The organism is Levilactobacillus zymae DSM 19395 (assembly GCF_001434115.1).
Lineage (GTDB): Bacteria > Bacillota > Bacilli > Lactobacillales > Lactobacillaceae > Levilactobacillus > Levilactobacillus zymae.
This window is the reverse complement of the sequence record NZ_AZDW01000021.1, coordinates 1-97,198: the sequence shown is the minus strand read 5'-3', so window position 1 is coordinate 97,198 and position 97,198 is coordinate 1. Positions and strand designations below refer to the sequence as shown.

General features: G+C 54.5%; 84 protein-coding genes, 1 tRNA gene and 1 CRISPR repeat array. Of the genes, 69 read left to right on the top strand and 16 right to left on the bottom strand.

The window, feature by feature from the left end; all coding sequences use genetic code 11:
• Window positions 1-39: 39 nt before the first annotated feature.
• Window positions 40-603: a hypothetical protein gene (locus FD38_RS05115; RefSeq protein WP_152318940.1), complete on the top strand. Its 564-nt coding sequence runs from the start codon at window positions 40-42 to the stop codon at window positions 601-603.
• A 61-nt stretch (window positions 604-664) separates the two neighbouring features.
• Here the strand turns inward: FD38_RS05115 and FD38_RS05110 are convergent, their stop codons facing one another.
• Complete coding sequence (locus FD38_RS05110; protein ID WP_057731943.1) at window positions 665-1,642, bottom strand: polyprenyl synthetase family protein; 978 nt, start codon at window positions 1,640-1,642, stop codon at window positions 665-667.
• Window positions 1,643-1,742: 100 nt separating this feature from the next.
• Between FD38_RS05110 and FD38_RS05105 the strand changes: the two genes are divergently transcribed.
• The 16 genes from FD38_RS05105 to FD38_RS05030 all read left to right on the top strand — a co-directional run bounded on the left by FD38_RS05105 (window position 1,743) and on the right by FD38_RS05030 (window position 22,110).
• Window positions 1,743-2,654, top strand: coding sequence for a 1,4-dihydroxy-2-naphthoate polyprenyltransferase (locus FD38_RS05105; RefSeq protein ID WP_057731941.1), 912 nt, complete (start codon window positions 1,743-1,745; stop codon window positions 2,652-2,654).
• Between the two features lie 101 nt (window positions 2,655-2,755).
• Window positions 2,756-3,331, top strand: a complete 576-nt coding sequence (locus FD38_RS05100; RefSeq protein ID WP_057731939.1) for a xanthine phosphoribosyltransferase — start codon at window positions 2,756-2,758, stop codon at window positions 3,329-3,331.
• Window positions 3,332-3,853: 522 nt separating this feature from the next.
• Window positions 3,854-5,014 (top strand): ATP-grasp domain-containing protein, encoded by a 1,161-nt coding sequence (locus FD38_RS05095; protein WP_057731937.1) that lies wholly within the window; start codon window positions 3,854-3,856, stop codon window positions 5,012-5,014.
• A 186-nt stretch (window positions 5,015-5,200) separates the two neighbouring features.
• Window positions 5,201-5,470, top strand: coding sequence for a type II toxin-antitoxin system Phd/YefM family antitoxin (locus FD38_RS05090; protein ID WP_057731935.1), 270 nt, complete (start codon window positions 5,201-5,203; stop codon window positions 5,468-5,470).
• 56 nt (window positions 5,471-5,526) lie between these two features.
• On the top strand, window positions 5,527-5,970 hold the full coding sequence (locus FD38_RS05085; RefSeq protein WP_057731933.1) for a GNAT family N-acetyltransferase: 444 nt from the start codon (window positions 5,527-5,529) through the stop codon (window positions 5,968-5,970).
• Between the two features lie 238 nt (window positions 5,971-6,208).
• Window positions 6,209-8,461, top strand: coding sequence for a DNA helicase PcrA (gene pcrA, locus FD38_RS05080; RefSeq protein ID WP_087741740.1), 2,253 nt, complete (start codon window positions 6,209-6,211; stop codon window positions 8,459-8,461).
• 521 nt (window positions 8,462-8,982) lie between these two features.
• Window positions 8,983-11,034 (top strand): NAD-dependent DNA ligase LigA, encoded by a 2,052-nt coding sequence (ligA, locus tag FD38_RS05075; protein WP_057731929.1) that lies wholly within the window; start codon window positions 8,983-8,985, stop codon window positions 11,032-11,034.
• Between the two features lie 18 nt (window positions 11,035-11,052).
• Window positions 11,053-12,198: a CamS family sex pheromone protein gene (locus FD38_RS05070; RefSeq protein ID WP_057731927.1), complete on the top strand. Its 1,146-nt coding sequence runs from the start codon at window positions 11,053-11,055 to the stop codon at window positions 12,196-12,198.
• Window positions 12,199-12,950: 752 nt separating this feature from the next.
• Window positions 12,951-13,256: an Asp-tRNA(Asn)/Glu-tRNA(Gln) amidotransferase subunit GatC gene (gatC, locus tag FD38_RS05065; RefSeq protein WP_057731926.1), complete on the top strand. Its 306-nt coding sequence runs from the start codon at window positions 12,951-12,953 to the stop codon at window positions 13,254-13,256.
• 7 nt (window positions 13,257-13,263) lie between these two features.
• Window positions 13,264-14,733, top strand: coding sequence for an Asp-tRNA(Asn)/Glu-tRNA(Gln) amidotransferase subunit GatA (gene gatA, locus FD38_RS05060; protein ID WP_057731924.1), 1,470 nt, complete (start codon window positions 13,264-13,266; stop codon window positions 14,731-14,733).
• Window positions 14,733-16,154, top strand: coding sequence for an Asp-tRNA(Asn)/Glu-tRNA(Gln) amidotransferase subunit GatB (gene gatB / locus FD38_RS05055; protein ID WP_057731922.1), 1,422 nt, complete (start codon window positions 14,733-14,735; stop codon window positions 16,152-16,154). The genes gatA and gatB overlap by 1 nt, the downstream gene beginning before the upstream one ends.
• A gap of 22 nt (window positions 16,155-16,176) precedes the next feature.
• On the top strand, window positions 16,177-17,181 hold the full coding sequence (locus FD38_RS05050) for a diacylglycerol kinase (protein WP_057731920.1): 1,005 nt from the start codon (window positions 16,177-16,179) through the stop codon (window positions 17,179-17,181).
• A 94-nt stretch (window positions 17,182-17,275) separates the two neighbouring features.
• Complete coding sequence (rlmD, locus tag FD38_RS05045; protein WP_057731918.1) at window positions 17,276-18,643, top strand: 23S rRNA (uracil(1939)-C(5))-methyltransferase RlmD; 1,368 nt, start codon at window positions 17,276-17,278, stop codon at window positions 18,641-18,643.
• A 178-nt stretch (window positions 18,644-18,821) separates the two neighbouring features.
• Window positions 18,822-19,190 (top strand): pyridoxamine 5'-phosphate oxidase family protein, encoded by a 369-nt coding sequence (locus tag FD38_RS05040; RefSeq protein ID WP_057731916.1) that lies wholly within the window; start codon window positions 18,822-18,824, stop codon window positions 19,188-19,190.
• A gap of 914 nt (window positions 19,191-20,104) precedes the next feature.
• On the top strand, window positions 20,105-21,427 hold the full coding sequence (locus FD38_RS05035; RefSeq protein WP_057731914.1) for a hypothetical protein: 1,323 nt from the start codon (window positions 20,105-20,107) through the stop codon (window positions 21,425-21,427).
• Window positions 21,428-21,582: 155 nt separating this feature from the next.
• The gene (locus FD38_RS05030) at window positions 21,583-22,110 is read left to right on the top strand and encodes a GNAT family N-acetyltransferase (protein WP_057731913.1); all 528 of its coding nucleotides are present in this window, start codon (window positions 21,583-21,585) and stop codon (window positions 22,108-22,110) included.
• 37 nt (window positions 22,111-22,147) lie between these two features.
• On the opposite strand, the gene FD38_RS05025 is transcribed toward FD38_RS05030, so the two are convergent.
• Window positions 22,148-22,588: a MarR family winged helix-turn-helix transcriptional regulator gene (locus FD38_RS05025; RefSeq protein WP_057731911.1), complete on the bottom strand. Its 441-nt coding sequence runs from the start codon at window positions 22,586-22,588 to the stop codon at window positions 22,148-22,150.
• A 142-nt stretch (window positions 22,589-22,730) separates the two neighbouring features.
• On the opposite strand from FD38_RS05025, the gene FD38_RS05020 reads away from it, so the two are divergent.
• Entirely contained in the window at window positions 22,731-23,168 is a 438-nt protein-coding gene (locus tag FD38_RS05020) for an OsmC family protein (protein WP_057731908.1), read from the top strand.
• A 14-nt stretch (window positions 23,169-23,182) separates the two neighbouring features.
• Complete coding sequence (locus tag FD38_RS05015) at window positions 23,183-23,617, top strand: OsmC family protein (protein ID WP_057731906.1); 435 nt, start codon at window positions 23,183-23,185, stop codon at window positions 23,615-23,617.
• Window positions 23,618-23,834: 217 nt separating this feature from the next.
• A CRISPR array of direct repeats spans window positions 23,835-24,107; the repeat unit is 28 nt; unit sequence GTATTCCCCACACGTGTGGGGGTGATTC.
• A gap of 119 nt (window positions 24,108-24,226) precedes the next feature.
• Here FD38_RS05015 and FD38_RS05010 read toward each other — a convergent pair.
• Window positions 24,227-25,096 carry a LysR family transcriptional regulator gene (locus FD38_RS05010; protein ID WP_057731904.1) on the bottom strand — a complete coding sequence of 290 codons (870 nt, stop codon included), beginning with the start codon at window positions 25,094-25,096 and terminating at the stop codon, window positions 24,227-24,229.
• A 117-nt stretch (window positions 25,097-25,213) separates the two neighbouring features.
• On the opposite strand from FD38_RS05010, the gene FD38_RS05005 reads away from it, so the two are divergent.
• From FD38_RS05005 to FD38_RS04945, 13 genes are all read left to right on the top strand, one after another.
• The gene (locus tag FD38_RS05005) at window positions 25,214-26,080 is read left to right on the top strand and encodes an aldo/keto reductase (protein WP_057731903.1); all 867 of its coding nucleotides are present in this window, start codon (window positions 25,214-25,216) and stop codon (window positions 26,078-26,080) included.
• Window positions 26,081-26,097: 17 nt separating this feature from the next.
• Entirely contained in the window at window positions 26,098-26,961 is an 864-nt protein-coding gene (locus FD38_RS05000; RefSeq protein ID WP_057731900.1) for an aldo/keto reductase, read from the top strand.
• 353 nt (window positions 26,962-27,314) lie between these two features.
• Window positions 27,315-28,004: a deoxyribose-phosphate aldolase gene (gene deoC, locus FD38_RS04995; RefSeq protein WP_057731898.1), complete on the top strand. Its 690-nt coding sequence runs from the start codon at window positions 27,315-27,317 to the stop codon at window positions 28,002-28,004.
• A gap of 33 nt (window positions 28,005-28,037) precedes the next feature.
• Window positions 28,038-29,225, top strand: coding sequence for a phosphopentomutase (locus tag FD38_RS04990; RefSeq protein WP_057731896.1), 1,188 nt, complete (start codon window positions 28,038-28,040; stop codon window positions 29,223-29,225).
• 25 nt (window positions 29,226-29,250) lie between these two features.
• Window positions 29,251-29,955, top strand: coding sequence for a purine-nucleoside phosphorylase (gene deoD, locus FD38_RS04985; protein WP_057731894.1), 705 nt, complete (start codon window positions 29,251-29,253; stop codon window positions 29,953-29,955).
• Window positions 29,956-30,017: 62 nt separating this feature from the next.
• Complete coding sequence (locus FD38_RS04980; RefSeq protein ID WP_057731892.1) at window positions 30,018-30,968, top strand: sugar-binding transcriptional regulator; 951 nt, start codon at window positions 30,018-30,020, stop codon at window positions 30,966-30,968.
• 112 nt (window positions 30,969-31,080) lie between these two features.
• Window positions 31,081-32,379, top strand: coding sequence for a pyrimidine-nucleoside phosphorylase (locus FD38_RS04975; RefSeq protein WP_057731890.1), 1,299 nt, complete (start codon window positions 31,081-31,083; stop codon window positions 32,377-32,379).
• Window positions 32,380-32,936: 557 nt separating this feature from the next.
• The gene (locus tag FD38_RS04970; protein ID WP_057731888.1) at window positions 32,937-34,364 is read left to right on the top strand and encodes a gamma-glutamylcysteine synthetase; all 1,428 of its coding nucleotides are present in this window, start codon (window positions 32,937-32,939) and stop codon (window positions 34,362-34,364) included.
• Between the two features lie 18 nt (window positions 34,365-34,382).
• Window positions 34,383-35,264: a LysR family transcriptional regulator gene (locus tag FD38_RS04965; RefSeq protein WP_057731886.1), complete on the top strand. Its 882-nt coding sequence runs from the start codon at window positions 34,383-34,385 to the stop codon at window positions 35,262-35,264.
• A gap of 147 nt (window positions 35,265-35,411) precedes the next feature.
• Window positions 35,412-35,951 carry a flavodoxin gene (locus FD38_RS04960; RefSeq protein WP_057731884.1) on the top strand — a complete coding sequence of 180 codons (540 nt, stop codon included), beginning with the start codon at window positions 35,412-35,414 and terminating at the stop codon, window positions 35,949-35,951.
• Window positions 35,952-35,954: 3 nt separating this feature from the next.
• Window positions 35,955-36,698: an SDR family oxidoreductase gene (locus tag FD38_RS04955; RefSeq protein WP_057731882.1), complete on the top strand. Its 744-nt coding sequence runs from the start codon at window positions 35,955-35,957 to the stop codon at window positions 36,696-36,698.
• Window positions 36,699-36,717: 19 nt separating this feature from the next.
• Window positions 36,718-37,134: a cupin domain-containing protein gene (locus FD38_RS04950; RefSeq protein ID WP_057731881.1), complete on the top strand. Its 417-nt coding sequence runs from the start codon at window positions 36,718-36,720 to the stop codon at window positions 37,132-37,134.
• A gap of 1 nt (window position 37,135) precedes the next feature.
• Window positions 37,136-37,453: a carboxymuconolactone decarboxylase family protein gene (locus FD38_RS04945; RefSeq protein ID WP_057731879.1), complete on the top strand. Its 318-nt coding sequence runs from the start codon at window positions 37,136-37,138 to the stop codon at window positions 37,451-37,453.
• A gap of 74 nt (window positions 37,454-37,527) precedes the next feature.
• Here the strand turns inward: FD38_RS04945 and FD38_RS04940 are convergent, their stop codons facing one another.
• The gene (locus FD38_RS04940) at window positions 37,528-38,436 is read right to left on the bottom strand and encodes a LysR family transcriptional regulator (protein WP_057731877.1); all 909 of its coding nucleotides are present in this window, start codon (window positions 38,434-38,436) and stop codon (window positions 37,528-37,530) included.
• 108 nt (window positions 38,437-38,544) lie between these two features.
• Here FD38_RS04940 and FD38_RS04935 point away from each other — a divergent pair, with 108 nt between their 5' ends.
• A complete protein-coding gene (locus tag FD38_RS04935; protein ID WP_057731875.1) occupies window positions 38,545-40,032 on the top strand; it encodes an FAD-dependent oxidoreductase in 1,488 nt (495 codons plus the stop codon).
• A 72-nt stretch (window positions 40,033-40,104) separates the two neighbouring features.
• Here FD38_RS04935 and FD38_RS04930 read toward each other — a convergent pair whose 3' ends face one another.
• The 3 genes from FD38_RS04930 to gntK form a co-directional block, all read right to left on the bottom strand.
• On the bottom strand, window positions 40,105-41,373 hold the full coding sequence (locus FD38_RS04930) for an APC family permease (RefSeq protein ID WP_057731949.1): 1,269 nt from the start codon (window positions 41,371-41,373) through the stop codon (window positions 40,105-40,107).
• 281 nt (window positions 41,374-41,654) lie between these two features.
• Entirely contained in the window at window positions 41,655-43,013 is a 1,359-nt protein-coding gene (locus FD38_RS04925) for a gluconate:H+ symporter (protein ID WP_057731873.1), read from the bottom strand.
• Window positions 43,014-43,184: 171 nt separating this feature from the next.
• Window positions 43,185-44,738: a gluconokinase gene (gene gntK / locus FD38_RS04920; protein WP_057731871.1), complete on the bottom strand. Its 1,554-nt coding sequence runs from the start codon at window positions 44,736-44,738 to the stop codon at window positions 43,185-43,187.
• 310 nt (window positions 44,739-45,048) lie between these two features.
• Between gntK and FD38_RS04915 the strand changes: the two genes are divergently transcribed.
• Window positions 45,049-45,918: a MurR/RpiR family transcriptional regulator gene (locus tag FD38_RS04915; RefSeq protein WP_057731869.1), complete on the top strand. Its 870-nt coding sequence runs from the start codon at window positions 45,049-45,051 to the stop codon at window positions 45,916-45,918.
• 52 nt (window positions 45,919-45,970) lie between these two features.
• Window positions 45,971-46,738: a GH25 family lysozyme gene (locus tag FD38_RS04910; RefSeq protein WP_057731867.1), complete on the top strand. Its 768-nt coding sequence runs from the start codon at window positions 45,971-45,973 to the stop codon at window positions 46,736-46,738.
• A 98-nt stretch (window positions 46,739-46,836) separates the two neighbouring features.
• Here the strand turns inward: FD38_RS04910 and FD38_RS04905 are convergent, their stop codons facing one another.
• Complete coding sequence (locus FD38_RS04905) at window positions 46,837-47,217, bottom strand: DUF4828 domain-containing protein (protein ID WP_057731865.1); 381 nt, start codon at window positions 47,215-47,217, stop codon at window positions 46,837-46,839.
• Between the two features lie 221 nt (window positions 47,218-47,438).
• Here FD38_RS04905 and FD38_RS04900 point away from each other — a divergent pair, with 221 nt between their 5' ends.
• The 10 genes from FD38_RS04900 to FD38_RS04855 all read left to right on the top strand — a co-directional run bounded on the left by FD38_RS04900 (window position 47,439) and on the right by FD38_RS04855 (window position 57,267).
• A complete protein-coding gene (locus tag FD38_RS04900) occupies window positions 47,439-48,440 on the top strand; it encodes a Gfo/Idh/MocA family protein (protein WP_057731863.1) in 1,002 nt (333 codons plus the stop codon).
• Window positions 48,441-48,458: 18 nt separating this feature from the next.
• Window positions 48,459-49,835, top strand: coding sequence for a DEAD/DEAH box helicase (locus tag FD38_RS04895; protein WP_057731861.1), 1,377 nt, complete (start codon window positions 48,459-48,461; stop codon window positions 49,833-49,835).
• Between the two features lie 57 nt (window positions 49,836-49,892).
• Window positions 49,893-49,965: transfer RNA gene (locus FD38_RS04890), tRNA-Arg, on the top strand.
• Between the two features lie 69 nt (window positions 49,966-50,034).
• Entirely contained in the window at window positions 50,035-50,376 is a 342-nt protein-coding gene (locus FD38_RS04885) for a hypothetical protein (RefSeq protein WP_057731859.1), read from the top strand.
• Window positions 50,377-50,802: 426 nt separating this feature from the next.
• Window positions 50,803-52,815, top strand: coding sequence for a transketolase (gene tkt, locus FD38_RS04880; RefSeq protein WP_057731857.1), 2,013 nt, complete (start codon window positions 50,803-50,805; stop codon window positions 52,813-52,815).
• Between the two features lie 25 nt (window positions 52,816-52,840).
• Complete coding sequence (locus FD38_RS04875; protein ID WP_057731856.1) at window positions 52,841-53,743, top strand: shikimate dehydrogenase; 903 nt, start codon at window positions 52,841-52,843, stop codon at window positions 53,741-53,743.
• A gap of 18 nt (window positions 53,744-53,761) precedes the next feature.
• Window positions 53,762-54,757: a 3-deoxy-7-phosphoheptulonate synthase gene (gene aroF / locus FD38_RS04870; RefSeq protein WP_057731854.1), complete on the top strand. Its 996-nt coding sequence runs from the start codon at window positions 53,762-53,764 to the stop codon at window positions 54,755-54,757.
• 9 nt (window positions 54,758-54,766) lie between these two features.
• Window positions 54,767-55,855, top strand: coding sequence for a 3-dehydroquinate synthase (gene aroB, locus FD38_RS04865; protein ID WP_057731852.1), 1,089 nt, complete (start codon window positions 54,767-54,769; stop codon window positions 55,853-55,855).
• A gap of 159 nt (window positions 55,856-56,014) precedes the next feature.
• Window positions 56,015-56,224 carry a hypothetical protein gene (locus FD38_RS04860; protein ID WP_057731850.1) on the top strand — a complete coding sequence of 70 codons (210 nt, stop codon included), beginning with the start codon at window positions 56,015-56,017 and terminating at the stop codon, window positions 56,222-56,224.
• A 206-nt stretch (window positions 56,225-56,430) separates the two neighbouring features.
• A complete protein-coding gene (locus FD38_RS04855; RefSeq protein WP_057731848.1) occupies window positions 56,431-57,267 on the top strand; it encodes a serine hydrolase in 837 nt (278 codons plus the stop codon).
• Between the two features lie 53 nt (window positions 57,268-57,320).
• On the opposite strand, the gene FD38_RS04850 is transcribed toward FD38_RS04855, so the two are convergent.
• Window positions 57,321-58,199, bottom strand: coding sequence for a DMT family transporter (locus tag FD38_RS04850; protein WP_057731846.1), 879 nt, complete (start codon window positions 58,197-58,199; stop codon window positions 57,321-57,323).
• 400 nt (window positions 58,200-58,599) lie between these two features.
• Here FD38_RS04850 and FD38_RS04845 point away from each other — a divergent pair, with 400 nt between their 5' ends.
• Together FD38_RS04845 and FD38_RS04840 are read left to right on the top strand one after the other, a co-directional pair.
• The gene (locus tag FD38_RS04845) at window positions 58,600-59,043 is read left to right on the top strand and encodes a universal stress protein (protein ID WP_162254314.1); all 444 of its coding nucleotides are present in this window, start codon (window positions 58,600-58,602) and stop codon (window positions 59,041-59,043) included.
• Between the two features lie 157 nt (window positions 59,044-59,200).
• The gene (locus FD38_RS04840) at window positions 59,201-60,556 is read left to right on the top strand and encodes a gluconate:H+ symporter (RefSeq protein ID WP_057731842.1); all 1,356 of its coding nucleotides are present in this window, start codon (window positions 59,201-59,203) and stop codon (window positions 60,554-60,556) included.
• A 94-nt stretch (window positions 60,557-60,650) separates the two neighbouring features.
• Here FD38_RS04840 and FD38_RS04835 read toward each other — a convergent pair whose 3' ends face one another.
• Window positions 60,651-61,592, bottom strand: a complete 942-nt coding sequence (locus FD38_RS04835; protein WP_057731840.1) for a glycosyltransferase family 2 protein — start codon at window positions 61,590-61,592, stop codon at window positions 60,651-60,653.
• Window positions 61,593-61,958: 366 nt separating this feature from the next.
• Here FD38_RS04835 and wecB point away from each other — a divergent pair, with 366 nt between their 5' ends.
• The 3 genes from wecB to FD38_RS04820 are packed head-to-tail and all read left to right on the top strand — an operon-like array spanning window position 61,959 to window position 64,853.
• Window positions 61,959-63,086, top strand: coding sequence for a non-hydrolyzing UDP-N-acetylglucosamine 2-epimerase (gene wecB, locus FD38_RS04830; RefSeq protein WP_057731838.1), 1,128 nt, complete (start codon window positions 61,959-61,961; stop codon window positions 63,084-63,086).
• Window positions 63,086-63,937: a nuclease-related domain-containing protein gene (locus FD38_RS04825; RefSeq protein WP_057731836.1), complete on the top strand. Its 852-nt coding sequence runs from the start codon at window positions 63,086-63,088 to the stop codon at window positions 63,935-63,937. The genes wecB and FD38_RS04825 overlap by 1 nt, the downstream gene beginning before the upstream one ends.
• A gap of 16 nt (window positions 63,938-63,953) precedes the next feature.
• Window positions 63,954-64,853, top strand: a complete 900-nt coding sequence (locus tag FD38_RS04820; protein ID WP_057731834.1) for a YihY/virulence factor BrkB family protein — start codon at window positions 63,954-63,956, stop codon at window positions 64,851-64,853.
• A 122-nt stretch (window positions 64,854-64,975) separates the two neighbouring features.
• On the opposite strand, the gene FD38_RS04815 is transcribed toward FD38_RS04820, so the two are convergent.
• On the bottom strand, window positions 64,976-65,431 hold the full coding sequence (locus FD38_RS04815) for a flavodoxin (protein WP_057731832.1): 456 nt from the start codon (window positions 65,429-65,431) through the stop codon (window positions 64,976-64,978).
• Window positions 65,432-65,679: 248 nt separating this feature from the next.
• Between FD38_RS04815 and recX the strand changes: the two genes are divergently transcribed.
• Together recX and FD38_RS04805 are read left to right on the top strand one after the other, a co-directional pair.
• Complete coding sequence (gene recX, locus FD38_RS04810; protein WP_225430785.1) at window positions 65,680-66,486, top strand: recombination regulator RecX; 807 nt, start codon at window positions 65,680-65,682, stop codon at window positions 66,484-66,486.
• Between the two features lie 28 nt (window positions 66,487-66,514).
• Window positions 66,515-67,702, top strand: coding sequence for a serine hydrolase domain-containing protein (locus tag FD38_RS04805; RefSeq protein WP_057731830.1), 1,188 nt, complete (start codon window positions 66,515-66,517; stop codon window positions 67,700-67,702).
• Window positions 67,703-67,766: 64 nt separating this feature from the next.
• Here FD38_RS04805 and FD38_RS04800 read toward each other — a convergent pair whose 3' ends face one another.
• Entirely contained in the window at window positions 67,767-68,012 is a 246-nt protein-coding gene (locus FD38_RS04800; protein WP_057731828.1) for a YdeI/OmpD-associated family protein, read from the bottom strand.
• A 204-nt stretch (window positions 68,013-68,216) separates the two neighbouring features.
• On the opposite strand from FD38_RS04800, the gene ntdP reads away from it, so the two are divergent.
• The 5 genes from ntdP to FD38_RS04775 all read left to right on the top strand — a co-directional run bounded on the left by ntdP (window position 68,217) and on the right by FD38_RS04775 (window position 73,638).
• Complete coding sequence (gene ntdP, locus FD38_RS04795; RefSeq protein WP_057731826.1) at window positions 68,217-68,768, top strand: nucleoside tri-diphosphate phosphatase; 552 nt, start codon at window positions 68,217-68,219, stop codon at window positions 68,766-68,768.
• Between the two features lie 209 nt (window positions 68,769-68,977).
• Window positions 68,978-70,102: an AI-2E family transporter gene (locus FD38_RS04790; protein WP_057731825.1), complete on the top strand. Its 1,125-nt coding sequence runs from the start codon at window positions 68,978-68,980 to the stop codon at window positions 70,100-70,102.
• A gap of 121 nt (window positions 70,103-70,223) precedes the next feature.
• The gene (tagD, locus tag FD38_RS04785) at window positions 70,224-70,640 is read left to right on the top strand and encodes a glycerol-3-phosphate cytidylyltransferase (protein WP_057731823.1); all 417 of its coding nucleotides are present in this window, start codon (window positions 70,224-70,226) and stop codon (window positions 70,638-70,640) included.
• A 74-nt stretch (window positions 70,641-70,714) separates the two neighbouring features.
• Window positions 70,715-71,599 (top strand): hypothetical protein, encoded by an 885-nt coding sequence (locus FD38_RS04780; protein WP_057731821.1) that lies wholly within the window; start codon window positions 70,715-70,717, stop codon window positions 71,597-71,599.
• Window positions 71,600-71,613: 14 nt separating this feature from the next.
• Entirely contained in the window at window positions 71,614-73,638 is a 2,025-nt protein-coding gene (locus tag FD38_RS04775; RefSeq protein WP_057731819.1) for a CDP-glycerol glycerophosphotransferase family protein, read from the top strand.
• A gap of 103 nt (window positions 73,639-73,741) precedes the next feature.
• Here FD38_RS04775 and FD38_RS04770 read toward each other — a convergent pair whose 3' ends face one another.
• Window positions 73,742-74,302 carry a hypothetical protein gene (locus FD38_RS04770; RefSeq protein WP_057731817.1) on the bottom strand — a complete coding sequence of 187 codons (561 nt, stop codon included), beginning with the start codon at window positions 74,300-74,302 and terminating at the stop codon, window positions 73,742-73,744.
• A gap of 168 nt (window positions 74,303-74,470) precedes the next feature.
• Here FD38_RS04770 and FD38_RS04765 point away from each other — a divergent pair, with 168 nt between their 5' ends.
• From FD38_RS04765 to FD38_RS04755, 3 genes are all read left to right on the top strand, one after another.
• Complete coding sequence (locus FD38_RS04765) at window positions 74,471-76,048, top strand: peptide chain release factor 3 (protein WP_057731815.1); 1,578 nt, start codon at window positions 74,471-74,473, stop codon at window positions 76,046-76,048.
• Between the two features lie 189 nt (window positions 76,049-76,237).
• On the top strand, window positions 76,238-78,385 hold the full coding sequence (locus FD38_RS04760) for an L-type lectin-domain containing protein (protein WP_057731813.1): 2,148 nt from the start codon (window positions 76,238-76,240) through the stop codon (window positions 78,383-78,385).
• Window positions 78,386-78,561: 176 nt separating this feature from the next.
• Complete coding sequence (locus FD38_RS04755; RefSeq protein WP_057731811.1) at window positions 78,562-80,694, top strand: lectin-like domain-containing protein; 2,133 nt, start codon at window positions 78,562-78,564, stop codon at window positions 80,692-80,694.
• Window positions 80,695-80,772: 78 nt separating this feature from the next.
• On the opposite strand, the gene FD38_RS04750 is transcribed toward FD38_RS04755, so the two are convergent.
• A complete protein-coding gene (locus tag FD38_RS04750; protein ID WP_057731809.1) occupies window positions 80,773-82,119 on the bottom strand; it encodes an FAD-dependent oxidoreductase in 1,347 nt (448 codons plus the stop codon).
• A 238-nt stretch (window positions 82,120-82,357) separates the two neighbouring features.
• Between FD38_RS04750 and FD38_RS04745 the strand changes: the two genes are divergently transcribed.
• On the top strand, window positions 82,358-83,794 hold the full coding sequence (locus tag FD38_RS04745; RefSeq protein ID WP_057731807.1) for a C69 family dipeptidase: 1,437 nt from the start codon (window positions 82,358-82,360) through the stop codon (window positions 83,792-83,794).
• A 432-nt stretch (window positions 83,795-84,226) separates the two neighbouring features.
• Here FD38_RS04745 and FD38_RS04740 read toward each other — a convergent pair whose 3' ends face one another.
• Both FD38_RS04740 and FD38_RS04735 read right to left on the bottom strand, forming a co-directional pair.
• Window positions 84,227-85,351, bottom strand: coding sequence for a MucBP domain-containing protein (locus FD38_RS04740; protein WP_057731805.1), 1,125 nt, complete (start codon window positions 85,349-85,351; stop codon window positions 84,227-84,229).
• 160 nt (window positions 85,352-85,511) lie between these two features.
• Entirely contained in the window at window positions 85,512-87,728 is a 2,217-nt protein-coding gene (locus FD38_RS04735; RefSeq protein WP_057731804.1) for an ATP-dependent Clp protease ATP-binding subunit, read from the bottom strand.
• Between the two features lie 288 nt (window positions 87,729-88,016).
• Between FD38_RS04735 and FD38_RS04730 the strand changes: the two genes are divergently transcribed.
• From FD38_RS04730 to FD38_RS04695, 8 genes are all read left to right on the top strand, one after another.
• Entirely contained in the window at window positions 88,017-88,214 is a 198-nt protein-coding gene (locus tag FD38_RS04730; RefSeq protein ID WP_057731802.1) for a hypothetical protein, read from the top strand.
• Between the two features lie 613 nt (window positions 88,215-88,827).
• Window positions 88,828-89,094, top strand: coding sequence for a phosphocarrier protein HPr (locus FD38_RS04725; protein WP_057731799.1), 267 nt, complete (start codon window positions 88,828-88,830; stop codon window positions 89,092-89,094).
• Entirely contained in the window at window positions 89,094-90,824 is a 1,731-nt protein-coding gene (ptsP, locus tag FD38_RS04720; protein WP_057731797.1) for a phosphoenolpyruvate--protein phosphotransferase, read from the top strand. The genes FD38_RS04725 and ptsP overlap by 1 nt, the downstream gene beginning before the upstream one ends.
• A gap of 180 nt (window positions 90,825-91,004) precedes the next feature.
• Window positions 91,005-92,183: a glycosyltransferase family 4 protein gene (locus tag FD38_RS04715; RefSeq protein WP_057731795.1), complete on the top strand. Its 1,179-nt coding sequence runs from the start codon at window positions 91,005-91,007 to the stop codon at window positions 92,181-92,183.
• Between the two features lie 12 nt (window positions 92,184-92,195).
• Window positions 92,196-93,218: a glycosyltransferase family 4 protein gene (locus FD38_RS04710; RefSeq protein WP_057731793.1), complete on the top strand. Its 1,023-nt coding sequence runs from the start codon at window positions 92,196-92,198 to the stop codon at window positions 93,216-93,218.
• Window positions 93,219-93,222: 4 nt separating this feature from the next.
• A complete protein-coding gene (locus tag FD38_RS04705; protein WP_057731791.1) occupies window positions 93,223-94,257 on the top strand; it encodes a lysylphosphatidylglycerol synthase transmembrane domain-containing protein in 1,035 nt (344 codons plus the stop codon).
• 75 nt (window positions 94,258-94,332) lie between these two features.
• Complete coding sequence (locus tag FD38_RS04700; RefSeq protein ID WP_057731789.1) at window positions 94,333-94,569, top strand: YkuJ family protein; 237 nt, start codon at window positions 94,333-94,335, stop codon at window positions 94,567-94,569.
• 137 nt (window positions 94,570-94,706) lie between these two features.
• Window positions 94,707-96,770, top strand: a complete 2,064-nt coding sequence (locus tag FD38_RS04695; protein WP_057731786.1) for an LTA synthase family protein — start codon at window positions 94,707-94,709, stop codon at window positions 96,768-96,770.
• Window positions 96,771-97,198: the final 428 nt, after the last annotated feature.

The window sequence follows — 97,198 nt, the reverse complement described above, 5'->3', positions numbered from 1 at the left end:
ACTTGAATCATGTGTTTGATGGGGATTTTGGAGTTTCTGGTGAATAATTCAGGTAACATTTGGTACAAAATCACCTACGAAGCGAATCCTGAATTGGTCAACTTGTATCCGCAGGTGTTATCCAGTTTGTTGAATGACGCTCGGACGAAGTTGCTTCGCTCAAAATTATCTTTTTCGGAGTTGGCTAACTTAATCGATCGATACAATTGGCAGGGTTACCAGAATACTCATCACCGATTACCGCGTAAGGCCTATCGTCAGCTTACTACTGAACGTCAGGTGGTGATTTCGGCGATAGATAACTGTTTAAAACAGGTCGAAACTTATACGGATGATGTTGAATCCGATAGGTTTGAAGAAGTTTTGAATTATATTACGGAATCAAACTTCGTGGAAACTTTGGCAGAATCTTATTTGGACCCAACTGATGCGATGATGATTAATATTATTCGTGAAAATGGTGTGAAAAATGTCATTACGGACGATAAAGATTATTTGTCGGTTAGTGATATTTATTTGTTTACACTCAATGGAAAAGCAATTGAGCGTGCTAAACGGGAAGATAAGCTATTAACCTTTCCGGAATTTTTAGAAGCGATTTAAAATGTTAAAAGAACACGGGAAAATGAACGTAGCCGTTCGTCTTCCCGTGTTCTTTAGATTTTTAGTGATCCCGCTTCAATAACATCCCCGTCAATCGCGCCAACGCGTCCCGGCTGCTCCCAGCGGGTAACGCCGCAATCAGTTCCAGCGCCTTGTCGGTCCATTCGGTGGCCAACTGCCGCGCGGCTTCGACGCCACCGTGTTGGGTGACCAATTCGCGCACAGCCAAGATGTCGGCTTCCGTCATGTCCTGGCGTTTCTTCAGGTATTGGTGGAAGTCACGTTTAGCCTTAGGCAGTGCCAGCAACAGCGGCAACGAGTACACGCCGGAACGCAGGTCTTCTAAGATCGGCTTCCTGGTCTTCTTGGGGTCGCCCGCGTAGTCCAAGATATCGTCTAACATCTGGTAGGCGCTCCCGATAGCCTCGCCAATCGGCCGAGCGCTGTCCTGGACGGCTTGCGGCGCGTTGGTCAACATCGCTCCCTGGTAGCAGGCCAGCGCGAACAACTCGGCCGTCTTACCCGCAATCTCACTGAGGTAAGCGTCTAGGGTGGCGTCCTCGCGGTAGTTCAACGCCATCTGGCCCAGCTCGCCGGTCAGAATCTTGTGCATCGCGTTGATGTGGCTTTGAATCAGGTATGTATCGCTGGTCGATTTTAAGACCTGGTCGAAGTAGACCGTGAACATGAAGTCCCCGGCGTAGATCGCGTTACGCTGGCCGTACTTCATCTGGATGGTCCGCACCCCGCGGCGGGTGGGGGAGCCGTCGATCACGTCATCGTGGATCAACGTGCCCACGTGGAGGATTTCCAGCGCCGCGGCCCCGGCCCGTAAGCGTTCGGCGGGTATCTGGTCACCAAATTTCGTGAATAAATAAAAGTACCCGGGACGTAGAAGCTTGCCGCCGGATTCCAATAAGGCTAATATTTTATTGTGGATAGGTTGGTTGGTCAATTTTACCGCATCCAGCAGATAGGGCTGTAACGCGTTGAGTTCTGGCTCAACCTGCGGGAATTGCCGCCAAAGTTGTCGATCCATACTGCACCTCGTTCGTTAGTCAAAATTAATCTTACCGACAACTGGAAACGTTGTCAAACAAAGCTGCCCTAGTGGGGTGGCGAAACTGGGGGAAAGTCGCGTGAATTTGAAAGTTTTTCTAGAATTGGTCGAAATCAAGGCCAAAATTGCATCGGTTTGGCCGTTTTTATTGGGATTGATTTTTGTCTTCCATAATTATGGTCGGTTAAATGCGGGCGTCAGTCTGTTGTTCTTTATCGCCATGTTCCTGTTCAACATGGCCGTGGACATCAACGACAACTACCAAGACTACACCAAGGCCGACGATAATCAAGCCGCCGAGTGGAAAAAACATACCAATATTATTGGTGTCCACCACTTGAACGTCCACGGCATCTTCGCCCTGATGGCCAGCTTCACGGTGGTGGCCGCGCTGATTGGGCTGTATCTGGTCTGGCTGACCGGCTGGCCGCTGCTGGTGATGGGCATCTTCTGCTTTCTGGTGGGCTACCTCTACGCCGGTGGGCCCAAGCCGTTGTCCGGGACGCCGACCGGGGAATTCTTCGCCGGTTTCACCATGGGCTTCATGATCATGGCGATTACCGTCTACCTGAACCTCTACCAGACCAACGACCTAACGTTGGCACTATGGGGGCGGGTCCTGTTGGCCTCCGGGGTGGCCGTGATGGCCATCGCCGCGTTACTGCTAGCCAACAACATCTGTGACGCCCAGGAGGACCTGGACCTCAACCGGACCACCATCGTGTACTTCATCGGTAAGCGGCGCGCGTTGTGGCTCTTTGCCGGCTTCTACGTGGTGGGTTACCTGTCACTGGTGGCCAGCGTCCTGCTGGGGGATTTGCCGGTCTGGTCGCTCCTAGCGCTGATCAGTGCGATTCCCGTGGGCAAGAACATCCACGCGTTCTTTCAGGTCCAGGTCAAAAAGGAAACCTTTATTTTAGCTGTGCGGAATTTGGGCCTGTTAGCGGTCTTCACGGTGGTTTGTGAAGGGCTCGGACTATTATCGCTTTAAAGCTTCCTAAAATTCTGGCCGCGGTCGTTGTGCTTTTTAAGGTAAGTCGGGTAGAATAGAAGTTAACAGTTTAAACGGCACACGAGAGCTTGGAGGCTATTATGAAAATTTTAGAGGATCGCATTTTAAAGGATGGCACGATTTTACCCGGGAACGTCTTGAAGGTGGATAACTTCTTGAACCACGAAGTCGACCCCCAACTGATGGATCAGATGGGCGCCGAGTTCGCCCGCAAGTTCGCCGACGCCGGGGTGACCAAGGTCCTCACCGTCGAGTCTTCCGGCATCGCGCCGGCCGTGATGGCGGCCTTACACCTGGGCGTGCCGATGATTTTCGCCCGGAAACACAAGAGTCTGACGCTGACTGACCACCTGTACACGGCCAAGGTCTACTCGTACACCAAGCAGGTCAATAACGATATCTCGATCGACCGGCGCTTCTTGAGTGCCGACGACAACGTCTTGATCATCGACGACTTCTTGGCGAACGGCCAGGCGGTCCAGGGCTTACTGGACATCGCCGAAACGGCGCAAATCAAGGTCGCCGGCGTGGGCGTAGTCATCGAGAAACGTTTCCAGAAGGGTCACCAACTGGTCCAGGATGCGGGAATTCCGTTGGTCGCGTTGGCCAGCATCGCCAAGTTCGAGAACGGCACGGTGACCTTCGCGCAAGACTAGGGAATCGTGCTTGTATCCGGCGCGGCAAAACTTTAAACTTAAGTTAGATGAGGTTTCTCGCTTCCGGCCAAGTCAAAATGAGCGGAAACGGGTTGTGGTTGGGCACGACTTTGAGCCCGCAGGTCGGGTCTCAAAGTTCGACCTTTGTCTAAGCCGGCTGAAGAACGCCGACTAAGACGGGACCATTCCCCCTGAGCCCATTTTGACTTGGCCTCCGCTAACCTAGTGACTCGGAGTGACATTAGTGGGTTACAAGTCAGTCGTTGTCGGTTAGACCACTATTTTAGTGAATTATCCACCAACTTAGCGGAGCGGAGTCGACTGGATTGGCTATGGTGAAATTAATGTTAGTCGACGTTTTGGGTCGGCTTACATTAAGGCCGAGTTTCGGAGACCGCGGGTTTGGTGGGCTCCGAAATCGTGCCCACCATAGCGAATCTTGCTCGACGGAGCGCAGCGACAATTCTCAACCAAACAGATTTAAAATCAAGATAAAATTAAACGTGGAAAGTAGGGAGTAAATTGGCGAATACAGTCTTATATCCAGGAGATACCATTGGGGTGATTGGCAACAGCGCGAACGCCGCGATGTTGGTCACGACGGCCCGGAAGATGGGGTTGCGCGTCGGGGCGTACGGTGCCGATGAAACCGGCGAAGCCTTACAGCTAGCCGATTTCAAGGCAGTGGGCACCGCTAAAGACAAGGACAAGTTACAACATTTTGCGGAGAGCTGTGCGGCGGTGGTCTACGATTCCGACCACGTCAGCACCGACGTCGTGAAGTTCTTGGCCCAATTCACCCGGATCCCGCAAGGTAGCGATCTGTTGGAAATGATGCAGGACCGTTTACTCGAACGGGCCTTCTTCGAACAACTGAACGTCAATATTGCGCCGTACGCCACGATTATTAGTCTCGACGACGTCTACCAATCCGTTAATTCGATTGGCTACCCGTGCGTGTTAAAGCCGATTCAAAAGGAATGGTCGCGGGGCCGCGAGTTAGTGATTCGCACCCAAACGGACATCGCCAAGGCGGCCGGATTGTTGGACTGGGGGACCTACATTTTGGAATCCCAGATTGCCTACGCCAAGGAATACTCCTTGATCGTGGCGCGCGACGCCGCGGGGAACCAACAATTGTTCCCGATTACCGAGGCGCAATCCATCGACGACCGGCCGTTTAAGACCTGGGTCCCGGCCAACGTGGACCAAGCCGTCGCCAGTGAACTGCAACGCATCGCGGGTGAAGTCGGCAAGCACGTCAACTACGTGGGGGTCTACGAGGTCAGCTTCTACCTGACCAAGAGTGGCGCCATCTACGTCAAGAAAATCACGCCGGCCCCGAGCGAAAACGGCTACGTCTTTGCCGTGGCCGCCACGGTCGACCAGTTCGACCAACACCTGCGGGCAGTCTGCGGCTTACCGTTGGCGACGCCGCAAATCTTGACGCCGGCCGTCACGGTGGCCTTCATGGTCAGCCAACAACCGGCCATGCGGACCCAGTGGCAGATTAAACCTAACTGGCACTTTAACTTCTATCACCTGCGCAACCAGCGGCCTGACGACATTATGGGCCACATTGCCGTGACGGGGGATTCGGTCAAGACCATGTTAGACCAGCTCGACGATACCGGGATTTGGTCGGACGACGATGCGGACGAAGACGATACCCCAACGGATTAAGGCAGCATTTACAAAAAGAGACCCCGAGCGTACTTGCTCACGGGTCTCTTTAACGTTATCAGGGGCTGGTTAAGTTAGTGGCTTAAAGGGTTGGCCGCTGGTAAATCGTTTGGGAAGCTTTTCGCGGGGCTATCGGGTATGATTAACGTAATTCGAGAAACCAAACGGCTAAGGGAGGCCCTGACGATGGAGCACATCACGGATACGGAGTTACAACGCAAGGTTTGTCACTACTTAAATGGGGTGACGGACCGCCGCAAGCCTTTGACGGTGACGGCGGAGAATGGCGACGAAGTGGTGATCATTTCCGAAGCGGATTACCGCAACCTCCGGGCCAACCAGCTAGTGTTATGTGACCCGGCCCACCAGGCGTGGATTCAGGAATCGATGCGCCAAGTCCGCGAGTTAGACGCCCAGCAGACCCCCTTACCGCGGGCGCTGGACGAAGCCAAATAAATAAACGATGGCTGCCCGGACTGGGTAGTCATTTTTTCGGATGAGGGGGACGTGACATGACGATTCACGAAATACAGGCCCGCCCGCAACTACTGGTCGACCAACTAGTGGCCTTGTGGGAAGGTTCGGTGCGCGCGACGCACCTCTTTTTATCGGGTGACGAGGTGACCCAAATCAAGGAATACGTGCCTCAGGCGCTGCGCCAGGTGCCGAAGCTGGTGGTGTTGACGGATAACGACGGCGAACCGGTGGCTTTTATGGGGCTCACCCAGCAACACCTCGACATGTTGTTCATCGCCGCCGACCAACGCGGCCACGGGCTGGGGAAACAACTCCTGACCTACGGAATTCGCCACTACGGCATCAACCAACTGACGGTCAACGAACAGAATCCTGGGGCCCTGGGCTTTTACCAGCACATGGGCTTTCAGGTGGTCGCCCGTCGCGACACGGACGAGCAGGGCCAGCCGTACCCGGTGCTGACCATGCGGCTGGGATAGCCCGTAGAGGCTGGTTGGACACTTATAATTATAAAAAATGGCTCTTTAAGGCTCGGTGGGGACAGACCGCCAGCCTTAAAGAGCTGTTTTTAGTTGTTAACGGGATTGAGGTTAGTCCTCAGTGGTCAGTCCTTAATTTTCCCGCCAAATTTTCCTTTAAATTCCCCGGGAACTCAGCAGAACGTATGTTTCTTTGGTATAATAGTCAGGACTAACTACAGAGAGGATTGTGTTCACGGTGGCAGGAGAAGAATTGTTAACGGGCATGAATGACAAACAAACGGAGGCCGTCCTGCAGACGGAAGGCCCCTTATTGGTATTGGCCGGCGCCGGCAGTGGGAAGACACGGGTCTTGACTCACCGGGTGGCCTATCTGATCGAACACAACCACGTGTTACCGTGGCACATCTTGGCGATCACCTTTACCAACAAGGCCGCTAAGGAAATGCGCGAGCGGGTGATCAAGCTGCTGGGTCCCGACGGCAACGACGTCTGGGTCTCCACGTTCCACGCCCTGTGTGTGCGGGTCTTGCGCCGCGATGCCGATAAATTAGGCTACACGCGCGCCTTCACCATCGCCGACACCGGCGAACAGCGGACGTTGATCAAGCGGACCCTCCAAGAACTCAACTTGGACGTGAAAAAGTACGACCCGCGTTCGGTCTTGAGCACCATTTCAAACGCCAAAAACGCCCTGCAGACGCCGGCCATGTTGGCGGCCGAAGCGGGCGACCCCTTCAAGCAAAAGGTGGCCGAAGTTTACGACCGTTACCAGCGGGCGCTTAAGGCCAACCAGGCCATGGACTTCGACGACTTGATCATGCTGACGATTCAGCTGTTTCAACAGAACGCCGACGTGCTGGGCTACTACCAGGACAAGTTCCAATACATCCACGTCGACGAATACCAGGATACCAACGACGCGCAGTACATGCTGGTCAACATGCTGGCCAAAAAGCACGACAACCTGTGCGTGGTCGGGGATGGTGACCAGAGTATCTACGGTTGGCGGGGCGCCAACATGGAAAACATCCTGAACTTTGAACGGGATTATCCGGGCGCTCATGTGACCTTACTGGAACAAAACTACCGCTCGACCAAGACCATCCTGGCAGCGGCTAACGACGTGATCCAACAAAACGTCAACCGGAAGAAAAAGGACCTCTGGACGGAAAATCCGGAGGGCGACAAGATTTCGTATTACCGCGGGCAAAACGAAAACGACGAGGCCCATTACGTGGTGGCCAAGATTCAAGAGGAACGCGAACAACACCACCGCGGTTACGGTGACTTCGCCGTGCTGTACCGGACCAACGCGCAATCCCGGGTGATCGAAGAAACCCTGGTCAAGGCCAACATTCCCTATACCATGGTCGGGGGCCACAAGTTCTACGACCGTAAGGAAATCCGTGACGTCCTGGCCTACCTGACGCTGATCGCCAACCCGGCCGACTCGATGAGTTTGGAACGGATCATTAACGAACCCAAGCGCGGCATCGGCGCCACCAGCCTGGAAAAGCTGCGTGACTTCGCCGATTACAACGATTGGACGGAGCTGGAGGCCACGCAAAACATCACGTTGGCCACCAACATCAGCACCCGGACGCGCAACGCCATGGACAAGTTCGGCCACACGATTGCCGAGGTTCAAGCCACGGCGGCAACGGCCAGCGTGTCCGACATCACCAACGCCATTTTAGACAAGACCGGCTACCTGAAGCTCCTGAAGGACGCCAAGTCGCTGGAAGCCGAGACCCGGGTGGAAAACATCGAGGAATTCCTGTCCGTGACCCAGAAGTTCGACACGGATTGGGACCAGGCCGACCACGACGAGGACGATAACCGGTTGGTCGAATTCCTGGCCGACTTAGCGTTAGTGTCCGCGCAAGACGACGTCGACGAAGAACCCGCCGAGGTTACCCTGATGACGCTGCACGCCGCCAAAGGGTTGGAATTCCCGGTCATCTTCCTGATGGGCCTGGAAGAGGGCATCTTCCCGTTGTCGCGGGCCATGCTCGAAGAAGACGAACTGGAAGAAGAACGGCGGTTGGCTTACGTCGGCATCACACGGGCGCAAAATAAGCTGTACCTGACCAACGCCTATTCGCGGATGCTCTACGGTCGCCGGCAGAATAATCCGGAATCGCGGTTCGTCACCGAGATCAATCCGGAACTCCTGCACCTGGACTACAGCGAAAGCAAGAGTGGCCTGACGCCATCGCGCCGGGACGTGCCGTTTGCGCGGCGGACGGCCAGTGCGGTCGCCAAGCCGTACCACGGCAAGACCGGTCGGGTCACCACCGACACGGGTACCGGGGCCGGCAAGGTCTCCTGGACCGTTGGCGACAAGGCCAGCCACAAGAAGTGGGGCGTCGGCACCGTGGTCAAGGTCAGTGGGACCGGCGAAGACGCCGAACTCGACATTGCCTTTCCAGAACAGGGTGTTAAGCGGCTCTTGGCCGCCTTCGCGCCCATTAAACGCGTGGACTAAAGTTTAATTAATAAGCGTCACGGCGGTCAGCGACCGTGGTGGCGTTTTTTTCGGGGGTAGCAAGTAACATTTCCCACCCAGTTGGCGTAAAATTAGGGTAACTATTGCCGCTTCACTCCGCCGAGCAAGATTAGCTATGGTGGGCACGATTCCCAAGCCTCGAAGATCACGAGTCTTGGGAACTCGACCTTGATGTAAGCCGACAAGAAACGTCGACTAACATCAATTTCACCATAGCTAATCCAGTCGGCTCCGTTACGCTACTGTTGAGGTGATTGGTCGCTACGGGTGAGAGACCTAGTAGCGCACTGATGGTTGAGTGGAGGAGCGTCCACGTTGATGGGCAAGGAACGTCGACTGAAATGGAACGCGACCAATCGTTGCCACCAATAACCCGGGTGAGCGTAACAGAGTCGACTGCCCACTACTAGTCGCTAATCGACGGCGTGGAGCGCCAATGACCCACCACAGTAACAAATTTTTAATCTTGATAAAAACCTGAAGGGGGAGCATTTCAGATCATGACTGACAAACCCGTACAGAACCTAACCCAACAACAGGCCGCCGCGGAAGCCGCCGACCTGCGGCCCCAACTCATCCAGTGGGGGAAACAATACTACGACGCCGACGCCCCGGCCGTCGAAGATGACGTCTACGACCGGGTCTACGCGCGGTTGGTGGCCTTAGAGACCGCCTTTCCGGCCATCGTGACGCCGGAATCACCGACCCAACACGTCGGTGGCACCACCCGCGGCGACCTGCCCAAGGTCAACCACGACATCCCGATGCTGTCACTGGGCGACGTTTTTTCGCTCGACGAACTCAAGGAATTTGACGCCCGGTTACGAAAGGACGTGGACGCCGAAGACGGGGACGAAGCCGGCTTCGACTATAACTGCGAACTCAAGATCGACGGCTTAGCGATTTCCCTACGGTACGAAAACGGGAAGTTCGTCCAGGGCTCCACGCGAGGCAACGGGCGCATCGGCGAAGACATCACCGCCAACCTGGCGACTCTACCGTCGATTCCGAAAACGCTGAGCCGGCCGCTGACCATCGACGTGCGGGGCGAATGCTACATGCCAAAGCAGGCCTTTCTGGACCTCAACGCTCGCCGTGAAGCCGAAGGGGAGGCACCCTTTGCCAATCCGCGGAACGCCGCGGCCGGTAGCCTGCGCCAACTCAACGTGCAGGTGACCGCCGACCGAAAATTGGCGACCTTCATGTACAACATCGCCGATTACGAGCCGTTGGATACCCGGACGCAAAGTGGCTTACTCGACGAATTAGCTGAGTTGGGTTTTAGCACCAACCCGACCTACCAGGTGGCCCACGACATGGACGACGTGGCCGCCTATATCGACCAGTACCAGGCGAAACGCGCCGATTTGGCGTACGGCATCGACGGCATCGTGATCAAGGCCAACCCGTTACCGTTACAGCGGGCCATCGGGGCGACGGTCAAGGTACCGCGTTGGGCGATCGCCTACAAGTTCCCGCCCGAAGAGGTGGAGACCGTGGTCCGCGACATCGAGTGGACCGTGGGGCGGACCGGCATTGTTACGCCGACCGCGGCCATGGACCCGGTCCAGTTGGCCGGTAGTACCGTAGCTCGTGCGTCGCTGCACAACCCGGATTATCTGGAAGCCAAGGACATTCGGTTGGGCGACACGGTCCTGTTACACAAGGCTGGCGACATCATCCCCGAAATTTCCCAGTTCGTGGCGGCCAAACGCCCGGCCGACGCCCAACCCGCCCCGATTCCCGAATTTTGTCCGTCTTGTGGCGCCAAGCTGGTCCATCTGGACGAGGAAGTCGCCTTGCGCTGCATCAACCCTAGTTGTCCGGCGCAGTTGGCCGAGGGGATGAACCACTTCGCCTCACGTAACGCGATGAACATCGATGGCCTGGGGCCCAAGATTGTGGCGCAGCTCTTCGACAAGCAGCTGGTCAGCGACGTGGCGAGTTTGTACCATTTAACGACCGAACAATTGTTAACTTTAGATAAATTTGGGGACAAGTCCGCCCAAAACCTCTTGACAGCTATTGATAATAGTCGTCATAATTCATTAGAACGGTTACTCTTTGGCCTGGGCATCCGTCACGTGGGGGCCAAGGCCGGCCGGGTCTTAGCCGAACACTTCGGCGATGTGCGCAGTCTGATGGCCGCGGACGCCGAGACGATTGCGGCCATCGACAACGTCGGTCAAATCATTGCCGACAGCGTCGTGACTTATTTCGCCACCGACCAGGCCCAAGCCTTGATCGACCGACTAGACGCCGCGGGAGTCAATCTGACTTACACCGGCGGGCCGACCGTCACGGCGCCGACTAACCAATTTACCGACCAACGCGTGGTGTTGACCGGGAAGTTACAGGAGTTGACGCGACCGGAAGCCACGGCCTGGCTGGAAGCCCACGGGGCCAAGGTCACCGGGTCGGTATCTAAAAAGACCGACCTACTGATCGCCGGTGAAGCGGCCGGGAGTAAACTGACCAAGGCCCAAGCGCTGGGCGTTCCGGTGTGGAACGAAGCCCAGTTGCGTGACGCCATGGCGGAAAATAACGGATAATCTTAGGAGGAAACAATCGTGAAACGGTTACGAACCTTTATCGCCTTAGCCGCCGTCCCCTTAGTTTTGGCGGGGTGTGGTGATTTGAGTAATTCGAGCATGTCGACTAATTCCGGCTCGAGTAAGTCGGGCAGTACCCAGTTAACGGGGCAATCGACCGACAGTGATTATGAAGGGGTCATTCAAAGTGGCCACTATCAGGTCAGCAAGTCGCGGGGCGTGACCAACACCCAAGACTCCGGGAACACTTACAACCTGAAGAGTTTTGAAAACGGGATGTTGAACGTTTCCAAGAAGGTCTTCTCCACCAAGAAGTACGTCTTCCAGGAAGGCCAGTACCTGAGCAGTACCACGGTCCAGAACTGGTTGGACCGTAAGTCCAAGTCCAATACCACGGGCTTGAACCCCACGGATAATGGCTCGAAGTCGGCTAGCAAGCGGAACCCGATTTACATCCAGGCCCTAGAAGAACAGGACTACATGACCCAGAAGAACAACAAGCTCTCCTTGGGTGGGGTGACCATCGGGATCGCGGTCAACTCCGTGGATTACTACAAGAAGACCCAGTACGGGGCGACCTACGAAACCAAGATCACCCAGGCGGCCGGCGAAGCCTACGCCAAAAAAGCCGCGAACACGGTGCTGAAACGCTTGCGCCAAAAGTCGGCGTTGAAGAACGTGCCAATCGTGATCGCCGTTTACCGCCAGGCCTCGAACGATAGTCTGGTCGGCGGGAACTTCCTGGCCTACTCGACCAACAAGGCCGGTAGCACCAGCGTTTCTAAGTGGACGCCGCTAAACGTGAAGAACTACACCTTCCCGTTGTCGAGCGGTCAGAGCAGTCCGAACAGTAACGACGCCAGCTCCTTCTCCAACTTCAAGAGCCAGGTCGAAAACTTCTTCCCGAACTTGAGTGGGGTCACGGCCCAAGCCCAATACGATGGCAAATCGTTGGCGGGGATGCACGTGAACATCACCACGCAGTTCTACAGTCAAACGGAAATCATCAGCTTCACCCAGTACCTGCAGACCACGGCGCAAAAGTACTTGCCGTCTGGGGTGCCAATCGATATTACCGTGTCGTCGACGGATGGGATTCAAAGCTTCCTGTCGCGGACCAAGAACGAAAAGAAGTTCACCAGTCACGTCTTTAACAGTTACTAAACAGCACGTAAACGGTCGTCCGGTGGGGCGGCCGTTTTTATTTGGGCAAGTTTTTTGGGGGGCTTCCGGTCAAGTCAAAATGGGCGGAAACGGGTTGTGGGTGGGCACGACTTTGAGCCCACAGTTCAGGTCTCAAAGATCGACCTTTGTCTAAACCGGCTGAGAAACGCCGGCTAAGACAAATCTCACCCCTGAGCCCATTTTGACTTGAACTCCAGCAGACTAAGACGCTAGCATTTGAAGACTTAAGTGTCACTATTTTAGAATTTAAAATGGCGTAGTAGACAATATATTTCGTAATCAGAGAGGCTACCAAGTCGCACGATTTTAGCAAATGTCTCGTGATCATCCTCCGAGCTAAATATTTTTGATGAGTTCGTTTTGGTCGCCTGCGGTTCTATGGTAGAATAACAATGTGTGTTTACGCGCCGGACCCCGGCAAATCAATGGATGGGGCCTGGCGGACAAGCGTGTGGATTTAAGCGAATGGCGGCGTTACCTACTGAGAGATGAACGACTGACTTAGAAGTAGAATTAACGCACCAGTGTACAGCCTGGAGGCGAGCAGGAGCTCAGCCAGCGAAATTATCCTTAGTCGACGTTTTTGGTCGGCTTAGGATAAGGCCGACTTTTGAAACTCGCGGGTTTGGCGAGGTTCAAAATCGTGCCCGCAGGCGTTCCAGCTCCTGAGCGCCGGAAGGCGACAGTTTAAACTTACACGTCACGGATAAATTAGAAAGAGGGACAAATTGATGGCTAATCGAATCAATCGTGAACAGGTTAAGCACGTGGCTGAACTGGCCAAGCTTGAGTTTACGGACGACCAATTGGACGCCTTAACCCCACAACTCGACGATATTATTGGCTTATTCGAATCGCTGAGTGAAGTGGATACCGATAACGTGGAACCAACCACCAACGTCACGGATCAGATTAACGTGATGCGTGAAGACGTCGCCGATAACTGGGGACAAAGCGCAGCACTGTTAAAGAACGCACCCGATGCCGCTCGCGGCTACATCAAGGTGCCAACCATCATCGACGAAAGCGAGGATTAATCAATTTATGGACTATTTCAAGCAAGATCTCGCTAGCTTACACGCGGACCTGGTGGCCAAGAAGATGAGCGCCAAGGAACTGACGCAAGCCACTTTCGAGAACATCAAAGCGACCGATCCCAAGATCGACGCCTTCTTACACTTAAACGAAGACCAAGCCCTGGCCCAAGCCGACGCGCTCGACCAAGCCGGCATCACCGACGACCAACCTTTAGCCGGGATTCCGCTGGCTTTAAAGGATAACCTGGTCACCAAGGACGAACCCACTACGGCGGCGTCCAAGATTCTGGAAAACTTCACGCCGGTCTACGATGCCACGGTGGTCAGCAAGTTAGCGGCCGCTAAGATGGTGCCGGTCGGCAAGACCAACCTGGATGAATTTGCCATGGGGGGCTCGACGGAAAACTCCGCCTTCAAGACCACGAAGAACGCCTGGGACCAAACCAAGGTACCCGGTGGGTCTTCGGGTGGTTCCGCGGCCGCCGTTGCGGCGGGCATGGTGCCCGTGGCCTTAGGGACCGATACCGGGGGTTCTATTCGCCAACCGGCTTCCTTTAACGGCATCGTCGGCATGAAGCCAACGTACGGCCGGGTTTCCCGGTGGGGCCTGATCGCCTTTGGTTCGAGTTTTGACGCCATTGGCCCGATGACCCGTTCCGTCAAGGACAACGCCATGATGCTCAGCGCCATCGCTGGTCACGACGATCACGATCTGACCAGCTCCGACAAGGCCGTGCCAAACTTTGCGGCCGATTTGACCGCTGCGACCAGCGTCAAGGGCATGCGCATTGGTTTACCTAAGGAATTCTTAGCCGACGGGATCAACGACGACGTCAAGCAAGCCATCTTGGCCGCCGCCGACACCTACCGCAAGTTAGGCGCCACGGTCGACGAAGTTTCCCTGCCGCACAACAAGTACGGGGTCGCTGCTTACTACATCATCGCCTCATCCGAAGCCTCCTCGAACCTCCAACGGTTTGACGGGATTCGTTACGGCTACCGCGCTAAGGACGTCAAGAACCTGGAAGACGTTTACGTGAAGTCGCGTTCCGAAGGGTTCGGCGCCGAAGTCAAGCGTCGGATCATGTTGGGGACCTTCTCGTTATCCGCTGGATTCTACGACGCCTACTTCTTGAAGGCCGCCAAGGTGCGGACCGTGATCTTAAACGACTTCAAGGCCATCTTGAAGGATCACGACTTCATCATGGGGCCGGTGGCGCCGACGCCCGCCTTCAACATCGGGGCCGAAATAGCCGACCCACTGACCATGTACATGAACGATATCTTAACCATTCCGGTGAACTTAGCGGGCTTACCAGGGTTATCCCTGCCAGCCGGCTTCAGCAATGGCTTACCCGTCGGCATGCAGCTGATTGGGCGGCCGTTCGACGAAAGCACGCTCTACAAGGCCGGGTACGCCTTCGAACAAAACACCGAATTTCACACTAAAGTACCCGCGTTAGGAGGCCAAAACTAATGAATTTTGAAACCACCATTGGGCTGGAAGTCCACGTGGAGTTAAAGACGAACTCGAAAATCTTTAGTCCGTCACCCGTTGAATTTGGGGACGATCCCAACGCGAACACCAACGTTATCGACTGGGGGTACCCCGGGGTCCTGCCAACGACCAACAAGGGCGTAGTGGCCGACGGAATTATCGCCGCACTCGCCTTACACGCGACGGTCGAACAACACACCCACTTTGACCGGAAGAACTACTTCTACCCCGATAACCCTAAGGCCTACCAAATCACGCAAGCCGACAAGCCTATCGGTCACGATGGCTGGGTCGAAATCGACATCGACGGCGTGAAGAAGAAAATCGGGATTGCCGAAATGCACATCGAAGAAGATGCCGGGAAGAACACCCACGAACGTGACCACTCCTACGTCGATTTGAACCGGCAGGGGACGCCGCTGATCGAAATCGTGTCCAAGCCCGACATCGCGTCGCCGGCCGAAGCCTACGCCTATCTGGAAGCCTTACGGCAACGGATCCAATTTACCGGGATTTCCGACGTGAAGATGGAAGAAGGGTCGATGCGGGTCGACGTCAACATTTCCGTGCGTCCCGTGGGCCAAGATAAGTTCGGGACCAAGACCGAGTTAAAGAACCTGAACTCCTTCAACTACGTCAAGCGCGGGTTGGAATACGAAGAAAAGCGGCAACAACAAGTCCTGATGTCCGGTGGTTCCGTGCGGCAGGAAACGCGGCGGTTTGACGAAAAGACCGGCGAAACGATCCTGATGCGGGTCAAGGAAGGCTCCGACGATTACCGTTACTTCCCAGAACCCGACTTGCCAGCCCTGAGCATTTCCGACGACTGGATCAAGCAACTTGATGCAGCTATGCCCGAAATGCCAACCGACCGGCGGCACCGGTATGTCACCGAACTGGGCTTGACGGACTACGACGCCATGGTCATCACGCAGACCAAGGAAATGTCCGACTTCTTCGACGCCATGGTCGACTTGAAGGCGGACCCTAAGATGGCCGCCAACTACCTGCAGGGGGACGTCAACGCCTACCTGAACGACAACCAAGTCGATTTGGCCAAGACCAAGTTGACGCCAGCCAACTTAGCGGGTATGATTAACCTCATTTCCGACGGGACCATTTCGACCAAGATGGCCAAGAAGGTCTTCAAGGCCGTGACCAACGGTGAAGAACCTAAGGCCTTTGTCGAAAAGCACGGGTTGGTCCAATTATCCGACCCAGCCAAGTTACAACCGATCATCGATGACATTTTGGACCAAAATCCACAATCCATCGAAGACTTTAACAACGGGAAGAAGCGGGCCGTGGGTTACCTCGTGGGTCAAATCATGAAGCAAACACACGGGCAAGCCAACCCGCAAGTCGTCAACAAGTTGTTGATGGCGGCTTTGAATCACTAGAGAAAACACGGAGGCACCAAACATGCGTAAACGGGCACGGGTCATTTATAACCCAACCTCAGGCCGCGAGGCGTTAAAGAAAGATTTAATCGACATCTTAGCGGTGTTCGAACAGGCGGGTTATGAAACCAGCGCCTACGCGACCACCCCGGCACCTAACTCGGCACAAGACGAGGCGACCCGGGCGGCCAAAGCGGGCTTTGAATTGATCGTGGCGGCCGGCGGCGACGGGACCATCAACCAGGTGGTCAACGGCATCGCCGGGTTATCCCACCGACCGAAGATGGCCATCATCCCGGCCGGAACCACCAACGATTACGCGCGGGCGCTCCACATCCCGCGCGAAGACCCCTTAGCTGCGGCCAAGGTGGTTCTCAAGGATCAGACCATCAAGATGGACATCGGCCAGGCCGGCGACCAGTACTTCATCAACATCGCGGGGGGCGGCTTGCTCACCGAGTTGACCTACGACGTGCCGTCGAACCTGAAGTCGATCTTCGGCTACCTGGCGTACCTGGTGAAGGGCGCCGAGTTATTGCCGCAGATCAAACCCATCGAGATGGACCTGACCTACGACGGCGGCCATTTCCGCGGGCAGGCCTCGATGTTCTTGCTGGCATTGACCAACTCCATCGGTGGGTTCGAACAAATCGTGCCCGACGCGGCGTTGGACGACGGGAAGTTTACCATGATCATCGTCAAGACCGCCAGTCTACCGGAGATTCTTCGGTTGATGGGCTTGGTCCTAAACGGTGGTCGGCACATCAACGACCCGCACATCCTCTACGTCAAGACCAACAAGGTCACCGCCCGGCCGGTTAAGGACCGGATGATGATCAACCTGGACGGCGAATACGGGGGCGACGCACCGATGAAGTTTCGGAATTTGAAACAACACATCGAAATGTACGCCAACCTCGACGCCATCCCGGACCACGCGGTCACCAGCGAAACGGCCGAGATGTTAGCGGCCGAAGAGAAGTTCGTCAAGCAGGTCCAGGACCTGCCGGCGGACGCCGATAAGTAGTTTGTAAAGTTAAAAAGTTTACGGGAAAGGGATTTTGCGTGATAATAGGGCAAAGTCCCTTTTCTAACGTCTAATCAATTTATGAGGTAATTTAATGAAAATCAAAGCACCAGTAACTAAGAACGAACGACTCGACGTGACCATCGCCGACCTGACTTATCAGGGGATGGGGGTCGCCAAGGTCGACGACTTTTCCTTATTTGTCGAAAACGCCTTACCGGGCGAACAGGTGACGATTCAGGTCACCAAGGTTCAAAAACACTACGGGTTCGCCCGCGTGGTGGCTTGGCAGACCAAGTCGCCCGACCGGGTCGAAGACGTCGACAAGACCTACCGGCAGACCGGGATCGCGCCGTTACAACATTTGGCGTACCCGGCCCAACTGAAGTTCAAGCAACACCAGATCGCCGAACTCTTCAACAAGGCCCACATCGACGTGACCGTGGCGCCGACGCTGGGGATGGCGCACCCGACCCAGTACCGCAACAAGGCCCAAGTGCCCGTGCGGACGGTCAAGGGCCAACTAGAAACCGGTTTTTACCGCCAACACAGCCACGAGTTGATTCCGCTGACCGATTTCTATATTCAAGACCCCGAAATCGACAAGGCCATCGTCAAGGTCCGCGACTTATTGCGGCAGTTTGAAATTCCGGCCTACGACGAAATCAACGACAAGGGCGTCATCCGTAACGTGATGGTGCGCCGAGGCTACTACAGTCACGAGATGATGATCGTGCTGATCAGTCGCCAACAGAAGCTGCCGAGTCAGGCTCAACTGGTGGAACAGATCCATGCGGCCTTACCGGAAGTGACTAGTATCATTTTAAACGTCAATGCTAAGCGGACCAATGTCATCATGGGCAACGTCACGCGCGTGCTGTACGGCAAGCCGACCATCGAAGACACCTTGATGGGCTTGACGTTTGCTATCTCGTCGCGGTCGTTCTACCAGGTCAATCCGCAACAGACCGAAAAGCTCTACCAGATGGCCATCGACAAGGCCGGCCTGACGGGTAACGAAACGGTCATCGACGCGTACTGTGGGATTGGGACCATTTCGCTGGCCCTAGCCAAGCACGCCAAGCAGGTCTACGGGGTGGAAATCGTGCCGGAAGCCATCGAAGACGCGAAGATCAACGCGCAGAAGAACCACCTGACCAACGTGGAATTTGCTGTCAACAAGGCCGAAGACCAGATGGCCCAGTGGCAGGAAGCCGGTGTCAAGCCGGACGTGATCGTGGTCGATCCACCGCGCAAGGGTCTGGCGCCCAGCCTGATCGACAGTGCGGCGCAGATGGGCCCCAAGAAGGTCGTCTACGTCAGTTGCAACCCGGCCACGCTGGTGCGCGACGTCGCGCACTTCCAGGAACTGGGTTACGCCATCGACGGCGACATTCAGCCGGTCGACCAGTTCCCGCAAACGCCGCACGTGGAAAGTGTTACGGTGCTGGTGAAGCAATAGGTATTTAGATTAGAAGGCAGCTTTCTTGAAAAAGAGGGCTGTTTTTTTGTGCAGTGAGCGGTTAAGTCAAGGAAAGTTTAACTGGACGATGCCTAATCGACAAAGAAAATAATTCAGTATAAAATAAAAGTGAGATTCAAAATTTAATTTTAGACAATCATTTAAGGAGCGATAACTTATGGATCAAAAGTTTTTAGATGTCATCAAGGATGAAACCCCGGCCACCATCGTGACCATCAACGCGCAGCCGGCGAGCGTGGTTAACACCTGGAGTCACTACATTAATGTGGTTAATGATCAGACGTTGTTGATTCCATCAGCGGGGATGCACTCTATCGAAAATGATTTTCAGACGGATAATCATGTGACCATCACGATTGGTAGTCATAAGGTCGAAGGGACCCAGGGGCTGGGCTGTGGCTATCACATTCACGGGACCGGGACTTTTGAAACCAGCGGAGTCAATTTTGATCGGATGAAAGTGCAATTCGATTGGATCCGAGCCGTGTTGGTCGTCACCATTGATGATATTCAACAAAAAATTTAGTAAGTGGTTTCCGTTGAACTGAAAACGACGTATTAGTAAAATAAAATTGCAAGTTAATAAAAAACGGCTAACTTGGCGTTTTAGAATGCTGATGTAGTGGGATTTGTTTAGTGTTCCCCACAGGTGTGGGGGTGATTCTCATGCCAGTCAAGCACAATCGCTCCTTATGCTGTGTTCCCCACAGGTGTGGGGGTAATTCTAATCCCTCGGTCGATACGTCGAGCAAGTTAGTATTCCCCACAAGTGTGGGGGTGATTCTTTGCTTTGGTTAGAGTCGGTGTTCCCCAAAACTAGGGAGAATTTTGCAGTCATTTGAACAGTTAGATCTTTTGTGTTCTTTACAGGATATTAGATATTTTTTGGAGGCATGGTGATGAGTGGCCATAAAAAACGTATGAAGCAGTTACAGAAAAAACTTGATTTTTCCATTTGCGTAGGATTTTTTCTTATAATACTTTTACTGCTTGTAAGGTTGTTATGAGAGAGTAAAAATACATTGACTCATCCGTGATAAAATAGAGAACCCTATGTTAGGTTCTAGCAAATTAGTTGCTTCTCACATTATAGTTTTCTTTTAAGGTGACTGTTCGATACTGAATAGTCACTTTTAATTTCAAAGAATTCAGAAATCAAGTTACAGTTCTGTGTCGCCGTTAAGCTAGCTTTAAGAAAGCATGGCTAGAATAGTATTTCATACAGATAACCGTTTTCACTAACTAGAGACCTGAACCTATATAGGAATTCATTATATATCCGGCCACCGCTAACTCAGCGATTAACGGGTCGCTTATTTTCCTATATGAAACCTTAAAGAGATTAAGGATTTGTTACAGCCGGTTTTTACCGGATTTTCTTTGCTATACTAACCTCGTTCGTTAGAACAAAGGCATTTATATCAAGGAGGATTTTTAGATATGAAATCAAGCTTATCCAAGTCATTATACTTAGGCTTAGCGGCTTTAAGTTTTGGTGCCGTTGCAACGGTGGCCACCACTTCAACCGCCAGTGCCAAATCTTACGCTACCGCGGGCGCGTACCAATCACTGACCACGGCCGCAACTTCCCGGAACGTTGAATCGACCGGGACCAACGCTTTATACACTAAGCCAGGGACTGTCAAGGGGGCCAAGGTCGTGGCTTCTAAGGCCAAGATGGCAACCTTTGCGTCTTCCAAGTCTTCAGCCAACTACTTCCGAGCTTACGGGGTGAAGACGACTAACCGGGGTTCTGTTTACTACCGGGTCGTTTCCATGGATGGTAAGTACCGTGGTTACATTTACGGTGGGAAGTCTACTTCTGACTTCGCCGGTGGGATCAAGTCCGCTTCGACCACGACTAGTGCCACGATGCCAACGCAAACTAAGAACTACTACTTGAAGGACACGACCAAGAACACTATCTGGACGGCCCCTAAGTACACCCAATACAAGGCCAGCAAGGTTAGTCTTTACAACTCCGCTAAAGCCGACAAGTTTACGGTCGACCAAGCCGCAACTAAGACGCGTGAAGGCTCTCTGTACTACCACGTGACCGACACCAGTAACTCCGCCATCACCGGGTGGATCTACGCGGGTGGGTTGACCACCACGGCACCTTCCGCAACGGCGACGAGCAGTAACAGTGTCACGGTGAAGTACGTGGACGCGAACTACAGTGCCGTTGGCTCAGCGCAAACTTGGGTCACTTCCACGAGTGATACGACTGAAGGCGCTGCTTTAGGGACTAGTGATTTGTCCTCATTGAACAGCTACATCACGTCTAACGTGCCATCCGGCTACACGGTCACGGATTCCAGCCTGACTTCCGCTAAATACGGGAGCACGATTCAAGTGAAGGTCGCTAAGGCGGAAACTTCTAAGGTGACGTTCAAGTCTGAAGGGTCTTCTACGACGGACACGGCCACGATTACCGCTGCTAGCTTAGCGGACAAGGCCTTCCCATCCCTGACCACGACGGAACAAGAAGTCTTCACGGGTGATGCCGATGACACCATCGACATCAGTACCGCATCCGTCTTCACGTCTGGCAAGTTGAACACCTTAACTGGTGCGACCCAGACCGATTCCGATGGTAACAAGACTTACAAGGTCTACACCTTCGATGCTACGGCAACGAAGACCGCTAACAGCAACACCAAGTATGGTGATGGTGTCACGGCTTACTACACGGTCACTACCAAGACTGGTGACGCGCCTACCACGTCTACGGATACGGGTAACACCAACTACGTAGATTAATCCTCTTCCTCCAAACATGTTAAAAAGCTCATTTTCGGCTAGATTGCGGCCGGAAATGGGCTTTTTCATTGGAAAATAAATTGTAAATTGGCGATTGTCTCAGTAGAATATGGGCTAACGGATTAGTTATAAAAGTTACGACAGGAGGGGCTTTAATGTTAGATGATGTTCATTTCTTAACCGCCGCTGATGAGCCACAACTCAGCCAGTTTTACCAAACGGTTTGTGCCCAACAAGCCCACGATACCTATAGTCCGGATTGGCATTGGGGTGTGTATCCCAACTCAACGGATCTTGCGAGCATGAGTCATCAGGGTCAGATGATAGGCGGCTTTCAGGACGGGCAACTGGTTGCTGCGGGACGCGTGACCCGCGGAGAGCAGGCCGATTATCGTAGTGTTCCGTGGACTTTCCCCGTAGCGGATGAGGACGTGGCAATTTTGCACCTGTTTGCGGTCCATCCCGATTTTCGGGGGCAGGGCGTTTCGTCGGCGATGCTGCAGGCAATTTTAAAAACGCTGCGTGATCAGGGACGCCGGGTCGTGCACCTCGATGTGATGGCGGGAAATTTGCCAGCCGAAAAACTTTATGTCAAAAACGGCTTCACCTTTGCCCAGGAACGGACCCTGCATTATCAAGATGTGGGGGAGACATTGGCACGACTTTTTGAATGTCGACTCTAAAACTCGTGATTTCCGGAAACGGGAATCACGAATTTTTTTAAAATTGTTCGGCATTCTCCAGCATCTGGGTCATGACCGTAGCCGCGATATCGAGGTCGGCTTGGGTAATCCCGTGAGTGACTTGTTGCTGAAATTTTTCAGCTAGTGGTAAGCCATCAGTCAACCGGGTTAAGCCTGCGGGCGTCAGCGTCAGTAAGCGTTCTCGTTTGTCAACGGGGCTGGGGGTAACTTTGATGAGTTGCGCAAGCTGTAGTTGAGCAATGATTTTAACCAGGCTGGGACCTTTAATGCCCAGCAGTTCAGCCAAGGTTTTCTGATTGATTTGCTCATGCTTATCGATATAATAAATTGCTGTCCAGGTACTCTTGGTCAGACCAAAGGGTTGTAAAGCCAGATTGAATTTTTTAGCAAAAAGCTTACTGCTCCGGGCAGTCATGCACAGTAAACAGCTATCTAGATCGAATTGGGTTGTTGCCATGTTTAATCACCTACTTAGTAATGTCTTGATTATAGCATTTTTAAGGCACAAATAGATAGTTAGCTAACTATTGACTTTAATCAATTTACCCGTATAATGAAGATGTAAGCGCTTATAAAATTCGGTTAAGGAGTGATTTTCGATGAAGAGAACTTATGCTTCGGCCAGAAAAACGGATACGAGCTTGCAGGTGGATGCTCATTCGCGAGGAATTCACCATACTTTTGATGAGCCAGCCGCTTTGGGTGGCTCCGATACGGGAATGAACCCGGTTGAACTGGAGCTTTGCTCACTAGGGGCTTCCCTTCAAGAGACCGCTGCCGGATTGGCCCCAGCCCACCATTTTACTTATCGTCAAATGACTATAACTCTCGAAGGAGATTTAGATGCGGCCGGTTTCATGGGTGATCCCGAGATTCGAAATGGATTTCAAGCAATTCGGTTTAACGTTGCCTTCGACACCGATGCTACCCCGGAAGCCTGTCAGAATTTCATGGACGCCGTGGAAGCCGCGTGCCCGTTGATGGATATGTTGAAAATTGGCATTGATGTCGAATTGGACCAAGTTGAAATTGTCTAAAGGAGGAGCTGACCATGGCCTTAGAAACTTTTAAAGCGACCGTTACCAGTACTGCGACACCAGATTTATACCAAGCTTCTGCTCGCAACTTTATGCTCAACTTTTCACCAAACTCTACTACAGCGATTTCGCCGCTTGAGGGGATTTTGGCTTCGCTGGGTGCTTGTGAGTCCATTGTGATGGCTTCCTTTCATAAACGAGAAAAATTTAGTTACCGTAGCGTGTACTTTACTTTGGAAGGCCAAGAAGAGGATACCGACCGACCAGGGCTAGACCGAATTTTAGTATCGGTTCACTACGATACTGATGAAACACGGCAAGCTAGCCATGATTTCATGGAGTTCGCTGAGAGGACCTGTCCGGTAATGGATAACTTGACCAATGCCGTACCGATTACCCGCACGGAAGTCACTACAGAGACATCCAGTCGAGAAACCATTGAAAGCTAGAGCATGAATTAAAAAATGCCGTTTGATCGTCTTGATCAGCGGCATTTTTGATGGGACTAACATGAAAGGGGTAGCTTGACTGAGCTTAAAGCTATAGCTAAATTTGTAAGAGATGTAAATTGAGATGAGAATTGAAACCATGTAGAATAAAAATGAAAGTTAACGAAAAGTGAGTATTTTATAATCTATAAACACTGCTACAAAGGGATTCGTTTAGGTATTCCCCACACGTGTGGGGGTGATTCCATTGTTCGGTTCTTGGAATCCATCACCACTAGGTATTCCCCACACGTGTGGGGGTGATTCTACTTCATGCTTGCTCCTCCTCGTGAATCTATGGTATTCCCCACACGTGTGGGGGTGATTCCAGATGGGGCCGCCGCCATTTTAGCAGGCGGCCAGTATTCCCCACACGTGTGGGGGTGATTCTGGCGTTCTAACTGGTGCGAACATCACGCAAGGGTATTCCCCACACGTGTGGGGGTGATTCTATACAAGTATAAAAGTCTAAACACTGCCGCCAGTATTCCCCATACGTATGGGGTGAATCCATAAAAAACACCTATGACATGCCACTAAATCGGCAGTTCATAGGTGTTTTTATCGGTCTCATTGCGGCCAAGCCTGACTCATCATCTCGAGTACCGGCGCTACCCGTACCCGTTCTGTCTTCAAATAACTCCCGTAAATCGGCATCTGCGCGATGTCGTCACTGATGGGGATGCGGACGCGGTTATCGTCTTGGCTGACCGTCGGGGCGTTGGGGTCTAGGGGCGAAAGATTCGTACTGAAGTAGGGAAAGTCGGCGTATTTGGTAATCTTGGTAAAGGCGTCACGCTGGGCTTGGTACATGAACTGCGCATCGGGAATTTGATCCTGGATAATGTCGCGCCAGATTCCAATGTCTTGGAGGACCAGGAAACTCAGGCCGCGTAATTCTTTAAATTGGATCGTGGGTTGGTTGGCGTGGTACATGAATTGATCCAGGTTAACCGCTAGGCGTTCGATGCCCAAGTAGCGCGATTCCACGGTGTTCGTCAGGAGTTCTTGATCGGATAGAACCAGTGTTGCGGCCCGGCTAGTGAGCTGATCGCTAAGTTGGTCGGTCGGCAGTAACTGATCGTCGAGTTGTAGAGTTGGAAACTGGGCCTGGATTTTCCGGGCGACCAGTAGGGGACCGGGAAGTGTCGAGCTTAGGATGAGTCGCTGCTGGCTGCGGTCGAAATTTTGCACCGTGGTCACCAGCTCCCGGTTTAGGGCCAGGAGTGTCTTAGCCTTAGCAACCGCTAATTCGCCGGTGGTCGTCAACAGAATGCGGTTGGGCTGCCGGTTGAATAAACGGACGCCTAAATCGTCTTCTAGCTTTTGCATGCCCCGCGTTACCGTCGGTTGGGTCACGTTCAAAGCCGCGGCGGTCTGTGCGAGGGTGCCGGTTTGGGCAAACGTTACCAGCTCTTCTAAAAGGTAGTTATCAATCATCGGCATCGGCTCCTTAGTATACGGTATCCGTATACTAGTATAGCGAATGGGTAATTTTCAAGGCAAGTATTTGCGCTTATGATAGTCCCAGTGAATGAGTCAGAAAGGAACGATTTGATGCCAATACCAACCACAACTTTAAATAACGGAGTCACGATGCCCCAACTCGGCTTTGGGGTGTTCCAGGTCCCGGATTTGGCCGAATGTGAAACGGCCGTGACCACCGCCATCCAAGCCGGTTACCGGTTAATCGATACCGCCACGGCTTACCAGAATGAAGCCGCTGTCGGCCGGGCTATCGCCAAGAGTGACGTGCCCCGTGAGGAATTGTTTATCACCTCGAAACTTTGGGTGTCCGATTTCACCTACGAACGGGCGCAAAAGGGAATTGACGCGTCGTTACAGAAACTAGGTCTGGACTACCTGGACCTTTACCTATTACACCAACCCTACGGTGACGTGATGGGCGCCTGGCGCGCGCTGGAAGAAGCCTACCACGCCGGTAAGATTCGGGCCATCGGGGTATCAAACTTCTACGCCGACCAATTGAAGAATCTTGAATTGACCATGAGCGTTCAGCCTGTAATCAACCAAGTTGAGGTGAACCCGTGGTACCAACAGCCCACGGAAGTTCAATTCAACCAGGACGAAAACGTTCGGGTCGAAGCCTGGGCCCCGTTTGCGGAGGGGAAGCACGGCATTTTCACCGACCCGACGATTACTAAGATTGCTCAGGCCCACGGTAAAACGACCGGTCAAGTGATCTTACGCTGGTTATTGCAACGGGGAATCACCGTGATTCCCAAGTCGGTTCATGCCGACCGAATGGCCGAAAACCTGGACGTTTTTGATTTTGAACTGACGGCCGCCGAAATGAGTACTCTGGCCGGTCTGGACCGCCAGGAAAGCCAATTCTTCGACCACCGCGACCCGGTCACCATTGAGCAAATTTTCGGCTCCAGCTTACGTCAACTACACGATTAATGAAGGAGAAACCAAATATGACAACTCCAACGATTCAACTTAACGATGGTCACCAAATTCCCGCTATTGGGTTTGGAACCTTTCAAATTCCCGATGATGGCACCACGTACCAAGCCGTCAAAGACGCCTTAGCCGCAGGTTACCGGCACATCGACACGGCCGTGGCTTATTTCAACGAAGACGAGGTAGGTCGCGCCGTTCGTAATAGTGGCATTCCACGTGACCAAATCTGGATCACCAGTAAGCTATGGTTACAGGACTTTGGCTACGAAGCCGCAAGCCGCGCCATTGATAAGTCGCTCCAACAACTGGGCTTAGACTACATCGATCTTTACCTGATTCACCAACCCTATGGTGATGTCCCGGGCGCTTGGCGGGCCATGGAAGACGCGAAAAAGGCTGGTAAGTTAAAGTCTATCGGGGTCTCCAACATGACGCCTAAGATTTGGAATCAGTTCGTACCACAATTTACAACGATGCCCTCGGTTGACCAAGTTGAATTTAACCCGTACTTCCAGCAAACGGAACTCCGTGCCATTTTAAAGGCTCACGACGTGAAGTTAGAAGCCTGGGCACCTCTGGGGCAGGGGAATCAGGACTTGATGCATGAACCCGTAATCACCCAACTTGCCGAAAAGTACGGCAAGAATGCGGGCCAAATTATCTTACGGTTCGAAAATCAGGAAGGCATCGTTGTCTTTCCTAAGTCCGTTCACGAAGCCCGAATCAAGAGTAACCTGGACATCTTCGATTTTGACTTAACAGCCGATGAAGTGGCTCAATTACGGACGTTGGATAAGGGTCAAGGTCAGCACGATCCCGATGCCCCCGGAGTGAAGGAAATGTTGTTAGGCGCGTTTGACGTGCACGCTAACGACTAATTTAAAATGAATGCTTTCCCACAATAGTCATCTAAGGCTGCAGTCGCACTTTTTGAGAGTGCGACTGCAGCCTTTTGGGTCTCATCAAAAGTGGGATTAGCGGGTATGTCTGCCAAAAAAATTTAAAATAGTCTGAATCACTTTTTTCAGATTAATCAAGGTCCGAACCAGCTCCTTGAAAATCCCACACCAGCAATGCTTTTCGTGTACAGGTAAACCGGTAAACGTCTGTAAAGGACCTGTGAATTTACCTACAAAAAGTGGTGCGTTTGAACAGAATTTCAAGAAAGCGCTTTACAAACGTGCAAAAATTAGGTATATTATTGGTGACAAATGAAAGGGGTTTCAAACTAATGACATTAACCACTGAACAACTCGCAAAATACATTGACCACACCAACTTGAAGGCGGATGCCACCGAAGCATCGATTCGCCAAACCTGCGAAGAAGCTAAGCAATTTAACACCGCTTCCGTCTGTGTCAACTCCTACTGGATTCCGTTCGTTGCTGAACAATTAAAAGACAGCACGGTGAACCCAATCGCCGTTGTCGGCTTCCCACTAGGGGCCATGGCCACGGAAAGTGAAATCTTCGAAGCTACCACGGCTATCGACCAAGGCGCCGAAGAAATCGACATGGTCTTAAACGTCGGTGAAATGAAGTCCGGTAACTTCGAGGTTGTCGAAGAAGACATCAAGGGCTTGGCTAACGCCGTACACGCCAAGGGTAAGTTACTCAAGGTCATCTTGGAAACCTGCCTCTTAACCAAGGACGAAATCGTCAAGGCTTGCCAATTAAGTGAAAAGGCCGGCGCCGACTTCGTCAAGACGTCCACTGGGTTCTCCACGGCCGGTGCGAAGTTAGACGACGTGAAGTTGATGCGCGAAACGGTCGGTGACCGCTTAGGTGTCAAGGCTTCCGGTGGAATTCACAGCAAGGAAGAAGCTTTAGCCATGATCGATGCCGGAGCTAGCCGCTTAGGGGTCAGCGCCACGGTTGCAATTTTAACTGGTAAGCCAGCTGCTAAAAAGGCCGGTTACTAAAACATAGTTTGGAAGAAAGCGGGGCAATCAAGGATGAAATTTAAACGAATTTTTGGATTAGTCATGGACTCTGTTGGGACGGGTGCTGCACCCGATTCCATTAAGTACGGCGATGAAGGAGCCGATACGCTCGGCCACGTCGGCGAACACTTTGCCGGCAAGTTGGCACTGCCTAACTTAGCCAAGATTGGGATCTCGAACCTGCGCGACACGCCAATTGAAGGCGTCCCCGCCGCGACTGACCCCCACGCTTACTACGGCAAGATGCAAGAAATCTCTGCCGGTAAAGATTCCATGGACGGTCACTGGGAAATGATGGGTCTGCCCGTTCGTAAGGCGCTCAGCACGTTCCCGAACGGCTTCCCAGCCGACATCATCGATAAGTTGGAAAAGTTCTCTGGCCGTAAGGTGATCGGGAACCGGCCAGAATCCGGGACCAAGATCATCGCCGAACTCGGGGAACAACAGATGAAGACCGGGGACCTGATCGTTTACACGTCCGGAGATTCCGTTCTCCAGATTGCCGCGCACGAAGAGGTCATTCCGCTGGACGAACTTTACAAGATTTGTGAATACGCCCGCTCATTAGTGAATGGCCCCGAATACTTAGTGGGTCGGATCATTGCCCGGCCATACGTTGGTCCCGATGGGCAACACTTTACCCGGACGGCCAACCGGCGGGACTTCACGTTGGAACCAACCGACGAAACTGACTTGAACCGCCTGCAAGACGCTGGCGTTCACGTAGTGGGTGTCGGTAAGATCAACGACATCTTCTCCGGCCACGGCATCGACGAAGGTTACCATAACGAAAGCAACATGGACGGGATGGACCACGTCGACCACGTGATGCAAGAAGACTTCACCGGTTTTTGCTTCATCAACCTGGTGGACTTCGATGCGATGTACGGTCACCGGCGGAACCCAGAAGGCTTTGGGAACGCGCTGATGGACTTTGATAAGCGGTTGGGCACCGTGATGGCCAACATGCACGACGACGATCTGTTGATGATCACCGCCGACCACGGGAACGACCCAACTTACCGTGGCACCGACCACACCCGTGAATTTGTGCCGTTAGTGGTTTACTCCCCAAGCTTCAAGCAAGGCGGGAGCCTCGGCATTCGGTCCCCATTCTCCGACTTTGGGGCCACGGTCTTAGATAACTTTGGTGTTAAGGGCAACAATGAAGGACACAGTTTCTTAGCGGATTTGAAGTAGGTCAACACTAAGGAGGAAACGAATCATGAGTAATCATTTGGAAGCGAAAAAGGGCGACATTGCGGACACGGTCTTAATGCCAGGTGACCCGTTACGGGCCAAGTACATTGCGGAAACGTACTTAGACAACCCCGTTTGCTACAACAAGGTGCGGAACGCTTTCGGGTACACCGGGACCTATAAGGGCCACCGGATCTCCGTTCAGGGGACCGGGATGGGGATTCCTTCAATCTCCATCTACGCGCACGAACTGGTCACCGAATACGGTGCCAAGAAGCTCTTCCGGGTCGGTACGTCCGGCGGGATGAGCCCCGATGTTCACGTACGGGACGTGGTCTTAGCCCAAGCGGCCACGACCGATTCTTCCATTATCCACAACATCTTTGGCGGCGGCATCTACTACGCCCCAATCAGTGACTTCGGTCTGTTGGATAACGCCTACCACGCCGCTAAGGACCTGAATATTCCGGTCAAAGTCGGGAACGTCTTGGCCGAAGACCGGTTCTACAACGACGAAATGGACCGCAAGAAGTTGGTCGACTACGGCGTGATCGCCACCGAAATGGAATCCGCAGCGCTCTTCTTGATCGCCGCGAAGTACCACGTTAAGGCGATGTCCGTGCTGACCATTAGCAACCACCTGATTACCGGCGAATCGACGACTCCCGAAGAACGGGAAAAGTCCTTCGACGACATGATTAAAGTTGCCTTAGAAGCTGCCATTCGCTAGATCTTTTGGTTAACCGTTCATCCAGAGAGATGACCACCCGGAATCACGAAGGAGGCAATACCATGACCGAGACCACGGATCAACGGATCGCCCAAGGGCTAACCGTCGCGAAGCTGTATTATCAAGCGGACCAAAGTCAAAGTCAGATTGCCCAGCAACTTGGAATCTCCCGGCCCACGGTTTCCCGGCTCTTACAATTTGCCCGGAAACAAGGCCTGGTCCGCATTCAAATCATTGATCCCGTTCAAGACGTGCAGACGCTCGAACAGGCGTTGACCGACGCCTACCACGTGGAAGTTCACGTGGTCCCCACGCAGCTCACGGCGACCAACGAAGTCCTGAATACCGTCGGGCAGTACGCAGCCCGTTACCTCGAAAGCATCGTGGCGGAACACGATGTGATCGGGATTGGTTGGGGGAAAACGATCTACGCTATTGGCCAAAATTTACAACCCGATACCCTGACGGGGGTGGAGGTGATCCAGTTGAAGGGGAGTGTCAGCTACTCTACGGAGCACACTTACGCGTATGAAAGTATTGATGCCTTTGCCAATGCCTTTCACGCCATGCCCCAGTACCTGCCACTACCGGTGATTTTCGACCACCAACAAACTAAGGAATTGGTGGAAGCGGAACGCCACATTCAATACCTCTTACAACTCGGAGAAAAGGCCAATATCGCGATTTATTCGGCGGGAACCGTCCGCAACACCGCGCTGGTGTTTCAACTAGGCTACCTCCAAGACAAGGAGAAGCACTACTTGCAACAGCACGCGGTGGGGGATATTTTCTCCCGGTACATCGATGAAAATGGTGAAATTGTCGATACTGAGTTGAATCAACGCACTATCGGAATTGAACTGGACAGCTTACGCCACAAGGACCATTCGATTCTGGTGGCGGCGGGCGATGCCAAAGTTCCCGCGGTCCAAGCGGCCTTGCGGGGCGGGTATCCCAATTGCCTGATTATTGATCAACACGCAGCAGCCGAACTTTTAAAAGCAACAACGTAAGCGACAGGGGCAGTCCGCCAGCCGAACGGCGGCGACTGCCTTTCGCTTACCCTATGAGGAAAAACCCTGACGTCTTAGGGGCGTCAACGACTAGAAATGGAGTGACCTAAGCATGAGAATGGTTGACATTATCGATAAGAAACGTAACGGCGGCGAACTGACTAAAGAAGAAATCCAAACCTTCGTTGACGGGGTCGTTTCCGGTGAAATTCCAGATTACCAAACCAGTGCCTTTCTGATGGCGACCTACTTCAAGGACATGACCGATGCGGAACGTTCCGAATTGACCATGGCCATGATGAAGTCCGGTGACCACCTGGACCTCTCGAGTATCGACGGCATCAAGGCCGACAAGCACTCGACCGGTGGGGTGGGTGACAAGACCAGTATTCCGTTGGCCCCAATCGTGGCGGCTTTAGGAATTCCGGTACCCATGATCTCCGGCCGGGGCTTAGGCCATACCGGTGGGACCTTAGATAAATTGGAAGCGATTCCAGGTTACACGGTCGAAATCAGCGAAAAGGACTTCCTCAAGCAGGTCCAAGACGTTAAGTGTGCCATCGTCGGGGCTACCGGGAACATCGCGCCCGCCGACAAGAAGATCTACGCCTTACGGGACGTGACCGACACGGTGGACTCCATTCCGTTGATTGCCAGCTCCATCATGAGTAAGAAGATTGCTTCCGGCACCGATGCCTTAGTCATCGACGTTAAGACCGGTTCCGGGGCCTTCATGAAGACCTTGGACGATTCGCGGGAATTAGCCCACGCGTTGGTTGAAATCGGTAAGGGAGTCGGCATGGACTGCATGGCCATCATCTCCGACATGAACCAACCGTTAGGGAACGCTATCGGAAACGCCTTGGAAATCAAGGAATCCATCGACATCCTGAAGGGGAACGGTCCCAAGGACATTACCGACTTAGTCTTAACCTTAGGTGCCCACATGGTCGTCATGGCCAAGAAGGCCGACAACTTAGACGATGCCCGCAAGATGTGTGAACAAACCATTACCGACGGCTCAGCGTTGAAGAAGTTTGGCGACATGGTCGCTGCTCAAGGCGGGGACCGGAACGTGGTCGATCACCCAGAAATCATGCCGCAAGCCAAGTTCAAGATTGACCTGCCCGCGCAAAAGGCCGGTGTGGTCAGCAAGGTCGCAGCCGATGAAATGGGGATTGCCTCCATGTTACTCGGCGGTGGTCGGCAAAAGGCTGACGACAAGCTGGACTACGCGGTCGGTATCATGATGAACAAGAAGATCGGTGACCAGGTCAAGGAAGGCGAATCCCTGTTGACCATCTACAGTGACCGTGAAGACGTGGACGATATCAAGAAGTTGTTGTACGACAACATCGAAATCAGCGACCACGCCGAACCCGTGACCTTGATCCACGAAACGATTCGTTAACGCAATTTTGGAATGACACTAAAGTTAAAACTGGTCGCCCTCCGGCGCTCAGGGGCTGGAACGCCTGCGGGCACGATTTGAAGCCTCGCAAAAAACGCGAGTCTTCAAACTCGACCTTATGGTAAGCCGACAAAGGACGTCGACTAACCATAATTTCGCTGGCTGAGCCCCTGCTCGCCTCCGGGCTGTACTTTTGATGGTTAAGGCTAGATAGAGCTAGATAGAGTAGACGGCGGCAAGACTTTACGTGGTTATCAGTCCTATATTGCGGAAATAAATGGAAAAGCTGGTTTGAAGAGGAACACCCTAAGAATTTTAATGTGGGGTGTTCCTTTTATAGTCATTTAAGTGAACGTAAGTATCATTGACGACGGGCTAAAACTCCACTTGATTTACTGAACTTTGGGTCCTATTTTGGCCCGCCACTGCACCCGGCATTCGGCAAAAATAAAAGTTGCGTTTTTCGCAAGAAATTTAAGCCAGATTAGTGACAGGGACGCCGCTTTTGGCTAAACTTTAGGTAAACGGGTTATTTGCAGTCAGGGGATGTTACCGCCATGCTGGAAAACTTATTAGCGGTTATTCGAGAAGAAAATTTATCAGAGCAACTTTATCATAGTTTAGTGGGCATTAAATTGACGGAGCACCGGGTCGACCAGCATGGTCACCTCAGCCGTCGTCCCCAACCGCGCGCCTGGGCCAACCGACCGCATCATCCGTACCTGCGTGAAGGCAAACGGCCCAGTCAGGTCACCTTGGTGACGGAGCCCAATCCCAACATCGGGGGCATCTTGGATCGGTTGGACACCCTACAAACGGTGGCCTACCGGTCTTTGGAGGGCGACGACCGTATCTGGCCGTTGTCCCTGCCGCCGAAAATTGACGCGGCCGAACTGGCCAGCGCCGGGGCGGGGCACCAGACCGACTGGCTGACCGGGGTCAAAATCAGTTACAGCTTACCCGATCCCGTGATTCACCGCCTGTACAGCCACTACACGGCCGACTTCGATTCCGTGGTGGCCTTTAAGAACGAACTTTACTTCCGGGTCGCCCAGAACTTCGTGCGGTATCAATGGCTCCTGACTTACCTGTTCGGGGCAACGCCGATGGCCGAACCGGGTTTTCTGGACACGTTACCGGAACTGCCCCAACGCCCGGTGCGGAGCTTGCGTTACTGCGGCGCGTTACCGGCGGGGACGCCGGTGACCTATACCTCGTTGGGGGCCCATCTGGGTGCCCTGCAACGGTTGGCTGCCGCGGGTGACTCCGCGCCGGCCGGTCCCGTGACCTTGAAGGGTCAACCCACTCCGCAAGACTTTTTGACCGGAGGGATTGGCTATCTGGAATTCAACGGATTCGACAACACGCCGTTTACCGCCAACGGGGTCAGTCGCCACGCGCTATACTTCTTAAAGACCTTCATGATCTATCTGCTGGTCACGCCTTTACCGACCACTAATCTGGCGGCGGTCCTGACGGCGGCGCGGCAACAAAACATCGCCGTGGCCCTGGAACAGCCGGACCAACCCACGCAATTTCAGACTGCGGGCGAAGAGATTTTCCACGCCATGAAGACCATGGCCCAAGACCTGCACGCTCACACGGAACAGTGGGGGGCCATCGACGACTTGGGTGAGGTTTTGACCCATCCGGAATTGACGCCGGCGGCCAAGATCATGACCCGAGTCGACCAGCACAGTCTGATGGACTACGGGTTGCGGGTCGCCAACGCTTGGCGCTACCAACGGCTGAACAGCGTGGCCCTGTTGCCGGTCTACAAGGATCTGAATTTCCGCTGCCAACACTTCATCTTGATGGCGATGCAAGCGGGGATTCAGTTCTACCAGGTCAAAGACGAATTTGGCGCTGACCTGTTGATGTTTACCTACCAGGGAGTCACGCAGGTCCTACAGGAGCGCGACACGCAGACCAAAGACCCGCGCGTTCAGCTCAGAGAACTGTTCCCGGAACTCCCGGAATTTTAACTTAAAGGAAGTGGCGGCGTGGAGTTACGGCTATTACGATACTTTTGGACGATCGCGGAAGAGGAAAATATTTCGCGGGCCGCGGCACGGTTGCACGTGACGCAGCCGACGCTAAGTCGCCAATTAAAAGAATTAGAAACCCAACTCGGCACCCCGTTGTTCGAGCGGCAGAATAAGGGACTCGTCCTCACCGAGGCGGGTCTCTTTTTGAAGAGCCGGGCGGCCGAAATCTTACAGCTGACCCAGCAAACGGAACAGGAATTTGCTAACCGCCGGCAACAACTCTTCAGCGGTCACGTGGCGGTGGGCTGTGTCGAGGCGGATAACTCCGATACTCTGGCGATGATGCTGGAGGACTTCGTGAGCGACTACCCGCAGGTGACCTTTCACATCTTCAGCAGTGCCAGCGACATCATCACCGACCAACTGGACAAAGGTTTGATCGACCTGGCGATTTTGCTGGAGCCGGTCAATACCGATAAATACGCGACGCTGACCCTACCGCGGACCGAAACCTGGGGCCTGCTAGTGGCCGCCGATGCCTTCCTGGCCCAGCAGGACAGCGTGGCGCCCAGTGACTTGGCGGGGATGCCACTGATGATTTCCAACCGGCCGGAGGTGCAGTGCTTGTTGACCGACTGGTCGGGGTTGACCCACGAGCAACTCAACATCGTGGGTACCTACAACCTGAGTTTTAACGTGCTACCACTGGTGGCCCACCAGGTGGCCGCGGCGTTGATGATCGCCGGCGCCGTTACCAACCGCCAACCGGCCGACACGCGGTTCATTCCGTTGAAGCCGGCCATTCAGACCAACTGTGTGCTGGTCTGGCGTAAGGACCGGGTGTTGACGCCGGTCGTGACCGAATTTATTCATTACTTTCAAGACGCGTTCGCCTAATCGGCGGCGCGTTTTTTTATGGAATTGAATGCACTGCTGATATGCCTCATAAGCATTAATCGGTTTATAAAAAGCATTAGACCTATAGCTATTTTGGCCGTACACTAGGTTCTGTTATCAAGACGCAACCCGAAAGGAGGGGAGCCGATGCCCGCGTTAATGTTCTTTTCCGCTCCCGGCGAAACCCTGGTCCATGGTCAGCCATCCCTGGTTCGCGAGGGACAAACGGCCCAGGTCGCCCGCCTCTTGGGGGACCGCCTGAACGTGTCGGCGGTGGCCCTGCAACCGCAAGTCGCCTATCCCGTGAGCTACCCGGCGGTGCTCCACCGTGCCAAGGTGGAATTGACCAATCAGGTCTTACCAGCGCTTCAGCCGCTAGACGCCGCGACCTTACAAGCGCCCGTCTGGTTTCTGGGGTATCCCATCTGGTTCGGCCACGTGCCGCGGGTGATTGCCACGTTACTCACCCAAACCGCGCCATCCCCGCGAGTGATCTATCCGTTTGCGACCCACGAGGGCAGTGGCCTGGGGCAGAGTGTGGCCGACCTACAACGGCTGTGTCCCCGCGCCGTGGTGCGTCCGGGGTTGCCGATTCGGGGCTCGCGGGTCGCCCGGGCGGCTCCGGCCGTGGACCATTGGCTCCAACCCTATTTTAATCAGCACGTCACTCAATTAAAGGAGAGTTAACTTATGACAGTTAAAGATAAAGTTATCGTAATTACGGGTGCCTCGTCCGGTATCGGCGAAGCCAGCGCTAAGCTCTTAGCCCAAAACGGTGCCAAGGTGGTCTTGGGGGCCCGGCGAGAAGACCGGCTCCAAGCCATTGTCCAGGCCATTCAGGATGCCGGCGGTCAAGCCAGCTACCACGTGACCGATGTGACTAAGCCGACCGAGGTGCAAGCCCTGGTCGACCACGCCAAAACGACCTTTGGTGGCTTGGACGTCATCTTCAATAACGCCGGCATCATGCCCAGTTCGCCCATTAGTGCGCTACACGTCGACGAATGGAACGCGATGATCGACATTAATTTGAAGGGGGTCCTCAACGGGGTGGCGGCAGTGATGCCGACCTTTACCGCCCAGAAACACGGGCAGATCATCACCACGTCATCGGTCGCCGGCCTGAAGAGTTTTGCCGGGGCTGGGGTCTACGGCGCCACCAAGTTCGCCGTTCGCAACCTGATGGAAGTCATTCGGATGGAAAGTGCTCAGGAAGGCACCAACATTCGGACCGCTTCACTCTACCCGGCGGCCATTAACACCGAATTACTGCACACGATTACCGACCAACAGACGGCCACAGGCATGCAACAATTCTACGACGCCGTGGGGATTACCCCGGACGCCGTGGCGCGGGTGGTCAACTTCGCGGTCGACCAACCCGCAGACGTGAACGTCAACGAATTTACGATTTACCCGACCAAGCAAGCTTAATTTTAGGAGGAAACGACTAATGACTAACAACGAAAACATCAAGAACGGTATTTTTTCCATGGGTCCCAAGAACGACGCGTACGCCAAGTTCTTCACCGGTCAGAGTTACTTACAAGGTTTAGTGAACGACCCCAACGTCAGTGTCGGCGTCGGCAACGTGACCTTTGAGCCTGGTTGCCGGAACAACTGGCACATCCACCACGATGGGTTTCAAATTTTACTGGTGACCGGTGGGGAAGGCTGGTACCAAGAAGCCGGCCAACCCGCCCGGCATTTGACGGCCGGGGACGTGGTCGTGACCCACGACGGCGTCAAGCACTGGCACGGGGCGACCAAGGATAGCTGGTTCTCCCACATCGCCATCACGGCGGGTACGCCAGAATGGCTCGAACCGGTATCGGATGAAGAATACGCTGCTGTGGAAGGAGAGAAGTAAGATGGCCGAAAAACAAACTGCAGGTCGCGATAACCTGGGGGACTTCGCCCCGAAATTCGCTGAATTGAACGATGACGTCTTATTTGGGGAAGTTTGGTCCCGTGAGGACAAGCTGTCCGCCCGTGACCGGAGTCTGATCACGGTGGCGAGCCTGTTAACGCAGGGCGTGCCCCAATTAGAGGCCCACATGAAGATCGCCAAACAACACGGGGTGACTAAGGACGAAATGGTCGAATTGATCACTCACCTGGCGTTTTACACCGGTTGGCCCAAGGCGTGGTCCGCGTTTGGCTTAGCCAAGAAAATCTATCAGGACTAGTAACTAACTTCAAAATAGCCCCCAGCCAGCACCGACAAACGTTGTCGGTCACCAGGTTGGGGGCTGTTTTTGGTTCAAGACCATAAGTCTTTCTTGGTTTTGACCGCGGTGGTCAGGTCGTGGATCACCGCGGGAAAGTAGGCTTCCTTCTTGGTGGTCCGCAGGTAGCTGACCCCGTAGTTGATGGGAATGGGGACGTCTAAGAAGTTGTAGACCACGTCGGGGTTGCCGGTATCGTAGGCCACACTGGGAACGATGCCTAATCCGGCGCCCGAGGCCGCGTACATGGCACACTCCGCGATGTTGGCGACCGGGGTGAGGGTGGCACTGGGCACTTGGTCGCGGATGAGTTGGCTGACCTGGACCACGGATTGGACCGGCGGCTCACTGTTCCAGACCCACAGGTGTTGGTGGGCCAAGTCATCTAAAGCGATGAGGGGGTGGGCGGCTAAGGGGTGCTGGCGCGGAATAACGACCGAGTAGCGGGCCTGAAGTAACGGGGTGAAGGAGATCCGTGGGTCGTGACGGAAGAAGTCCTCTTGCATCAACAGAAAGGTCGCCTCCTGCTGCAAAAGGAGGTTGAGGCTGTCGGCGTATGCCGAAGGCGAGAAATTGATCAGGTGCACGGGCCGCTGGTGGTGGGCTGCGAAGCGCTGAATGAACAGGGGGAGAAAGGCCCGTTCAAAGGGGATAATGGAGTGGGCCACGGTGATCGGGGTCGAGGCCTTTTGGGCGTAAATGTGTTCGATTACCGCGGTGAACTGGGCATCGAGTTTCTGCACGTGGGTCCAGAGGTACTGGCCCTCGGGCGTCAGGTGTGTCTGGTGGGCTTGGACGGTGAGGATGGGGAACCCCAATTCATCTTCCAAGCGTTTCAGATTTTTAGAGACCGTCGACTGCGCCACGTAAAGCTTGGCCGCGGTCCGGGTGATACTGTGGGTCTGCCCCAATGAGATGAGGCATTTAAGCTGCATTGAATTCATGTTCAACATTCCATTTCGTCATCTTGACTTGCCGTTTAGTCTTCATCATACGCTAAGAAATGGCTTAATATCAAGGGTGTAAGCGATAACGAAAAGGAGTGAAGCGTCATGGAGAATGAAACATACGACGTCATCGTCGTGGGAGCCGCCAATGCGGGGGGCTTTGCCGCCGGGGCCGCCGCCGAAAAGGGGGCCAAGGTCCTCGTGATCGACAAGAAAGCCAACAGCGAGTACCTCTACCGCAACACGATTGCGTCGGTGGACAGCCACGCGCAACAACGGGCCGGCGTCAAGATCGATAAACGCGAGCTGGTCGAATTTCTCTCGGCCTTCGCGCAGGACAACGTGGACCAACAACTTTTATGGACCTGGGTCAACCATAGTGGCGAGGCCCTGGATTGGCTGGAAGAAAAGGTTTTGAAGCCCAATGGTGATCACCTTTACGCCACGGGTGACGCCTATTACGAAACCTTGATGAACAAGGCTTTCCCGTCCGGTAATGAAATTACGGCCGACGAAAAGGCCTGGGACTGGGGTTGGGGCAAGTACGTGATTGCTACCGACCAGGCGCTGGGGGTGACCTTCCAGTACAACACCAAGCTGGAACACCTGCTGACCGATGCGCAAAACCGGGTCACCGGGGTGCAAGTGATGGACACCGAAACCCACGCGGTTCGCGAAATCACCGCCAAGCAGGGGGTCATCCTGTGTACCGGAGGTTACGGGGCCAACGAGGCCTTGATGCAAAAGTGGGCGCCGACACTCCTGAAAAAGAATACCTACACCCAGAGTCCGCGCGACGACGGGTCCGGTCAGGTGGCCGCCCTCGAAGTCGGCGCGGCCAGAGACCTCGAACCGGCCAGCATCATCTTCGACCGGGGTGCGGTTCCCGTGGGGACCAACATCGACGACTACTACGTCAAGGACTGGCAAAGTCACCAGTTCGTGTTGGGCTCCTACCCCCTCCTCAAGGTCAATTTGAAAGGTGAACGCTTCTTTAACGAAAGCGCGCCGTACCAGTTTGCCATGAACTCGCTGATGCACCAACCGGGGCACTTGGAAGTCATGGTGTGGAACGCCAAGACCATGGACAACCTCAAACAGTTCCATACGTTGGGCTGCTCGCGGTTGGGCTGGCCGGGCATCTTCAGCACCGATGGCGAAAAGAAGCTACTGCAAGACTACCTGGACAAGGGGTACGTACAACAGGCCGATAGCATTGCCGAATTGGCCGAAAAGATGCACCTGCCGGTGGACCAACTGACCAAGACAGTCGACCACTATAACGACCTCTGCGCCGCCGGAAAGGACACCGACTTCGGTAAGGAAGCCTACCGGTTGTTCCCAGTCGACGAAGGGCCGTACTACGCAGTGACCCTGGGGGGGATTCTGCTAGCCACCCTAGACGGCCTGCACGTCAATTCACAGATGCAGGTTCTCGACCAACACGAGGCCCCCATTGCTGGACTGTACGCCGCCGGTAACTGTGCCGGGGGCTTCTTCTGGGGCGCCTATCCCGACCGGGTGCCAGGCCTGACCGCCAGTCACGCGGTGACCTTTGGCCGGTTAGCCGGCCAGTGTGTCGTGGACGCTTAATCCTAGTCAAAAAAGAGGCGCAACGCCAATCTCCTTTACGGATTGTGCGTTGCGCCTTTAACGATTTTAAGTTTAGGTGGTGCGGCGGTGCTTTTGGTGCCAGAAGTAGACCGGCAGTCCCAGGAGAGTCAACGCCAGACCGGTCACGGCTAAGCCCGTTTCGGTGACCAGCGTGGTGACCAGGATGAAGAGGCCCCCCACTAGGGCGATCAGCGGAATCACGGGGTACCCGGGGACCCGGTACGGCCGGACCATGTCGGGTTCTCGGTGCCGTAGCCGAAAGACCGCCAGGAAAATCAGGCAGTTGAAGACCCACATCACGAAGACCAGCATGTCGGTCAGCAGGTCGAAGCTCCCCAGAAACATCATGATCAGGGCGATGCCAATCTGAACGACCCCGGCGAAGTAGGGCACGTAGGTGCGCCGCGATAACCGGCGGAAGTAGGTCGAAAACGGTAAACTATCCTCTTCGGCCATGGCGAACGGCACGCGCATCCCGGTCATGGTGTAGCCGTTGATGGCCCCGTAGACCGAGATCAGGATGCCGATGGTCACCAGCTTACCGCCCATCTGGCCGAACAACCGCATGGCGGCGTCGGCGGCCGAGTTCTGGTTGCCGGCAATCAGGTCGATCGGTAGGGTCCGCAAGACCACCAGGTTGACCAGGGTGTAAACCACGGTGATGGCGGCAAGCCCCAAGACGATGGCTCGGGGCAGGTCGCGTTCGGGCTTCTTCATTTCCCCGGCGATGTTACCGATGTTGATCCACCCGTCGTAGGCGAACATCGTGGCCAGTAAGCTGGACGCGAAGGCTTGGCCCCAGTTGAGATGGTCACCGGTGGCAATCGGCCACAGGGGAATCGGGGTGGTGGCCGGCGCCATCAAGCCGAAGATCACGATGATGGCGATCGGAATCAATTTAAACACTAACGCCACGGACTGGAGCCGTCCGGCCGCCCGAGCTCCCAGAAAGTTGATGGCGGTAATGCTGCCCCCGCAAAGAATGGCGATGGGCAGTTGCCAGCCGGCTGCTAGGTGAAAGAGGGCGATGAACTGCGTCCCAAACACGATCGACAGCGCGGCGATGTTGGCGGGGTAGTAGACCAGGATCTGGGCCCAGCCCATCAAGAAGCCCACGGGTTTGCCGTAGGCGTATTCTAGGTAGCGCATGGCCCCACCGGTGCGGGGGATGGCGGCGGCTAATTCGGCACTGGTCAGGCCGGCACAGATGGTCAACAGGCCGCCTAAGACCCAGGCCAGCAACGTCATGTTGGCGGAATGGTTGGCCGCCACCACGCTAGCGGTCTTGAAGAAGACCCCGCCCCCGATGACCGTGCCCATCACGGTCGCCAGGGCGGTAAACGTTCCAATTTCGCGGCGTAACGCCTTTGCCAAGATACGATGCCTCTTTTCTCTAAAATGACTGATTCAACTATTATAGCACGAAATTTTGACCGTTGGCTCCCAAAATCATCAACGGGTGAAATGTAACCGGATACAAACCAACTGTGGCGGCGGCAACGTTTCCGGACTAGTCGGTGACGGGCGAAAATCAGGACGGCCACCAAAAAGGACGCGGCCGGGAAGCCGCGTCCTACAGAGGATTTTAAGTTAAGTGATGCTTAGTGGATGACCAGACTCAGCAGCAGGACGATCACGATACCGACCACCGAGATGACCGTTTCCAGCACGGTCCAGATGCTCAACGTTTGCTTGACCGACAAGTCGAAGTATTCCTTAAACATCCAGAACCCGGCGTCGTTCACGTGCGACGCCGCCAGGGACCCGGCCCCAATGGCCAGCACCATTAACGCCGGGGCGACCCCGGCCTGAGCCATCAACGGGGCCACGATACCGGCGGCGGTCAGGGCAGCCACGGTCGCGGACCCTAGGGCCACCCGCAGGACCACGGCCACCAACCAGCCTAACAGCAGGGGCGACATGTTGGAGTTGACGAAGATCTTCGCCACTTCCTGACCGACACCCCCGTCGATCAGGACCTGCTTGAAGGCCCCACCACCCCCGATGACCAGGAGCAGCATGGCGATGGACTTCACGGCGTCTTCTAGGGTCTGCATGATGTCGGCGGTCTTACGGTTCCGGCGCCAGCCCATGGTGAACATGGCGACCAGTAGCGAAATTAGCATGGCCATGGCGGGGTCCCCAATCAACGCCACGATTTGGTCGAGCATGGTGGCGTTCTTGGTCGGCGTGGCCCCGCCGTTGACGGTCATTTTGTAGATGGTGGTGATCGCCATCAAAATGACCGGGAAGAGCGACGTTAACACGGACATCCCGAAGCTAGGCGCATCTTCGGGCTTAATGGTTTTGACCTCACCCAGTGAAGAGAGGTTCCCTTTACGCTCAAAAGCACTGGGCGCAAACTTCCGGGCCAACTTGGTGAAGACCGGACCGGCGATGATGGCTGCCGGAATGGCCACGATCAACCCCAGCAACAGAATTTCCCCGTCGTTGGCCTTTAAGACCGCGGCGATGGCTACCGGTGCCGGGTGGGGCGGTAAGAACCCGTGGGTCACGGACAGCGCGGCGGCCATCGGAATCCCTAAGTAGAGGATTGGCACGTTGGCTTCTAGCGCAATCGCGAAGACGATTGGAATCAGCAGAACCAGCCCGACTTCGAAGAACAGGGCAATCCCGATAATAAAGGAGGCGAGCATAATGGCAATTTGTAACCGCTGTTTACCGAATTTATCGATCAGGGTAGTGGCAATCACGTTGGCCCCACCGGCGTCGGCGACTAACCGGCCCAGCATGGCCCCGAACCCGAAGACTAAGGAGAGTTCGCCCAGTTGACTCCCGATTCCGGCCTCGATGGTGGCCATGATCTTGGTCAGGTTCATCCCCAACAACAGCGCCGTTAACACGGACGTCATAATCAACGAAACGAACGTGTTGATCTTGAAACGAATAATGAGGACCAATAGAAAGATGACCCCAATGACAAGTGCAATTAATTCCATAAGAAGTAAGCCCTTTCATCTTAGATATTTAGAAAAGCTAGCACCCCTATACTAGCTTGCCTATGAGCAATTCACATTATACTTGATGGTACACAATTTGTATATAAAAGAACCTTCCTAACTTTCAAAATGACGAAAGTCGAGGAAGGTTCTTTTCAGAAACAGCTTAAATTATTTTTGATCAGTGGTTTGTTGCGGGTGTTTCCGCTGGAACTCGGCGATGTTCTTGTATTCGGACTGTAATTGCCGACTCAACCGGATGTAGATTGGGACCAGCGTCCGGTAAGCTTCGAACGTGTCCGGGTTCGGGTGGTGCACGTTAGCGACCCCGATGAAGTTCTTGACCTCAGCCAAATCATCGATCAGACCTAACGCGTACATCCCTAACGTGGCAGCCCCTAAGGCCGTGCCTTCAGGACTTTCGGGAATCGTGACGTCTTGTTCGAAGATGTCAGCTAACATTTGACGCCACAGCGCGGAGCGGGCGAACCCACCGGTAGCTTGAATGCTGGATGGCTTGCCGACGACTTCTTCTAAGGCCAGCATCACGGTGTACAGGTTGTAAACGATCCCTTCCAGCGCGGCGCGGACCATGTGAGCGCGGGAGTGCGTCCGGGTCAGACCGAAGAAGGAACCCCGAGCGTTGGCGTCCCAGATAGGGGCCCGTTCGCCACCCAAGAAGGGGTGGAAGATCAAGCCGTCGGAACCGGCCGGAATCTTGGAGGCAATTTCGGTCAATAGGTCGTAAGAGTCGACCTTCATTTGTTCGGCCGTAATCTTTTCGGGCGCGAAGAGTTGGTCGCGGACCCAACGGAAGACGATTCCCCCGTTGTTGACCGGTCCACCAACGACCCAGCGACCTTCGGACAGGTAGTAGCAGAAGACCCGGCCCTTAGGGTCAATCTTCGGCTTGTCGGTGACGACCCGGACAGCCCCGGACGTCCCGATAGTCACGGCAACGACCCCAGGGTTGATGGCGTCGACCCCGAGGTTGGCCAGCGGACCGTCAGAAGCGCCCATGATGAACGGCGTGTTCGGGTCCATGCCAATGACACCGGCGTAATCGGCCTTCATGCCGGAGATTTGGTCCGTGGTGTCGACCAGCTTTGGTAATTGGTCACGGGTAATGCCGGCCACTTGTAAGGCTTGGTCGTCCCAGTCCATCTTGAAGATGTTGAATAACCCCGTTGCGTTGGCGATGGAGTAGTCTTCTTGTAAGACGCCGAACAACTTGTAGATCACGTATTCCTTGATGCCGACGAACCACCGCGCCTGCTTGAACAAGTCGGGTTGTTCGTTACGCAACCAAATCAACTTGCTGAGCGGCGTCATGGGGTGAATTGGCGTCCCCGTCTTTTCGTATAATTGTTTCCCCACACCGTTTTCCCGTAGCTCGTCGGCGTATTGGACGGCCCGGTTGTCGGCCCAGGTGATGGCCCGTGTCAACGGCTTGTGGTTTTCGTCTAACAAAATCAGACTGTGCATGGCCGCGGAGAAAGACACCCCGTGGAGGGTACCGTTCTTCAAGTCAGCCTTGCGAATGACCGTGGTCAACCCGTCAATGATCGCGGAGAAGATTTCTTCGGGATCTTCTTCCGCCATATCGGGAACATCTTGATAGAGGGGGTACAGGTTGTTGGAATAACCCTGCATCTTACCATCGGTGTCGTACAATACCGTCTTAACACTGGTCGTTCCAATGTCGACGCCAATCATGTAGTCCATAAAACTCTTCCTTTCGTGGTAACTCGTTTAAGTCACGTGCGCTGCTACTTACGGGGCGGTTTCGCCGGATAAGTAACGCTGAATCCGCCAGTGGGGCCTACGAAACCCGATGAGAAAACGTTATCATGGATAGCGTACTGGGTCGCTTGGCGAAAAGCAAGCGTTATCCCTTCAATTCATCGGGCTTAAGTGTCATTTTAGACAAAGAGGCCCCCGAAGGCAACGCTGTTAATTATATGTAAAAAAGTTTCACTTTTCAAGTAGGGTGTTGTAAAATATTTACAAAAAGATTTTTAAACGGAGAAGGGTGATGGTGGTTATCGCACGTTCAGCATTGGGTAAGCTTCGCGGTAAGTATGACAGCTTATCCACCACAGAAAAAAGAATCGCGCAGTTGGCGCTCAACAGTCCGTCGACGGTCAGTGAGATGACCATCCGTGAACTGGCGAGTGCGGCTGGGGCGTCGACCGCGTCGATCTCGCGGTTCGTCAAGCGCCTGGGGTACGCCAACTACCGGGAATTTACCATGGAATTGGCGCACGTGGTCGTGGTCGACGCCCAGGAAGGCGCCAAATTGTTTAAGGAATTGGGCGAAGGGGACTCGCTTGGCGTGATCGCCAACAAGGTTTTCCATTCGTCCATGGCGTCACTAGAGGCCACCAACGACGCGCTAAGTGAAAACGACATTGCCCGGGCGGTCTTGAAACTGATCAACGCCGGGACCGTGAACTTTTTCGGCTTAGGCGGGTCTTCGATTGCGGCGCTGGACGGGTACCATAAGTTCGTGCGAACCTCACTGAACGTGGCCTACCATCCCGATTACGATATCCAGCTGATGCAAGCGGCCAAGTTGACCGCCGACGACTGTGCCGTGGTGATATCACATTCCGGGAAAAACTACGAAACCATTCAAATCGTCAAGGAATTAAAGGCCAATCACGTGCCCATCATCGGCATCACCAGCTACAGCGGGTCACCGTTAGCCCGGGCGGCCACGGTGACGCTGTTATCGTTGACCGACGAAATCAAGTACCGCTCCGAGGGAATGTATTCTCTGATTTCACAGATTGCCATCCTGGATAGCTTATTTATGATGACGGTCCTGCGCAGTTCGTCGCGGACCCAACCGGTCTTGATGCACGTGCGCGACGTGATTGAACGAACCCGTGAAGAACCTTAAGGTTATCATGGTATAATAGTTCAAAAGCGTGACGCGAGGGTCGGTGACAACGGTGAAACGACAGGATTATCAACCAATTTATGAAAAACGGCGCCGGCGTCACAAGCGGTGGCGCCGGCTAGGGGCCTTAGTCCTGACGCTACTGGTCATCGGCCTGGGCGTTTGGGGGTGGCGGACCTGGCAGAGTTACCAGCAGGCCCGGTTGGCACGGTACCCGATTCACGGGGTGACCATCAACCAGGACAGCGGGTACCTGGACTTTCAACAATTGGCGAAAAATAATCAATTTGTGTACATTCAGGCCACCTCGGGGGCGACCTACAGCGATAACGACTTCAGCAACAACTATTCGCGAGCGCAGGGGGCCGAGATCAAGGTTGGCGTGATGCACACGTTCAGTTTTTCCACGTCGGCTAGCCGGCAGATCCACCATTTCGGCCAAACGGTCGGCCAACAGACCGGGACGTTGCCAATCATGATTGCGGTCAGTTACTACGACCAGTACAACAGCAGTAACCGGGACATGGCGGCCCAGGGGCAGAAACTCAAGAAAATCGTGACGGCGCTAGCGGACACCTATCGCCAGGGGGTCGTCATTTACGCGAATAAAACGGTACTGACCCAGTTCGTGCGGCCGGTCCTTCCCAACCAGGCCGAATGGATGGCCGATGGGCACCTGGGCCATTACGGGTCGCCGGTGAAGCTGATCGAATACAACGCCAGCGGTAAGCTCAGTCAAAACGGCCAGTCGCAAGCGGTCGGCTTCACGGTCTTTAACGGCACGCAGCGGCAATGGAAGGCGTTTAGCCAGCAAGATTAAATTTAATGATGAAACCACGTGTCGGGACGCTGAGTCCGGGCACGTTTTTAGTTAGATATCAAAAAAGTCCGGAATTTAAGTTCCGGACAGGCGTTAATTCACTTAGGTTGGTGGGGTCCGTCGGCGGGATGCACCGTGTACGTACAATCATCGGCCTCGTCAAAAAACGAAATGGGCTGTTGCTCGTTGGCGTGAATCACCAGGTGATACCCAAATTTATCTTGGAACGTCAGCTGATGTTCGTTGAGTTCTTGGACGCGGACTTCCAGCGAACGACCGTCGATGTGGACGTCCAGGTTCGGGCTGATCTCTAACCGGTGGTGCCGTTGATTGTGCGGGTCCACGAACTGCCAAGTGCCCGCGTAAAAGAGGGGCGACTCGTGGCTGGTTGCCCCCTGTTGTTTTTTACGTAGTGAGAAGCCCCCAGTCAGTCCGGCCAGTAGTGAGATCCCAAACAACGCCAGTTCTCGACCTTTCACCGGTAATCCCTCCTTTGACTTTAATCGCTGTCTTCAATATAACATTTTTTAAGAAAGAAGCCACGCAAAACCCCGCCATTCTCCATGCATTTTTACAAAAATGTAAAGTGGTTGCTATGCCTACGCGGCGGGGACTGTTAGAATAAGAGGTGACAACTGAGTCGTGGTGGCGAGCGCCAATCGCTAGCGGCCACGGGATTAATGTATTGGAGGAATGACTCATGATTCGGATTGGAACAGTGGGGACGCATTGGATTACGCAGCAACTGGTTGAGGCGTTGGCCTTGTCTCAGCAGTACGACCTGGCCGCGGTTTATTCACGGCACGAAGAGACCGCCCAAGCCTTTGCGACCAAGAATCACGCACAGGCCACTTATACGGACTATGACACCATGTTAAACGACGCGAATCTGGACGTGGTGTACCTGGCCTCGCCGAACAGTTTACACTTTCAGCAGGCCCTAGCCGCGATTCGCCACGACATCTCGGTGATCGTCGAAAAGCCCGCCGTTAGCAATCAGGGTGAAATGACGGCATTGATGGCCGAACTGGCCAAGCACCCGCACGTCCGGTTGCTGGAGGCCGCGCGTAACGTCCACACGCCGAACTTCCACGCCCTAGAAAAGGCCGTGGCGGCGTTACCGACGGTTCAGGGCGCTACGTTGACCTACATGAAGTACTCCTCACGCTACGACAACGTGTTGGCGGGTGAACGGCCTAACGTCTTCACCAAGGAATTTTCTGGTGGGGCGCTCCAAGACTTGGGGGTCTATCCCATCTATCTAGCCGTGGCGCTGTTCGGTCAGCCGGCTAACGTGGCTTATTTCCCGACGCTGGTGGCAACCGGTGCCGATGGGAAGGGCATTGCCATCTTGCGGTACGGCGACTTTGACGTCACGGTCAACTTTGGGAAGACCAGTAACGCCTACGCCTGGTCCGAAATCTACGGCTTAAAGGAAACGTTGGCCCTAGATAGTGCCGGCGAATTGACCCAGGTCAAGGCCTACGCCGCAGACGGGGCCGCCGAAGACTTGACGCAACCCGACCTCCCGAACCCGATGTTGCCCGAAGTTAACGACTTTGCGCGCATCTTGCAGGACCCGGATGACGCCCAAAACGCCGCCGATTACCGTCGGTGGTTACGGTGGAGCCAACAGGTCAACCAAGTCTTGTACGACTTACGGGTCTCGGCCAACTTATACTTTCCAGCAGACGAAAACTAGTAAAGAAGAGGACCAATTATGTTAGAACAGTACCAAGCGCACTTTCGCGCCTTAGGCTACGACGCGCCGACCGCGATTCAGGCGGCCGTTTACGGCCCCATGACCAGCGACCAGAACGTGTTGGGCCTCGCCCCGACCGGTTCCGGGAAGACCGTGGCCTTCACCTTACCGGCCCTGGCCAACCTATTACCGGGTGACGGCATCCAGCTGATCGTCTTGGAACCTTCTCAGGAACTGGCGATTCAGACCAGCCGCGTGATGCGCGACTGGGCCAAACTTCTGGACTTGAAGGTGGCCGCCTTGACCGGGGGCGCCAACGTCAAACGCCAAACGGAACGCCTTAAGAAGCGCCCCGAAGTCATCGTGGGGACGCCCGGTAGAATTTTGAACCTGATTCAAGACCATAAATTAAAAATGCACCTGATTTCCCACATCATCGTGGACGAAGCCGACGATTTGTTGACCGGTGATACCTTGGAAACGGTTCGGGCGGTGGCCCAAGCCGCGCCCGCCGACGGCCAATTAAGTTTCTTCTCGGCCACGGACACGGCGATTTTAAGCGATCTGCCGAAGTGGTTCGGTCAAGAAGTCACCCGCATCGACGTGCGCCAACAGGACCAGACCCAAGGCGTCGTCCGTCACGGCCTGTTACAGGTCGGTATGGGCAAGCGCGACCAGATGTTAAAACGCCTCTTGGCGCAGCCCAACTTCCGCGCACTGGTCTTCTTTAAGCAGACCAATACGCTCAAGCACACGGCCACCAAGTTCTACCACGACCACGTCTCGGCCACCAGTCTGACCAGTGATCTCCGTCAGGTCCAACGCGAAAAGGCCTTACAAGACTTTCGGCAGGGGCGGATTCGCCTGTTACTGACCACGGACGTTGCCGCCCGGGGGTTGGACATCGCCAAGCTGCCCGCCGTGATCAATTACGATCTGCCCAGCACGGTCAACGAATACGTACACCGCGCGGGACGGACCGGACGAATGGGCGAGCCCGGCCAAGTCATTAGTTTGGGTGACGACCACGATTTGCGCGACCTGAAGAAACTGTTGCGCGACACGGATTACCAGCTAGTTCCGGTCTACTTCCAGGGGAAGCAACTGACCACGGAACGGCCAACAGTGTCCGCCACACCTGCCGTTCGCGCGGAAGGTCGTCCGGCCACGCGACCAGCCGGGACCGTGGCGACCCAACCGGCACACGAACACCTGACCCCGGCCGTCAAGGCGGGCAAGCAGGTACCGGCGACGACCGCTAAGGCGCAAGTCCCGGCCGTGGCGGCGGCTCCCGTGTCGAAGAAGTCTAAGAAGAAGCACAAGAACCGGCATAACAAGAACAAGGGCATGCGGAAGAAGTGGCGCGATCGCGACGCCCAACACGACCAGGCCTAAAGTTTGCTTTACAATTCACGCAATCCGTGTCAGAATTAATTCACGGGTTGTGATTTTGGCCCTATAGCACAACTGGATAGGGCACTCGCCTCCTAAGCGAATGATCCCGGTTCGAGTCCGGGTGGGGCCAGTTAAGTAAAAGCTTCCTAACCGACGTGGGTTGGTGGGGGGCTTTTTTAGATTAAGGGAGGAATGCAACATGGCAACAGCCAGTGCGCTGAAAAGTGCCAGTCAGATTTTTGCGTCCAACGCGATTCACCAGGAAGCCAGTTTCTTGAACTCGACCTGGGCCTACGCCGATGAGGCGAGTTTAGTGGCTCCGTTGGCGCAGCTAGCGACCGAGTTTCCGGGGACCAACGTTTATGCGTTTGCCATCCGGGACTTTGACCGCTTGACGCAGGCTTATTTGAAGCAGCTCTACAAGGAGACCAGTGCCGGGGCCGTGGGGGCCGCCGAATTTGTGGCGACCCACACCGTGATGATCGTGACGGGGAACCGTAACGGCCACAACCGGCCCATCATTAATATTTTATTTCAGTAAATTGGTCGCGTGGCTAATCCAGGGATTGGCCACGTTTTTTAGATCGATTCATAGAAAAATTCAAAAAAACCATTTGACAAATCTATGAAAGACTCGTAAACTCAATGTCATTAAGTAATCATTAACTTTCTAAGGAGATTTTAATTATGCGAACCTGGCCCCGACCAAAACAGAATCGATTTTATTATTACTGGTTTCTGCAGTAGTGTCGGCACCTCGGTGCGGGCACTACGCCCGCATCGAAGGTGACCAGTAATTTTCGTATAATTAATCATTTACGGAAGAGTCACATCGGTGTTTTACCAATCACTGTGTGACTTTTCTGGTGGCGGAGACCAGCCGTTTATTTGCGGTACCGGTCCACCACTGAAGCGTCCACAGTTTAGTCTGTGGGCGCTTTTTTCGTCCTTCAAGGAGATGGCAGTTATGCAAAAAAGAGAATTTGATGAGACCGACCAACTAGCAATTAATAATTTACGCCTGTTGAGCATCGACATGATTGAACGGGCTCAGTCCGGCCACCCCGGATTACCGTTAGGCACGGCCCCGCTTTTATGGGTGTTGTGGAGTCGACATTTACGGCTGAACCCGCGCCACCCGCAGTGGGTCAACCGCGACCGGTTCGTTTTGTCCGCCGGGCATGGGTCCGCTATCCTGTACAGCCTGTTGCACCTGAGTGGGTTTGATCTCAGCTTGGCCGATCTCAAACAATTTCGGCAGTTCGGGAGCAAAACGCCGGGTCATCCCGAATACGGCAAGGTTCCCGGAGTGGACGCCACGACCGGGCCGTTGGGCCAGGGGCTAGGAATGGCGACGGGGATGGCCTTAGCCGAGCGGCATCTCGCCGCCCAGTACGGGTCGATCGTCAGTGACCACTTTACCTACTGTCTGGTGGGGGATGGCGATTTGATGGAGGGGGTCTCCCACGAAGCGGCTAGTTTTGCGGGTCACCAGCGCTTGAATAAGTTGATCGTTTTGTACGACGACAATGCCGTTTCGTTGGATGGCCCCACCAGCCGGTCAACGACGACCAACGTGCCGCAGCGTTTTCGAAGCTACGGTTGGGACGTTCAGGTCGTTGCCGACGGGACGGACCTCGACGCCATTGATACCGCTTTGACGCGGGCCCAGCACAGCGACCGGCCATCATTGATCGACGTGAAGACCGTGATTGGATTTGGCGCGCCAGGGGCGGGCACCAATCAGGTGCATGGGAAACCCTTAGGTGCGGCGGGTCGTCGCCAGCTTTGTACGACTTTGAATTGGACCGTCCCGGCCTTTACCGTCTTACCGGCAGTGGTCAAGCGGGCCCATCAGGCCATTACGCTGCGGGGGCACCGCGCTTATCGGCGTTGGCAGGCCCGCCTTGCGAGTTTAGCACTGCAACAACGGGCGCAGTTTTCTCGGGTCTTGGCCGGGGAATTACCGACGACTTTAGGGGCGACCCTGCCCCGATACGCCCAGGGGGCCGCGGCCTCGCGCCAGACCAGCCACGCCGTGATTCAACGGTTGGCCGTACAACTTCCCGAATTGGTGGGAGGCTCTGCGGATTTGGCCAGTTCTAATCGCACCACGTTGGAGACGGACGACCTGATGACGTCACGGACACCGGGACAACGAAACTTAGCCTTTGGCGTTCGGGAGTTTGGGGAAGGGACGATTCTCAATGGGTTGGCCCTTCACGGCGGTCTGCGGGTCTTCGGCAGTACCTTCCTGGTCTTCTCCGACTATCTACGGGGCGCTATTCGATTGGCGGCGCTCCAACGGCTCCCCGTGACTTACATATTCACCCATGATTCGTTGGCGGTGGGGGAGGACGGGCCGACCCACCAACCCATCGAACAGCTGATGAGTTTACGGGCGATTCCCAACGTGACCGTGATTCGACCGGCCGACCCCAACGAGACCGTTGCGGCGTGGTGGCAAGCCATCAATGCGACCGATCACCCCACGGTTTTGGTCCTGACCCGACAGGAATTAGCCGTTTTGCCGCACACTCAGCAACTGGCGCTGACCGGCGTTGCTCGTGGAGGATACGTCCTTTCCCCTCAACGGGGCCGGCAACCCAGCGGCATCCTAATGGCTAGCGGGTCGGAGGTGGCGTTGGCCCTGCAGGCTCAGCGCCGGTTAGCCGCCCTGGGTCAGGATGTTAGTGTCGTGTCCTTACCCTCACTAGAGCAGTTTCACCGTCAGTCGGCGGCCTATCAGGCACAGGTCTTACCCCCACAAGTTCGCCGGCGCGTGGCGATTGAAATGGGCGCCACGCAAGGCTGGGAACGTTACGTCGGGTTAGACGGTGCCGTTGTGGGGATCGATCACTTTGGCGCTAGCGGGGCCGCGGCCGCCGTCCTAGCGGCTAACGGCTTTACGGTGGACCACCTGGTCACGGCTTACCTCCGCACGGGGCAGGTCACACCCTTACAACTGAATGCGATTTAACCGATTTTATAGGAGGATGATTTTTATGATTAACGGCAAAACTCAATTATTTGGCTTTATCGCGCACCCGGCCCACCATAGCCGCTCGCCGCGCATGCACAATCTTAGTTTTCGGCACTGGGGGATCAACGCCCGGTACCTCGCGTTCGACGTCGCCCCGGGGAATCTTCCCGCCGCGGTGGCCGGTATTCGCAGCATGGGCATCGCCGGAGTCAACCTCTCGATGCCGTTCAAGCAGACCGTGATCCCGCTTCTCGATGAGTTGACGCCCAGAGCGCAACGTATCAACGCCGTGAACACGATTAAGAACGACCACGGCCGCCTGATTGGTGACAGTACCGACGGCGCCGGGTTATTTCAGAATCTCCAGTCCCGGGGCCTGAACCTGCAGGGAAAACGGGTGGTGATCTTAGGCGCCGGTGGGGCGGGGAAGGCCATCATCGCCGCAGCACTGGATTACCGGTTAGCCCAAGTCGACGTGTTCAAACGCCAGACGGCCAGTTACCCGGCCGTGGCGACTTGGGTGGCAGGGGTGAGCCAAAATGCGACCACGCCGTTGCGCCTGCACCCCTACGAGGCCGTCCAAACTATGTGCGACCTAGTGGCCCAGGCCGATTTAGTGATTAACGCCACCAGCGTGGGGATGACTACGGCGGGGATTCCGGTGCCGGCCAGCGTGTTAGCGGTACTCCATCCCGGTCAAGTGGTCTACGATGTGATCTACCAACCCCTGGAGACCGAATTTCTGGCGCGAGCCCGGCAAAAGGGGTGTGAGACCCATAACGGTCTGGGCATGTTGATCTGGCAGGGCGCGTTAGCTTTTCAATTCTGGACGGGCAAACCGATGCCGGTGCCCGCCGTGGAAGCTGACCTGTTAGCTAGTTTGACCACTGAGGATGTCCCGACGACCCAACGCCACGCCATGTAAATTAAGGAGGACTTTTAAATGATTATTATTTTAAAACCAGCGACTGCGGCCGCCATGCAAGCTAAATTAATCGCAGAATTCGGGACCAGCCACGAGATTTTCACCCACGCTAACCGCATCGCCATTCAGGGCTTGACGCCCGCACAACTGCCGACCGACGTCCGAGCGGCCAGTACCGATGTGTTGACCGACGTGCCCGCGGCCGTTCAAAGCAGTCGCTTGTTCCATCCCGAAGACACCATCATCCGCACACCGCACAGTGTGATTGGCGGAAACCATTTCGTGATGATGGCCGGACCGTGCTCCGTGGAGAGTGCCGGGCACGTCGAACGGATGGCCGAGGTCGCTAAACAGGGCGGGGCGACCGTGGTCCGCGGCGGCGCCTTCAAGCCCCGGACCTCGCCGTACTCCTTCCAGGGGTTAGGTGAAGAGGGCCTGCGGGACTTACGCGCCGCGGCCGATCAGAACGACCTAGACATGATCACCGAGGTCATGGACGACGAACACGTGGCGATGGTCGCGCAATACACCGATATTTTTCAGATTGGGGCGCGGAACATGCAAAACTTCTCGCTGTTAAAGGCCGTGGGGCGCACCCAGATTCCGGTGGCCTTGAAACGGGGAATGTCGGCCACGATTGACGACGTGCTCAACGCCGCCGAATACATCGCCGCCGGAGGCAATCACCAGATCATGTTGCTGGAACGTGGCATTCGGACGTTTGACAACAAGTACACCCGCAACACCTTTGACCTGGGGGCCGTGCCGGTCTTACAGGAGCTGACCCACTACCCGGTCATCGTCGACCCTAGCCATGCGGTCGGTACCTGGGAACTGGTCACGCCGATGGCCATGGCCGGCGTGGCGGCGGGCGCCAGTGGGATGATCGTCGAAATCCACGACGACCCGACCCACGCGTTATCCGACGGGCCGCAGGCGTTAAAGCCCAAGACCTACCTCAAGATGGCCAAGCAGGCATTTCAATTACACGATTTAGTCCAGAGTTGGGCGTAGGAGGTAGACATGACAACGATTCAAGTCACGACCGCGGCTAAAAGTTACGCGGTCACGATCGAAGCGGGGCTGTTAGCACGGGTGGGGACGGCCCTGGCTCAGGTTTGGACGCCATGCCAGGTGGCCGTGATCACCGATACGAACGTAGGGCCCCTCTACGCGCAGCAGGTCCGCGACCGGTTGATTGCGGCGGGCTTTCGCGTTACTGTGTTGACGGTCCCGGCCGGGGAAAGCAGTAAGAGTTGGCCGCAAGTGATGCGGTTGATCGACGCGTTGAGTGCCGCGCACCTGACCCGCAGTGACGGGGTCCTCGCGTTAGGCGGGGGTGTCGTGGGGGACTTGGCGGGGTTTGTGGCCGCCATTTACCTGCGGGGCATCGCCTTTGCGCAGGTACCGACGTCGTTACTGGCACAGGTCGACAGTTCGGTCGGCGGCAAGACCGCCATCGACCTACCCACGGGCAAAAATTTAGTCGGGAGTTTTTACCAGCCCGACGTGGTCCTGATCGACCCGCACACGCTGACCACGTTGCCCCCACGGATGCTGGTGGAGGGCTACGGCGAGATCGTGAAATGCGCGGCACTGGTGGGCGGTGACTTCTGGGCGTTGGTCCAACAGGTGACCCAGCCGGCAGCGATCCTCGCGCAAGCCGCCCCGTTGATCCACCAGAGTATCGCCTTTAAGGCCCGGGTGGTAATGGCCGACGAAAAGGAGGGCGGCCAACGTCAACTCTTGAATTTTGGCCACACCCTGGGTCACGCCGTGGAGCTGTGGGGTCACGGGCGTTACATGCACGGGGAGGCCGTGGCGATTGGCCTGGTCCAGGTCGCCCGCCTCTTTGCCGCTCAGGGAATGATGCCCGCCGCCTTGGCCGACCAATTACGGGACCGGCTGACCGCCGTGGGGTTACCGGTGGCGTTACCGGCGGACCTGACGGTGACGGCGCTGCTGGCGGCCATGCAGCACGATAAGAAGATTCACGGCCAGGCGCTGACCTGGGTCTACTTGACGGCCATCGGCCAACCCGCCATGCACGCGGTCCCCTTGACCGACCTAGCCACCTGGATTGCCCCGGTGACCGGACCTTTACAACCATGAGTCATGATTAAACCGTTGGGACGGCGCGCCCAACGGTTTTATTTTGGGAGGTGGGTCCCTATTTGCACGGGAATGACGTATAATGGGACTATATTTTAACCAAAATAATGAAGCCCCTAAAAGGGGACGTCTCAGGTTAACGAAGGGAGGTCTGTTCAGGTGGGAACGCAATTAAAGCGCTTTATTCGGGGGATTTTTTGGACCGTCTTGGCAGGATACTTCTGGTACACCAACGCCCAAAACCACGCCGCCGGGATCGTCGGCATCATCCAGGACATCTTTGTGATTTTATGTGTGATCGCTGCACTGTTCTACTACGTCACGCTGGTGGTGGACTTCTTCCAAATCATGCGGCACCGGACGAAATAGCGTATCGTGAATCGGCGTTGACCCCCAGGTGGTTGACCCGATTTTTCTTTTGGCCGTTTAGTCAACGAATCTCTAAATAAAGTTGATGGTGATGGATTGGTCAAACGATGGGGGACTTAAAATTACTTATTTAATAGGAAGGTTTTCTAACTAATCCCAAAATAGCCGTGGCCGAAACGGTAAACCACGGGGTAGGAGGGGAACAAATGAGTGAGTTAACAAAGTTGGGGTGGCGGCTCTTGGGCGGCACAATTTTGGGCTTGGTTGTGGCTGTAGGTCTGAACGCCAAGCAGGCCACGGTCGGCCACGCCCAGACCACCGTGCGCCCGGCGACGATTCAGCGGCAGATTAAGCACGACATGCGCCACGTCGGGGGGCGCTGGTCCGTACAGGTGACCCGGTTGGGAGCTCGGCCGGTCAACGTGACCGTGGGTAACCGGACCGTCAAGCGTCAACGCGCGGCCAGTACCATTAAGCTGTACATCATGCTCAGTATTTTTCAGCGGGTCCGGCAGCACCGGCTGACCCTCACGGCAACGACCAAAACGCGCTTGAAACGAATGATCTACAATTCGGATAACGTGGCGGCTAACCAATTGATTACCACGGCGGGAGGCCTCAAAGCCGTCAACCGGGTGATTCGGCAACATCACTTCACCCAAACCACGCTGGGACGGCACTTGATGGACACGCAAGCGTTACGGCGGGGGCACGATAACTGGACGTCGGTCCACGACCTGACCCGCTTCTTGACGTTACTGGCGCAGCACCGGTTGCTCGGGGCCACCCAGGATAAACGCATGTTGACGCTGATGCGCCACTGCCGAAATCATAGCAAGCTCCCTAAGCTGGTGACCCACGCCACGGTCTTCAACAAGACCGGCGAGTATCCCGACCTAGGGGTGCAGAACGACGCGGCTTACTTCAAGGTGCACGGTCAACGGCTGACCGTGGTGGTGCTGAGCCAACACAGCCAAGCGGCCCGGCAGTATCCCGCCATGGCCCAGCTGGGCAAGCACCTGGTGGCCCGCTTAAGTAAATAATTTCACAAAAAAGAACGTCTCCTAATAGGAAGCGTTCTTTTTGAATTCATCAGTTAATGGTCAAACCGAATGGCGACCCAGGTGCTGGCGAGAATCAGACCTAGCCCCAGGACGAAGCCCCACGAGAGCGGTTCGGCTAACAGCCACCAGCCCAAGAGTGCTCCGGTGACGGGTTGCCACAGGAAGAACAGGCCGGAGAGGCGACTTTGTAGGAGCCGCAGTCCCAGGTTCCAAAGCAGAAACGCCAGCGCGGTCGACACGGCGCCCAGGTACAGCAGACTGCCCCAGACGTGGGGGCTGGTCCACGCGATGTGGGCCAAAACGGGGGCCTGCCACCAGACGATGGGCGTCAGGCAGATGACCGCGACCAGCGTGGCCAGTAAGGTCACCTGCAGGAGCGAGTAGCGGGCGTCGATCAGTTGAATCAGGACGGACATCAGGGCCCAGGTCAGTCCCGCCAGTAACAGGCACAACGCGCCGAGACCCACATGACGGCCGGTGACCTGCACCCCCACGATGGCGATCACGCCGGCCGTCGCTAGGGTGAGGCTGAGCCAGTCCCGCCGTTGGGGCCGGCGATGTAACAGGGGCCAACTGAAGAGTACCATGGCGGTCGGCGTAGCGGTGGTGATCACCGCCCCCAGTTGTGCCGAGGCCAGCCAGGTTCCCGTTTCTTGTAGGACGATGGATAGCGTGTCGCCGATGAGCCCCGCGAGGATGATGAGCCGCAGGTTGGGCCAATCCCAGTGCCAAGGGATGTGTTGGCCCCAGGCGATGAGGCCTAAGACCACGGTTGCAATCAGGTACCGTAGCCAGACCAGTTGAATCGGGGGGATTTCCCCGACGATGGTTTTGACCACCACGAACATGCCGCCCCAGATGCAGGCCGCCAAACTTAAACACAACGCACCAAAAATTGATTTTGTCTTCATAAGATGATCCTCCGCTAAATTTTTTAGACGTCTAAACTCAGCGGTGGGTAAGACACCGCTGATTAGCGGGTCGCAGGAACATCACATTCGAATAATGGGGCGAAGAACATGGCGATAACCTCCCTTATCGGTAACTTAGCTCATCTAGTTTAGCACAGCGAAAAATGCCGCGGAATTAACTTATTGGGAAATAGCGGTTAAGTTAATGAGCAAATAAAATATTTTTTCAATAAGCCAAACTTTCCTGAAACCGGTGTCAAAGGCGATAGGTTGCGTTTTTAACCCGATTAACCAATTATTCCATCATGGCTAATCTGAAATTGTGGGCGCTTTCTCAGAAATTTCCTAGTATAATAAAGATGGTTACAGAGTCCTGAGGAGGTTGTGACAGATGGATCAGATGGAATCAATGAATCCGAAGAAGTTTAAACGCATTTTAGTGGGGGTCGACGATTCACCCGACGCCCAACTGGCCTTTCGTTACGCAATGAACCGGGCCAAGTATGACGAGGCCGAATTGGTGATTTGCTCGATCATGGAATCCGAGAGCATGAACATTTACCAGGCGCTCAGCAAAGATTACGTGCACGGGCAACGCGCCGAACTGGTCAAGCACCTGGAACAATATCAGAAATTGGCTGAACGGGTTGGCATCAAGAAGGTTAAGTTAATTATCGGTGAAGGGGATCCCGGCGAAACCATGGTCAAGACCATTATTCCCGAGGTCAAGCCCGATATCTTGGTGATTGGCTCGTTATCCAAGAGCGGTGTCCGGAAATATTTCGGGAGTCAGGCGGCCTACATGGCAAAATATTCTCCAGTTTCTGTAATGATTGTGCGGTAACGTTTTCAGAGACTTTTCATAATAAAATTGAAAATTATATTCAGTTAAACGCTTGCAAGTCGAAAAAAAGTTTCATACAATGGTTCCTATGCGTAGTGATTGAATTAGCACTTTTACTTAATTCGTCAGAATCGGGCATAGGAAAAGAGAGAAAAACATGCAGTTCGTGATTTTATTATTGGGTATTTTGCTCTTACTGTTCTTGATCATCAAGGTCAAGCTGAATACCTTCGTTTCACTGATTGCCACTTCGATCTTGGTCGCATTAGGTCTGGGGATGAATCCTGCAGACATTGCCGATTCCATTAAAAATGGGATTGGGAGCTCAATGGGCGAGCTGATTATCGTCTTTGGGTTTGGGGCCATGATTGGACGACTGGTATCAGATGCCGGGGGATCTTACCGGATCGCTCGGACGTTGATCAACGTCTTCGGGAAGAAGCGGTTGCAGGTTGCCATCGTGATCGCGTCCTTCCTGATTGGGATTTCCTTACTGTTCGAAGTGGGGTTAGTCCTGGTTACGCCAATCGTGTTCGCCGTGGCGTTGGAAGCCGACGTGCCATTCCTGTACCTGGGGATTTCCATGGCCGCCGCCTTATCCGCCACGCAAGGCTTCTTACCCCCACAACCCGCACCAACGGCCGTTGCCACGGCCTTGGGTGCCAACATTGGGGAAGTCCTGTTAATCGGGATCATCGTGGCGATTCCTTGTGTGATCGTCGCGGGGCCACTTTGGACGCGGGTCATTCGGCGGTTCAGCCCCGAATTGTTCGTGGTCAAGAAGTCCTTACCAGCCTTTGGTGAAGTGAAGGAATTCGACTTGAAGGAAACCCCTGGCTTTGGGATTTCCGTGTTGACTTCTTTGTTCCCAGTGATCTTCATGGCACTGGCCACGATTTACCAAATGGCGGTCAACGGCGGTCAAGCGCCGAAGAATCCGCACGGCTTCGATGCCGTCGTGACGATGTTGGGGAACCCCGTCATCGCCATGGTAATTGCCTTACTCTTTGCCATCTGGTCCATGGGCTTACACCGCCAACGGACCATGAAGGAAATCAGTGGGACCATCGAAAGTGCCGTGAAGTCGATCGCCATGTTACTGATGGTTATCGCCGGGGGTTCTGCCTTCAAGCAAGTTCTGATTGATGGTGGGGTCGGGAAGGCCGTGCAACAACTGATGGTCAACTCCTCGTTCTCCCCAATCATCTTGGCTTGGTTCATCACGGTTATCTTGCGGATTTCTTTGGGGTCCGCAACGGTTGCCGGGATGACGGCTTCCGGGCTGATCATGCCGTTGATGCACTCACTGGGTGCCGATCCCGTCATGATTGCCTTAGCCATTGGGGCCGGGTCACTGGCGGCTTCTCACGTGAACGATGCCGGGTTCTGGATGTTCTCCGAATACTTTGACTTGAGTGTCAAGGACACCTTCAAAGTTTGGACCACGCTGGAAACGGTCATCTCCATTGTGGGGGTCATCATGGTCATGATCATGAACGCCATTTTCCATTAATTTAAGTTTTAGCAAGCGGTCGGCGCCTAGTCGACCGCTTTTTTGCGACCAAAAAACGCCGTTCCCAGCGAGGGTAACGGCGTTGACAACTCACTTATTTTTCTTCCCGGACGATGTATTTCGGCCGGTGCTTGGTTTCCAGATAAATCTTATTGATGTACTGACCCAGGATTCCCAGACAGAACAACTGAATCCCGCCAATCAGGAGCATGATGACTACCAGTGACGGCCAACCGGCCACCGAACCGCCCACGGTGAGGGCCCGGACGATGACGAAAATCAACCCGATGATCGATAGGAAAAACGAAATGCTACCGACCCAGGTCGCGAGGCGCAACGGCGCGTTGGAAAAGTCGATGATGCCCTCGATGGAGTACGAGAACAGTTGGCCCAGACTCCAGTGGGTCTTACCGGCGGCGCGGGGCTGACTTTCGTAAGTTAAATAGGTGGTCTTGTAACCGACCCAGCTGAAGATGCCCTTAGAGAACCGGTTGAACTCGGGCAGGTCGAGGACCGTGTTGACGAACTGACGCGTCATTAACCGGTAGTCGCGCGCGTTAGGTTCGATGCGCACGTCGGAGATCCAGTTGATGACCCGGTAGAAGCTACTCGACAGGAAGGCCCGGAGCTTGCTTTGCCCTTTGCGTTCCTTCTGAATGGTGCCGACACAGTCGTAGCCCTCATTTTCAATCAGGGCAAACATTTTGGGTAATAATTCGGGTGGGTCCTGGAGATCGACGTCCATGACGGCCACTAATTCCCCGGTAGTGGCTTGCAGTCCGGCGGCTAAGGCAGATTCTTTGCCAAAATTACGTGAAAACGATCGGTAATGGACCGTCTCCGGATTAGCCTGGTGCAACGTCTTCATTTCCGCTAAGGTGTTGTCCGCCGACCCATCGTCCACGAAGATGTATTCGGGCGTGACCGTGGGGGTCGGAGTGTTCATTTTGTCGATCACCTTGCTAACGGTTTGGTAAAATAGTGGGATTGACTCCTCCTCGTTATAGCAAGGAACGACTAGACTTAATGTTTTCATTGATAGACATTCCTTTCACACAACATGCTTAATTCTACAGCAAACCACTAGGAATGGCTATTACGTTTCCTTTATGTTTGGGTGTCTTTAAACTTAACTATCATGACTAACCACGCTGGTCGTTAAGGGGCATCACCGGTAAGCTGGGGTGGGAAAACGCGGCCAACTCGTGACGGCTCCGGCGTGACGAACCAAACCAGCTAATTAGGTTTCTCCCGGTCCGCCGTCATCCACGTGTCATCTGGCTGACACAAACTCTGACGTTGCGGAAAATGAGTTAATCCAGGAATTGCCCCGCTACTGGTCCCGACCGGTGGGGTTATCTGCTATAATTAGGCGTAAGACTTCGGAAAGTAGAGGGAAATTATGACGAAACCGATTAAAGTAATGACCGTCTTTGGCACCCGACCGGAAGCCATCAAAATGGCACCGATCATTTTAGCGATGCAACAGCGACCGGCAGAATTTACGCCGATCACCGTGGTTACGGCCCAACACAGAGAGATGTTGGACCAGGTGCTCGAAATTTTTCACATTCACCCGGATTATGATTTAAATATTATGCGTCCTAATCAGACACTGAGTGGCATCACCACCCGCGTGTTGGACCACTTGGATCAGGTCTTGACCGAAGCGCAACCCGACATCGTGTTGGTTCACGGGGATACCACCACGACCTTTGCGGCTAGCGTGAGTGCCTTTTACCACAAGACCCTGTTGGGCCACGTGGAAGCCGGCTTACGGACCTGGGATAAGTATTCACCGTATCCCGAAGAGATGAACCGGCAACTGACCGACATTCTAAGCGACCTGTACTTTGCGCCGACCGACCTGTCGCGGCAGAACCTTCTTAAGCAGGCCCACCCGGATAGTCACATCTACGTGACGGGTAACACCGCCATCGACGCGCTCAAGCAGACCGTCGATGCCAACTACCACCACGCCGTCTTAGACCAGGTCCAAGCCGGACACCGCTTGATCCTGTTGACCATGCACCGACGGGAGAATCAGGGGCAACCCATGCACGTAGTCCTGCACGCCATCCGGCAGGTGGTCGCGGCCCATCCCGACGTGGAGGTCATCTACCCGGTCCATTTAAGCCCGGCCGTACAAAAAGTGGCCCACGCCGAATTAGACGGCATGGACCGGATTCACCTAATCGACCCGCTAGACGTGGTCGACTTCCACAACTTAGCGGCCAGAAGTTACTTTATCATGACCGATTCGGGTGGGGTCCAGGAAGAAGCGCCGTCCCTGAACAAACCCGTGTTGGTCCTAAGAGACACCACGGAGCGGCCTGAGGGCGTAACCAGTGGGACCTTGAAGTTGGTTGGCACCGACCCGCAAAAGGTCACCACGGCCATGGAAACGCTCTTAAACGACACCACGGCCTACCAGACCATGGCCCAAGCCCAGAATCCTTACGGTGACGGTCACGCCTCGGAACGAATTTTGGCCGCGATTGAAGAAAAAATCAATGGAGGCAAAGCGTAATGGCTGAAACAGCGTATGATCGCGCGGAAATCAAGACGACCGAACAGTTGTCCGAAATCATGCGGCATATTCATCACGAAGCGGGGAAGCACCACGAACGGTTTGATTATAAGATCTTACGGAACGTTCACTTCGCCAACAAGGTCAAGAACCCGGTCACTCAGGAAATGAACGACGGGGATTCTTGGCGGGTGATGCAGATCGATAATTTACTGGTGACCTCGTTTGGGGTCATCAACGTTGAGAGCAAGTATTGGCGGGGGATGATCTTTCACGACTTGTCCGACGAAATCTTCTCGTCGAGCCTGAACGAATTTTCCGCGGTCAACTTGCGGCACAAGGAAAAGGACACCACCAAGGCGCTAACCAACCAGTTGGACCGGTTCTTCTTGCCGAACCTCTCCGAAGAAAACGAGTCGTTGACCCAGGGCTACACGTTGAGCCTGGAACAAGACGGGCGGGAGAAACGCACGGTGACCCTGCATACCGGGATCGGTAATCCGGCGACGCAGGCCGAACTCTCGTCGAAATTACTAGTGCGCTACATCAACAGTGAAATTACCATGCACAAGCAATTAGAAAACAAGAGTGACCGGATCATCGACTTTGTGAAGCCTTTGGTCTACTACAACTATTATGACCGGTACGACCACAGCAATTCGCTGGTGGTCGGCAACAAGACCAAGTTGAACCCCCGCGACGCCTATAATTGCACGGCGGTGGCCAACTATCACGACCTGGCGACCTTTATCGAGACCTTCCGCCAGGCCAAGCGGGTGCGCTTTAGTCGCCGGACACTCGAAAAAATGATTGGGACCCTGAAGTTCGCCGAGGATTACGGGTCATTTTAAAGGGGGTCGACCGCCCGTGAGTCGCTGGCGAAAAGTTTATACGGGGGCCCGCACGGTGATTACGACCATTGCGCGCCACTACCAAATGGCCAACGTCTCCGACTCGGCGGTAGTGTTGGCCTACTATATCTTATTATCGTTATTTCCGGCGTTGCTGGTCTTGGCCAGCCTCTTGCCGTACTTACACATTGACACGCAAACGGTACTGAACGGCATCGAGCCCATCGTGCCCGAAAGCATCTACGACATGTTGGGGCCCATCATCCATTCCTTTCTGAATCGGCGCAGCGGTGGGGTCCTGTCCATCGGGGTCGTCGTGGCCCTGTGGTCGTCGTCCCGAGCGGTCGCGGCCTTTCAACGGACCGTGAACCGGGCTTACGGGGTCGCGGAGCACCAGAACGCGTTCGTTAACCGGGTGGGGGCCTTCTTCTGGATGGTCGTGTTGATCGCGTTGATGTTTGGGTTGATGCTGGTCTTTAGTTTTAGCCAGATCATTCTCGAACAGCTGACGCCCCTGTTGCACCTGCCGACGCAGATTCTGACCTACGTCAACGCGGTGCGGTGGCCGGTCACCTTCGTGGTCACGTTCTTCATCCTCTTGATCCTGTTTTTCTTCGTTCCCAACGCCCGCTTGAAATGGCGGTTCGTGTGGCCGGGAGCGTTGATCGCGGCGATGGGTTGGTTATTGCTCTCGCAAGCCTTCTCGTTATATCTGAAATACTTCATGCATAACATTGATAGTTATAAAACGATTGGGACCTTCATCGTGTTGATGTTCTGGCTGGACTTTACCGGGATGATCCTGATGTTCGGCGCGGTGGTCAATGCCTCGATTCAGGAATTGGTCGCCGGGCCGGTCGAGGAACAGGCGCAGCTGCGGCGGTTATTGCGGCGGCGAAAAGCTAAGAAAGAGTAGCGTTTGTTAATTTTGCGTTAGCGCGGTCGTTTGACGTGACGCGTTTAGCGGTTGTGACTTAAAATAGAGAAGCTGACCAGCACGGGCAGCTTCTCTATTTTAAGTCGGGGCTATTCTCGAATTTAATGGTGATCCTGACAACTCGTGACCAATTGTTGGGCAAAGGCGTCCAACTGTTGGATGTCGTCTTGGTCGGGGGACAGGTTGATCTTGATGTCCGGGGCGCCGGCCGTGGCGTGGGCCTGTTGAAAGGCCGCGGCGAATTTATCGACCGAGATGTTGTAGTATTCCCCGTAGAAGGTGTCCCCGGAACCGGCGACGCCGTAGAATTTACCCGATAGGTCCAGGGCCTGGAGATCTTCGTAGAAGTCCAACCCTTCGTCGGGTAAGGCCCCTTCGTCGTAAGTGTAGGGGCAGACCACGCAGATATCGGCGGTTTGAAAGTCGGTGGCGTCGGCCTGTGAGATTTCACTTTCGGTGACCTGACAGCCTAAATCCTCTAATTTCTCGGTAATGATGTCGGCAATGTCTTCGTTGTTGCCGGTGATGGTGGCAAAAACCACTTGTGCTGTAAGCATAACCATTCTCCTCCTCCGGACACGTGTCGGCGGTTTGAGCCACACGGAGCGTTATTTACCCTTAATTATAGCAGGTCTCAGGGGAGGCGACTAGGCAGGGTTAAGGCCAGTCAATGTGTTTGTGATGAAAAGCTAATCGATTAACTAATGTCGGGTTCCGCCGCCTGGGTTGGGCGCGGACCTGTTAAAATAACACTTAGAACCATTCCAGACCAGGGGTTCTAAGTCAGTCGAACAAGGAGTGACTTATTTTGGCCGTAATTACCATGATTGAAGCCCAGAAACGGGCCGGTCGGTTCAACGTGTACGTGGATGGTCACTACGCGTTTCCGGTCAGTGAAAGCGTCCTGATTGATTTTCGGTTGTTCAAGGGCATGGAAGTTGACCAACAACTCGAAGCCCAACTAAGCGCGGCCGATGACGTGGCCAAGGCGTATAACCGTGCGTTGGACTACCTGTCCCAGCAGCTGCGGACCGAAAAGGAAGTCCGGGATAAATTGGCGGGGTTAGAAATCCCACCGGAAGTGATCGACGAGACGTTGGGGCGGTTGGCCGACCTTAACCTGGTCGACGACGCCCACTACGCCGCCAGTTACGTGCGGACCATGATGCGGACCAGCGATAAGGGGCCGCGGGTGATTCGTCAGCATCTCCGGCAAAAAGGGGTACTAGAACAGCCAATCGATGACGCGTTAAAGCTGTACACGCCGGAGGAGCGCCAGACCGTGGGGACGGCCGTGGCTCAGAAACTGGCGAAGCGTTACCGGCACCAGGCCTTTCACACGCAGGAACAAAAGATCCGGCAGGGGTTGATGACGCGCGGCTTTGCTAGCGACGAGGTCGGCACGATGCTCGCGACCCTGGATCTCCAGCCCGACGTCGATGAACAGGCGGCGCTACTGGCTAAGCAGGGGGAAAAGCTGTGGCATAAGTACCGCACCTTAGCGGCTAGTGAACGAAAGTATAAGACTAAGCAGGCCCTGTATCGCAAGGGGTTTGGCTTAGATGACATCGACCATTGGTTAGTGGGGGTTGCCACGACCGATGGGGAATAGGTAACTTGTAAGACAGGGGGAGTCTGAAATGAAAGCAAAAATGGGGGTTTTTGCGTTACTAACGGCATTGGTGATTGGGTTAGGGGCTGGTCTGGTCTTCTGGTTTAATAACCAGAACCAGTCACAGGCCGAGACGAAACCGGCGGCCGTCAGCAGTAGTTCCGTGAAACCGGTGAAACCAAAACCGAAAAAGGTCGTGCCGAAGAAAAAGCGACCGGTCGCCCCGAAGAATACCGCGGCGACCCGCAAGATCGACGCGGTGTTACGGGCTAACCGGTTCGTGGGCACGGCGTTAGTGGTACGAAACGGCAAAACGGTTTACGAAAAGGGCTTTGGGTACGCCAATTACGCGCTGCAACGGAAGAACGGCATCAACACGGAGTATCAGTTAGCCTCCGTGCAGAAGTCCTTTACCGCGGGATTGATCATGAAGTTGGCGGCGGCAAAGAAGCTGGCGTTGACCGATAACCTGGCGAAGTACTATCCGCAGATCAACGGGGCCCAGCAGATCACCTTACGTGATATGCTGGACATGAAGAGTGGCTTGACGCTGGTGCCTTTCCCGGATGACCTGCACTCGGAAACGGGCATGATCAAGTTTATTTTGAAGAACGTGAACAGTGACCCGGCAAAGATTGGCCAGTGGAATTACGCGCCGGTTAACTACATGTTGTTAGCCGGCATCATCCGCAAGGTCAGCGGGCAAAGCTACCAGCAATACTTCACCCAAAATATTACGCAGGCCTTTGGGTTGAAGCACACCGGTTTTGTCTTTAACATGAACCGGCAACGCGACTACGCTCAGGGGTATGAGAATGAAGATCCGAACGATGTGGTGCCCAACTATCGGAATAAGTTCCCCGAATCCCGGGCCTCTATGTATTACCAGTACGGGACCGGTCAAGTCTACATGTCGGCGCGCGACCTCTACGTGGGGGAACGCGACATGCTCCAGGGCAAGTTGTATCCTCAAGCCGACGTGAACACGTTGTTGACGCCGGGCTCGGCATCGACTTACGGCGGTGGCGACTACATCCAACCGGGCTACATCCGGGTCCACGGGTTAGCCTACGGACACGAAGCCACGGCCCTGTTGAGTAAGGACGGTCAAGACGGGGTGGTCCTGTTGACCAACTACTACCGGGTCAACCAATTGGCACAAACGCCGGCCATCCAGATCTGGAACCTACTCGAAGCCGGTCAATTAGGCAAATAAGGCTGTTATCCAAAAATGCGTCACCGTCGGTTGGACGGTGACGCATTTGCCGTAAACGGGGCAATTAGTCCTTGGGGCGGCTGTCGTAAGCCCGTTTGGACTTGTAACCGGCCCGAAAGACCGTGCGCATCACGGCGATGTGGCGTTGCTGGGTGGCTGTAGCCTTGGCCCCGAAGATGAAGCGCGCCCACTCCCGTTGGTAGCCGGGCGTGAGGTCGTTAAAGAAGGTTTGAAGGGATAAGTCGTCGGCTAAGAGATCGGCGACTTGGGGAATCATGGGTTCATAAGCGCTCAATGGAAGTTGGGGCATGGAATCACTCTTTTCTGGGGTCCGCCCACCAGGGATGAGGCGGTCGGCGACCCATTTTTTCTTCAGTTTACCCCGTCGCCGGCGAAAACCCAAGAACTTTCAAACGCCAATCGGCTAAAGGTATTCATTAATAATGGCGAATCTGGTATAATATTGAGTGAATTTTTTATGATTACCCGTTACTTAGAAAGTAGGGTTATAGACATGACGCGCGAAGCTAGAGGACCTAAGGAAGGCGACTTCATTACGATCAAAAGCTACAAGCATGATGGAAGTTTGCATCGAACTTGGCGCGATACCATGGTACTCAAAACAAGCGAAAATGCCCTGATCGGCGTCAATGACCACACCCTGGTCACTGAGGACGACGGGCGGCGGTGGGTGACGCGAGAACCCGCCATCGTTTATTTTCACAAGCATTACTGGTTCAATATCGTCGCGATGATTCGGGACAACGGGGTGTCGTATTATTGTAATCTGGCTTCCCCCTATGTTTTGGATAAAGAAGCGTTGAAATACATCGATTATGACTTGGATGTGAAGGTCTTTCCCGACGGCGAGAAACGATTGCTCGACGTCGACGAATACGAGGACTTCAGTCAACGCTGGCATTACGGTGAGGAGACTGATCGGATCTTGAAGGCCAACGTGTTGACGTTGGTCGATTGGATCAATCACCATAAGGGGCCGTTTTCTCAGGCCTACGTTGATTTATGGTATCAACGTTATCAAGAGCTGTTGCGCCGGTCCCACTAGGCCGCTAAGACCTGGAGATCACAAGCGACGGATCGTTATGAGTTGTCTTCCGGACCACCGGGGCGCTTCCGTAAGCGGGAGCGCTCCTTTTTTATGGCGTTGCGTCAGTAAAGGCAGCCGGATTAGCGGTTTTTAAAGCCTAAACTTGGTAGAATGGACCTAACGTGGGCGTCAGGTTAGCGCCCCAGTTAAAACAAGGAGGTTTGCCGATGAAATGGTTAGCAAATTCGCGACTACTCTTTTGGTCCGTCGAACTCTTGATCGTGGCCACGTTGATCTGGGTGTGCACCCAGATTAGCTTTCTCTTCTCACCGATTGGCATCTTCCTGTCGGTGATCTTTACGCCGTTGCTGCTCTCCGGCATCCTGTTTTACCTGCTAAATCCGCTGGTCAAACTGCTGGAACGGGTGCACTGGAAACGGCTACACTTTAACCGGACCGCTGCGGTGGCGGTGGTCTTTATCGGGTTAATTGCCGTGATTGGGTACGGGGCGGCCTGGGTGGTGCCGAAGTTAGTTTCTCAAATTACCAATCTGGTGGGCAACATCCCCGACTTTGCGCGGTCCAGTGAGGCGGTCCTAAAGCAGGCTGCCAATCATCCGTGGCTCCAGCAGATTGACTTCTCCAAATATCTGACCCAGCTCCAGGATTCACTGGCCAAGTACGCGGAGAGCGTCATGAGTGGCATCACCTCGGGAATCGGCACCGTGGTGGGGACCGTGACGTCGGTGACGGTGACCGCCGTGACCGTCCCGGTGATGCTGTTTTACATGTTAAAGGACGGCGAGAAATTGATGCCGGCCATCCGCAAACTCTTGCCGGCTAAGCACGCCGACCAGACCCTGGAACTGTTGAGCCGGATGAACGCCACGATTGCCCGCTACATCGGCGGTCAGATCCTGGAATGCCTGTTTGTCGGGACGTTTACGGCCCTGGGCTACATGCTGATTGGGGAAAAATACGCGTTGTTACTGGGCGTGTTCGCCGGGTTGTGCAACCTGATTCCCTACGTCGGGCCCTACTTGGGCATCTTGCCGGCGTTGATCGTGGCCTTTACCATCAGCACCAACATGGTGCTCTACGTGATCATCGTGGTGGTGGTCGTGCAGCAGATCGACGGCAACCTGGTTTACCCCAACATCATTGGCCGGACGTTACGGATTCACCCGCTGACCATTATCATTATTTTACTGGCGGCGGGCAACATTGCCGGGTTGTTGGGCATGATTCTGGCCATTCCGTTGTACGCGGTGGTCAAGACCGTGGTGCAGTATCTTTACAGCATTTGGCAGCTTGAACACCCGGCGACCGGTCGGGAAAATCTCAAGAAATAACTAACGTTTGCGGTTAGAAGTTGACGTCACCGCTGAATATGCTACTATTTACTTTGTTATTGGATTTTTATTATGCCCCCGACGGCTGTCGGGAAATTACCAGATAAGTAGGAGATTCTACATGAAAAAAGTAATTACGTACGGAACGTTTGACTTGCTCCACAAGGGGCACATCCGGTTATTGAAGCGCGCCAAGGCCTTGGGCGATGATTTGACCGTGTGCTTATCTTCCGACGAATTCAATGCCGAAAAGGGTAAGCGGGCTTACACGTCCTATGAAGACCGGAAATACATTCTCGAAGCTATCCGTTACGTTGACCGGGTCATCCCTGAAAAGGGTTGGGACCAGAAGATTCGTGACGTTCAAGACAACGACATCGATATTTTTGTGATGGGTGACGACTGGAAAGGGAAGTTCGACTTCTTGAAGGACTACTGTGAAGTCATCTACCTGCCCCGGACCGAAGGTATTTCGACCACTAAGATCAAGCACGACTTGGGCTTAGCGGACGACGAAGCCTGGAAGGAAGAAGATTAGTCGATGGTCCTAAAATCCTTAGTCGCTGACTAGGGATTTTTTCATAGTGACCAGCGCAAACGGAGGGAACAGCAGTGCAGCAAATTATATTTCTCGTGACGTCGTTGGACGGCCTTCATAAGCCCAATTTTACCAAGCAATTGAAGGCGGCCCTTCAACAAAACGTCACCATTAAATTACTCGTCGCCCTGGTGGACTTTGACGCCGCCTGGGAAGTGCGGCAGTTCATCGAACGGTTGGCGCGTGACGACGAACGCTTCAGTCACGTGCGCATTATCACGATTGCGGAACTTTACGCACAGGAGGCCGGCTTGGCCCTCAGTGCTGAGGACCGCCACGCCCTGGATTTAACGGCGTATGAAGAACGGGTCTTTGCCGACCAACAGGGACAGTTACGCCGGTACTTAGACCATGGGCACCTGATCGCCGAATTGCAACAATTAGACGACCACACGCCGATGGTGTTACGCCAATACCACGACGATCAATTGACGCAGGTCGATACTTACGATTTACACGGGCAGGTCGTGGGAGTCGCGAAGTTTCAAGATGGCGTCGCGCAGACCAGCTACCTGCTAAACGCGCAGGGGGAAGCCACGCTTCGCTTGACGCGTCATCAGCGCCAGGTCGAACACGTCTACAACTTAGGGGCGGATTCGGCGATGATTGCCACGGAATTTAGCAGCGCCAAGGAAGTCGCGGCACTCAATAACATGTCGAAGCGTAAGCGCGACCGGACGCTGGCTAAGAGCGTGGACCATACCGAGATGATCACGGCCACGGAGACCTACCACAGCGTGTTGGTCTACGCCACCTACCACCGGTTCAACGACGTCTATGCCTTCTACCAGACGGTGCTGGACCACTTCATGACGCCGCAGACCCAACTTTACGTGGATCTGGCGGTCAACGCCGTGTTGTCCCCGCAAATGCCTCACCAGTTAATCTTTAATTACTAAGGAGTTATTCCATCGTGCGTGCGATTTTATCTGGATTACATCATAAAAAGAAATTACAGGAACTCGAACTCGAATTGATCGACGTGCCGGAACCGTTTGACGACTTAGTGGTCACCTTTCTGGAGAAGCAGACCCAAGTGTCGTTGACCTTACCCATCACCAAGGTCATTAGTGCCGGCGTGGTGCGGGTACGGCTTAACGCCAACGACTTAAAGGTGCCGGGCAGTACCCAGGGGGACTTTAGTTGGGAGCTGTACTTGAACCTCCAGCAACAGGATACCCGGGGCCTGATTCAGGTCGAAAGTGAATACCTCAGCGACCGCCATCAGTTGTCGTTGACCAGCTTTTATCAATTAAACAGTGACGCTAACGGCATGGCGTTATTTAACCTCCACACCAATCAACCCGATGATGAATTTGCCATCAGTGCGATTAACTTACAGAACGACCAGCTCCAAATCACGGGGCCTAACCGGATCAACAACCGTAAGATTGAAAATCAACGGCTGGTCCTAAAGAACGGTCAAGATCAGGGGACCGCCGAATGGCCCATCACCAAGATGGGCTTGCACGGGCTGTTTAGCGGGATAATCCCGTTAAGCGACCTGGCGTCTAACAGTAAGCAGGAACTGTTCATCCGGTCGACGGTGGACGGTCAGGACCTCGAACAACGGGTGATCCTGGGCAAGTCGTTGGCCGGACAGGTCACCCAAGCCATCACCGGGCATCACCGCTTGGTCGTGATCGAAAAGCGGTTCAACAACGGCATTCAGATCCGCGAAATGGCGGCCCCGTCGTTACCCGAACGGCTGGGACACCTGCCCAACAAGGTCGGCGGCGCGACGCATCTGTTGAGCGTCCTGATGGAAAAGGTCAACTTGATGTACATGCGGCGGTTGTTTAAGCGCGGCCACCGGGCTTACGACCAACCGACCCTGATCTTCGAAAGTTTCGGGGGTCGGCAGGTCAGTGATTCGCCGTACGCCATCTACCAGTTGTTCACGCAACTTTATCCCGGCTTCCGCTTCGTCTGGTCGATCGACCGGACCCAGAAGAAGTTTTGTAAGCAAAACGGGATTCCGTTCGTGGTGCGGCGCACGGCCAAGTGGGTCCGGACGTTGGAAAAGGCCACGTTCTGGATCAGTAACGCGCGTTTCCCGGCCTGGGTCAAGAAACCCAACTACGTGACCTACATCCAGACCTGGCACGGAACGCCGCTGAAGAAGTTGGGCCTCGACATCGAAAACGTGTCGATGCCTGGCACCACGACCACCAAGTACCACGCTAATTTCGTGCGCGAAGCCAACCGGTGGGACGCGTTGGTCTCGCCTAACGACTACTCCACGCAGATCTTCCGGTCGGCCTTCGGGTTCAACAACCAGATTTTAAAGGTCGGCTATCCCCGGAACGACGAACTGATCAACAGCAGTGCCGAGGACATCGTGGCCTTAAAGACCCAGATGGGGATTCCGTTGGATAAGAAGGTCGTCTTGTACGCGCCGACTTACCGGGACAACCAGTTCGCCGAGAAGGGGAAGTACACCTTTGAATTGCCGTTCTCGTTAGACGACTTCAAACAAAAGTTTGGCGACGACGCCGTGTTGGTCCTGCGGATGCACTACCTGATCTCTAACGCTTTAGACATCAGCGGGTACGAGGACTTCGTGTACGACATGTCGAACCACCCCAGCATTTCGGACCTCTACTTGATCAGTGACATGTTGATCACCGACTACTCGTCCGTGTTCTTCGATTACGCCTACCTCAAGCGGCCCATCCTGTTCTACCCGTACGATTACCACATGTACAAGGACGAACTGCGGGGCTTCTACCTGGATTACGAACGGGACTTGCCGGGGGAAATCGCCCACAACGAAAAGGAATTGTTGACCATGATCGGTGACAAGTTACAGACGCCGGACATGAGCGACGATCCGAAGTTCATGGACTTCTACCGCCGGTTCTGTGCGATCGACGACGGGCTGAGTTCGTTAAAGGTCGTGAACTACGTGGTCCAACAGATCGAAAACCAGGGCTAACCCGGTGTCACGGTTGGCTTTAAGCGTGAATCAATCTTATGGCTAATTACCACTTAAAAACCCCGTCATTGCATCGAGCGCAATGACGGGGTTTTAGTGACGCCTATTTTGTTTTGGGGGCCTGGTTCACGCGGTCAACGGCGTGGGTTTCCAGTTTGGTCACCGTTTTGGCCGATGAGGTGATGCCTTGGAAATACTGATGCAGAATCTTTTGGTAGTTGCGTTTGACCAGCGCGACGTTGGGGGCCTTGCGCCGGGTCAGTTGCGTCTGGGCGGCTTGGGCCCAACGCTTGGACCGCGCGGGTTGACCCGTGTGATCGATTAGGTAGGTCACGTTGCGGCTGGCCTTCTTGGCCTGGGGCGTGACTGGCTGGTTAGGCGCCTGACTGCTGGCCAGGGAAGCGTGCATGTTGGTGGTCAGACTGGTGATTTCGTAGTATTGATTTTTCTTGACCCGCACCCCGGCGTAGGACTTGAACAGCAGGACGTTCAAGAGGCTGGCGATAATCACAATGCCCACCCCGCAAACAATCACGGTCATTGCCGGCCGGAGCGCTTGGTGGTGGCGCTTGGTCCAGATCAACCCGACCAGTCCCCCGAGGGCGATCAGGGCGCCGAGACTAAAGACGATTTCAATTAGGATGATTTCGGTACTCGCCGACATAAGTTCACCTGTTTTCCGATAGAATTCAATTTATAATGATACCACTAAACCGGGGATGGCGGAAACGCCGCCGAGCAATTCGTGAATTGTCCGGGGTTATGTGTTAAAATCAAAGCATTGTGTCTATTAACGTGTTTTTAAACCTTAAAAATCTGTGAGGAACGAACTATGAGTGAAAAAAATTTAGCAGCGGCGGTGGATAAGCGGCGGACCTTCGCCATTATCTCCCACCCCGATGCCGGGAAAACCACGATTACCGAACAACTCCTGCTGTTCGGGGGCGTCGTGCGGGAAGCCGGAACGGTCAAGGCCCGTAAGAGTGGTAACTTTGCCAAGTCCGACTGGATGGAAATTGAACAAAAGCGGGGGATTTCGGTCACGAGTTCCGTGATGCAATTCGACTACCAGGGCAAACGCATCAACATTTTGGATACCCCGGGGCACGAAGATTTCTCCGAAGATACCTACCGGACGTTGATGGCCGTTGACTCGGCCGTCATGGTCATCGACTCCGCCAAGGGGATCGAACCGCAGACCAAGAAACTGTTCAAGATTTGTAAGATGCGGGGCATTCCGATCTTTACCTTCATGAACAAGTTGGACCGTGATGGGCGTGACCCGTTGGACCTGATCGCCGAACTTGAAGACGTGTTGGGCATCGAAGGGTACCCCATGAACTGGCCGATCGGGATGGGGAAGGAACTTAAGGGCCTGTACGACCGCTACCATCACCGGGTGGCCCTGTTCCACCAGGACGCCCAGGGCAACCAGTACCTGCCGTTAAACGACGACGGGGACCTGGTCACGCCTAACGCCTTAGAGGAAGACGACTGGTACACCGAAGCCCGCGAAAACATGCAAATGATCGAAGAGGCGGGGAACCCGTTTGACGCGGCGAAAATTGCCAGTGGGGACCAGACACCGGTCTTCTTTGGGTCCGCGTTAGCGAACTTCGGTGTCCAGACCTTCCTGGACACCTATCTGGAATACGCGCCCCAGCCGGCGGTCCACCAGACGGAAACCGACGGCGACGTGGCCCCGACCGATCCGGAATTCTCCGGGTTCGTGTTCAAGATTCAGGCCAACATGAACCCACATCACCGGGACCGCATCGCCTTTGTGCGGATCTGCTCGGGTGAATTTGACCGGGGGATGGACGTGATCCAGGAACGGACCGGCAAGAAGCTGCGGCTCTCCAACGTTACGGAATTCATGGCCGACACGCGTGAAAACGTGGAAACGGCCGTGGCCGGGGACATTATCGGCTTGTACGATACCGGGAACTTCCAAATCGGGGATGCTATTTATACCGGTAAAAAGGATATTAGGTTCGAGAAGTTGCCACAATTTACGCCGGAACTGTTCGTGCGGGTCTCCGCGAAGAACGTGATGAAGCAGAAGTCCTTCCATAAGGGAATCGACCAACTGGTCCAAGAAGGGGCCGTGCAACTCTACACGGCCTACTCGACCGGCGACTACATCTTGGGTGCCGTTGGGCAGCTGCAGTTCGAAGTCTTCCAATTCCGGATGAAAAACGAGTACAACTCCGACGTCATCATGGAACCGATGGGCAAGAAGACGGCGCGGTGGATCGACCCCGACCAATTGGACGAACGGATGTCGTCCTCCCGGAACCTGCTGGTCAAGGACCGGCAAGGCCAACCGCTGTTCTTATTCGAAAACCAATTTGCGGAACGCTGGTTCAAGGATAAGTATCCGGACGTGACCCTCACGTCAAAACTTTAGACTAAAACGAGTAGCCCCTGGCAACGCATTAACGCGTTGACGGGGGCTATTTTGATGGTAGCGGCACCGGGTTAGTTGACAAGTCAACGCAAAAATAACCGCAGAGCCAACCGTTTTAGCCTTGTGAATTTATGGGAATTTAGCCCGTGCTATCGTTGAAGTAACGTTAGTGAAAAGGGGTTAAGAAACATGGAATTACGGGATGCGGGGAGAATCTGCTTGGCGTTATTGGGATTAGTGTGCTTCTGGGGACCGGTGACCAGCGTGCACGCCGAGACGGCCCAAGAGTTTATCGCCAAGGCGCCACAGGGAATCGCACTGACCAACGCATTCGTTACGGGCGAGTCAGTGACGGACAGTCAGCAGCAGAATAGTGCGAAGGTGATCACCGCTAAAGGTTCGGCGTCCCAGACCCAGGCCGTGCTGGTGACCAGTGCGCCGCAACAGGTGGGCACGATTTGGTCGCAACCGGGTAACGAATTTGATTTGACCCACGACGTGACCACGTCGATGTGGATGTACTTTGGCGATAAGCGCGAAAAGGCAGCGGATGGGATGGCCCTGGTGATCCATAACGATCCGCGGGGGCTCAAAGCCATGCCGCAGTTTACGGATAAAATCTTCGGGGAAACGCTGGGCGTTTGGGGCGTGGACAACCAGAATACGCGGACCGACCCGCAGGCGATTGCCGCAACGGCGATCCAGAATAGTTGGGCGTTGGAATTTGACACGTTCTTGAATAAGACCGCGGACTATGCGGGCGCTGGTCTGGGCACGTCCTTTGACACTAAGTTGAAGGGTCCCCACATCGCGTCGAACTACCCGGGGGATGCCGCGAGTTATCAGGTGAACCGGGTGACACCGGGAATACTGGCCTGGGACAAAACGCCCCGGTATTACTTTAATTTGAATCACGTCCAGCCCATCCAGGGGGATAAAAACCTCTTGGCAAACGGCCAGTGGCACCACATCACCCTCGACTGGCAGAGCCACACTCAGACCATGACCTACACGTTCGATGATAAGGATCCCCAGACCGGCGAACCTTTGCCGGGAAAGCAGCAGGCGGTCAAGCTCGACCTGCAAAAGATCGATCCCGAGAAGACGGGGAAGGCGACCTGGGGCTTTACCGGGTCGAACGGGATGGAGGCCGCCAATAACCTGGTCATCTTCGAGGGCGTTCCCGGCCTGGTGAACGCCTCGGCTAAGGCGACCTTGACGGATCTGACAACGCACCAACCGGTGACGGCCGGTGGGCAGGTCCGCGGCGATACGCCCGTTGAGCTGACGTATCGGGTTAACTACCACGATGGGAAGCAGGATTGGGCGGGGGTTCAGTTAGACGTGGCCTTGCCCCAGCGCATCCAGTTTACGCAGGGCGAGGTAACGTACGCCAACCAGCGCCGGCAGACGCTGACGGCGGCCCAATTGAAGGACGGCCATTTGGTGGCCACCCTTGACCAGAACCTTAATATGCGGAATCATCAGGCCACGATTCGCCTGACCGGCGTCACCCAAAATGACGTGCGCCCTCAGCCAATCGCGGCCACGCGCGCCAGTTTTTCGGCGGTCAACGGGATTGCGACCACGGCGGTGCCCAAGCTGACCCTGGTACCGAATTACCAGTTGGACTTAGCCCGGGAGAGTCCCGCGAAAACCACGGTCAAGTACGGTGACGCGCCGACCATTAGGGGGCAGGTCACCTGGCCCAGTAGCGTTCAGCTGACCAACCGGGAGTTACGGCTCCAGGCCACGGTCAACGGACGCAAGCAGGCCGACCAACCGCTAGACGAGCCGGTTGCGGGGGCGGTCCGGTATACGCCGGCGGCTAAATTGCTCAAGGGGGGCCACAACGACGTCCAACTCAAGGTCCGGGACAACTACGGCAACACCTCTCCGACCATTAAGGTGGACGTGAACGTGGTGGGGACTTTATCGTTAGACCTGGTTCATAGTGAGGCCTTTCAAACCACCCAACTAACGGGGCAAGCCCCGGCCAGTGTGGGCCGTGCGGGCGACTGGCGGGTCCTGGTCCGCGACACTCGGGCGGCGGGGGCCAAGTGGCAGTTACAGATCGCCGCGACACCCTTTCGTCGCACGGCCGATGATCACCCGTTGGACGGGCAATTGATGTACGTTGACGGGCAACACCGCACGGCCATCACGGCTGACCCCATCCCCATTCACCGGGGCACGGCGATGGACGACCAGCCGGTGTTTGACGTGGCCGCGACCTGGAATCAGCAACGCGGATTGAGCCTCCACCTGGGGACGCAGGCCCTGGCGGGGGAGTACCAGGCTAATCTGCACTGGTCGTTAAACGATGCGCCCCATTAGAAGCAGACACTGAAAGGCCAAGGGCCCCCCCTTGGCCTTTTTGAATACCCGCGCTAATCAAAAATCGAAGCGGAGCTGATGATTTTTGACCAGCCCCCGCGGCGGCGAACCCTTCTAATACAATTGACCTATTTCATCGTATAAAATGGTTATAGTATAAGAAAGGGGCGTCGGCGATGAACTTACGAGCAGGATTATTGGCGGTGGTTAGCGTGCTGTTGACGTTAGGGGTGGGCCTGACGCTCGCTCGTGCCGATGCGGATTACGACAATGCATTGGCGACCGCTCCCCAGGGGATTGCGTTGGATCAGATCTTTACCCCGGGAGAGACCGCCAACAACAAGGCCCAGGTGGTGACCACTACCAACGGCCAAACGACCGGGACTCAGGCCGTGATGGTGACTAATGCGAAGGATCAGTTTGGGACGATTTGGTCCACGGACGAAAACGCCTTTGACCTGAACCGTGACGAGAGCGTGTCCATGTGGATGTACTTTGGTAATAAGGCCGGTAACGCCGCGGATGGCATGGCGTTTGTGCTCCAAAACGATTCCCGCGGGTTGGCCGCGACCCCCAGCTTCGGGAAGAAGATTTCCGGGGAGACCCTGGGCGTCTGGGCGGTCGATACAAACACCAAACAGACCGATCCCGCGGCCTTAGCCCAGTTGGCGATTCAAAACAGTTGGGCGTTGGAATTTGATACGCATCTCAATAAGTCGGACACCTATAGCAAGGCCGGTGGGGCCGATTCGTTTGACGTGGGGTTGACCGGGCCGCACCTGGCCTCGGCCTATCCGGGCGAAGGCGAGAGCTACCGGCTGGTGAAAACCACCAGTGGGCTGATTATTACCCAGACGGCCTACTACGCAACGTTAGCGCACCAGGGCGTAATCGCGGGGGGCAACGACCTCCTGTCGAACGGCAGCTGGCATCACGTGACCCTGGATTGGGACGCTCAGGCCCGGCAGATGACCTACCGCTTCGATGACAAGGACCCCACGACCGGCAACGAGCAGACGGGAACGGCACGGACCGTGACGGTCGACCCGGCCGTAGTCGATCCCGACCAGACGGGGAAGGTCCGCTGGGGCTTCACCGGGGCGACCGGGAGTAGCTACGCGAATAATTTGGTGATTTTTGAAAACGTTCCCGGACTAGTCGAGACCGACGCCACGGCAACGCTTACGGACCTGAATACGGGGAAGGTGTTGACCGATGGCGCCAGTACCCGGGGAACCCACGAGGTGCAACTGGACTACGACCTGACCTACGAGGGGGGCAAGCAGGACTGGAAGGACGTGACGGCTAAGCTTAACTTACCGGACAACTTAGAATTTGAGAAGATCAACGTGACTTACGCCAACGGGGACCGGCAGACGGTCGACCCGGATAAGGTGGCCGATAACCAACTCACGTTTAAACTAGACTCGGCGCTCTCGGCGACGAACCAGACGGCGAAGATTCGGTTGACCGGAACCGTGGCCGACCAGAAACAGGCCAGCGAGGTGGCGGCCAAGACCAGTACCTTTACCGCGGTCAACGGGGTCACCACGACCGATACCGTCCACTTCACCATTGAACCGAAACTCGATATTGATCTCCTGTTGACGTCGGTAGCCACGGTGACGATTCCGGCGGGGGAGACGACCACCATTAAGGCCCAGGTCTTTGTCCCCGAGGGCATCACCATCACCAACGCTGACTTGACGGTGCACCCGACCTTAAACGGCAAGGCGCTGCCCGGTGAACCCATTGACGATCCCGACGACAATCTGAGTGGGAAGGTCCGTTACACGCCCGCCGTCGAGGATTTAACGGTGGGGAAAAACACGATCGACCTGTACGTCGAAGATAATTATGGGAACCGGTCGAACACCATCACGGCGACCGTTAACGTGACCGGGGGCCTGACCTTCGACCAGGTCGCCAAGCAAAGTTCCTTCCAGCAAACGACGCTCACGGGTAGCACTCAACGGGTCAAACGGACTAACGACTGGTCCGTGCGGGTCGTGGATAGCCGTGCGGCCGGGGCGAAGTGGCACCTCCAAGCCGCCGTGGGGGACTTTACCACCAGCGACGGTCAGAAACTAGCCGGCGGGTTGACCTATTCGGACGGGCAAAGCCAGATCCAACTGAACGGCACGCCCACGACCATTCATCAGGGCCAGTCCAGCGCTAATCAAGACGTGACCGACGTGGTGGATGATTGGACCGACGACACCGGTATCCAGCTAACGGTGGCCGGTCACGCGGTGAGTGGGGACTACAGTGGGCAGATTGATTGGACGCTCACGGACGCCCCCGCCTAAGCGCCACTTCAACTAGCGCCTAAAAAACGGTGTCTCCCCGTCAGGGAAACACCGTTTTTGGGATGCTGCAATTAAAGGTTAGGCCTGGGCGACCTTGGCTTGCGCCGCTTGGGCCAGGATGTTCAGGTAGTTGAACGGCCGGTCGAAGTTGGGCTGGAAGAGCATGTCAACCATGGCCAAGTCGTCGATGGTGTTGTTGTTTTGGATGCAGACGGACAGGGTGTTCGCCGACTGGGAGACGTCGTATTGACTCATCAGTGCGCCCCCTAAGATGCGTTTGGTGTCCGGGTCAAAGACCAGCGACATCAAAACGGGTTCCGTGGTCGGCATGAATTCCGGCCGGTAGTTGTCGGTAATGATGACCTGGTCGGCCTTAATGCCCTGTTGATTAGCGGCAGCCAGAGTCAGTCCGGTCGATACGATGGTCCGCCCGTACAACGCCAGGCCGGAGGAAGATTGCGTCCCCAAGTACTTTACAGTTGGTTGTGTCAGGTTCTTTCCTACCAGGATGCCTTGGCGCACGGCGTTGGTGGCCAGTGGGATGTAGGCACTTTGATGGGTCGGGTTGTAGTGAACGGCGGCACTATCGCCGGCGGCAAAAATGTCGGGGTTGGAGGAACGCATGTAGTCGTCGGTCAGGATTGCGCCGTTAGGGGCCATGTCGACCTGTCCCTTGAGGAGACCGGTGTTGGGCCGGAACCCAATGCACAGGATGGCTAAGTCGGTCTGGTAGCTGCCTTTATCGGTGTTGATGGTCAGGCTACCGTCGGCGGCGTCTTCGAAGTTGGCCACGGTCTCACCTAGAGCCAGTTGAACGCCGTGGTCGCGGTAGTCCTGTTCGATGGTGTCGGTGAACTGGGCGTCAAAATACTTCGGCATGACACGATCTTGGGCGTCGATCAACGTGACGTCGTGGCCGGTCGTGGAGTAAGCTTCCGCTAATTCGGCCCCGATGTAGCCAGCGCCGATCACGGTGATCCGCTTAGCGTCCTTGGCGTCTTCAAACAGGGCTTGGGCGTGGTTCCAGTTCTTGCAGAGCTTGACCTTGGCGTTGTCGATCCCCGGAATCTTAGGGACAATGGGCCAGGAGCCACTGGTCATGACCAACTTGTCGTAGGCCGTGGTGGTTTGTTCGTGGGTGGTCAAGTCTTCCACCGTCACGGTCTTGTGGGCCGCATCGACGGCTAAGACATTGTGATTCATTTGGACATCGGCGCCCAATTCGTGGAGTTCTTCGGGATTCGAGTAGAAGAGGCCTTGCGGATCGGCGACTTGCCCGCCTAAATATAAAGCGATTCCACAAGACAGGAAGGAAATGTTGTCGTTGCGTTCGTAGACCGTGACTTCGGCATCGGGATGATCAGCCAGGATTTGTTTAATGGCAAAGGTGCCCGCATGAGTACAACCAATAACTGTGACTTTCATAAGATGGTGCCTCCCAAAATAAGTGATTTTTGATTGAATTAATTTTCACAAGCGAAAGTAAATAAAAAATCAATTCAATTGATTACAACTTTATTTTAAACAATCTATAGCGAATGTCAACACTTTTTCGAATGTGTCACATTTTGCTCGGCGGGGTGCCATGGGCTCAGCCTAGTGTTCTCGGGGGAAAAGCGGTACACTTAGACCTAACATTAGTGAGAAAAGGAGTGCTTTATTCATGATTGGAAAACATTTAACCGCTTGTACCTCGGTCTTGGTCGGGAAGGCCGCGACCGTGGACGGCTCGACGTTGATCGCGCGTAACGACGACACCTTCTTGCCGTTGACCCCCCAACGGTTTTACGTGCATCCCGCCGAACATGACCAACCGGCCCGGACCTGGACGTCGAACCAAAACGGCTTCACGGCACCGATTCCTAGTGATGGTCACCGCTATTTGGCGACGCCTAACGTGGAGATCGATAAGACCGGGGAATACGCCGAAAGTGGGATCAACGACCAGAACGTGGCGATGAGTGCCACCGAAAGTGTGTACGGTAACCCGGACGCCTTGGCCTACGACCCCTTGGTGGAAAACGGCTTGGCCGAAGACTCGCTCCAGACCATGGTCTTGCCCTACATCACGTCGGCGCGTGACGGGGTACGCTACCTGGGGAAAATGATCAAGCAATACGGGTCTCCCGAGGGTAACGGGGTGCTGTTTTCCGACAATCAGGAAGTCTGGTACATGGAAATCGTGACCGGCCACCACTGGGTCGCCCAACGAATCCCGGATGACGCCTACGCGGTGACCGCTAACCAAGTGGCCATCCAGCAGGTGACCTTCGATGATCCCGACAACTTCATGTTCTCCGAGGGCATTCAGGCCTTCGTGGCCGACCATCACTTGAACCCCGACCAGGACGGGTGGAACTTCCGGCATATCTTTGGGACCAGTACCGAAAAGGACCGGCACTACAACACGCCGCGGGTCTGGTTCGGCCAACGCGTGTTGAATCCGGAAATTGAACAGGATCCACAATCCAGCGAGTTGCCGTTCATTTGCCGGACCAGCCATAAGATCAGTGTGGAAGACGTCGAATATATTTTGAGCTCCCACTACAACGAAACGCCGTACGATCCGTTGGGCCACGGTCCCGAAGCGTTGCGGACCAAGTTCCGGCCCATCTCGATGAACCGGACACAAAACTCCCACGTCCTGCAAATTCGTAACGACGTGCCCGCCGACCGGTCGGCCATCATGTGGTTGTGCTTCGGGGTGCCGGCTTTCAGTCCTTACGTGCCGTTCTTCGCCAACGTCACGGATACCGACCCGTCGTACAGCCAGACGCCACGACGGTTGGATGACCAAAGTGCCTACTGGATGTACCGGAAGTTATCGATGATCGTGGAGTCACACTACCGCGACTTCATCGAACAGGACGTCGATTACGTCACGGCGGCTAAGCAAAACCTGCGGACCCACGTGGCCCAGACGCTGGCGCACGCCGACCAAAGTCAGCTCAGTGGAGCGGATTTGACCGCCTACCTGACGGACCAGAACCACGCGGTCACGGCGGCAATGCGGCAGACCACCACGCAGTTTACCAACGACCTGATTGAAAAGGGGCTGACGTTATCGGGCCTGACCTTCAACATGGATAAGAATTTATAAGTCGCATTACGTGTGGTGCTAGTTGAGATAAAACTGGTCGCCTTCCGGCGCTCAGGGGCTGGAACGCCTGCGGGCACGATTTGAAGCCCCGCAAAAATCGCGGGTCTTCAAACTCGGCCTTATGGTAAGCCAGCAAGAAACGCTGACTAACCATAATTTCGCTGGCTGAGCCCCTGCTCGCCTCCAGGCTGTACATTGGTGGTCTCGATTCAGTTGAGTAAAAATTAACTAAAGCTGGTTTTAAAATCCGATTGTTGATCAAATGACTGTTCATTTTCATTTGATTCGGAGTCAAGTTGCCATCATAACGAGTGTGATCTGAATTCGCTAGATTGGGTTTTTAAATTAGACTTTGGCACTATCTATAAATTGCATGACGACCAAAAATCCGCCTCACCGGATGCACCGGTGGGGCGGATTTTGCGTTTTAACTTAAAGTTGACGGGCGAGACGGACGTAACGGGCGTTGATGTAGGCGGCCGGTCCAATCTGATACCAGACCAGTTGTTGGTCGTCCACCACCCGGCGCCGAATCTCGAGCAATTCACCGTTCGCCAGCTGCCCGGCGATTTCACCGTAGGGTTCGCGGTAGATCATCACGGCGCCCTGGGGGACGTAATCGACGGTCCCGGTCAACTGGACATCGTGGCCGGTCAGTTGCGTGACCCGGGGAATCTCAAGGTGGCGTTCCCAGTGTTCGTGCCGTTGCGTGTCCTCGGCGCTAAGCCATTGATTACCGCCCAGGTTATACCACACGGACTGGTCGGTCAGCGTGATGATGGCGAACAACCGCCAGAGCGATTGTGCGGGGAACTGATAACCGTAAGCCTGACCCGCCGGCAGATCGTAAACCGAATGGTCGGCGGTCAACGTGACGTATTGCTGGACGCGTTGAACGGTCTGCCAGGCATCGCGCCGGTAGAAGTACAGCATGCGTTGGGCGTGATCCGTATAGGTGCCGTGTTGGTTGCCCTGGGCCCGGAAGATGTGGTAGCCGTCGATGGTCGGGGGCGTCAGTTGAAACGCCGCGCCCAGGCTGGCTCGTTGGAGTTGGGGCAGGTCAAGGAGTTGGCCGGAGTCGTAATCGATCAGGTAGGTGATGACCGGTTGGCCCCATTGCCGCTGGTAGACTAGCGTGGTCAACCCGTATTCGCTGAGGAAAGTCTGGGTCATCCCGTCCATGCGTAACAGCACGTAGCCGGGGATGACGGGGAAGGCCGCGTGAACGGGCTCGCCGATTTTACCGGTCAAGACCAGGGCGGGCTGCAACGGGTGATTAGCCGTATCGACCAACCGCACGACCAGGGTGGCTGCGGGTTTGGCCGTGGTCTTGGTCACCCGCGGAGCCGTTACCACTGCCGGTTGGGCGTCGGCCGGTGACTGAACGACTGGCGGCTGGGGCGTTGGTCGGGTGGGGTGGGCATCCATCATAGGGGGTTGATCTTGCGTGGCCGCTTGGTGCGCCGGGGTGGCTCTTGGTGCTTGGTGGGGCCGCGGCGAGCGTTTAACCGTTGCCCGTGGGGTGACGAATCGCTTCACCCAGTCCATTAACGCCATAGTTGTGCACCTCCACCAGAATTTTTTAGCGACGGTTGGTCGCTAGTCGATAATTGCCTTTAAGGTACAGTATACCGCATCTGTTCGGGACCTGCAGGGGATTTTCAGACTAAATAAAAACGGTAACGCCGCGATTGGCAGCGTTACCGTTTCAATGACATTATTTAGCAGGATCCGTGGCGGCGTCTTCGTCGGCGGCTAAGGTAATCTTGCCGTCTTCGATCTTCGCTACCAGATTCTTCACGTCGGCGTGGTCGAGGTAGAAGTCCGCAATCCGGTCTTCAATCTCTTCTTGAATGACGCGCCGCAGTGGCCGTGCCCCCATGGCGGGATTGTAGCCTTCCGTGACTAACTTTTCTTCGACCGGCTCCGTGACGTGGATGTGCAAACCTTGACCGGCCAGCATGGTGTTCACGTCATCGATCATCAGGTCAACGATCTTCATCAAGTTTTCCTTAGTCAAGGAGTTGAATTCGATGATGTCGTCGAACCGGTTGAGAAATTCGGGCTTGAAGTAGTTGGTCAAGCTGCCCAAGACGGAGTGGGTCTTGCCCGCCGCCTCGGCACCGAACCCAACGCTAGCTTCAACGTCCCCGGTCCCGGCGTTACTGGTCATGATGATCAGCGTATCCTTGAAGGAAACCGTCCGGCCTTGTGAGTCGGTCAGGCGCCCGTCGTCGAGAATCTGTAAGAACATATTCATGACGTCGGGGTGGGCCTTTTCGATTTCATCCAAGAGGATCAACGTGTACGGGTGACGCCGAACTTGTTCGGTCAGTTGACCGGCTTCTTCGTACCCGACGTAGCCAGGAGGAGACCCGATCAGCTTAGAAATGGAATGTGGCTCCATGTATTCGGACATATCGAACCGAATCATGGCGTCCTCCGAGCCGAAGAGTTCGTTGGCTAATTGCTTGGCTAATTCCGTCTTGCCGACCCCGGTCGGACCGACAAAGAGGAAGGACCCAATTGGCCGACCCGTCCCGTTTAACCCAATCCGGTTCCGGCGAATAGCCCGGGCAACCTTATCCACGGCTTCGTTTTGCCCAATGATGTGTTGTTCCAGATCACTGGACAAACTCTGCAGTTGGTGTTGTTCCTTGGCTTGAAGTTCACCGACTGGAATGTTGGTCTTTTCTTCGACGATTTGTTGCATGTCCTTTTCGGTGACTTCCGTAGAAGCCGTTTGGTCCGCGTTAGTAGCGGATTCCTTGGACTTGTTTAATTTCGTGACTTGATCACGGTAGTAAGCGGCTTTTTCGTAGTCTTCCTGCTTCAAAGCGGCTTGCTTTTGCTTCTCCGCGTTGGCGATCTTTTCGTCGATAGCGTGTGGATCGGCAACGTTGATGGTTAAGTTTTTCCGTGAGCCGGATTCATCGAGAAGGTCGATCGCCTTGTCCGGCAAGAACCGGTCTTGGATGTACCGGTCGGATAACCGGACCGCCGCATCGATGGCCGCGTCCGTGTAGTGAACGTGGTGGTAATCTTCGTATTTCTTTTGAATCCCCTTGAGAATTTCCACGGCTTCGTCCGGTGTTGGTTCGTTGACCGTGACCGGTTGGAACCGCCGTGCTAAGGCTTGGTCCTTTTCGATATCCCGGTATTCGTTCAACGTCGTGGCCCCAATTAATTGGAAGTCACCCCGTGCTAAGGCGGGCTTCAAGACGTTACCGGCATCCATCCCGCCTTCAGCATTGCCGGCACCCATGATTTCGTGGATTTCGTCAATGAAGAGGATGATGTCGGGGTTGGCTTGAACTTCCTTCATCAATTGTTGCATGCGTTGTTCGAATTGGCCCCGGATACCCGTTCCTTGGACCAGTGAAACGACATCCAAACGGATAATCTGCTTGTTCATCAGCTTTTGTGGAACGTTACCTTCCACAATCCGTTCGGCTAACCCTTCGACGACCGCCGTCTTCCCGACACCGGCTTCCCCGATTAACACGGGGTTGTTCTTCGTCCGCCGGTTCAGGATTTCGATGACTTGCGCCGTTTCTTTGTCCCGTCCGATTACGGGATCAATCTTGCCGTCTTTAGCCAGCTGGGTGAGGTTCAGGCCATATTGGTTCAGCAGGCCGCCCTGACCATTGCCTTGATTGCCTGCAGGTTGGGTTGGTCGTCCTTGACCAGCCGCTTGCCGGTAATCGCCGCTTTGGTTCGGGGTGCCGCCTTGCATGGCCCGGAAAATATCATCCAGGTTGCCAAAGCCGAATGGATCTTGTGCCATACGGCCACCTCCATTTCCAGAGTTGTTTTGCTGCTCCTTGAGTAGTTGATAGCAATTTTGGCATAGGTCAACTTGTTGCCGTTGTCCGTTCACACTCATATATAAATGAATGGTCGCTTCGTTGCGGTGACAGTTTTGACATAGCATCTTGTCGTCTCCTTTCTGCCCTGGAGTAAGTGTGAGTAGACCCACACCGGTCAGTTGAAAGAGTTTGACCTTTCTTGACCATTGACCACATTATACCGCCTCACGCGGTGGGTGCAAGTAATTTGTCTCACCACGCTCAACGGTTAAGGCGGCCATTTAATTTGAACGACTTCATTTTAGCACTCCCCTTGCTAGAATGCTAAAAGTCACGTTCGATTTGGAAAATTCTTTTTTTGACCTAGGCGGAATTTCAACGTAAAATATGGAAAGAAAAGGGGGCAGTTGCCGATGGCACGAGACTTTACTGACTTAATGAACCAATTAAAGGACCAGAAGATCGACCAGTTCGAAGTGGGACCGGATGAGTTCCAGGCGTTCCAGAAGGCGTACATGGCCTTCGACACGCGCAAACGCGTGATTGGTCAGGCCCACAAGGACGGCAAGTTGATTTACCGCTACGATCACGATACGGGAGACCAGGGCTAACGGCAGCCCATGTATAGGGTAAAACAATTAGCTGGAGTTTGTCTTAAAGATCAAGGACCGCTCAGAATGACTATTCACCGATATTTAATTGAAAAACGTATTTGAGTGGCCATTATAATCAGTGCGAGCTGGAGGGCCAGTCAGAAATGGGCTCAGGGGGGAAATGGGCCAGTCTTAGTTGGCGTTTTTTGCCGGCTTAGACCAAGGTCGGTCTTCAAGACCTGGGTTATGGGCTTGAAGCCGTGCCCACCCCGTTCCAGCCCGTTTCTGACTGGCCTGGAAGCGTTGGGTACTTCTAGATTAGTTTTTTAAGACAGGTGCTAGTCGAATTAATCCACCGGAAAAACGGCCATCACCGCCGTTTTTAGTGGAATCATGCTATAATTGGGACTAGAACAAGTTAATGACTGATGACCGAGTGGTGGATTGGGCCGCGTGAGCGCCTATGAGACTAACGATGAAAGCGGTTCAGGTATCACTTGTAATTTAATGGCAAGATTGATATTCTAAGAAGGTAGACGTGGTGTTGACTGGTTGTTTGATCAATGCGCAAGATCAAAAGGCGCCACGTTCGCTAAATTATCAACCTAAGCTTAAAGGAGATCGATCAATTATGGAAAAACGCGAATTTCATATTACAGCAGAAACGGGGATCCACGCCCGTCCCGCAACTTTATTGGTACAAGCAGCAAGCAAGTTCAACTCTGAAGTGAGCTTACAATACCAAGACAAGTCCGTTAACTTAAAGTCCATCATGGGCGTTATGTCCTTAGGTGTCGGCCAAAATGCCGAAATCACCATCACGACGGACGGGGACGACGAAGCCGATGCCATGACTGCCGTTGCTGAAACGCTGAAAAAAGAGGGTTTGTCTGACTAATGAGAGCGATGCTCAAGGGAATTGCCGCGAGCGACGGAATTGTGTGTGGCCAGGTTTATCGCTTGGTCGAACCGAACTTAACCGTTCAGCAGCGCGCAATCACTAATCTTGATTACGAATTAAATCGATTCCATCAGGCCCTTGAAGCAGCCGTCTCCGATGTTGAGACAATTAAAACTCGTGCGACTAAAAACCTGGGTACTGATAGTGCCCAGGTTTTTAGTGCGCACATTGCCATGCTCCAAGACCCGGAATTGATTACGGCGGTTGAAACCCAGATCCGCCAACGCAAAATCAACGCCGAAGCGGCCTTGGCCGCCGTGGCGCGAACGTATGAAACCTCGTTTCAGGGCCTCACGGATAACCCGTACATGCAAGAACGCATTACGGATCTACATGATGTCACCAAGCGGGTCACGGCGCACCTCTTGCAGGTCGCCTTACCGGACTTGGCGTTAGTCAACCATCCGGTGATCGTGGTGACCCACGACCTGATTCCTAGTGATACGGTCTCGGTCAATCCCCGCTACATCCTGGGGTTTGTGACCGACCTGGGGGGGCGGACGTCGCACTCGTCGATTTTGGCACGGTCGATGGCCATTCCCGCCGTGGTGGGCACGCAACACGCCACGGATCAGTTGACCAACGGCGAAATGGTGATTTTGAACGGTACCCGCGGTCAGGTGATGGTCGCGCCCGATGACGACGAACTGGCTTCCGCGCAAGCAGCGATGCACGAACGGGCGGCTAACCTGAAACGGTTGAGCAAGCTGCGGCATCACGGCACGGTCAGCAAGGACGGCGTAGGGGTGACGTTGGCCGCCAACATTGGCACGGCCAACGATTTACCCAGCGTTCTGCAGAACGGCGCCGAAGCGGTCGGCTTGATGCGCACGGAATTTCTCTATATGGATGCGGACCAGCTGCCCAGTGAAGACGAGCAGTTTGCCATCTATAAACAGGTCCTGACGGCCATGGCGCCCCGACCGGTGGTCATCCGCACGCTGGATATTGGCGGGGATAAACCCTTGCCGTATCTGAAGCAAAAGCCGGAGACCAACCCCTTCATGGGCGCCCGGGCCATCCGCCAGAGCCTAACGCACCAGCAGATTTTCCGAAGCCAGTTACGCGCGTTGCTGCGGGCGTCGGCCTTCGGTAACCTGCGAATCATGTTTCCCATGATTGCCACGCTGGATGAATTTCGACAAGCCAAGGCGATTTATGACGACGAACGGTCGAAGCTGACCGTGGCGCAGGTGCCCCTGGGCAGTATCAAGATTGGCATGATGGTCGAGGTGCCCGCGGCGGCGCTGTTGGCCGACCGGTTTGCCCAAGAAGTCGACTTCATGAGCATTGGGACCAACGACCTGATCGGCTACACCATGGCGGCCGACCGGACCAACCAAGACGTGGCCTACCTGTATCAACCCTACCATCCCGCGATTTTGCGGTTGGTCAACCGGGTGATTGCGGCGGCTCACGGGGCGGGAATCCCGGTGGCCATGTGTGGTGAGATGGCCGGTGATCCGATCGCCGTGCCGCTGTTGTTGGGCATGGGACTCGACGAGTTTTCGATGGGCGCAGGGTCGATCTTAAAGACCCGGCGGTTGATCGGCCAACTCAGTGCCCACGACCTGCAAGCCCTGGTGGAAACTACCTTGAATCAGGCCAGCACCAGCCAAGAGGTCATTACCATGGTCCAGGCGGCGGTGCCGGGAATTTTAACCTAAAATTTAGATTACGAGTATAGGAAGGCGTTTGTTCGGAGAAATCCGGGGAAACGCCTTTTTATTTGGGCTGGGCGTTGGTTGTGGTTTGCAATCATCTAGGCAAACCCATATAATTGTGATGATTGTACAACACATGGCGCCAAAAACTTTAAACACAGCCAGATACAAGGGGGATTGGCAATGAACATCGGCATATTTACGGATACCTATTTCCCTCAAGTCAGTGGGGTCGCAACGTCCATCAAGACGTTGCGCGACCAGTTGGAAAAGCAGGGGCATCAGGTGTATATCTTTACGACCACCGATCCACACGTGGAGCGGAATGTCTATGAACGAAACGTCTTTCGTTTTTCGAGTATTCCCTTCGTGTCGTTTACGGACCGGCGGATTGCCGTGCGGGGACTGTTTCAAGCCTACCAAATTGCAAAGGAATTAAATCTCGACATCGTGCACACCCAGACCGAATTTTCGATGGGGTGGATCGGCAAGTTTGTCGCCCGGAACCTCGAGATTCCGTGCTTACACACGTACCATACGATGTACGAGGACTATCTACACTACGTGGCCAACGGTAAGATCTTAAAGCCGGTGCACGTGAAACAGGGGACGCTGGCGTTTTGTTATCATTTGACCGGGGTCGTGGCACCCAGTGATCGGGTCCTGACCACGCTGAGTGACTACGGGGTCAAAGCGCCGATTCGGGTGATTCCCACGGGGGTCAACCTCCACCAGTACGAACAGCCGGACACCGTGGATCTACGGCGAAAACTGGGCTTTGCGCCCGACACGCCGGTAATTTTGTCGTTGAGCCGGTTAGCCTACGAGAAAAATATCACGGCTAGTATTCAGGCCATGCCCCAGATCTTGGCACAGGTGCCCAACGCACAACTGCTGATCGTAGGGGATGGTCCGGCGCGTGAAGACCTGGAACAACAGGTCAAAGACGCCCAGTTAGAAGACCACGTGTCCTTTACCGGAGAAGTCAACAACGACGACGTCTTTCGTTATTACCACATGGCTAACGTGTTCCTGTCGTCGTCGGATTCCGAATCGCAGGGGTTGACCTACATCGAGGCCATGGCGGCGGGCACCAAGATCGTGGTCATGACCAGTCCGTATACCGACGAATTGTTGTCGAGTCGGGCGCTCGGGGTGACCTTTAAGGACCCGGACGACATGGTCAAAAACGTGATCGATTACCTGCTCCACGGGGATGAGGAACAAGATCCGGACCTGTTAGCGCGGAAATTAGCGGAAATCTCTGCGGATACCTTCGGCCAACGCATCATCAATTTTTATCGGGATGCCCAGGTCAGTTACGAGCAGGCGCACGAAGACACCCCGGATTTCAGCAATTAGAGGAGTACTTGAATGTTAAAAATCAACATGTTTTCCGCCGCAGATTCCGTGAAGGGTCAGGGGGTCGGGAGCGCGTACAACGAGCTCATGAACCTGCTGAAGACCCGCTTGTCACGGGAGTTTACGGTGACGGTCAATCGGTACGGTAAGGTCGATTTGACGCACTACCATACGATTAACTTTTCCTATTATTTGTCGACGTTTTTGCCCGGACGGGGCCGTAAGATTGGCTACGTCCATTTTTTGCCGGAAACGTTGGAGGGCAGTCTGAAGATTCCCCAGCCATTCCGGGGGATTTTTTATAAATACGTGGTGGCCTTCTACCGCCGCATGGACCATATCGTGGTGGTCAATCCCACGTTTATTCCCAAGTTGGTGGCTTACGGGATTCCGGAAGACCGGATTACCTATATCCCGAACTTTGTGAGCCGTAAGGAGTTTTACCCGGTCGACGCCCCACAAAAGCAGGCGTTACGGCACCAGTACGGTTATCCTACCGAAAAATTCACGGTGCTGGGCATCGGACAGATTCAAGAACGCAAGGGGCTGTTTGACTTTATCAAGTTAGCCGAACACCACCCGGAACTGCAGTTTATCTGGGCGGGGGGCTTCTCGTTTGGCCGCATCACCGATGGCTACGCGGAACTTAAGAAGGTCGTGGATAATCCCCCGGCCAACCTGAGTTTTCCCGGGATCGTCGACCGTGATAAGTTGGTCGATTATTATAACCTGGCCGATCTGTTCTTGTTACCTTCCTTTAACGAACTCTTTCCCATGTCGGTCTTAGAGGCCTTTAGTACGGGCACGCCGGTCCTATTGCGTGAGTTGGACCTGTACCAGGCCATCATCGCCGGGGATTACCAGCCCGCTAAGGACTACACCGAGATGGATCAGCTGCTGACCAGCTTGCCCCACGATGCGGCGGCCTTAGAACATTGGCACCAACGGAGTTTGGCGGCGGCCGACCAGTATTCGGAGGAGCACCTCACCCAGATTTGGCGGGCGTTCTATCAGCAACAGGCAAAAGAGGGGTAGTGCGATGACACGACGAAATAAATGGGTCCTCACGTTGATGCTCCTCCTGGGAATCGCGATTTTTGCGTATTCGTTGCGGGACATCAAGTTCTCCGTGCTGATCAACGACTTTGTGCATATCAATTTCTGGTGGTTCGGCGTGGCCGTATTATGCATGCTGTTGTACCTGGGACTCGAGGCCGTGATCGTCAAGGTCTTCATCTCCGACAGAATCGAGGGGTTTTCGTTTAAAGACGCCCTGCGGATTCCGGCGGTGGAACAGCTCTTCAACGGCATCACGCCGTTTTCGTCCGGTGGGCAACCGGCCCAACTGATTGCGTTGATGCAAACGGGGGTCGACGCCGGCAAGGCCAGCTCGATTCTGTTGATGAAGTTCGTGGTCTTTCAGTCCATGATCGTAGTCAACTTTCTGATTGCCCTGGTGATTGGGTTCAACTACATTCAAGATAAGCTCCACGCCCTCGCCTGGCTGGTAGTGTTTGGCTTCACCATTCACTTGGCCGTTATCATCGGCTTATTGATGGTCATGTTCTGGCACGCCTTTACCAAGCGCGCCGTGGCGGTGGTGCTTTACCCGATGCACTGGTTCATGAAGCGGGAACGCTACGACCGGATGGCGGCCAACATCGATAGTAAGATCGATTCGTTTTACGCCGAGAGTGTCCGGATCAGTGGGAAGGGCAAGCTGATGCTACGGGTCTTCGTGATCACGTTCTTTCAGCTGCTGTTCTACTACCTGATTCCGTACTTTATCATGCTAGCGTTGGGCTACACCACGGCTAACATCGTCATGGTCACCAGTATGCACGTGCTGATCGTGATGGTCATCTCCCTGTTCCCGATTCCCGGGGGCTCGGGTGGGGCCGAGTACAGCTTTGAAATGATTTTTAGAAGCTACATCGCGTCGAATAGTAAATTGGTGCTGGCAATGATTCTCTGGCGCCTGTTGACCTATTACTTCGGGATGTTGACCGGACTGGTCGCCATGGTGGTGAAACCAGATAAGGTCGTTGAGGAAGGTAAGCCCACAAATCTGTGAGTTTTTTGGATTAAAACGTGTCATCTGCCCTTAAGTTTGGTAAAATCATAGTGAAGCTCAGAAAGGGGACCAATCATGGAAGAATCTCAACTGATTGGCATCATCAATCGCTTAAAGGCGATGCAAGAAGATGCCACCGACGAGCCACAACCCCGTCGATTCGAAAAGGAAGGCGTTGAACAAGCCACAGTGGTTTACAACGCGGCCAACAAGACTTATACGTTAACCGAACACAATCCGGAAACGACCTTCGAGTTTGATAACATTGATTTAGTGGCTATCGAATTATTTGATTTATTGACGGATAACTAACAAAACTATGGGTGCCATAGTTTTGTTTTTTTATAGGCCGAAAAGTTGAATTTTTCCAAAGGTTGCCCGTTAGAATTGATTACCCAGCGCTATCAGCTATACTGGAGTAATGTTAATTATTTTGTGGAGGCAGTCTCATGGCAAACTTTGTTAAGCGAAGGATGAACTGGGTGAATACCCGTATGGGGTTCTTCCTCTTGATCGTCGTTTTATTTTGGATTAAGACGTACGTGGCCTACCAAACTGAATTTACGTTAGGGGCGAAGGGTAACGTGCAGCAGTTCTTACTGCTGATTAACCCGCTCCCCGCCGCGTTACTGGTTTTCGGGATCGCGTTGTACTTTCGGGGCCGGTTGGCGTATTGGCTAATGTTGATCATTGACGTCTTAGAGTCAACTTGGATCTTCGCTAACGTCGTCTATTACCGGGAATTCTCGGATTTCTTGTCGTTTGGGATCATGAAGGGTTCCAGCGACGTCCAAAACAACCTGGGTAAGAGCTTAGCGCAAATTACCCACCTGTATGATTTTTTTGTGTATCTCGATATTATTCTACTGATCGTGCTACTGTTGACGCACGTGATTCGTATTGATCCGCGGCCGTTTAAACGGCGGTACGCGTTGACCGTGTCGGTCTTATCGTTTGGCCTGATGTTTGCGGAATTTGGGATGGCCAACGCGGACCGTTCCGGCTTATTGACCCGGACGTTTGATAACAACTACATCGTGAAGTATTTGGGATTAAACGAATACGCGGCCTTTAACGCCTACCAGACGCAAAAGGAAAGTGCCACGCGGGCCAGCGCCAATGCCAGTGACATGAAGAGTGTCCTGAAATACCTGAAACAAAACCGGGTCAGTCCGAACGTTTCCTATTATGGAAAGGAAAAGGGCAAAAACGTCTTTATCATCCACTTGGAAAGTTTCCAGCAATTCCTGTTAGATTATAAGGTGGATGGTAAGGAAGTTACCCCGACGTTAAACAAGTTCTATCATAGTAAGAATACGTTGTCGTTTGACAACTTCTATAACCAGGTCGCTCAAGGGAAGACCTCCGATGCCGAAATGATGCTGGAAAACTCGCTCTTTGGTTTACCTCAGGGGTCGGCGATGACGACCTACGGGACGCAAAACACGTTCCAGGCCGCACCAGCCATTCTGAGTCAAGAGGGCGGTTATACCACGGCGGCCTTTCACGGGGATGTCCCAAGTTTCTGGAACCGGGACAATACCTATAAGTCATGGGGTTACCAGTACTTCTTTAGTTCCAGCTATTACACCCAGAAGGCCAACTATAGTGTTGGTTATGGGCTGAAGGATAAGATCTTCTTACGGGATTCGGCGAAGTACATCGAACAGTTACCGCAGCCGTTCTACGCGAAGATCATCACGTTGACCAACCATTACCCGTACGAATTGGATAAGAAGAACGTCGACTTCCCGGCCACTAAGACGGGGGACAAGACGGTCGATCCGTACGTCCAGACGGCGCATTACCTGGATCAGGCGTTTGCGGAATTCATCAGTTACCTCAAAAAGGCGGGGCTCTATAAGAATAGTGTCATCTTGGCCTACGGGGACCACTACGGAATTTCTAATAACCACCGGCCGGCGATTGCCCAACTCTTAGGGAAGAGTAAGGTCACGAACTTCGACCTGGCGCAATTCCAGAAGGTACCGTTGATGATTCACGCTACCGGACTCAAGGGGGGCATCAACCACACGTATGGTGGGGAAATTGATGTCTTGCCGACCCTGTTGGATCTCTTAGGGGTGAAGAACACTAATACGATCCAGTTCGGTCAGGACCTGTTGGCCAAGAATCGTAACCAGACCGTGGCGTTCAGAAACGGCAACTTTGTCTCACCGACCTACACCAAGATTGGCGGGACCGTGTACGACACCAAGACGGGGAAGCCGCTGACGTTGACGAGTGCGCAGAAGAAACAGGTCGATCAGCTGCAAAATCACGTGACGACGGAACTGTCATTATCTGATCGGGTGATTTACGGTGATTTACTGCGGTTCTACACGCCTAAGGGCTTTACGAAGGTCAATAAGAGTAGTTTTACCTATAAGTACAAGCCAGCCATGGAGAAGCTAGCGGAGGCGCAAAAGGAAGAAAAGACCAGCGTCTTGGCTAAGCATAACGGTAAGAGCACCGTTTCGGACTACAAGACGGATGCTCCTGAATTGAAATAGTCGTCATTAGAAAGCCCGTCATCTGTATGATGACGGGCTTTTGTGCGTTTTTGACAGACGGTTTGAAATTAATTTCAGTAAATATTCATTTTTCGCTTGACCAAGTCCGGAGATATTGGTAAACTAATTTCTGTTGTCATTTACGGAAACAAACGCGGTGGCAACGGCAATGCGTTACGATTTAACAATTTAAAAAAAGGCTTGACGGTCGGATTAATAATTGTTATGATAGTAACCGTTGTTGAGAATATTTATTCAACTTTTTCGAAAACATTCAATATTTATTCAAAATAATGTTTAAAAAGTTGTTGACACGATATTATCGACATGATATACTTTAAAAGTTGTCACGAAGCAATTACTTCTTATGATAACTTGGTAGACCTTTGAAAACTGAACATTGTTTCGACAAACCAAATATGTGTAGG

Bases quoted from the DNA above. Each gene is read 5' to 3' on its own strand.
- FD38_RS05110 (WP_057731943.1), bottom strand. From the start codon at position 1,642: ATGGATCGACAACTTTGGCGGCAATTCCCGCAGGTTGAGCCAGAACTC.
- FD38_RS05100 (WP_057731939.1), top strand. From the start codon at position 2,756: ATGAAAATTTTAGAGGATCGCATTTTAAAGGATGGCACGATTTTACCC.
- FD38_RS05090 (WP_057731935.1), top strand. From the start codon at position 5,201: ATGGAGCACATCACGGATACGGAGTTACAACGCAAGGTTTGTCACTAC.
- FD38_RS05085 (WP_057731933.1), top strand. From the start codon at position 5,527: ATGACGATTCACGAAATACAGGCCCGCCCGCAACTACTGGTCGACCAA.
- ligA (WP_057731929.1), top strand. From the start codon at position 8,983: ATGACTGACAAACCCGTACAGAACCTAACCCAACAACAGGCCGCCGCG.
- gatC (WP_057731926.1), top strand. From the start codon at position 12,951: ATGGCTAATCGAATCAATCGTGAACAGGTTAAGCACGTGGCTGAACTG.
- gatA (WP_057731924.1), top strand. From the start codon at position 13,264: ATGGACTATTTCAAGCAAGATCTCGCTAGCTTACACGCGGACCTGGTG.
- gatB (WP_057731922.1), top strand. From the start codon at position 14,733: ATGAATTTTGAAACCACCATTGGGCTGGAAGTCCACGTGGAGTTAAAG.
- FD38_RS05050 (WP_057731920.1), top strand. From the start codon at position 16,177: ATGCGTAAACGGGCACGGGTCATTTATAACCCAACCTCAGGCCGCGAG.
- rlmD (WP_057731918.1), top strand. From the start codon at position 17,276: ATGAAAATCAAAGCACCAGTAACTAAGAACGAACGACTCGACGTGACC.
- FD38_RS05040 (WP_057731916.1), top strand. From the start codon at position 18,822: ATGGATCAAAAGTTTTTAGATGTCATCAAGGATGAAACCCCGGCCACC.
- FD38_RS05035 (WP_057731914.1), top strand. From the start codon at position 20,105: ATGAAATCAAGCTTATCCAAGTCATTATACTTAGGCTTAGCGGCTTTA.
- FD38_RS05030 (WP_057731913.1), top strand. From the start codon at position 21,583: ATGTTAGATGATGTTCATTTCTTAACCGCCGCTGATGAGCCACAACTC.
- FD38_RS05025 (WP_057731911.1), bottom strand. From the start codon at position 22,588: ATGGCAACAACCCAATTCGATCTAGATAGCTGTTTACTGTGCATGACT.
- FD38_RS05020 (WP_057731908.1), top strand. From the start codon at position 22,731: ATGAAGAGAACTTATGCTTCGGCCAGAAAAACGGATACGAGCTTGCAG.
- FD38_RS05015 (WP_057731906.1), top strand. From the start codon at position 23,183: ATGGCCTTAGAAACTTTTAAAGCGACCGTTACCAGTACTGCGACACCA.
- FD38_RS05010 (WP_057731904.1), bottom strand. From the start codon at position 25,096: ATGATTGATAACTACCTTTTAGAAGAGCTGGTAACGTTTGCCCAAACC.
- FD38_RS05005 (WP_057731903.1), top strand. From the start codon at position 25,214: ATGCCAATACCAACCACAACTTTAAATAACGGAGTCACGATGCCCCAA.
- FD38_RS05000 (WP_057731900.1), top strand. From the start codon at position 26,098: ATGACAACTCCAACGATTCAACTTAACGATGGTCACCAAATTCCCGCT.
- deoC (WP_057731898.1), top strand. From the start codon at position 27,315: ATGACATTAACCACTGAACAACTCGCAAAATACATTGACCACACCAAC.
- FD38_RS04990 (WP_057731896.1), top strand. From the start codon at position 28,038: ATGAAATTTAAACGAATTTTTGGATTAGTCATGGACTCTGTTGGGACG.
- deoD (WP_057731894.1), top strand. From the start codon at position 29,251: ATGAGTAATCATTTGGAAGCGAAAAAGGGCGACATTGCGGACACGGTC.
- FD38_RS04980 (WP_057731892.1), top strand. From the start codon at position 30,018: ATGACCGAGACCACGGATCAACGGATCGCCCAAGGGCTAACCGTCGCG.
- FD38_RS04975 (WP_057731890.1), top strand. From the start codon at position 31,081: ATGAGAATGGTTGACATTATCGATAAGAAACGTAACGGCGGCGAACTG.
- FD38_RS04970 (WP_057731888.1), top strand. From the start codon at position 32,937: ATGCTGGAAAACTTATTAGCGGTTATTCGAGAAGAAAATTTATCAGAG.
- FD38_RS04960 (WP_057731884.1), top strand. From the start codon at position 35,412: ATGCCCGCGTTAATGTTCTTTTCCGCTCCCGGCGAAACCCTGGTCCAT.
- FD38_RS04955 (WP_057731882.1), top strand. From the start codon at position 35,955: ATGACAGTTAAAGATAAAGTTATCGTAATTACGGGTGCCTCGTCCGGT.
- FD38_RS04950 (WP_057731881.1), top strand. From the start codon at position 36,718: ATGACTAACAACGAAAACATCAAGAACGGTATTTTTTCCATGGGTCCC.
- FD38_RS04945 (WP_057731879.1), top strand. From the start codon at position 37,136: ATGGCCGAAAAACAAACTGCAGGTCGCGATAACCTGGGGGACTTCGCC.
- FD38_RS04940 (WP_057731877.1), bottom strand. From the start codon at position 38,436: ATGAATTCAATGCAGCTTAAATGCCTCATCTCATTGGGGCAGACCCAC.
- FD38_RS04935 (WP_057731875.1), top strand. From the start codon at position 38,545: ATGGAGAATGAAACATACGACGTCATCGTCGTGGGAGCCGCCAATGCG.
- FD38_RS04930 (WP_057731949.1), bottom strand. From the start codon at position 41,373: ATGGGCACGGTCATCGGGGGCGGGGTCTTCTTCAAGACCGCTAGCGTG.
- FD38_RS04925 (WP_057731873.1), bottom strand. From the start codon at position 43,013: ATGGAATTAATTGCACTTGTCATTGGGGTCATCTTTCTATTGGTCCTC.
- gntK (WP_057731871.1), bottom strand. From the start codon at position 44,738: ATGGACTACATGATTGGCGTCGACATTGGAACGACCAGTGTTAAGACG.
- FD38_RS04915 (WP_057731869.1), top strand. From the start codon at position 45,049: ATGGTGGTTATCGCACGTTCAGCATTGGGTAAGCTTCGCGGTAAGTAT.
- FD38_RS04900 (WP_057731863.1), top strand. From the start codon at position 47,439: ATGATTCGGATTGGAACAGTGGGGACGCATTGGATTACGCAGCAACTG.
- FD38_RS04895 (WP_057731861.1), top strand. From the start codon at position 48,459: ATGTTAGAACAGTACCAAGCGCACTTTCGCGCCTTAGGCTACGACGCG.
- FD38_RS04885 (WP_057731859.1), top strand. From the start codon at position 50,035: ATGGCAACAGCCAGTGCGCTGAAAAGTGCCAGTCAGATTTTTGCGTCC.
- tkt (WP_057731857.1), top strand. From the start codon at position 50,803: ATGCAAAAAAGAGAATTTGATGAGACCGACCAACTAGCAATTAATAAT.
- FD38_RS04875 (WP_057731856.1), top strand. From the start codon at position 52,841: ATGATTAACGGCAAAACTCAATTATTTGGCTTTATCGCGCACCCGGCC.
- aroF (WP_057731854.1), top strand. From the start codon at position 53,762: ATGATTATTATTTTAAAACCAGCGACTGCGGCCGCCATGCAAGCTAAA.
- aroB (WP_057731852.1), top strand. From the start codon at position 54,767: ATGACAACGATTCAAGTCACGACCGCGGCTAAAAGTTACGCGGTCACG.
- FD38_RS04855 (WP_057731848.1), top strand. From the start codon at position 56,431: ATGAGTGAGTTAACAAAGTTGGGGTGGCGGCTCTTGGGCGGCACAATT.
- FD38_RS04850 (WP_057731846.1), bottom strand. From the start codon at position 58,199: ATGAAGACAAAATCAATTTTTGGTGCGTTGTGTTTAAGTTTGGCGGCC.
- FD38_RS04845 (WP_162254314.1), top strand. From the start codon at position 58,600: ATGGAATCAATGAATCCGAAGAAGTTTAAACGCATTTTAGTGGGGGTC.
- FD38_RS04840 (WP_057731842.1), top strand. From the start codon at position 59,201: ATGCAGTTCGTGATTTTATTATTGGGTATTTTGCTCTTACTGTTCTTG.
- FD38_RS04835 (WP_057731840.1), bottom strand. From the start codon at position 61,592: ATGAAAACATTAAGTCTAGTCGTTCCTTGCTATAACGAGGAGGAGTCA.
- wecB (WP_057731838.1), top strand. From the start codon at position 61,959: ATGACGAAACCGATTAAAGTAATGACCGTCTTTGGCACCCGACCGGAA.
- FD38_RS04825 (WP_057731836.1), top strand. From the start codon at position 63,086: ATGGCTGAAACAGCGTATGATCGCGCGGAAATCAAGACGACCGAACAG.
- FD38_RS04815 (WP_057731832.1), bottom strand. From the start codon at position 65,431: ATGCTTACAGCACAAGTGGTTTTTGCCACCATCACCGGCAACAACGAA.
- FD38_RS04805 (WP_057731830.1), top strand. From the start codon at position 66,515: ATGAAAGCAAAAATGGGGGTTTTTGCGTTACTAACGGCATTGGTGATT.
- FD38_RS04800 (WP_057731828.1), bottom strand. From the start codon at position 68,012: ATGCCCCAACTTCCATTGAGCGCTTATGAACCCATGATTCCCCAAGTC.
- ntdP (WP_057731826.1), top strand. From the start codon at position 68,217: ATGACGCGCGAAGCTAGAGGACCTAAGGAAGGCGACTTCATTACGATC.
- FD38_RS04790 (WP_057731825.1), top strand. From the start codon at position 68,978: ATGAAATGGTTAGCAAATTCGCGACTACTCTTTTGGTCCGTCGAACTC.
- tagD (WP_057731823.1), top strand. From the start codon at position 70,224: ATGAAAAAAGTAATTACGTACGGAACGTTTGACTTGCTCCACAAGGGG.
- FD38_RS04770 (WP_057731817.1), bottom strand. From the start codon at position 74,302: ATGTCGGCGAGTACCGAAATCATCCTAATTGAAATCGTCTTTAGTCTC.
- FD38_RS04765 (WP_057731815.1), top strand. From the start codon at position 74,471: ATGAGTGAAAAAAATTTAGCAGCGGCGGTGGATAAGCGGCGGACCTTC.
- FD38_RS04760 (WP_057731813.1), top strand. From the start codon at position 76,238: ATGGAATTACGGGATGCGGGGAGAATCTGCTTGGCGTTATTGGGATTA.
- FD38_RS04755 (WP_057731811.1), top strand. From the start codon at position 78,562: ATGAACTTACGAGCAGGATTATTGGCGGTGGTTAGCGTGCTGTTGACG.
- FD38_RS04750 (WP_057731809.1), bottom strand. From the start codon at position 82,119: ATGAAAGTCACAGTTATTGGTTGTACTCATGCGGGCACCTTTGCCATT.
- FD38_RS04745 (WP_057731807.1), top strand. From the start codon at position 82,358: ATGATTGGAAAACATTTAACCGCTTGTACCTCGGTCTTGGTCGGGAAG.
- FD38_RS04740 (WP_057731805.1), bottom strand. From the start codon at position 85,351: ATGGCGTTAATGGACTGGGTGAAGCGATTCGTCACCCCACGGGCAACG.
- FD38_RS04735 (WP_057731804.1), bottom strand. From the start codon at position 87,728: ATGCTATGTCAAAACTGTCACCGCAACGAAGCGACCATTCATTTATAT.
- FD38_RS04730 (WP_057731802.1), top strand. From the start codon at position 88,017: ATGGCACGAGACTTTACTGACTTAATGAACCAATTAAAGGACCAGAAG.
- FD38_RS04725 (WP_057731799.1), top strand. From the start codon at position 88,828: ATGGAAAAACGCGAATTTCATATTACAGCAGAAACGGGGATCCACGCC.
- ptsP (WP_057731797.1), top strand. From the start codon at position 89,094: ATGAGAGCGATGCTCAAGGGAATTGCCGCGAGCGACGGAATTGTGTGT.
- FD38_RS04715 (WP_057731795.1), top strand. From the start codon at position 91,005: ATGAACATCGGCATATTTACGGATACCTATTTCCCTCAAGTCAGTGGG.
- FD38_RS04710 (WP_057731793.1), top strand. From the start codon at position 92,196: ATGTTAAAAATCAACATGTTTTCCGCCGCAGATTCCGTGAAGGGTCAG.
- FD38_RS04705 (WP_057731791.1), top strand. From the start codon at position 93,223: ATGACACGACGAAATAAATGGGTCCTCACGTTGATGCTCCTCCTGGGA.
- FD38_RS04700 (WP_057731789.1), top strand. From the start codon at position 94,333: ATGGAAGAATCTCAACTGATTGGCATCATCAATCGCTTAAAGGCGATG.
- FD38_RS04695 (WP_057731786.1), top strand. From the start codon at position 94,707: ATGGCAAACTTTGTTAAGCGAAGGATGAACTGGGTGAATACCCGTATG.